We start from the raw sequence: 112,751 nt of genomic DNA on the forward strand, positions 1-112,751 counted from the left end.
GCCGGTCATGCCGATGCAGGTCTGGCTCATGGCCGCATTATCCGTGCCGCTGGCGGACTGGCTACAGCCAGCGACGCACGCGCGTGCAATACAGTGAGTAGGCGCCGTCGAACTCGCGGCGCAGGCGGGCTTCCTCGAACGGGATCAGCACCCGCTGCAGCGCCATTAGCGGCAGCGGCAGCAACAGCAGTGCCCATGGCACCACCAGGTATCCGGCCAGGCCGATGTAGCTCAGCACCAGGCTGACGTACATCGGGTTGCGGCTGAGCCGGTACGGACCGCGCACCACCAGCGTGGAGGGTTGGTGGCTGGGCAGGATGGTGGTGCGGCGCAGGGCGAACAGGGCAAAGCATGCCAGCGCCAGCAGCAGCGCGGCGGCAGCCAGCAGCGAGCCGGCCCACTGCATCACCAGCAGCGGCACGGCCTGCGGCAGGGGCAAGGACAGGGCGCGCTGCAGCAGTGCGGCCAGGGCGAAAACTGCGAGGAAATGCAGCGGCGAGGTCGTGCGCACCAGCCAGGGTGCGCGTGCGTGTCCGGCAGCCACCCGGTCGGTCATCCGTTCTTCCAGCACGCCCTGCGGTCATCCACTGAATGCAATGCTGACATCTTAGCGTGGGCGGCCCGGGCAACGTGCCCGAGCGCACCGCGCTTACACTCCACTCCCCCTGATCCGAGTCATGTCATGCGGTCCATCCCGTCGCTTCGCGCCATGTCGTCCCGTCACCCGTCACTGCGCGTTGCCGTGCTGCTGCTTGGCATGCTGCTGGGGACATCGGCTGCACTGGCGCAGGCGCCGCAGGCATCCGGCGGTTTCGAGCTGGTGGCGCTGGGCGTGAACGGAGGACTGGACGACGGCAACCTGTCGTCCTACCTGGTCCGCGCGAAGGGCGATACGCGGTACCTGGCGCTGGATGCCGGCAGCGTGCTGCCGGGCATCGGACGCGCGCTGGAGCACGGTGCCTTCGCCGATGCCGGGCCGTCCGGGGCCGAGACACCACGCGGGCAGGTGTTCCGCGACCTGATCGCCGGCTACTTCATCAGCCACGCGCATCTGGACCATGTCCAAGGCCTGCTGATCGCCGCCACCGACGACACCGGGCACAAGCCGATCTATGGCCTGCCGCCGACCCTGGACACGCTCAGTCGCGATTATTTCAACTGGACCGCCTGGCCGAACTTCGCCGACCGCGGCCCGGCGCCGGCCCTGGGCCGATATCGCCTGACCGAAGCCGTGCCGGGCCAGTGGTTCAACATCCCCGGGACCTCGCTGTCGGCCAGCGTCTATCCGCTGTGGCACGACCGGCTGACCTCGTCGATGGTGCTGGTCCGGTCCGGCGATGCCTACTTCGCCTATTTCGGCGACACCGGCCCGGATGCACTCTCCGGCGGCCAACACCGGCTGGCGGACATCTGGCAGGTGCTAGCGCCGCTGGTGCGGGCCCATGCGCTGAAAGGCATGCTGATCGAGGCCTCGTTCCCCAATGACCTGCCGGACGCCCAGCTGTTCGGCCATCTGACCCCGGCCTGGCTGCAGCGCGAGCTGGACGCGCTGGCTGCAGCGGCCGGTGGGCAGGCGCCGCTCAAGGGCCTGCCGGTGTTGATCGGCCACATCAAACCGACCCTGCAGGCTGGCCGCGATCCGCGCGCTTTGATCGCCAGACAGCTGCAAGACGGAAATCACCTGGGCGTGAGATTCCTGCTGCCAGAGCAGGGCGAAAGTCTGCAGATGCCCTAACGGCGGGGCCTGCGGGCGGGAGGCTTGGTGTGTGTCGTTATTGACACATAACGACAAGTTCTCAGTAACTTGCATTTTCGTAATGCTCGTGTGAAAACAGGATGCTGCTCTGCAGCATCCGTCGTCCGGATGGGAACGCGGCATGGCGCACGCAGCGGGAAACACACCGCTGCTTGCGCCGCTTGCGATCCCTGCCGACAGCGGTGCCAGCCTCCTGCCGTTGCCTGCCCCGGACCGTCCATGCCCGTCGCATCACCTGCATTTGCTGTTTCCCTTGTCTGTTGCCAGCAGGCCGGGCCTGGCCCGCGCGACCTGAATCACCCGGACGCCAGTCGATGATGGGCTGGCCCGGCTTCCGCCTCGCCGAGCACGGCAGCTCGGTCCGCACCGAGCTGTTGGCCGGGTTCACCACCTTCCTGACGATGGCCTACATCGTCTTCGTCAACCCGGACATCCTGGCGGCCGCCGGCATGGACAAGGGCGCGGTGTTCGTCGCCACCTGCCTGGCTGCGGCGCTGGGCTCGCTGCTGATGGGCCTGCTGGCCAACTGGCCGATCGGGCTGGCGCCAGGCATGGGGCTCAATGCGTTCTTCGCGTTTTCCGTGGTCGGGGCGATGGGTTACCCGTGGCCGCAGGCGCTGGGGCTGGTGTTCGTTTCCGGCTGCGTGTTCCTGCTGTTGACCCTGACTGGCGCGCGGCGCTGGCTGGTCGATGGCATCCCGCAATCGCTGCGTAGCGGCATTGCCGCGGGTATCGGGTTGTTCCTGGCCTTCATCGGCCTGCAGGGTGCGGGCCTGGTCGTGGACAGCCCGGCCACGCTGGTCACCTTGGGCGACCTGCACACCGCCGAACCCTTGCTGGCCCTGGCCGGGCTGGTGCTGATCGGCATCCTGGATGCCTGGAAGGTCCGCGGCGCGATCCTGATCGGCATCCTCGCCGTGACCCTGGCGGGCCTGGCACTGGGCAAGGTCCATTACGCCGGGCTGATGGCGCTGCCACCGAGCCTGTCGCCGACCTTCTTCAAGCTGGACATCGCCGGGGCGCTGACCCAGCACGGCGGCGTCATGGCCCTGCTGCACGTGCTGCTGGTGTTCCTGCTGGTGGAGATGTTCGACGCCACCGGCACCTTGGCTGGTGTGGCCCAGCGCGCCGGTCTGCTGGACAAGCCCGAGCAGCGCGTGCAGTTCGACCGCGCGCTGCTGGCGGACAGCACCGCGGTGCTGGCTGGTTCGTTGCTGGGCACCTCCAGCACCACCGCTTATGTGGAAAGCGCCGCGGGCGTGCAGGCCGGTGGCCGCACCGGCCTGACCGCGCTGACCGTGGCCGCGCTGTTCCTGCTGGCGCTGATGTTCTCGCCGCTGGCCGGCATGGTCCCGGCCTACGCGACCGCCGCCGGCGCTGATCTACGTGGCCGGGCTGATGCTGCGCGAGCTGGTCCACCTGGACTGGAGCGATGTGACCGAAGCGATGCCAGCCTGCCTGGCTGCGCTGGGCATGCCCTTCACCTATTCCATCGCCAACGGCCTGGCCCTGGGCTTTGTCAGCCATGCGCTGCTGAAGCTGGGGACCGGCCGCTGGCGCGGCGTGCATGTGGCCACCTGGGTGGTCGCCGCGCTCTTCGTCCTGCGCTACGCGCTGTAGCGCGGCGTGGTGTGGGGACACTGAAGTCAATGAAGCAAAGGGGACCAAGGCACGTGGTAGTCAGCAGGCTGTTGTGGGTGGGTGTGATCGTGGGCAGTGCGCTGTCAGGGACCGCATGGGCGGCCGATGGCGCGCCGGCGGTGCGCTCGAATCAGGCGCGGGTGGCGCAGGTCATGCACGACCTGAGTGGCAATGGCGCGAAGCTGCGCGCCTTCCTGCAGGCCATGCCCAAGGGCGGCGATCTGCACAATCACCTGGGTGGCAGCGTCTACGCGGAAGATTTCCTGCGCTGGGCCGATGCCGAGAATGCCTGCATCGCGGTGGCCGGCCACCAGCTGTCCCCGCCGCCGTGTGGCGAAGGCCAGGTGCCTGCGCGTGGCCTGGCCGCGCGCGATGCGGCGTTCTATTCGGCCACGGTCGATGCGTTGTCGATGCGCAACTTCGTGCCGGGCAATGCCGCGGCGTCGGGGCATGACCAGTTCTTCAGCACCTTCGCGAAATTTGGCGGATTGGGTGGCCATCGTGCCGAAGGCGTGGTGGTGACGCTGGAGCAGGCCGCGCGCGACCACGTGCCCTATGTCGAACTGATCGCCAACCCGCCGCAGGCCGCCGCGCTGGGCAAGCGCGCGCAGACGCTTGCGTGGAACGCGAAGGACTTCGCTGCCGACCTGGCGCCACTGCAAGGCGAGCTGCCCGAACTGGTCAGCGCCGCGCGCGAAGACTTCGCCACGCTCGATGCGCAGGTGCGCACGCTGATGCATTGCGGCCAGGCCGATGCCAGCCCGGGCTGTGGCGTGCGCTACCGCTATGTGCCGTACGTGCTGCGCGTGCTGCCGCCACCGGTGGTGTTCGGCCAGATGGTGATGGGTTACGCGCTGGTGCAGGCCGATCCTGAGCGCTTCGCCGCGGTGAACATCGTCGCGCCGGAAGACAATCCGGTCGCGCTGTCCGACTACCGCCTGCACATGGACATGTTCCGCTTCCTGTCCACGCGCTACCCGACCGTGCCGCTGACCCTGCATGCCGGTGAGCTGGCGCTGGGCCTGGTGCCGCCGGCGGACCTGCGTTTCCACATCCGCGATGCGGTCGACGCCGGTGCCAGGCGCATCGGTCATGGCGTTGACATCGGTTACGAGGACGATGCCGCCGGCCTGATGGCGCAGATGAAGGCCAGGCACGTTGCAGTGGAGATCAACCTGTCCAGCAACGACGGCATCCTGGGGGTCAAGGGTCGTGACCATCCGCTGCAGATGTATCTGGCAGCTGGCGTGCCGGTGGTGCTGTCCACCGATGACGAAGGTGTCTCGCGCAGTGACATGACCCACGAGTACCAGCGTGCCGTGCAGGAGCAGGGCGTGGATTACGCCACGCTCAAGCAGATCGCGCGCAACGGCCTGACCTACGCGTTCATCCCCGGCGACAGCCTGTGGAATGACGATGGCAGCGCGCCGGGTGCGGCCTGTGCCGCAAGCCTGCGTGCGAATGCAGCCAAGCCCGATGCGCGCTGCGACGCGCTATTGGCCAGGAGCGAGAAGGCGCGCATGCAGTGGCAGCTGGAACGCGACTTCGCTGCGTTCGAAACGCAGATCCTGAAGGGTGCGTATTGATGGCTGGTCACGCCATCAAGTGGATGAAAGCGGCGGCGCTGTGTGCCGCACTGGCCTGCGCGCTGCCGTCGCTGGCCGCCGAGAAAAAGCTGGTGATCCTGGACGACGACCTGGACGGCTTCGCGCCTGCGCAGGTGATGGCATTGCAGGCGCCGGACGTGCAGGTGCTAGGGCTGACCACGGTCAGCGGCAACGTGTGGGCGACCGAAGCCACCGCGCACGCGCGCCGCATGCTGGAAATCACCGGTCATCCGGACGTGCCCGCCGTGCCTGGCGCGGTCTACCCGCTGGTCAATACCGAAGCGGCCACCGAACGCTGGGAAGCGCTGTACGGCAAGCTGGTGTGGAAGGGCGCATGGATGAAGCACTGGGTGGAAAACAATTTCCAGGCCGATCCCCAGTACCACGGCCCTGAGGTCGTGCCGACTTTGAAGCTGGGCAACCCCGGCGTGGTGAAGGCTTCCAGCGAGCTGGCCGCCAACTTCATGATCCGCATGGTCCACGCGCATCCGGGCCAGGTGACCATCATCGCCACCGGGCCACTGACCAATCTGGCGCTGGCCCAGCGCCTGGACCCGCAGTTCGCGACACTGGCCAAGGAGCTGGTCTACATGGGCGGCAGCCTGGAGCCGAAGCAGGCCCGCGACAGCGAGGCGGCACGGCAGTTCGCGCGCGAGTTCGTCAACACCCCAAGGCGCGAGTTCAACATCCGCTTCGATCCGGAAGCGGCCAGCATCGTCATGCGCGCGCCGTGGCAGAAGATCGTGATGGTGCCGGTCGATCCGTCCACCGCCACCGAGGTCACGCCGGAACTGCTCACGCGCATGCGTGCGGCCAATACGCCGATTTCCAGGGCACTGGCCACGCGTGCCACCGGCTTCCCGCTGTGGGACGAACTGGCCGTTGCGGTGTGGCTGGACCCGACCCTGATCACCGAATCCGACGACCTGATGGTCGACACCAACACCGAACACGGCGCGGGCTACGGCGACATCCTGTCGTGGAGCGCGCCGTATGCGCCGGGCCAGGGCGAGCAGCGCGAAACCGTGGTGCGCCAGATCGATGTGCCGCGTTTCGAGGCGCTGATGTCGCAGCTGCTGACGCGTCCGCAGCCGCAGGCGGTGGGAGCGTCGGTGCCATGAGTTATTCGTCTTCCAGGCAGCGTCTTCCGCTTCCTCTTTCCCGGGAGTCGCAATGTCGTTGATGAAGTTCCGCCGTGGCCTGGCCGTCGTTGGCCTGGCGCTGGTCGCGCAGCTGGCCGGGGCCGCCGAACCGGCCGTGCCGGCGCAGGCCGCGCCGAGCGCGCGCATTGCGGTGAAGATGGTGGTAGTGGCCAATTTCGAGAACGGCGCCGATACCGGTGACAAGCCGGGCGAGTACCAGTTCTGGGTCGAGCGCGAACACCTGGACCAGACCATCGCCGTGCGTGGTGCCGAACGTCCGGTGCGTCGCAACGACCAGGGGTTGTACGGGCTGATCCTGAGCGACATGGATGCCTTCGTGCTGGATCCGCGCTTCGATTTCAGCCACACCTACTGGCTGTTTACCGGCATCTCCGGCGGCAATCCGAACGAGGTCTCGGTTGGCAGCGCCGCCTGGGCGCGTTGGGTGGTCAACGGCGACCAGCTGCGCGAGTTCGACGACCGCCAGGTGCCCAGGGACTGGCCGTATGGCCTGTTCGCCATCGGCGCGATGAAGCCCAATGCCTTGCCGACCGATCCCAATGGTTTTGGCAGCGTCGAAAGTCCCGAAGAGCTGGGCATGGCCTACACGCTCAATCCGTCGCTGGTGCAGTGGGCGTATGAGCTGACCAAGGGCGTGAAGATTCCCGACACCGCCGAGCTGGCCGCGCGCCGCAAGGCGTGGGTGGGCTTTCCCAATGCGCAGAAGCCGCCGCAGGTGATCCTGGGCGAAACCCTGGGCAGCAAACGTTACTGGCATGGCTCCATGCGCAACCAGTGGGCTGAGGATTGGGTGAAGTTGTGGACCGGCGGCAAGGGCCGCTTCGTCATGACCAATATGGAAAGCCAGAACGCCGCCCAGCGCATCAAGCGCTACGGCCAGCTGCACCTGCTCGACCCGCAGCGGGTGCTGGTGCTGCGCACCGCGAGCAATCCTTCGATGCCGCCGCCGGGCATGGACCCGCTGGCGACCATCGGCGATGAAACGCCGGGGCAGGTGGCCGCCTATGAAGCCAACTACCGGGTCGGCGTGCCGGTGATCCACGAAATCCTGCAGCACTGGGACCGCTACCAAAGCGTGCTTCCCGGTGCGGCCACGCAGGCGCACTAAGCAGGACGTTGAACGCTGGCGGGCCGATGGAATGGCTCAAACGACCATCGATGATTCTGTCGTGTCCATCCGGCCACGAGGGTGTCAGCGAGGTTCGAAGTTTCTTTCGCTCAACCTTACCCACACAGGCACTCCCCACATGAATAAAGGCATCCTGACCCTCGCCGTGACGGCCGCGCTGTATGCGTCCGCTGGCGTCGCGTTCGCGCAGGACTCGACGGGCACCGACACCACCACCCAGCGTTCCAGCGTCACCAGCACCTCCAACACCACCAACTCCAACGCGACCAAGCGCGCGGTGCAGCAGCTGGACGCGGTCCAGGTCAGCGGCCAGGTCGAGTCCATCGGCGGCGGCAACATGCAGTACCAGGCCGCCTCCAAGGCGGTGTCCACGGTCGGCCGCGAGGCGATCCTGAAGTCCACGCCGGGTGCCAACTTCACCCAGGCGCTGACCAGCATCCCGGGTGCGATCTCGGCCACCAACGACGTCACCGGCCTCAATGACGGTGCATTCACCGTGCGCGGCTTCCCGGGCGACGAAGTCGGCGTGACCGTCAACGGCGTGCCGATCAACGACTCGGGCAACTACAAGATCTACGCCACCGAGTACGGCGACACCGAGAACATGGGCGACATCACCGTCGAACAGGGCTTCCCGAGCGTCACCTCGCCGGTGATCGGCGCGGCCGGCGGCAATATCGCCTGGGTCACGGTCGACCCGACCCATGATGCCGGCCTCGATTTCAGCCAGAGCCTGGGCAGCAACGACTACAAGCGCACCTTCCTGCGTTACAACACCGGCGATACCGGTCCGGTGCGTTCGTGGATCTCCTATTCCAACAACCAGACCGACCTGTGGCGCGGCGCCGGCCAGTCCAAGGTCACCAAGATCGACGCCAAGTCGATCTGGACCATCGACGACGACAATTCGGTCACCGCCTCGCTGCAGTACAACCGCGAGATGAAGAACAACTACCGCGCCCTGACCAAGAGCCAGATCGCGCAGTACGGTTACAAGACCGGCTACAGCAGCCTCTACAGCGCCTCCAGCGCCAACACCTACTCGGGCCTGCAGACCAACCCGTTCCGCAGCTGGATCCTCAGCCTGGACGGCGAGTTCACCCTGACCGACAACCTGCACCTGTCGGTGGTGCCGTACTTCGTCTACGGCTACGGCGGCGGCGGTTCCGGCTCGGGGACCGGCACCGGCAACTACTACAACTTCTACACCTCCGACACCTGGCGTCCGGGTGTGCACGTCAAGTTCAAGCAGGACTTCAGCGAGAACGACAGCCTGGAGTACGGTTTCCTGGCCGAGCGCCCGCGCCAGAGCGCCCTCAATGCGCGCCTGGGCGTCGATGCCACCGGCGGCGCGTCGGACCTGTGGGGGCATAACAGCGCCTATTACCTGAAGAACTCGGCCGGCAACCCGTACATCGCCTACAAGTACTCGGTCACCACCCCGACCGAGCGCGTGTTCGCCAACAACACCTGGACCCCGACCGACGACCTGTCGGTGACCGTTGGCGGCGCCTACACCTGGATCAAGCGCGAAGGCACCTACTACAACCTGCCCGACTCCGGTTCGACCAGCGAGTTCTCGGCCACCGGCTCCAAGAGCTACAAGCGCTTCACCCCCAGCGGTGGCGTGAAGTACCAGCTCAACGATGCCAACCAGCTGTATTTCGGCGTCGGCAAGACCTATCGCGCGCCGATCGCGTTGGCCGCGATCGACGACGTCTACAACGCTGCCTACGCCGCCGCGACCGGTACCAGCACCAGTTCGGGCAACGCTGAGCCGGAGCAGGCCACCACCGCCGACTTCGGCTGGCGCTTCTATGGTGACAAGGTCAGCACCGTGATCGATGCCTTCGCCACCAACTTCAAGAACAAGCAGTTCAGCGGCAGCGATGCGAACACCGGGCAGTACGTGTACTTCGGCCTGGGTGCGGTGCAGATGCGCGGCATCAACGGTGAATTCAGCTACAAGTTCAACGACAACTGGAACCTGTACAGCTCTTACGCCTACACCGAAGCCGAGATCAAGGATGACGCGTCCAACGGTGCCGCCACCGCCGGCAGCACCCTGGTCAACGTGCCCAAGCACGCCGGCTATGCCGCGCTGAACTACACCCAGGGTCCCGTCTGGGCCAGCCTGACCGGCACCGTGCAGAGCGGCATCTGGGGCACGTTCACCAACGCGGCCGGTTCGTACTCGGGCGGCTTCGCCGTGCTCAGCCTCAATGGTGGCTACAACTTCAACGACTTCGGTGGATTGAAGAAGCCATACATCAAGCTCAACCTGTACAACCTCGGCAACCGCAAGGCGCTGACCTACTCGTCGACCACGAGCCTGACCACCACCGCCTCGGCCGCGACCTGGCAGCTGCTGCAGGACCGCACCGTCATGGTGACCTTCGGCGGTTCGTTCGGCCTGTAAGCGCAGCATCGTGCGTGGCGTGCATCCCGGTGTCCCGGCGATGCACGGCGCACGGGGCGTCGCTGGCTTCACCGCCGCGGCGCCTGGTTTTTCTCCGATGCCTGCAGTCTGCCGCGCACGCGCGTGTCGGCCTGCAGGCATCGCTTTATCCACGCTTCTACATTCCAAGGTGCGCATGTCCCGTTCCAAGACCATCGCCTGGCTGCTGGCCCTGTCTTCCTGCTGCCTGGTCAGCGTCGCCGCGGCCGCGGCGCCCCTCGCGCCCAAGGTGCTGGTGATCACCATGTTCACCCCCGAAGCAGCGCCGTGGCGCGCGGCCGAGGATTTCACCGTGCAGGTCGATGTGCCCGGCCTGTCACCCCAATTCCCGCAGGTGTCGTGCACCGATGCCGACCTGTGCCTGATGACCACCGACATGGGCCTGGCCAACGCGGCCAGTTCGGTCAGTGCGCTGGTGCAGTCGGGCAGGTTCGACCTGAAACAGACCTACTTCCTGATCGCCGGGATCGGCGGCGTGGACCCGGCCGATGGCACGCTGGGTTCGGCGCACTGGGCCCGTTATGCCATCGACGGTGGGCTGCTGCACGTCGTGGACCCGCGCCAGCAGCCGGCTGACTGGTCGTCCAATCTGGTGATGCTGGGGGCCAAGGCCCCGGGCGAGAAGAGCGCCTGGAAGACCGGCACCGAGGTCTTCCAACTGGACGAAACCCTGCTGCAGAAGGCTTATGCGCTCAGCGCCAAGGTCCCGCTGGAAGACAGCGACGTGGCCAGGGCCTATCGCACCCGGTACCCGCAGGCCGCAGGCCATGGCGCGCCCAGGGTGAGCATCTGCGACACCCTGACCAGCGACACCTACTGGCACGGCAGCCGCATCGCCCAGGCGATGGAGGCTTACGTGAGCCTGACTACCGATGGCAAGGGGAACTACTGCACGACCCAGATGGAGGACAATGCGACCCTGACCGCGCTCAAGCGGGGTGCCGATGCCGGGTTGCTGCAGTTCAACCGCATCGCCCTGCTGCGCACGGGCTCCAACTTCGACCGTGAAGCACCCGGGCAGGATGTCGGGAGTTCGCTGTCGGCCAAGTCGGGCGGCTTCCTGCCGTCCACCCACAACGCCTACCGCGTCGGTCATGCGTTGACCACCGACATCCTGACCCACTGGGATGCGTGGTCCAGCGGTGTACCGAAAGACTGAGTCATGCCATGCCCGTTTCATTGCTGTCCTTCACCAAGCGCGCCCTGCTGGGGTTGACCATCAGTGCGCTGCTCGCCGCCCCAGCGTTCGCCCAGATGGTGCAGGGCTCGACCCTGCCGCAGGCGCGCCTGACCCAGCGTCCGCTGATCGTGGCGCACCGCAGCCGCCAGTCCCCGGACCAGGCCGAGAACAGCCTGCAGCAGATGCAGCGCACCGCCAGCCGCACGGTGGGCGTGGAGATGGACCTGGCCACCAGCAAGGATGGCGTGCTGTACCTGCTGCACGACGACACCCTGGACCGCACCACCACCGGCACCGGCCCGCTGGCCGCACAGGACAGCCAGGCGCTCGATGCGCTGCGGCTCAAGGACGGCAAGGGCCAGCCGACCAGCGAAGCCCTGCCGCGCCTGACCCAGGTGCTGGACTGGGCCACGGCCACGCCGGAAGTGATCCTGATGCTGGACCTGAAAGGCACCCGCGTGTCCAAGGTCGTCCCGCTGCTGCGCGACAGGAACCTGCTCAACCGCGTGATCCTGCTGACGTTTGACCGCACCACCGCGGTCGAAGCGCTGCGCCATGCCGACGGTGCGCTGGTTTCGGTGCTGGTGACCAGCAATTCGGACGTGAACTATTACCGCCGTGTCGCCGGTACGCGCCAGCTGGCCATGTACGTGCCGCAGACCGCCAGGCCCAAGCTGTTCTCCCAGGCCCAGGCCAAGCAGGCCCTGATCGTCAGTGACCTGCTGCAGGGCATCGACGCGGACATCGACCCGGTCGCGTCCAAGGCGCGCACGCAGGGCTGCAAGGCGTATCACGACTACATCGACCAGCGGCACATCGACGTGCTGGTGTCGAACAACCCGGTCTGCGCCGCGGAAACCATCAAGTAATCCGGTCGCGCGAGCTTCCGGAATGCACACGGGCCGCATCAAGCGGCCCGTGTGCTGTGTGGCGAGAGGTTCGCCGCTTGCCTTACGGCAGGCCGGCCAGCCAATCGTCGTCGCTGCCTTCGTTGATGTCGGCAAACAGCGGCGTGGAGAAGTAACGCTCGCCGGTATCCGGCAGCATCGCCAGGATCACCGAGCCCGGCACGGCCTTCTCGGCCACCTCCAGCGCGGTGGCCACGGTGGCGCCAGCGGAGATGCCGACGAAGATGCCTTCCTCGGCGGCCAGGCGGCGCGAGGTCTCGATCGCACGCGCGTCGTCGATCGTGTACAGCTCGTCGAAGACGTCGCGGTTGAGCACCTCCGGCACGAAATCCGGCGTCCAGCCCTGGATCTTGTGCGGCTTCCACTCATCGCCCTTCAGCAGGGCGGCGCCGGCCGGTTCGGTGGCGATGATCTTTGTTTCAGGACGCGCGACCTTGAGCACTTCGCCCACGCCGGTGAGCGTGCCGCCCGTGCCCCAGCCGGTGACGAAGAAGTCCAGGCGCTTGCCGGCGAAGTCACGCAGGATTTCCGGCGCGGTGGTGTTGCGGTGATAGGCCGGGTTGGCCGGGTTGGCGAACTGGCTGGCCAGGAACCAGCCATGCTGCTCGGCCAGTTCCTTGGCCTTGCGGACCATGCCGGTGCCGCGTTCGGCCGCCGGGGTCAGGATCACCTTGGCGCCGTAGGCGCGCATCAGCTTGCGGCGTTCGATGGAGAAGGTCTCCACCATCGTGGCGACGAACTTGTAGCCACGCGCGGCCGCGACCATCGCCAGGGCGACGCCGGTGTTGCCGGAAGTGGCTTCGACGATGGTGTCGCCGGGCTTGAGCAGGCCCTTCTGTTCGGCGTCGAGAATGATCGCCAGGGCCAGGCGGTCCTTGACCGAGCCGCCCGGATTGAACGACTCGACCTTGACGTAGACGCTGGTGTGCGCCGGGGCGAGGCGATGAAGCTTGACCACCGGGGTGTTGCCGATGGTGTCCAGGATGCTGTCGTAGATGGCCATGTGGCGCGGGTCTCCGTAACGGACGTTGAAGTATGGAAGGCGTTTACGCGGCGCGCGACAGCGTGTGCGCGGCCGCGTTGGATTCATGTGTGGAGGCGGCGTCACCCAGTGGTGCATCGCCATACCAGTGCAGCGTGTGGGCCAGCGCGGTGACTTCGCCCAGGAGCAACAGCGCGGGCGATTGCACGTCGAACGAACGGGCCGTTTGCGGCAGGTCGGCCAGGGTGCCGGTGATCACGCGCTGGGTGCGGCGCGAGCCGTTTTCGACCAGCGCGAACGGGATATGCGGCGTGCGCCCGGCGGCGATCAGCTTGTCGCGAAAGGTTTCCAGCCCGGCCACGCCCATGTACACGGCCAGGGTCTGGCGTTCCTGCGCCAGTGCCTGCCAGTCCAGCGTGTCCAGCGAATCCTTGCAGTGCGCGGTGACCAGGCGCACGGCCTGGGCATGATCGCGATGGGTGAGCGGAATGCCGGAGTACGCGGCGCAGGCCAGTGCGGCGGTGATGCCGGGCACCACTTCGAAGGGCACGTCATGGGCCTTGAGGAATTCGAGTTCCTCGCCGCCGCGGCCGAACACGAACGAATCGCCGCCCTTCAGGCGCACCACGCGCTTGCCGGCGCGGGCGTGTTCCAGCATCTGTGCGTGGATGTCTTCCTGGCGGGTGCTGTGGCCCTTGGCCGACTTGCCGACCTCGATGCGGGTCGCATCGCGCCGCGCCATCGCCAGGACTTCGGCACTGACCAGGCGGTCGTGCAGGATCACGTCGGCTTCGTTCATCGCGCGCAACGCATTGAGCGTGAGCAGGCCGGCGTCGCCCGGGCCGGCGCCGACCAGGGTGACGATGCCCACCGTCGGTGCCCGTGGGGCCAGCGACAGGGCGCGCTGCAGTTCGGCTTCAGCGGCTTGGCCCTGGTGCTGGCGCAGCAGGCGCGGCACGGCGCCGGCCAGCAGGTTTTCGAAGAAGCGACGGCGCTCGCCCATTTCCGGGAAACGGGTGCGGATGCGGGTGCGCTGGCGGCCGAGCAGGGCGATCAGTTCGCCCCACGAGGCATCCAGCAGGGTTTCCAGCTGGCGGCGGATGTGGCGGGCCACCATCGGCGCGTGGCCGCCGCTGGAGATGGCGATCTGCAGCGCGCCGCGCTCGACGAGGGCAGGCACCTGAAAGCTCGACAGCTCGGCGTCGTCGACCACATTGGCCAGCAGGCGGCAGGATTCGGCAGCGTCGGCGACCGCGCGGTTGACGGCGGGGTCGTCGGTCGCGGCAATCACCAGCCAGACCGCGTCCAGCCACGCCGGGATGAACTCCCCAGCGGTCCACTGGATACGCCCCTCCGCGACCCATTGATCCAGGCGCGGGGTCAGCGCCGGTGCGCCGACGCGCGGCAGGGCGCCGGCATGCAGCAGCGCCTCGACCTTGCGTTCGGCGACCGCGCCACCGCCCACGACGCGCACGGCGCGGCCACGCAGATCGGCGAACAAGGGGAACAGGGCAGTGCTCACGGGAGGGTCCGTCGGTGAAGGGCCACGACGCTACGCGCGGCTTATGACCATCGGAAATGACTTGCCGCTGCGTTCAGATAACTTCAAGTTATGTGCATGGGGGGCGGGAACCCGTACATTCCTTTTCTCCATAAGGGCTGTCCCCAGGCCCTGCCAGCGAACCCTCAGATGACCCTGACCCAACTGCGCTACCTGGTTGCCATCGCCGATGCCGATTTCAACATCACCCTGGCCGCCGCACGGGTGCATGCCACCCAGCCCGGACTGTCCAAGCAGCTCAAGCAGCTGGAGGACGAGTTGGGCTTCCTGCTGTTCGTGCGCAAGGGGCGCAGCCTGGACTCGGTGACCCCGGCCGGCGTGGAAGTGATTCAGCGCGCCCGCGCGCTGCTGTCCGAGGCCAACAACATCCGCACCTACGCCGCCAACCAGCGCCGCGAAAGCCAGGGCCAGCTGGTCCTGGCCACCACCCACACCCAGTCGCGCTTCGTCCTGCCGCACGCCGTGGCGCAGATCAAGCGCGCCTATCCGCAGGTCAGCGTGCACCTGCAGCAGGCCGCCGAAAGCGACGCGCTGGACCTGCTGGGCCAGGGCGATGCCGACATGGCCGTGATCAGCACCTCCGGCGACACGCCGCCGTCGGGCCTGGCCGTGCCGCTGTACCGCTGGCGCCGACTGGTGGTGGTGCCGCGCGGCCATGCGCTGGACCGCAAGGGCGTGGTCCCGGACCTGGCGACGCTGGCATCACAACCGTTGATCAGCTACGAATCCTCGACCCGTCCGGGCTCGTCGCTGCAGCGCGCCTTTGCCGAAGCCGGCCTCGAGGCGAATATCGCCCTGACCGCGCTGGATGCGGACCTGATCAAGACCTATGTGCGGACCGGCATGGGCGTGGGCCTGCTGGCCGAGATGGCGCTGAGCGTCGGCGATGAAGACCTGCGCTCGTGGCCGGCGCCGAAGGAGATCAAGGAGTGCATCGCCTGGGCCGTGCTGCCACGCGAACGCGTGCTGCGCGACTACGCGCTTGACCTGGTCAACGTGCTGGCGCCGCAGATCGACAAACGCGACCTGCGCCAGGTGATGGACGGCAACCGCGATCCGGATTGGCCGACGCCGCCGACGTGGGAGGAGTTGACGCAGACCATTACGAGTTGAGGGCTTGCGCTCTGGCTTGTGCTTTGCTGGTTCTGCCAATTTTCTGATTGTTGGTTTGGCTCTTGAAGCAAGAGCTTCCGCCCCGCTTCGCGGCGCGTCCTCCTTTTGTCTTGGCAAAAGGAGGCAAAATCGCTAGCGCCTGACACTCACCGGGCCTGCGGCCCGGTCCCCTGCGCTCCTCGCTGCAAACGGCACGGCGCGCAAACTCGCTTCGCTCAGACACGCGCGCCTCTTCGGCCGTTTCCAGCTGCGGTGCTCGGCTCGCTTTGAAGGCGCTGGAGATCAAGGGCAACGCATAAGCAACAGCCAAAGCCAAAGCCAAAGCCAAAGCCAAAGCAGTAGATCCCGCCCGACTCGGCGACATGCAGGATTCTTCGTGCTATGAGCAAATACCGCTTTCGATCTTTGCTTTTGCTTTGGCCTTTGCTCTCAAATCCTCCGTGAGGCACGGCGAAGGGGCGAGGACAAGACCCGAAGGGCACCGCACAAGGATGTGCGGTGTTTTTGGAAGGGACATGGATGTCCCTTCCAAAAATCCCTCGGCCCGTAGCGAACTCGCGAAGCGAGCGTGCCGCCCGGAGTGTGTTTCTTTGCCTAGCTTTCTTTGCACAAGCAAAGAAAGTAGGTCGTGGCACGAAGTGCCGCGAAAGCTTTGCTTCAAAGTGATTGGAAAGGAACAAGGAACTCGGGCTAAGGCTGCTGCGCCGCATCAAGCCCATTCCAACCTCGCGCGTTACGCTGCGCCTCCCCCGCGTCCATGCAACGAACATCAGGAGGCCATCGTGCCCAAGTATGTGATCGAACGTGACATCCCCGGCGCGGGCAAGCTGACACCCGCCGAACTCAACGGTATTTCCCAGCAGTCCTGCAGCGTGCTGCACGGGATGGGGCCACAGATCCAGTGGGTGCAGAGTTACGTCACCGACGACAAGATCTATTGCGTCTACATCGCCCCCGACGAAGCCAGCGTGCGCGAGCATGCGGCCAAGGGCGGCTTTCCGGCCAATTCGGTTGCGCAGGTGCGCACGGTGATCGATCCGACCACCGCCGAAGCCTGATCCCATCGGGGCATGGGCTGCAGACAGAAAGCGCCGCATGCGAGGGGGTTTTTCTTTCCCTCCGCATCCGTCGCCGGGCGACGGTCCCGGCATCGGCGCAATGGCGTGACCGACCCGACCTTCGCCGCATGGGGTGCACCTTGGACCATGGTCTAGACTAGGTCCATGCTGCGCCACCGCCGCTTCCTGCTGACCATGCACCGGCTCGCCCTGATGGGCGCGCTGCTGATGGCCGTGGCCCCGGTGATCAGTCGCTGGGTCCAGTCGCAGGCGTCGGTCGGCGGGTCGGTGGCGCAGGTCGTGCAGGCCATGTGTCACGGCCAGGCGCTGCCGAGCGCAGGCAAGACTGTGATGCCGCACGTCGGCCATGCGATGGACATGGCAATGCCCATGACGATGGACCACGACGATGGCATGCCGATGCCGGCGGGCCATGACGAAGCCGCCTGCGATTACTGCGTGCTGGCGGCCAACCTGCTGCCGTTCGTACTCGTCCTGCTGTTGCTGCCGCTGCTGCAGTCGGTCATCGGCAGGTTGCCCGGTGTCCTGGCCTCGCCCCGTGCCAGCGCCCTCTGGCCTGCGCACGCCGCACGCGGACCGCCGCTTTACGCCTGAAGGACCTGACGCGTCGTCACTGTCGTGCCCGAGGGCATGGGGTGGCGGCTTGTGCCGTGCTGGCTTTCTGGAGTTGTTCCCACATGTTCCGACCCGTTTCCGCGGCGGTCGTGCCGTCGCGTCTGGCGACGGCCCTGGCCGTCTGTCTGTGCACGCCGGTGGCGTCCGCACAGGTCTTGGCCGATGCCACGACCACCGATCCCGCCCCTGTTTCCCGTCGCAATGACGACACCGCGCTGACCCTGGGCACGGTGCAGGTCGCCGCGGATGCCCATGGCGCGCTATCCACGCGCGGCGTCTTCAGTTCGGTCGATATCGTTGGCGCCGACCGCCTGCAGGACCAGGTGGTCGACCACAGTGCCGAGTTGCTGGCGCGTGCGCCCGGTGTGCAACTGACCCAGTTCCACATGGGCGTGGTTGGCAGCGGTTTCTCGTTCCGTGGTTTCAATGCCGAAGGCCGGGTCAGCGCGATCAAGCTGCTGATCGATGGCATTCCGTCCAACGACAACACCGGCAACATGCCGTACCTGGATGCGGTCTTCCCGGTAGAGATCGCGGCGATCGAAGTCGTACGCGGTACCAATGATCCGCGCTACGGCCTCAACGCGATTGCCGGCGACGTCAACGTAGTCACCCGTACCGGTGGCAATGATGGCCATGCGCGCATGAGTGTCGGCAGCTTCGGCACACAGGAGGTGCAGGTGACCAAGGGTTTCGAAGAGGGCCCGTGGAGCCAGAACCTCACCGCGGCCTGGCGCAGCACCGACAGCTATCGCGACCATGGCGATGGCCGCCAGCATGCCTTCGCGGGGAAATGGTTCTACACGGCCCCGGATGCGGATTGGCGTGTCGGCCTGACCGCGCGGTCCTACCGCAACGATGCGCTGGAAGCGGGCTATTTCAGTACCCCGCAGCTGGCCCGGGACGCACCACGCAGTTCGCCCGGCTATGCCCGCGATGACCGCAGTGAACGCCGCACGCAGCAGTTCGCGCTGCATGCCGATGGTCGCTTGACGCCAAGCCTGGACTGGACCGCCAGGCTCTACCAGAACCATTACGAGAACAGCCGCTGGGTGCGGTTTTCCGAAGCCGGCGTGCAGCAGGAGCGTGACAACGACGAAACCCATCGCGGCGTGCTGGCGACGCTGACCTGGCGCCCGTCCATCGACTGGCTGGTGCTGGAGGGTGGCGTGGACGCGCAGTGGCAGGACAACGCCGCCCAGCGCTACCGCACGCTGGCACGCGTGCGCACCAGCCAGATCCGCGACTGGGATTTCGACCTGGATACACGCGGCGCCTACGTGCAGGCGGTGATCAAGCCGACCGACCGGCTCAAGCTGGTGCCGGCCTACCGCATCGACCACATCGGCGGGCATCTGGATGACGGGCTGACCGGCGCGTCGTATCCGGCCTACGACTACGGCCTGGTGCGGCAGCCCAAGTTCAGTGCGGCCTACACGCTGACCGATGCGGTGACTGTGTATGGCAACTGGGGTCGCACCTTCCAGGTGGGCGTGGGCGATGGCAGCTATCGGCGCGGCGATGCCAACCTGCGGCCATCGCTCAACGATGGCTGGGAGGCCGGCCTGCGCCTGCGTCCCGCGCAGTGGCTGGATGCGCGACTCGCGTACTGGGAGCAGCGGGCGTCGGGCGAGGTTGCAACGGTGCTGGGCGTGACCGGCACGGCCGACCAGAGCGCGGTGGCCAATGTCGGTTCCACCCTGCGTCGCGGTTGGGATGCGCAGCTGAACCTGCATGCCGGCGAACGCTGGGAAGGCTGGCTGTCCTACGCGCGCCAACGCGCCACGATCGTGAATCCCGACCCGAGCGCCCCGGACACACGCGGCCGTGAGATCGAGAACGTGCCGCATGACCTGGCCTCGGCCGGCGTGGATTTCCAGGCCACGCCGTTGTTCAAGCTGTCGGCGTCGGTCAACGCGCAGGGCGATTACTTCCATCGACCGCACCAACACGCTGGGGCGCTACGGCGGCTACACGCTGCTCAACCTTGGCGCCGAATGGTCGCTGCCGCGCAACACCAGCCTGTCGCTGCAGCTGAAGAACGTGACCGACCGGCGCTACGTGTACGCCTGGTACGACACCGGGTCGTATGGTTTTTCGCCCGGTGACGGACGCGCGTTGTACGCCTCGCTGGGTTGGGATTTCTGATGGCGACCGTGAGCGTGCCGTCGCACGAAGGCATCACGGCCAAGGCGCTGTATCGCGCGGTGTGGCGCTGGCATTTCTACGCGGGCCTGCTGGTGTTGCCGTTCCTGGCATGGCTGGCGCTGACCGGCGCGGCGTTCGTGTACCACAAGCCGCTGGACCGGCTGGTGCATCACCAGCTCCTGGTCGTTCCGCCGTTGCAGGCGGGTAAGCGCGCGGCGACACCGCAACGCATCGCCGATGCAGCGCTGGCGGCGCAACCGGGCCGGGTGTTCCGCTACACCACGTCGGTGCGGGAGGATTCCTCTGCGGAAGTCGGCGTGGTCACTGCGGCGGGCGAACGACGCGTGGTGTATGTCGATCCAGGCAATGCGCAGGTGCTGGGGACGTTGCCCGATCGCGGCACCTTCGGCTGGACGATGCGTCGCCTGCACAGCCTGGACCTGCTGGGGAGCTGGGCCAATGCACTGATCGAAATCGGCGCGGGCTGGGCGATCCTGCTGGTGCTGACCGGCGTGTACCTGTGGTGGCCACGGGGGAGGAAAGGCGGCGTCATCAGCGTGCGCGGCAAGCCGGCGCAGCGATTGTTCTGGCGCGACCTGCATGCGGTCACCGGCATCGCGGCCGGTGGCGCGCTGCTGTTCCTCGCACTGACCGGGATGCCTTGGTCGTGGTTCTGGGGTGCGCAGGTCAATGCGTTGGCCAACGGGCACCACTACGGCTATCCGGCCGGGGTGCGCGTGCAGGTGCCGATGTCCGATCAGCGCCTGGCCGACGGCACGCTGCCGGCATGGTCACTGCAGCAGGCGCGCCTGCCGCAGTCCGCGCCGCCGGAGGAGGCGATGGCCGACATGCCGAACATGGCCCATGCCGGGCACGGTGGCATGGCGATGGGGGGTGATGCGGCCCAGCCTGGCGCGATCGGGCTGGATGCCGCACTGCGCGTGTTCGCGCAACGCGGGCTAGCCGCCGGTTACAGCGTGTCGCTGCCGCTGGGCGCGCGTGGCGTGTATACCGCGTCGGTCTATCCGGATGACCTGCAGCGCCAGCGCGTGATCCACCTGGACCAGTACAGCGGCAAGGTGCTGCTGGACATGCGCTATGCCGACTACGGGCCATTGGCCAAGACCCTGGAATGGAGCATCAACGTCCACATGGGCCAGGAGTTCGGCTGGCTCAACCAGGTGCTGCTGGTGCTGGCCTGCGCGGCCATCGTGCTGCTGTGCGTGAGTGCGGCGGTGATGTGGTGGAAGCGCCGCCCGAGCGGATCGCTCGGCGTGCCGCCACTGCCTGCGCAGCCACGGGCGCTGAAGGTCGTGGTCGGCCTGCTGGTGGTCGGCGGCGTGCTGTTTCCGCTGGTCGGACTGTCGCTGCTGCTGATGTTGGCGCTGGACCTGGGCTGGGTGATGCGGCGCCAGCGGCGTGGCGCCAATGATCTGCCGGCGTGAGCGGTTTCGCGCCCCGGCGTTGCATGCGTTTGTATCGTAGGACCGTCGCGGCGGGCGCTTCCGTCGCATCCCTTGAGGAGAGGCAAGGACCATGTTGAAACCTGTTTTCACAGCTGCGCTGCTGCTGTTGTCCACGTTCGTACACGGCGCCACGCCGGCCGGCGTGCAGGTCAGCAATGCCTGGATGCGCGCCACGCCACCGCAGGCGCCCACCGCGGCCGGCTACCTGACCGTGACCAACCACGGCAGCCAGCCTGATCGCCTGTTGTCGATCAGCAGCGATGCAGCCGAACGCGTGGAGCTGCATAGCAACGACATGCAGGGCGGCGTGATGCGCATGCGCCGGCTCGATGATGGGGTCGCATTGCCGGCCGGGGGCAGCATCGCGCTGGCGCCGTCGGGCACCCATCTGATGTTCATCGCACCGCGCAGGCCGCTGCTGGCTGGGCAGGTGGTGACCGCGACGCTGCGCTTCGCCCATGCCGCGCCGCAGGTGGTGCAGTTCAAGGTCATGCCGCTCGGCGCCACGCCGTCTTCCCATGACCACGACATGCCGGGCATGAAGATGTAGCTTCGCCTGCGGGGCCGGCCGGTCTTCGGGCAACGCACAGGGGTGTGGTGGGATGAAGCGGATGTCGATCATGGTGGCGCGGCTCTACGCGCCGGCGCCATTGCTGGTGGCCGGCGGTTGGGCGGCCTCGTTCGCGGTGGAGCAGGCCGATGGGCTGCTGGGCGTGCACGGCGCGCGCCATGCCGGCGCATTGCTGGCCCTGCTGGGCACGGCCCTGGGGTTCGTCTGGGCGATGCTGGCCAGCTGGCGGCTGTATCTGTGGTTGCGCGGCATCGAGCAGGGCCGCTGTGACTGTGGCGGGTTGCTGTCGCGCCCGCGCCGCAAAGGCCACGGGCCGGCGTATCGCAAGTGCCTGGCCTGTGGCGGGAAGGTGCCGCTGGTGGCCCCACCCTTGCCCGATGCACCGCTCGATGGCTGAAGCCAGGTTCCGGGATCAGCCGGGCGGCGTTGCGGTCTCGGTTTCGGCCTTGGCCTGGTTGCGCAGCAGGAAGCGCTGGATCTTGCCGCTGGGGGTCTTGGGCAGTTCGCTGACGAAGGCGATTTCGCGCGGGTAGGCGTGGGCCGACAGGCGTTTCTTCACGTATTGCGACAGCTCCGATGCCAGGGCGTCGTTGCCGGTCGCGCCGCTGCGCAACACCACGTAGGCCTTCACCAGCTCCAGGCGCTCGGGATCGGGCTTGCCGACCACGCCGGCTTCGATCACGTCCGGGTGTTCGAGCAGGCAGCTTTCCACATCGAACGGGCCGATCCGGTAACCGGCCGAGGTGATGACGTCGTCGCTGCGACCGACGAAGGCGATGCTGCCGTCGTCGTTGCGTTCGACCGTGTCGCCGGTGAGATACCAGCCATCCTTGAACGGCTGTTGTTCGGCCTGCCAGTAGCCGCGGAAGAACAGTGCCGGCGAATCGGCGATGTGCACGGCCAGCATGCCGGGCGTGCCGACCGGCTGCGGCTGGCCTTTTTCGTCCAGCACTTCGAGCCGGTAACCGGGCAGCGGATAACCGGCGCTGCCGGCCTGCACCGGATGTGCCAGTGCATGGTGGTTGCACAGGGTCATGCCGGTTTCGGTCTGGCCGTAGTGGTCGTGGATCAACGTGCCCAAGGCTTTGTCGAACCAGCGGATCACTTCCGGGTTGAGCGGTTCGCCGGCGCTGCTGACCGCGCGCAGCTGGCCTTTGACGACCGCGGCCGGCGCGTCGCCAGCGGCCATCAGCATGCGATAGGCGGTGGGCGCGCCCATCAGGTTGGTCACGCCGAGCTGGGCGATGGTGGCGTAGCAGCTGTCGACGGTGAACGGGCCTTCGTGGAAGGTGGTCGAATGGCCCAGCGCCAGCGGCCCGGTGATGCCGTAGTACAGGCCGTAGGCCCAGCCGGGATCAGCGATGTTCCAGAGCACGTCATCGTCGCGCAGGTCCACCGCCTCGCGCATGTAGGTGGCCATGACGTCCAGCCCATGCAGCGGCACCATCAGGCCCTTGGCCGCGCCGACGGTGCCGGAGGTGAACATGATCATGCAGGGGTCTTCACGGGTCAGCGGCACCGGCTCGAAGGTGGTCGGCAGGCCGTCCAGCGCATGCCAGAAATCTTCGTCGCTGGCCGCGCCCAGGGTCAGCGCCGGCGGCGCGCCCGCGACTTCATCCAGCTTGGGCCGCTGATCCAGCGAGGACACCACCAGTTTGGCGCCACTGGATGCCAGCCGGTGTTCCAGCGCCTTGGGGCCGAAGGCGGTGAACAGCGGCTGGTACACGCCGCCGGCGCGCCAGGTGCCCAGGACCACGATCAGCAATTCCAGCCGGCGTGGCAGCAGTCCAGCCACCACCTCGCCGGGCTTGAGTCCGCGCGCGGCCAGCAGGTGTGCGAACTGGGCCGACCACGCGTCCAGTTCCTCGAAGGTGTAGCGGCGCACGGTGCGCTGCGGATCGACCCAGCACAGTGCCTCGCGCTGCTGGCCCAGGTGCGCGCCACAGCAGGTGACCCAGGCGTTGACCGGACCGGTCGCGGGCGTGTGCTGCAGGGTGCGGAGATGGTCGAAGTAGTCGCGGCGTTCGGTCGTCATGCAGGAATTCCATTGCGTGCACCGCACAGTAACGCGTTCAGTACGCGGGCGGATGGCATCGTGCCGTTTCTCGTTGGACGTGCACGCCACGCGAACGACACCCAAACGAAAAAGCCGGCGTGAAGCCGGCCTCGTGTTCGTCCCACGGCCCGCCGGGCGCGGGCAGGCTACAGCTCTTCGTGGATCCCGCACTCGCGCTTGAGGCCGAAGAAGCGGGTGTCTTCCTCGCGCATGCCGGGCTCCCAGCGGCGGGTGGTGTGGAAGTCACCGATGGACACGTAGCCTTCTTCCCACAGCGGGTGGTAGGGCAGGTCGTGCAGCTTCATGTACTGCCAGATGTCGCGGTCGGTCCAGTCGGCGATTGGGCTGACCTTCCAGCGCTCGCCGCGCAGCTGCACGATCGGCGTATTGGCACGGCTGCTGGCCTGCTGGCGACGCAGGCCGGTGAACCAGGTGCCGGCATCCAGGTCATCCAGCGCACGGCGCATCGGTTCGACCTTGCGCAGGCTGTTGTACTGCTCAATGCCGACCACGCCCTGTTCCCACAGGCGACCGTGGCGCGCTTCCATCCAGGCGCGGCTGACCAGCGGGCGGAAGATCTTGATGTTGAGCTTGAGCCGCTCGATCAATTCATCGGCGAAGCGATAGGTTTCCGGGAACAGGTAGCCGGTGTCGATCAGGATCACCGGGATGTCCGGCTTCTGCTGGGTCAGCAGGTGCAGGGTCACTGCCGACTGTGCGCCGAAGCTGGACGACAGCACCGCCTGGGCGGGGCCGTGTTCGAGGGCCCAGGCCACGCGCGCCTGGGCGGTCATCGTTTCGAGCACGGGATTGGCCGTCTCCAGGTCGATGCTGGCAGGAGCGATATCGTGCGGTTCGTCGTTGGCGGGCAGCGCGGTCATGCGTGCAGTTCCACAGGAATGGAGCGATGGGTGGGATAGGGCGGCAGGTCGATTTCGCCGCTGCGGTGCAGGAAGTCGCCGAAGCCTTCGTCGCCGTTGCGCTCGCTGGCGTAACGGCCGAACAGCGGATCCAGCGCGCCGAGGATCTGTTCCTCGGTGATGTTTTCGCGGTACAGCGTGTTCAGGCGCTGGCCGCGGTGGTCGCCGCCCAGCATCAGGTTGTAGCGGCCCGGCGCCTTGCCGACCAGGGCGATTTCGGCCAGGTACGGACGCGAACAGCCATTGGGGCAGCCGGAGATGCGCAACACGATCGGCGCTTCAACCAGCGCGTGCTTTTCCAGCAGCGGCTGCAGCTTGTTGCTGAAGTCGGGCAGGTAGCGCTCGGCTTCGGCCATGGCCAGGCCGCAGGTCGGCAGTGCGACGCAGGCCATGGCCTTGCGTGCGAGGGCCGAAGGCAGCGCATTGCCGGCATCCAGCCCGTGTTGCACCACCAGCGCATCGACGGCCGCCTTGTGGTGGGTACCGATGTTGGAGATCACCAGGTTCTGGTTGGCCGTCATCCGGAACTCGCCGGTGGCATCGGCACCCTGCAGCAGTACCGCGATCTCGCGCAGGCCGGTCAGCTGCGTGGCCGCACCCACGTCGGCGATGCGGCCGGAGGAAATCGACAGGGTCAGGTGCCAGCGGCCGTCGCTGCCTTCCACCCAGCCGTAGCGGTCACCGTTGTGGTCGAAGGCAAACGGACGCGCGGGCTGGAAGGTCACGCCGGCGCGTTCCTCGATCTGCGCCTTGATGAAGTCCAAGCCCTTGTCGTCGATGGTGTACTTGAAGCGCGCGCGCTTGCGCACCGCGCGGTTGCCGAAGTCACGCTGGGTGGTGACCACCGCGGTGGCAACTGCCTGCAGCTGGTCGCGGGTGATGAAGCCGAACACGTCGGCCACGCGCGGATAGGTTTCTGCATCGCCATGGGTCGCGCCCATGCCGCCGCCGAGCGACACGTTGTAACCGGCGATCTGGCCGTCGTCACCGGTGATGCCGATGAAGCCGAGATCATTCGCGAACACGTCCACGTCATTGATCGGCGGCAGTGCGAAGCCGATCTTGAACTTGCGCGGCAGGTAATTGTCGCCGTAGACCGGCTCTACTTCCTCGCCGGCACCGGCGACTTTCTCTTCGTCCAGCCAGATTTCGTAATACGCGCGGGTGTTGGGCAGTAGGTGCTCGGAGGTTGCCGCCGCATCGGCGTACAGCGTGGCGTGCGCGTCGGACAGCAGCGGGTTGGCCGCCACCTGCACGTTGCGGTTGACGTCGCCGCAGGCCGCCAGCGTGTCGATCAGCGCGGCGTTGATCGCCTGCATCGTGGCTTTCAGCTCGCGCTTGATGATGCCGTGGAACTGGAATGCCTGGCGCGTGGTGATGCGCAGCGAATGGTTGCTGTATTGCGTGGCGATGGCATCCAGCTTGAGCCACTGCGCGGGCGTGATGACACCGCCCGGCGTACGCGTGCGGATCATGAACTGGTAGGCCGGCTCCAGCTTCTGCCGACGACGCTCGTCGCGGATGTCGCGATCGTCTTGCTGGTAGCTGCCGTGGTACTTGATCAGCGTCTGGTCGTCTTCGCGCAGCGCGCCGGTGACGTTGTCGGCCAGGCTTTCCAGCAGGCTGCCACGCAGGCGCCGGCTCTCGGCCTTGATGTCTTCGACGGAATGGTTGCTCATGATGTCTGGCTGGCGAGGTCTTAGTAGACGTCGCGGCTATAGCGTCCTTCGGTCTGCAAGGTGGTGAGGTAGTCGTGCGCGTCCTGTGCATCCAGCGCGCCGTGTTCGACGACGATGTCCTGCAGCGCGGCGTGCACGTCCTTGCCCATGGCGATCGAGCCGCACACGTAGAAGTGCGCGCCGGACTGCAGCCAGTCGTAGACCTCGCGGCCGCGCTCGCGCAGGCGGTGCTGCACGTACAGCTTCTGCTGCTGGTCGCGCGAGAACGCCAGGTCCAGGCGGTTGAGTTCGCCGCGCTTGAGCGCTTCCTGCCACTCGCTCTGGTAGAGGAAACCGCTGTTGAAGTGCTGGGTGCCGAAGAACAGCCAGTTGCGTCCGCTTGCGCCGGTTTCGGCACGTTCCTGGACGAAGGCGCGGAACGGGGCCACGCCGGTGCCCGGGCCGACCATCAGGATGTCGCGCGACGGATCGGCCGGCACCCGGAAGCGGTCGTTGGTTTCGATGTAGACCGGGGCGTGGTCGCCTTCGGCCAGGTTGGCCAGGAAGCCGCTGGCCGAACCCACATGCGCCAGGCCATGGGCCTGGTAGTTCAGCACGTCCACGGTCAGGTGCACTTCGTCACCGACGCGGGCGCGACTGGACGCGATCGAATACAGGCGCGGGGCCAGCGGACGCAGCGCGGTCAGCAGGCTTTCGGCGTCCCACTCGGCAGGCCAACGGCGCAGCACGTCGACCAGCTGGTGGCTGCCCAGCAGCGAGGCGAAGTCCGCGTTGCGGCCCGGTGCCAGCAGGTCGTTGAGTTCGCTGGCCCTGGCCTGGGCGGCGTGCGCGGCCAGGAACGGACGCGAGAGCTTGGTCAGTTCGCGATGGCCGGACAGCCAGTCGCGCAGGCTGCGCTCGGTACCGTCGATGCGGACGCTGGCATCGCCTTGCAGCGCCAGGGCTTCCAGCACCGGTTCGACCACCGCTTCCGGGTTGCGATGGGCAAAGCCCAATGCGTCACCCGGCAGGTAATTCAGGCCGCTGCCTTCCAGCGAGAACTCGATGTGGCGCACCTGCTTGTCGCTGGCGCCGTGCTGGCCGAAGGCTGGGCCCTTGAAGTCGCGGCCGCTGATCGGCTGGTTGGCCAGTACCTCGGCCTGGAACGGCGAGGCATGTGAATAGGCTGGCGCCACCACGGCCGGGCGCAGGGCGGTGACCGTCGCGCTGGCGGCGACCGGGGCGGCCTTCAGCGTCTTCCTGGCCTGTTCCAATGCCTGGGTGCGCCAGGGCTTGGCGACGGTGTCGATGTCCAGGTCGGCTTCGCCGGCGTCGAACAGGCGGGTCGCGCCCAGTTCGACCAGGCGCGCGTCCAGGCGCTTGGAGATGCCGCAGAAATCGGCATAGCTGGAATCGCCCAGGCCGAGCACGGCGAACTTCAGCTCCGGCAGCTTGGGCGCGCGGCGGCCGTTGAGGAATTCGCTGAAGCCGATGGAATCGTCCGGTGGATCGCCTTCGCCCTGGGTGCTGATGACCAGGTACAGCAGGCGCTCGCTGGCCAGTTCGCGGGTGGCGTAGCTGTCGGCCCGGGCCAGGCGGACCGACAGGCCGGCGCCTTCCAGCTCGGCGACCAGGGCTTCGGCGGCACGCTTGGCGTTGCCGGTCTGGCTGCCATACAGGACCGTGGCACGCTCGCCGACGCCCGCCACCGGGGCGGTGGCGGCCGACCCCTGCAGCAGGGCCAGGTGCGGTGCTGGATGCGCGGCCTGGGCCAGCCCGGCGGTGAACCCGGACAGCCACCACAGCGACGCGCTGTCCAGGCCATCGACCACCCGGGCCAGCAGCGCCTTGCGCTCGTCGGGCAAGGGGCCGGCGGACAACGCGGGGGGTGCAGCGGACATCGCAGTTCCAGGGCGGATTCGTGGAGTGCCGATGCTAGGCGCGTGCCAGCGGCACCTGAAAGGATGGGGGGTTATGGTCTTATACCCCTAGCTTATTTCGCCAGGGCATAAGCGCTGCCGATACTGCGTCGCCCCCGGCAGGCCTGCCGCAGCGGGATTGCTACCCTTCGGCTGGCTGCCTTCCACCCTTCGCGCACCTGCACATGACTGCTGCTGAGCCCCTGTCCCACCTCGACCGGCTGGAAGCCGAAAGCATCCATATCCTGCGGGAGGTCGCCGCGGCGTTCCGCAACCCGGTGCTGCTGTATTCGGTGGGCAAGGACAGTTCGGTGCTGCTGCACCTGCTGCTGAAGGCCTTCGCCCCGGGGCCACCGCCGATCCCGCTGCTGCACGTGGATACGCGCTGGAAGTTCCGCGAGATGATCGCCTTCCGCGACCGGCGGGCGGCCGAAACCGGGGTGGACCTGCGCGTGCACATCAATCCGGACGGCGTCGCCCAGGGCATCGGCCCGATCAGCCATGGCGCCACCATCCACACCGACATCATGAAGACCCAGGGCCTGAAGCAGGCGCTGGACCACTACAGGTTCGACGCGGCCATCGGCGGCGCGCGGCGCGACGAGGAGGCCTCCCGCGCCAAGGAGCGCGTGTTCTCCTTCCGCAATGACAAACACCGCTGGGACCCCAAGCGCCAGCGCCCGGAACTGTGGAACGCCTACAACGCGCGCATCCACACCGGCGAGAGCGTGCGCGCCTTCCCGCTGAGCAACTGGACCGAGCTGGACATCTGGCTCTACATCTATCGAGAGCAGATCCCGGTGCCGTCGCTGTACCTGGCCGCGCAGCGCCCGGTGGTCGAACGCGATGGCGCCTTGATCCTGGTCGACGACGCGCGCCTGCCGCTCAGGGACGGTGAGGTGCCGATGATGAAGTCGGTGCGCTTCCGCACGCTGGGCTGCTATCCGTTGACCGGCGCGGTCGAGTCGCAGGCCGATACGCTGGAGAAGGTCATCGCCGAGATGCTGGTGGCGACGTCGTCCGAGCGACAGGGACGGGTGATCGATCGGGATCCTTCTGCTTCGATGGAGAAAAAGAAGCTGGAAGGGTATTTCTGATGATCGGATTGGCGTCCGTGACTGGAACTTCAATTGAAGCGCCAAGCAGGATCAAGAGCTTTCACGCCCTCCGGGCGCGAGCCACTTTTGTCTTGTCAAAAGTGGCCAAAACCGCCGGCGCCGACACTCGCCGATGCTGCGCATCGGTGCCCTGTGCTCCTCGCTGGCAGCGGCACGGCGCGGAACTCGCTGCGCTCAGACATCCGCGCCTCTACGGCCGCTCCCAGCTCCGGTGCTCGGCTCGCTTTGAAGGCGCTGAAGATCAAGATCAACATCTGAGCAACAGCAACAGCAACAGCAACAGCAACAGCAACAGCTACAGCTACAGCTACAGCTACAGCTACAGCAACAACAGCTACAGCTACAGCAACAGCAACAAGCAGATGATCTTTTCGGCTTCGGCTTCGGCTTCGGCTTCGGCTTCGGCTTCGGCTTTCCTGCGCCTTAAAGCGAGCCGAGCACCGCAGGCGGAAACGGCCGAAGAGGCGCGCTTGTCTGAGCGCAGCGAGTTTGCGCGCCGTGCCGCTGCCAGCGAGGAGCACAGGGCACCGATGCGCAGCATCGGCGAGTGTCGGCGCCCGCGGTTTTGCTTCCTTTTGCCAAGACAAAAGGAAGGCGCGCTGCGTGGCAGCGTGCAAGCTCTTGCTCTGCAGAAATCCATCATCGGCGCGCCATGACCACCCACACCGACATCGCCACCTACCTCAAGGCCCACGAAGCCAAGCCGCTGCTGCGCTTCATCACCTGCGGCAGCGTGGACGACGGCAAGAGCACCTTGATCGGGCGGTTGCTGTACGACAGCAAGCGCCTGTTCGATGACCAGCTGGCCGCGCTGGAAAACGACAGCCGCCGCCATGGCACGCAAGGGCAGGGCATCGACTACGCGCTGCTGCTGGATGGCCTGGCCGCCGAGCGCGAACAGGGCATCACCATCGACGTGGCCTATCGCTACTTCGACACCGACAGGCGCAAGTACATCGTCGCCGACTGCCCCGGCCATGAGCAGTACACGCGCAACATGGCGACCGGCGCATCGACCGCCGATGTCGCGGTGGTGTTGGTGGATGCGCGCAAGGGGCTGCTCACCCAGACCCGCCGGCACAGCTATATCGTCTCGCTGCTGGGCATCAAGCACGTGGTGCTGGCGGTGAACAAGATGGATCTTGTCGGCTACGACCAGGACGTGTTCGAGGCGATCACCCGCGACTACCGCGCATTGGCCGCGCAGCTGGGGATCGAACAGGTGCAGTGCATTCCGCTGTCGGCGCTGGAAGGCGACAACCTGTCCGCAGGGTCGGCCAACACGCCCTGGTACAGCGGCCCCAGCCTGATCGAACACCTGGACACCGTGCAGCTGGACGCGCACGACGCGACCAGTGGCCTGCGCCTGCCGGTGCAGTACGTCAACCGGCCCAACCAGCATTTCCGTGGCTTCGCCGGCACGGTGGCCGCCGGCAGCGTGCAGCCGGGTGATGCCGTGGTGGTGCTGCCGTCGTCGCGGCGCACGACCGTAGCCAAGGTGTTCGATGCCAATGGCGAGGTGCCGTCCGCGCGCGCCGGCCAGGCAGTGACGCTGACCTTGAACGATGAGATCGACATCAGCCGCGGCGACGTGATCGCCGCTGCCGGCGATCCGCCGGAAGTCTCCGACCAGTTTGCCGCGCACGTGCTGTGGATGGACGATGCCGCACTGCTGCCTGGCCGTCCGTACTGGCTGCAGATCGGCGCGCGCACCGTTTCGGCCAGCATCAGCGAGATCAAGCACCGGATCGACGTGAACAGCCAGGAGGAACTGGCCGCCAAGCGCCTTGAACTCAACGAAGTCGGCTTCTGCAACCTGTCACTGGACGAGCCCATCGCCTTCGCGCCCTACGCGCAGAACCGCGCGCTCGGTGGCTTCATCCTGATCGACCGCCAGACCAATGCGACGGTCGCCGCTGGCACCCTGGACTTCGCCCTGCGCCGTGCCGGCAACGTGCACTGGCAGCACCTGGACGTGGACAAGGCCGCGCGCGCGCGCATCAAGGCGCAGGTGCCCAGGGTGCTGTGGTTCACCGGCCTGTCCGGCGCCGGCAAGTCCACCGTGGCCAACCTGGTCGACAAGCGCCTGCATGCGCTGGGCCACCACACCTTCATCCTGGACGGCGACAACGTGCGCCACGGGTTGAACCGCGACCTGGGCTTCACCGACGAGGACCGCGTGGAGAACATCCGCCGCGTCGCCGAAGTCGCCCGCCTGATGACCGACGCCGGCCTGATCGTGCTGGTGAGTTTCATCTCGCCGTTCCGCGCCGAGCGGCAGATGGCGCGCGAGCGTTTTGCGCCAGGCGAATTCATCGAAGTGTTCGTCGACGTGCCGCTGGCGGTGGCCGAGGCACGCGACGTCAAGGGCCTGTACGCCAAGGCGCGGGCGGGGCAGATCCCCAACTTCACCGGCATCGATTCGCCGTACGAGGAGCCCGAGTCGCCGGAAGTGCATCTGCAGGCCGATACCGAAGCGGCCGAGGCCATGGTCGCGCGCGTGCTGGCCCAGCTCGGCCTGGGGTGATCCGCGTGGCTTGCGTGGGCGCGGCCTGGGTGGCGCCCGCGTAAGCCGGCAAGACCCTGCCGCCGGGCGTGCGGCACACTGCCGCTTCATCCCTCAGCGCAGCGAGCGCGGCCATGCACAGCGCACCGATCGATCAACCAGGCCAGGACGCCACGCGTTGGTCGCAGCTGCGCCTGGAATGCGAGGACTTCGTCCTGCGGCGCTGGTGCATCGACGACCTGGAATCACTGCTGCGCCATGCCGATGACGAACGCGTGGTTGCGGGGCTCAGCGACCGGTTCCCATCGCCGTACACGCGCAGCGATGGCGAGCACTTCCTGTCCGGACGCGTGGTCGACCTGTCCCATCCGGTGCTGGCGATCGAATGCGATGGGCAGGCCTGCGGCGGCATTGGCGCGCGTCCTGGCATGGGCGAGCGCCGACACAGCGCCGAGCTGGGCTATTGGCTGGGCCGCCAGTACTGGGGCCGCGGGCTGATGACCCGGGTCGTGCGGCTGTATGCGGACTGGGCCATGCAGGCGTTGCGGCTCTACCGGCTGGGCGCGCATGTGCTGGACAGCAATCCGGCCTCGGCGCGCGTGCTGCTCAAGAACGGCTTCAGCGAGGAAGGCACGCTGCGCTGCGCGCTGGTCAAGCACGGTCGCGTGCACGACCTGCGCAGCTTCGCCCGCATCGCGCCGCCGGGCTGAGCGCAGGCGTGCCGGCGGCTTCGGGTAAGGTACGCATCCATTCGCAGTCCATCGCCATCCGCGCCATGACCCAGACATCCTTTCCTTCCATCCGTGCCCGCACGCCGGTGCGCGCATGACCGGTCCCTGGCAGAAGTTCCCGCCGCGCCGCGACCCCGCCGCGCGTCCGCCGCGCGAGCGCGCCCCGCGCCCGGAGGGCGAGGACGGTGCGGCGCCGCGTCCGTCGCGTCGCGGCGAAGAGGTGCGCCTGTACGGCCTCAACGCCGTGCGTGCGCTGTTCGAAGCGCGCCCTGAAGCGTTGCGCAAGCTCTACCTGACCCAGGCCCGCGTGCACGCGCTCAAGCCGATCCTGGCCTGGTGCGTAGCCAACCGCGTCGGCTACCGCGTGGTGGAAGAAGCCGACCTGCACAAGCTGGCCGCCAGCGCGCACCACGAAGGCGTGGTCGCCGACGTATTGCGTCGCGCGCCGCTGTCGCTGGCCGACTGGATCGCCGCGTTGCCGGCTGGCCCGGCGCTGGCGTTGTGGCTGGATGGCGTGGGCAACCCACACAACTTCGGCGCGATCCTGCGCTCGGCCGCCCACTTCGGCGTGGCCGGCCTGCTGCTGCCGCAGGACTCGCCGCTGGCCCTGTCCGGCGCGGCCGCGCGCGTGGCCGAAGGCGGCGCCGAAGCGGTGACCCTGGTCCAGGCCGGCGACAGTGCCAGCGCGTTCGCGCAGCTGCGCGCGGCTGGTTTCAGCCTGGCTGCCACGCTGGTGGAGGGTGGCGACAACCTCTTCGCGACAACATTGCCGCAGCGCCTGGTCTACGTGCTGGGCGCCGAGGGGGAGGGCGTGGACCGTGGCCTGGCCGCCGACTGCGACCTGACCCTGTCGATCCCCGGCAGCGGCCGCGTGGAAAGCCTCAATGTCGCTTCGGCCACCGCAGTGCTGCTGGCGCAGTGGGCGAGCCATCGCGCCGGCTAGACGCGAGGCATGACCGCCAGGAGGGCGAGAATGGAAAAAGGCCGGGAATTCCCGGCCTTTTTGTCATCCCGGAAATTTCGGGAACTTGTCGTCTGGATGGTTCTTCTTCCAGTCCGTGTAGGCAACGGTGCCTTCCCAGGCGGTGAACGCACGCGGGGGACGTCCGCGGCCGGTCCAGGTTTCGCCGGTATGCGGCAGCCAGTACTTCGCAGCCACTTCACGCTTGGGACCATCGGCCGCCGGCTTGGCCTTCGCACCGGAAATCACGAAGCCGGCGATCTCGGCTTTCTGCTTTGAATTGAAGTGCGTGGAGAAGCTCTTCAGGAGCGCGGTGATCTGCTCGAACGCTTCGGCGGACTGCTGGCTGCGAAGTTCGACCTCCTGTTCCTCCAGCTTCCGCAGCTCTTCTGCGAGCCTGGCTTTCGCTTCCGCGATATCGGCCAGGTTCTGGGTGTTCTTCGAGGTCATGGGAGTCTGTTCTTCGTCAGGAGAGGCCCGCATTCTCGGTGCTGGGACAAGCCAGGGCAATCGGTCGCCATGGTCACGGAGCGTCGGTGCGGTGCACCTGGTGCGCGTGCGCTGGTCCGGTCAATGTTCCTGCTGGGCCGCGCCGGCCGGCTTCGGCGCACTGCCGAAATCGCCCTTGGCCTCGGATGCCAGGTACAGGAAGACCGCGTAAGCGGCGACGTTCTGGGCCAGGACCTTGGGGTCGATCTTGTCCAGGGTGTCGTCGGCGTTGTGGTGCAGGTCGAAGTAGTCGGTGCCATCGTGGCCCAGCCAGGCCCAGGTCATGCCGAGCTGGGTCATCGGGCCGATGTCCGATTCCGGGTCACCCTTGCCCGGAAGATGGGCGACGTCGAGTGGCTTGAGCGCGGTGGCGATGGCTGCGATCGCGCCTTTCGCACTGTCCGGCGCATTGCTGTCGAAGCCGTAGATGGCGCCGGCGCCGAAGTCGCTTTCCGCGGCGATCACGTGCTGCTTGATCTCCGCGGCGTGCGCCTTGGCATAGGCCTGGCCGCCGTAAAGGCCTTGTTCTTCGTTGGCGAAGGCGACCACGCGGATCGTGCGCGCCGGGCGCTGCTTGGCGACCAGGTGCGCGGCCGCCATCGAGATGCCGATGCCGGCGGCGTCATCGATCGCGCCGGTGCCGAGATCCCATGAATCCAGGTGCCCACCGGTCAGCACGATCTCCTTGGGCTTGCTGCGCCCGGTGATCTCGCCGATCACGTTGTAGCTGGTGGCCTGCCCATCCCAGCCGCAGTCCAGTGACAGCTCCAGCGTGACCGGGCCCAGCGCGACCAGGCGCGCCAGCTGGTCGGCATCGGGGATCGACAGTGCAGCGGCAGGAATCGGCTTCAACCCTTCGGCATAGCGGGTGATGCCGGTGTTGACCACGCGGTGCGGCGTGGTGCCGGCCGAACGCATCAGGAAGGCGACCGCTCCCTTCCTGATCGCCTCGGACGGACCGCGTCCGCGGATGCCGCCGCCGTAGCGATAGTCGCCACCGTCCTGCTTCTTCTGCATCTGGAAATCGACGAAGGCGATCTTGCCGGCCAGCGAACCTTCCGGCGCAGCCTGCAGTGCGGCCAGGTCGGGGAAGCGCACCACCTGCGCTTCCACCGTGCCACCGGCGCTGCCGCCCAGCGCGGTCACCACCAGCGGCTGGGCATGCGTGCCCACGATCCGGGCATGCTCGCTGCGGCGCTCCCACTTGGGAAAGGTCACCGGCTCGGTCCACACCTTGTCGAAGCCAAGCGCCTTGAACTTGGCCTGCGCCCAGGCCACGGCACGGGCATCGGCTTCGCTGCCGGCCAGGCGCGGGCCGATTTCGGTGGTCAGCGATTCGGTGACCTTCCAACCGGTGTCGTCGGCCAGGGCCTGGTTGCGCAGTGCCTGCGCCGTCTTCAGCGCGGCATCGGGAATCGTCGTCGGGCTTGCGGCGTGCAGCGGAAGAGCGATGCACAACAGCAGTGCACTGGCGAGGATCGAACGACGCATGCAAGGCACTCCGCAAAAGAAAGGAGCCGCGAGCTTAACAGCCCGCGGCTCCTGCTTTCCTCCGCGCTCCGGGACGGAGCCTTCGCTCGATTTACGCCTGCTTCTTCAGCGAATCGCGGATCTCGCGCAGCAGCAGCACGTCTTCCGGCGTGGCTTCGGGGGCGGCTTCTTCGGGCTTCTTGAAGCGGTTGATGGTGCGCACCACCATGAAGATGGCGAAGGCCACGATGAGGAACTGGATGATGACGTTGATGAAGGTGCCGTAGTTGATCGTGACCGCAGGAACTGCTGCACCCGCGGCATCGGTGCTGGCTGCGCGCAGCGTCACCACCAGCGAGGAGAAATCCACGCCACCGATCAGCAGCCCGATCGGCGGCATGATCACATCGTTCACCAACGAGGTGACGATCTTGCCGAAAGCCGCACCGATCACGACACCGACGGCCAGATCGATCACGTTGCCACGCATCGCAAACGTCTTGAACTCGCTGATCATGCCCATGGTTTTTCCTTGATGAGTTGAATTGCGCGGCTAGCGTAACGCAGAGCCGCGTCGATGCGGGATCAACCGACGATGGTGCCGCGTACTTCGGCCACGCCGTCCAGGGTCGCCACGAAGACATCGCCGGGCTGCAATGCGGCGACACCCGATGGCGTACCCATGAAGACCAGGTCGCCGGCCTTCAGCGCGTAAAGCTTGGACAGTTCGTGCAGGATGTCCGGCACGTCCCAGATCATGTCCGTCAGTGGCGCATGCTGGCGCACGGTGCCGTTGACGGTCAGGGTCACGCCCAGCGACATCAGGTCGCTGACCTGGGTTGCCGGGACCAGGTCGCTGATCGGCGCGGAATGGTCAAAACCCTTGGCGGTGTCCCAGGGCAGGCCGGCTTTCTTGGCGGTAGCCTGCAGGTCGCGACGGGTCAGGTCCAGGCCGATGCCATAGCCGTAGACCAGTGCCTGCGTGGCTTCCAGAGGCAGCACGCCGGCGGGTGCGTCGGCACCGAGCGCGACGACCAGCTCCACTTCGTGGTGCAGGTCTTTGGTGCCGGATGGATAGGGCACGTCCGCATTGCCGGTGACGATGGCGTCGGCGGGCTTGGCGAAGAAGGTGGGATTGCCGCGCTCTGCTTTTGAGGCTGGCGCGGTCACGCCCATTTCACGCGCGTGATCGGCGAAGTTGCGGCCCACGCAATAGATGCGGCGTACGGGGAACGTGCCGCCACCGCGCACCGGCACACGCGCCTGGGCGGGCGCGGAAATCACATCGGACATCGAAGCATTCCTGACTGACAACGGGGAATGCGAGTTTAAGCGCGCGCGGCGGAACTCAGTGCGAGAGCGGCAGCGCGGACTTGCGGACGACTTCGTATTCGCCTTCCACCACGCGCTGCTGCTGTGCAGCGCGCTGGCGTGGGCGCAGCAGGCGATAGGCCATGCCTGCTGCCAGCATGGCAGCGCCGACAAAAACCCCGAAGAACACCAGCACGCACAACACGCCCAGACCCAGCAGGCCGACCGCAAGACGCAGCAGCGGATGGCGGGGCTTGCGCGGTGCGAACACGGCGCGGAGGCGTTGGCTGTCGAAGGAGAAGGTGCGGATCATCAGGCGCGTGACAGAATGATGGGGAACCGATGGCGCAGTATGGTCACCTCTTGGGCGATTGTGTGAAACCTTTGTTAATTCCATGGATGTGATGGACTTCGAACTCCTGGTCGATGGCGTCCCGGCCGAGGCTGAGGCGATGGTCGATGGCAGCGCCGAATCGTTGGTCGTGCTGCGCGATGGTGACGCGGTGCGCGCCTGGCTCAACGTCTGCCCGCATGCCGGCCGACGGCTGGACTGGGCACCGGGCAAGTTCCTGCTCAGCAAGGCTGGCCAGCTGGTGTGCGCCGCGCACGGCGCCACATTCGAGTTACAAGGCGGGCAGTGTCTTGCCGGGCCATGCCGCGGCGAGGCGTTGCGCGCGGTGTCGGTGCAGGTGCGTGATGGCAAGGTGGTACTGGCTGGCTAGCCGGCACCAGGGCGCGGTTATTCCCGGATGGTGTGGCCGGCGGCGCGCAACGCTTCCAGGCTGGTTGCAAGCTGGGCCTGCTTAACCATTACGTAGTCGGTATCGAAGGTCGAGACCGCGAAGATCCCCACCTTCGCTTCCGCAAGGGGGAGCAGCACCTGGGCCAGGATCCCGGTCAGGTCGAACGCGAACGGACCCTGCAGCATCAGGCTGCGCCAGCCGCGTTCGCACTGCGCCTCGATGGGAACGCCTGCCTCGTCGCAGGCGATGGACAGTTCCTCATCGGTCCAGCTGACATGGCTGAGCGCGCCGGGGACGAACCAGTGCGGCAATGCCGAGCCCGCAGGCAGGCGGCAGACCGCGAAGTGGCCTTCCAGCAGCTTGAGTGTCAGCGCCATGTGCCTGCCGCCATGCGTCGCATCAGACGCGGGCGCCCCACCAGAACATCAGGTTGACCATGCCGACCACCACCACGGTGTAGATCAGCGACATCGGCCCGCCGACGCGCCACATCTGCCGCGCGGTGTAGTTGGCCGGCCCGGTGATCATGGACACCACTGGGTTGGAAGCGGTCATCAGGTTGTTGGATGCCGACAGCGCAGTGATCAGCGCGAACGCGGTCGGGTTGCCGCCGGCGGCCAGTGCCAGGCTGATCGCCATGGGCACCATCACGATGGTTGCGCCCACGTGGCTGATCACCAGCGAGAAGGCGGTGGTCAGCAGCGCGATGGCGATCTCCAGTACCCAGATCGGCAGGCCTTCGGGCAGGCGTTCGACGGTGTGGCCGGCGACCCACGCCGCCGCGCCGCTGCTGTCCATCGCCCAGCCCAGGGGAATCAGCCCGGCCATCAGGAATACGGTCTTCCAGTTGATCGAGGCGTAGGCCTCGTCCATGCGCAGCACGCCGGTCAACAGCATGCCGGCCACGCCGGTCATCAGGGTCAGCGCCACCGGCAGCCGCGAGGTCAGCGCGATGATGATGGTCACCGCGAAGATCGCCATGGCGATCTTGAACTTGTGCGGGCGCTGCTCGCCCTTGGGATAGTCGGTGACCACCACGAAGTCACCGTTCTTGGCCGTGGCCGCCAGGTCCTGCCAGATGCTGTGCAGCACCAGCATATCGCCCGAGCGCAGCGGCACCTTGCGCACGTCGTCGCGCACGACCTTCTTGTCGCGGTTGATCGCCAGCAGGCTGATCCCGGACTTCTTGCGCAGGGCCAGGTCGGCGGCGCTCTTGCCGATGAAACCTGACGTGGGCGGGATCACCGCTTCGGAAATACCGGCGCGGCTGGGATTGAACAGGTCGCCGAAGTGGCGCAGGCGCGAGGACAGCCGCAGGAACTGGTTCTGGGCGAAGTCGGCTACTTCCTGGCGTGCACCCATCGCGCCCAGCACGCTGCCCACCCAGATGCGCATGTCGGCTGGCGGCGCCAGGCGGGTGTCGGTGCCGGTCTGCAGGGCCAGCATCAGCGGCGCGCCGTGCAGCGCTTCGGCCTCGCCCAGGGTCATGCCGACCAGCGGGCTATCGGCGCTGACGGTGAGTTCGAAGACTTCGCCCTCGATGCCGTAGGTGCTGGCGAAATAGCTCTCGGTCCGCGCCGGGGTCGCGCCGGCCGTGCCGGTGGTTTCCTCTTTCAGCTTGCGGTCGCCGTAGAAACGGAAATACGCCAGCGACGCCAGCAGCAGGGCCAGGCCGATCGGCAGCGGCGCGAACATGCGCAGCGGCTCCAGCGTGGCCATGCCCGAGGGCAGGTTGTTGTTGGCCGAGACCATCAGGTCGTTGAGCAGGATCAGTGGCGAGTTGCCGACCATGGTCAACGCACCGCCCATGACGATGGCCGAGCAGATCGGCAGCAGCAGGCGCTGCAGGTTGAGGGTGGTGCGCGAGGCCAGGCGCGCGGTGACCGGCAGGTACAGCGCCATCACCGAGGGGTTCTGCATGAAGGACGAATTGAGGCCGGCGATGGCAGTGGTCAGCAGCAGCAGGCGTTGTTCGATGCCGTGCCCGCGCCTGAGCAGCCACGAGGCCAGCCGGTTCAGGGCGCCGGTGCGCTCCAGGCCTGCGCCCAGGATCGTGGTGGCGATGATGCTCATCACCGCGTTGCCGGAAAAGCCGCCGAAGATTTCTTCCGGCGCGACTAGGCCGGTCAGGCCCAGCACCACCAGTACCACCACGGCGACGACGTCGGCGCGGATGCGCTCGAACAGGAACATCACCATCACGAAGCCGACCAGCCCCAGCACCAGGCGCATGTCGTTGGTCAGCGTCAGGGCGGTATCCATCAGGCCTTATCGCACTCGCTTGGACAGGCCGGACGCGGCCTGCGCGCCGGGGCCTGGGTGTGGCTCGTCAGCAGCGGTCATACAGCAGGTCCCAGACGCCGTGGCCCAGGTTCTGGCCACGCGTTTCGAAGTGGGTCTGCGGGCGCCATGCCGGGCGCGGCACCTGGCCGCGTGGACCGGCGCGGTTGCGCAGCCCGGGCGTGGCATCCAGGACGTCCCACATCTGTTCGGCGTAGTCCTGCCAGTCGGTCGCTGCGTGCAGGCGGCCGTCCGGCGCCAGGCGCGAGGCCACCAGCGTGGCGAACTCGGGCTGGATCAGGCGGCGCTTGTTGTGGCGCTTCTTGTGCCAGGGATCGGGGAAGTAGATGCGGACCTCGTCCAGCGAGCCTTCGGCCACTTCGTTGCGCAGTACTTCCACGGCGTCGTAGTGGTACAGGCGCACGTGGTCGGCGCCATCGGCCTCCAGCGCGTTGAGCAGGCGGCCCACGCCGGGGGCGTGGACTTCCAGGCCGATGTAGTCGCGCGTCGGGTCCTGCTGCGCGGCAAAACGCAGCGCGTCGCCGTTGCCGAAGCCGATTTCCAGCACCCGCCTGGCGGCACGGCCGAACGCGGCATCGTAGTCGCGTGGCTGGCCGGTGTAGTCCAGGCCGAAACGCGGCCACTGGGTGTCGAATGCACGCTGCTGGGCCTCGGTGAAACGGCCCTGGCGCAGCACGAAGCTGCGGATCGGGCGATGGCCTTCGCTGGCGGTGAACGGCTTGGGCGGCGCCTTGGCGCCAGGGCTGGAGAACGGGTCGGTCATCTCAGCCGAGCCATCCCGACAAGCCGGGCCCTGTGGCCTGGGTGGGGCGGATCCGGGCGATCCGGAAGGACTGGCCGGGACCGGTCAACAGGTGCGAGGCGGAAGCCTTGCCCGCAGCGGGCTGCGGATCATGGGAGTGGGGTACGGGCATGCCCGGATTATCGCCCAACTTGTCGAAGCAGTCGCGTGATCGGCAGGCACTGCGCGTTGCTGGATGCGACATGGGCCCGGTGATGGAGGGGCGTGGCGATGTAGGCCATGGCACGCCATGCAAGTCCGCAGGGCGGTCGGTTCGGCGACGACACGTCGCATGGCGTGTGCATGTTCCTGAAAATATGTCGCCACAGCCCTTGGGCGGGGTGCATCAAGGCATGTGTGCCGCAGTGCAGCGTGAGTTGGAATGTGTCGTAATGAAATCATAACGACCCAATGCGGTGCCGTACGGTCGGCGCCCTGGCACATATCCCACGCGATCCGATGGAGTTCCACATGCGCGCACCCCGTTCCCTGTCCACCCTGGCTGCTGCCGTGGTGGTTGCCCTCGCTGCCGGCGCCCCGCAGGCCCATGCCGAACAGGTCTATTCGCAGACCGTGTTCTTCGGCGACAGCCTCACCGATTCCGGCCATTTCCGTCCGACCCTGATCGAGATCGCCGGCCCGTCGGCGGCCATCGTCGGCAAGTTCACCACCAACCCGGGGCTGGTCTGGAGTGAATACCTGGCCAATTACTACGGCACCGATGCGACCAGCGACAACCAGGGCGGCACCAACTACGCCGTCGGCGGTGCGCGCGTGGACGAGGACAATGTCACCGCGCTTGGCGTGGCACCTTCGATCGCCTCGCAGGTGACCAGCTACCTGGCCAGCACCGGTGGCGTGGCCGATGCCAATGCGCTCTACACCGTGTGGGGCGGTGCGAACGACCTGTTCGCCGTGGCTGGCGGCGCACCGGCACAGGCCACCATCGCGACGGCCGTGACCACCGAGATCGGTCTGGTCGGCACCCTGCAGGCGGCGGGCGCGCAGTACATCCTGGTGGCGACGATCCCCGACCTGGGCCGCACGCCGGAGTTCCTGGCGGGCGGCGCGGCCAGTTCCGCGGCCGGCACCCAGCTGGCGACCAGCTACAACACCGCGCTGTTCAGCGGCCTGGCCGCCAGTGGCCTGCGCGTGATTCCGCTGGACACCTACACGTTGATCGACGAGATCACCGCGGACCCGACCACCTACGGCTTCACCAATGCCACCGAAACGGCGTGCACGGTCGCCTCTTCGGTCACCTGCAGCCCGCTGGATTACGTCACCCCGACCGCTGCGACCGACTACATCTTTGCCGACGGCGTGCACCCGAGTGCCGCTGCGCATGAAGTGCTGGCGCAGTACGCACTGTCGGTGCTGGAAGGCCCGCGCCAGATCTCGGTGCTGACCCACTCGGCCACGGTCACCGGCTACTCACGCGCCGAGCGCGTGGCCATGCATGCCGATGCCACCGAAGAAGGCCAGGGCCTGCGCTGGTGGGGCAACGTGCGCGGCGACATGCAGCGCCAGCAGGATGGCGACCTGTATGACGGCACCACCCCGGCCGGCCTGTTCGGCATCGACTGGCTGAGCGGTGGCTGGACCTTTGGCGGCTTCGCCGGCTACGGCAAGGGCACCCAGGATTTCGGCCATTCCTCGGGCAAGTTCGACCAGGAAGACACCACCCTGGGCGGTTTCGCCCAGTGGGCCGGCCACGGCGGCTGGGTCAACGCGCAGGTCAGCTACAACTGGCTGAAGTACGACGTGACCCGCGAGATCCAGTTGGGTGCGGCCACCCGCAAGCAGACCGGTTCGCCCGATGGCAGCAACCTGACTGTGGCCATCAACGGCGGCTTCGACTTCAGCAACGGTGGCGCCTGGAAGACCGGTCCGGTGCTGGGCCTGGTCTCGCAGACCATCAAGGTCGACGGCTATGACGAAAAGGAGTTCAACTCCACCGCGCTGTCCTATCGCGACCAGGAGTTCGACTCGCTGATCGGCAGCGTCGGCTGGCGCGCCAGTTACGAGATCTCGCCGACGGTCACGCCGTACGTGCAGGCCACCTACAACCATGAGTTCGAAGACAACGCCAGCATGGCTTGGGCCTCGCTGCAGACCATCCCGAGTGCGCTGCCCTACGCCGTGCCGGGTGTCGAATTCGACCAGGATTACGGCGTCTTCGTGGTCGGCGCACGCGCCCAGCTGGGCGGCCTGAGCGCCGATATCGGTGCCCGCACCACCATTGGCCAGAGTGCGGCCAATGACGCCGGCATCTTCATCAGCCTGGGCGGAAGCTTCTGATCGCGCAGCTGCGTTGATTCACTGGCAAGCGCACGACGCCCGGCTCGCCGGGCGTCGTCGTTTCAGGTGACCATCCGCCGCGCCACCGTTGCGCGGCGGGCGAGGCCCGGCATAGACTGCGCGACCCGACGCGGGTGTAGCTCAATGGTAGAGCTGTAGCTTCCCAAGCTACTGACGAGGGTTCGATTCCCTTCACCCGCTCCACGCAAGCCCTGTGATGATGCCGGGGCAACCCTCCTGGCGATGTCACCCTCGGCGCATGGGCCTGGCGTCGAGCTGTCTCGTGCCGCCGCAGTGGCAGCTCACAAATGCCATTCCAATCCCGCCGAACAGCCTGCCGGGGGCTCGCCTCTATCGACAGGGCAGGAGTTGGGCTTGGCTGTTGCCGGGTTTTACCTGGCAGGCGCCGGGCGGCTTGCCGAAGGCGCGCTTGAAGGCGCGCCGGAAGCTGGCGTCGTCGGCATAGCCGCACAGGAAAGCCAGTTCCTTGATGGATTTTCCGCCGGTTTCCAGCAGGTCGCGGGCCATCTGGAAGCGGACGTGGTCGATGAATTTCTTCGGCGCCTGGCCGATCACGGCGATCAGGCGGCGATGCAGCGTGCGCTCCGAGACGGCCAGTTCCTGCGCCAGCATCGAGGCGGTGATGGGGGTCTTGCTGGGGCGTCGCACGATGCTTTCGGCACGCGCCAGGAACGTGTCACCCGCGGCGAAGTGCGAGAGCGGGATGTAGGCGGCCTTGGTGTTGGGGGTTGCATCGACCACGGTGAAGTCGGCCGCGATCCTGGCTGCTTCGTTCCCGCACAGGCGCCGGATCACGTGCAGCGCAACGTCGATCCAGGACAGCGGGCCGCCGGCGCTGACCACGCGCCCGTCTTCCAGCAGGGCCGTGCCCCAGATCGCACCGGCCAGTGGGTAACGACGCTTCATGTCTTCGTGGAGCCACCAGGTGGTGGTGCAGCGACGGTTGTCCAGCAGGCCGGCCTCGCCCAGCAGGAAGGCGCCGCTGCACGACCCGCAGGCCATCGCCCCGCGTGCGTGCTGTGCGCGGATCCAGCTGGCGGCGGTGCCATGCAGCGCCATGTCCGGTGGGCGGCGGTCCTGGTCGGGGACGAACCCCGGCACGACCAGGGCGTTGCACGAGGCGACATCGGCCAGGGCGCTGTCCACCTGGTGCAGCACGCCCTGGCCATCGCGGAACGGCTGGCCATCGTGGCTGGCGGTGACCAGCTCGTAGAGCGGAGCATCGATCGCGGTGGCGGCGATGGCCTGGCGGGCCAGGCCCAGCAAGTCGACCAGGCCTGAATACCCCGAGGCCAGGCAGCCATCTGATCCGACCACGACGATCTTCATGGCTGCAGCGCCGCCGTGGCCGGATCTGCCTGCGGCTTGTCCCACCCTGACCGGTCCGCGATGGTTGCCGGCCGCGCAGGCTGGGGACGGCGGGATGTCCCGTCCTTTTTTCCCAAGTGCGAGGAATCAACAGTCATGAGTACGGTAGCCGGTGTGATTGTCTTCAAGGCCCGCGCAGGCCTCGGTGGCCAGGCGGCCAGTGAGATCGAAGCGGTGCTTCCCCACGTCCAGGCCGAGCACGGCACGCCGCTGTGGTTGCTGCTGCGGTCCAGTGTCGAGCCGGACACCTTGTTCCTGGTGGATCTGTTCAAGGGCAGCGAGGGCCGCGACGCCCACATGCAGGGGCAGGCGGCCAGGATCATCTTCGACAGGCTGCCGCCGCTGTTGGCCGCAGCGCCGGAGATCCATCCTTCGGACGTGGTGGCGGTCAAAGGCTATTGAGGCCGGCACGGGTTGCGGAAACCACATCACCCGCGTGGGCATGTTTCTGCGCGGGTGATGGACGGGCGGAAAGCGGGCAGGGTGGTCCATGTCGATGGTTCCTGGGGGGAGGACGGGACATTCCGGAGCCTGCCTCGCACCGCCGACAGCGCATCAGCCACGGGTGCCATGCAGGCATCGCAATCGGTGACGACAGGGCAGGCCGATCTGTGGTGTGCCGGCAAGACTGACGCCGGCCGCAGCCCCACCATCCTCCACGATGCGACCTACCGCAGAAAGCGGGTAGATTGACCAAGGACTTTCCTCATTCCGACGAAAATGATCCGGATCGATGACGTCCGCGTATTCCTCCAGACCGTCGATGCTGGAAGCTTCTCGGCCGCTGCCCGGCGCCTGGATATCACGCCGGCGCTGGCCAGCAGTTCGGTCATGCGGCTTGAACAAGGCCTGGGCGTGCGCCTGTTCGTGCGTTCCACCCGGCAGATGCGATTGTCGGCCGAAGGCGAGCGCTACCTCCCGCATGCACGGGCCATGCTCGAGGCCGAGCAGGCTGGCCTGCTCGCGCTGCAGGATGGACGCGGCCAGCTGGCCGGCACGTTGCGCCTAGCGATGCCCTCGGACCTGGGGCGCAACCTGCTGTTGCCGTGGCTGGACGCATTCCAGCAGCGCCATCCGGGCATCCGCCTGGACCTGTCCATCGGCGACCGCAACGTCGACTTCTTCGCCGAGCAGCTGGACGCGGGGATCCGCTATGGGCGCCTGGGCGACTCCAGCCTGGTGGCACTGCCGCTGGCACCACACAACCGGCGTGCGCTGTGTGCCGCGCCCGCCTACCTGGAGCGGCATGGATGGCCGCGGCATCCGCGCGACCTGGCCGGGCACAACTGCCTGCGCTACGTGATGGGAGAGGCGACCTACGAGCGTTGGCGCTTCCATCTACCCGAGGGCGTGGAGACTGTGCAGATCGACGGTGATCGCATCAGCGACGATGCCGACATCGTGCGGCGCTGGGCCGTGGCGGGCATGGGCATGGTCTACAAGTCGCGGCTGGACCTGCACCATGACTTGCAGGCCGGGCGATTGGTGGACGTGTTCGCGCCGGACTGGGGCGTGCCGGCGCCGCTGCAACTGGTGATCGCGCACCGGGCGATGGCCACGCCGCTGGTGCGTGCGTTGCACGCAGAGCTGCGGACGCAGCTGGAGGCGCTGGACCGCGGGCCGGTGGCAGCCTCGCGCTAACGCGGCGTCGGTTGGCCCTTGGGTGATAGTCGTCCGCGCGGAACGGATGCACGCGCGATCCAGTGGTCGATGGACAGCATGCCGGGCCCGAGCGCGATCACGCCCAGGGCCAACGCGGCCCAGTACAGATGGAAGTTGACCCAGCCGTCCGGCACCACCAGCTGGATGGTGGCGGTCATGGCCAACAGGCCCAGGGCTGCCAGGCGCGTGCCCAGGCCCAATAGCAGCAGGGTGGGTAGCAGCAGTTCGGCCGCCGCCGTTGCCCAGGCCAGCAGGCCGGGCGCCGGCAGCGGGTAGGTCCTGCCGAACAGATGCAGCATGAAGACCTCTTCGAACAGGTATTGGGTTGCCGCCGAGAGCGAAGGAAAGGGATCCCAGCGCGTCAATCCGGAACGCAGGAACGGAAGCGCCAGCGCAATGCGCATGACGGGTGGCGCCAGGGCGCGACCAAGGCATGACAGCCGCTGGATCGCGGCTTGGAAGATGGCGGTGGCGGGCATGGCAGTCCTGCTTCTCAGCGGTGAAGGGGAGAGAGTTCGAATGGATCGGCTGGATCGTCCAGTGCGATGCACGCCCCGGCCGAGACCAGTCCCGACAGGCTGCTGGCAAGATCGAACCCGCCATCGTCATCCAGCGCGCATGCCGTGGCCTGGCCCAGGTCCAGGCCGTCGATCAGGGACTGGATGAAGACGGCTGCGCCGGCCGGCAACGGATGGGCCTGCACGTGGGCGTGCGGACGCACCACCAGCACGTCTTCGCCACCGGCATCGAACGCCACCGGTGCCAGCGCAAGCGCGTCGGTATTCATCTGCCAGATCGTCACTGCCGGATACGGCGAGCGCAGGACCCGGGCCGATGGGTGCAGGCGCAGGTGTAGCTGTGCCGCGTTGCGCGGCTCCAGTCGCTGCAGGTCTTCGGGCTGCAAAGGCGTTGATTCGGCCGCGTGGTAAGCCTCGATCCAGGCCCATTCCAGCCGGGCCACGTCAGCCAGGTAGGGCACGCTGGCCGCCGGCGCGAACCCGGCCACGAAGTCGGCCAGCTCCGCACCGTAGGCCAGCATGACCGGCGTGCGCGGCGGATGCTGTAGCGCGTATTGCTGCGTCATGGCGGCAAAGAAGGCCTCGCCGACGATCCGCGCCACCGCTGGAAAGCCATCGCGCAGTGCGTGGACCAGGCCTGCGACGACGTTGTTGCGATAGACCCCGAAGCGACGTGCGCTGGTGCGTCCATCTGGGCCGACCAGTCCTGGCGGCACCGGTTGCCCGGCATCCAGCAGTGCCTGTGCGAAGGCGGTCTGCAGGTTGTCCCAGGCGGGCAACACAGCGGCGGGTGTCGCGGAGGGTAGGGGGAATGCACTCATCGCAGCTGGGTCGCGGTCAGGGTGGGCGACAGGGTTACGCGCGGCCGCGCCTGGGCCAGGCGTGCTTCGGCGTGATCGGCTTCGGCCAGCAGGACAGGCAACGCGGGGAGGTTGGCATCCCACTCGATCAGGGTCGGCACCGGCCCGCGCATGCTGAGGACATGGTCGTAGAGCGCCCAGACCGCGTCGATCACCGGCCGGTCATGGGTGTCGATCAGCAGCGGGCGATCATGCTCATCGGATTCGCGCGCGTGCCCGGCCAGGTGAATCTGCTCCACGCGCTCCAGCGGGAACGCCTGCAGGTAGGCGAGGGGATCGAACTGCAGGTTGGTCGCCGCCACGAACACGTTGTTGATATCCAGCAGCAAGGCACAGCCGCTGCGCCTTGCGACTTCGGCCAGGAAGTCCGTTTCGGACCAGCCGCTGTGGCTGAAGGCCAGGTAGGTCGCGGGATTTTCCAGCAACATCTGCCGGCCCAGCGTGGTCTGGGTCTGGTCGATGTGCGCGACCACGCGGCGCAGGGTATCGCCGGTATACGGCAGCGGCAGCAGGTCGTCGAAGAAGCCCGCCTCGTGGCTGGACCAGGCCAGGTGTTCGGAGAACGCCTGGGGCTGGTAGCGCTGCATCAGGATGCGCAGCCGCTGCAGGTGTGAGAGATCCAGTGGACGCGCGCTGCCGATGGACAGGCCGACGCCGTGCACCGACAACGGATAGTGGCTGCGTATCGATTCCAGGTAACGGTGTGGTGGCCCACCGGCACCCATGTAGTTCTCGGCATGCACCTCGAAGAAACCGACCTCGGGGCGTGCCTGGAGGATGTCGCGGAAGTGTTCGGCTTTCAGCCCGATGCCGGCATGCGCGGGCAGACTGGAGACGGTGTGCATCGACATGCGAATGCTCGCGCAGGTGTGAAAAAAATGCCCGGCGGACTTGCTCCGCCGGGCGGCCACATCAAGCCTTCGGCGACAGGCTGCCGTTGCCTTCCGGCGTGGAAATCGTGGTGCAGGTGCCCGTCGGCACCAGCTTGAACGCGTTGCCCTGGTAGTCCTTGATGCTGGTGCCCGCGCAGGTGGTGCCGGCGCCGGCATAGCAGTCGTTCTTGCCGGACAGGGCCACGCCGAAGCAGGGTTCGACCTTGCCGGACTTCACCTTGACGGTGTTGGAGGCCTGGGTCTTCTTCTGCGCAGGGGTGAAGTCCTGGGCACTGGCGGCACTGATGGAAGCTGCACCGAAGACGGTGAGCAGGGCGCTGGCGACCAGCGTGGACATGGTTCGATTGGACATGGGTTGTTCCAGAGTTGGTGGCCCGCAGGGCCGGGATTGGGGTCAGCCGGAAGTTCAGGTGTCGGGACGGGGCTGGTGATCTGCATGGCCCCTTGGCCTGGGCGTGGTGCGCTCGACGTCGAGTGCCGTTGCCTGGTCCCGCATGGGCTTGATGTTTCCGACCCGGCCACTATGCGTGGCGCCCGACACGCGGCATCTGCATCGGATCGGCCATTCGGCAGGCAGAGTCGGACAGGGGCGCGACAGGCGTGCGGCCAGTCGCGCGACCTGAGCGATCGGCGGGATGCATGCCTGAGAACAGGCGCGTGGTGCCGTTTGTTCGAAACGCACGCCGATCTGGCGCGGCGGGAAGCGCGACTGACGTTGCCGGCGTGGCTGTCCCATGACCAATCCAGCCAATGCACGGACAGAGTCCGCCAACCTGCCTGCTCCGCCTCCGGACCTGCGATTGCCGGGGCTATGGTGCGTCGAGATCGCGAACGCTGTTTCCGGATGTTGGATGTCGGGCGCCGGCGTTCCCTTACCTGGCCGCGCGCTCACCTGTTGCAGGCAGCCGGGTCCCCCATGCAGAAGGACTGTCCCATGTTTTCCCTCGTCGACAAGGTCGCGCTGATCACCGGTGCGGCAAGTGGTATCGGTGCGGCCACCGCACGGTGTTTCATCAAGCAGGGCGCACGCGTGCTGCTGACCGACATCCGCGAACAAGGTGCCGAGGTCGCCCAGGCCCTGGGGCCGAATGCGCGCTTCCATCGCCACGACGTGTCCTGCGAGGACCAGTGGCAGGCGGTGGTGCACGAGGCTGTTTCCGTGTTCGGGCGGATCGACATCCTGGTCAACAACGCTGGGGTGTTCGCCCCCGCGCCCCTGCAGGTGACCGACCAGGCACTGCTCGACCAGCACTATCGCGTCAACCAGTTGGGCGTGTTCCTGGGCATGAAGTCCGTGATCGGCTCGATGCAGTCGGCCGGGCGCGGTGCGATCGTGAATGTCTCTTCCGAGGCGGGACTGCAGGCACACCCGGGCATGTTTGCCTATGTGGCCAGCAAGTGGGCGGTGCGCGGGATGACGCGCGCAGCGGCGCTGGACCTGGCTGCGCTGCGGATCCGGGTCAACTCGATCCATCCGGGCGGTATCGATACGCCGATCCTCCAGGCCGTGGGGCCAGAGGTGATCGAGGCCTACCGGCAGATGATTCCATTGCATCGCCTGGGCACGGCCGACGAGGTTGCGGCCATGGCCCTGTACCTGGCCTCCGACGAGGCCGCCTACGTGACCGGCGCCGAGTTGGCGATCACCGGTGGCCTGGGCAGTTGACCAACCCTGGTGGCAGGCTCGCCGCCAGGCGTGCAGCAGATCCACAACGGCATGGGAGACAGCAATGCGCCATCGAAAACTCGCGATCTACTACGCCTGGAGCAGGCCCGACGAAGTGTCTGCGCCACTGGGCGTCATCGAGGACCGCTTTCCCTCGCTCTTCGAAAGTCGACGGATGTTGTTTCCCCGCTACGAGGCCTTCAGTGACCCGGACCAGTTCGACCAGGGCATCGGCGGATTCCTGGATTGCATCATGCGCAGGAACTTCGTGGAGCTGGTGCGGATGGCTGGCGCGCTCACCGGTCATCCGGTCATCGAGATCGAACGCATCGACGGCGACGGCAGGTTCACGCCACTCGATGCGCAGGCGCTGGGAGACGCCGACACCTTGCTGGTCATCAGCTTCGACTCGCTGCGCACCGCACAGCAGGCCGGGCCGGATGAAATCGAATGCGTGCGCCGGTTCCTGTCCGATCCCCGCAACCTGGCCTGCATCTCCCCGCACCATGACATCGGCAGTGATGCGGCCGATTCGCATGACGCGCGCCTTGCCGGGCAGGTCGCCGCCTTCCTGCACCACGGCGACAGGACGATCCCGCCCCGGCAGGGTTTCGGCGGCTTTGCCCGCACGCTGCTGGCCGGGCTGGAGATCCCGGTGGAGAATCGTTTTGGGTTGAGGCCATCGATCGAGGCGGACGGCACGCCATCGCCGATCGAAATCGAGGCCGGGCTGGATCGACTGGGCCTGCTGTGCGGCGTGGCGACCTTCAACCTGCATCCGCATCTGCCGCAGTTCGAACGCCTGGGTGCTGCAGTGGACAGGCTCGATGTGCTGGCACGACAACGCATCGACCCGGCCGCGCCGCCGCATCCGTTCACGGCGACCGGCCGCACGTTGCTCGATGCGTTGCTGCAATCCCGCGAGGGGGTGTTCGACGGCACCTTGCTGGTGAGCGATGCGACCCTGTGGAGTTCGACCAACGGCGGCGTGGAGCAGCTGCAGACGCTGTGGCGCAATGTGCTGACGCGCGCCTGAGCTGGCGTGCGGCTTCCGGCCGGGGATCGCCGACGCCAGGCAACCACGATGAGCGCACCGGGCAGGCGTCGCGATGACGCTGCCTGCGCATGCATGGCAGGTGCATCCCGGGTTGATCGGTGTCGGTGTTGCCGGACCAGCGTCGCTGGCAGCGGCGCTGGTGTGCATCGGCCACTCAGCGCGTTGGCTGCGCCTGCTGGATCTGGGCCTGGGTTTGTTCCTGGATCGAGGCCAGTGCATCCAGCTGGCGCGTGCTGGCCTGCAGGTCCTGGCCCACGGCCTGGGCGCGGTCCACGTACACGCGCTGGGACGCGGGATCTCCCAGCTGTCCCTGCACCGCGAATACGCCCTGGCCATCGGGACGTGCGAGCACGCTGTCCACTTGGGTCAGGCCCGAAGCCCTGGATTCGAACACGACCTGCCCGGCGGCGTTTTCCAGTTGCTGGCGGTCGCCGAACAGCGCCGGCAAGCCGCCCTGTGCGCGCTGTTGTTCCAGCGATTCCAGCTTGCCCAGCACATCGCGGTAGCGTCCGTTGTCCGCATGCCCGGCCGAGGCCATGCTCGGTGCCGCCTGTTCGGCGGTCGTGGTGGCCTGGCCCTTGGCCTGCACCGCCTGTTCCAGCGCCTCCAGGGTCTTGGGCCCGGCCTTGCCGTCCGCGGTCAGGCCGTGGTCGCGCTGGAACTGTTCCACCGCATGTCGCGTGCCTGGCCCGAAATCGGCATCCGGATTGAGCGGCTTGCCGTTGGTGCCCGTATAGCTCAGGCCTGCCAGCTTCTCCTGCATCGCCTTGACCGATTCGCCTCGTTCGCCGGAGACCAGTACGCCATCGGCGGCCGCATCCGCCCCGCCGCGGGAAGGCGCCTTTGAACCGGGGCTCTGGGCGATCCCGAGCTGGTCCATCGCATCCTGGAAATGCGCATCGCGGCCCTGGACGGCCTTGGGCGAACCGATGCCGTACTTGGTGGATTCGATGAAGGTCTGCACATCCGCGCGGCTCGGCGGGTCGCCTGCCTGGATGGTGCCGCCCTGGAGCTTGGTCTTCTCGCCGGCGAGAAAGCCGACGAACTGATTGCCCATGCTGCCGAACTGGTTGTCATAGTCGGCCATGGCCAGCTGCAACTCGGGGTTGGCGACGATGGCGTCGGCAGCGGCAGGATTCTTGGCGCGTACGCGTTCGATCGCGTCATCCACCCGTTCGATCGCGGTGTCCAGCTTGCTGTTGGTGAACTGGTCGAGCTTGTCCTGCGGGATCGCCTGGAGCTTGGTGTCCAGTGCATCCAGCTGGGTGCGGGTCAGGCCGCCATGCTTGGACAGCTGGGTGATGTCGTTGTCGGAGAATCCGTTGTCCTTCAGGAAACGCTGCGCCCCCGAGTTGTTGCCGACGTCGAACTGCACCAGTCCGAAGGAATACGAGCTGTTGCCTTTTTCCGCGTAGGAAAAATGATTCAGCAGCTTGGCATTACCACCGAGTTCGGTATTCAGGTAAAGCGTATGCAGCTGCTCGGTGGTGATGGTGGATTCCCTGGGCATGACTGACTCCTTTCATTGGAAACACGTTGGGCATGGCCCCCTGGCCACGCGGATGGTCACTGGCCGACCGGCCAGTTCAAGCGTCGGCGCAACGGTCGCGGGTGAACTGGACCAGCGTCCTGGTGTTCTCGTCGCCTTCGATCGGCTCGATGGCGAAATTCCCCACCATCTCGTCGTTGCAGAGTTTCACCGCGGTCCGCGTTGACTGCGTCTCCAGCGTGCAGTCGGCGCCGAAGCTGTGGTTGCCGTTGGCGGTTCCGGCTGGCAGGTCGATCAGTGTCCTGCAGCCGATGATCTTGCCTTCGTGGTCGTTCTCACGCAGCAGCTGGTTGAAGGCGTCGATCCGGACGTTCGGATCGCGGTAGGTCACCACGTCCACGCAGGCATCGGCGTCGGCAACGGTCTGGCAGGCGACCGGGTTGACCAGAATGTTGTCGTTGCGCGAAAGGATGCCGATCCGGTCCAGGTAAACCTGCTTGAGGCAGACCACGTCCGCGCAGAGGTCGCGCGTGTACTGGATCCAGCGCCGTTGTTCTTCCCGCAACTGCGGCTTGCTGGACGGCTCGACCGCGATGGAGGCGGCGGTATAGGCCACTGCCAGCCGGCCATCGAGACCGGAGACTTCGGGGTCGGAACAGATCAGGCGCTCGGCCGCGGCCTTGGCCTTGCCGCAATCGAAGCTGGCGCGCTGCGGTCCCTCGGTTGCAGTGGCAGGCGAGGGCGATGGCGCATCGCCCGGCATGGTGGTCGGTGCCGGGGTGTCGTGCGCTGCATTGGCCGGAGTCGCCGAGACGGCGGGAGTGGACGGGCCACACCCGGCCAGCAACGCCAGCAGGCAGAGCTGTCCAAGCCATGCGGTGGTGCCCAGCGTCAGGGGGCCATTGCCCACGTTCGCTGCCCTCTCGCGCAGGTTCCCTTTCATGCATCAGTCCCGGATTGCAGGTTTCGGCCGGGGAGTCTATCGGCTTGCCCAGCTGCAGGCCTGGTCCCTGCGCCGCAGCGTGGACACGGTCACATCTCGAAGGTGTTGGGCGAATGGATTGGCGCCGTTGCCCGGCGCGCCCGGACGGATGCTGGGTGATGACATGAAAAACGGGCGCCTCGCGGCACCCGTTTTCCATGTCACGCGGCGATGTGCTGCCGGCCGATCAGTAGCGGTAGTGGTCCGGCTTGAACGGGCCTTCCACCGGCACGCCGATGTAGTCGGCCTGTTCCTGGGTCAGGGTGGTCAGCTTCACGCCGATCTTTTCCAGGTGCAGGCGGGCCACTTCTTCGTCCAGGTGCTTGGGCAGCAGGTAGACCTTCTTCTCGTAGCTGTCCTTGTTGGCCCACAGGTCGATCTGGGCCAGGGTCTGGTTGGCGAACGAGTTGGACATCACGAAGCTCGGGTGGCCGGTGGCGCAGCCCAGGTTCACCAGGCGGCCTTCGGCCAGCAGGAAGATCGCGTTGCCGTTCGGGAAGATGTACTTGTCCACCTGCGGCTTGATGTTGACGTGCTGCACGCCCGGGAAGCCCACCAGCGCATCGACCTGGATCTCGTTGTCGAAGTGGCCGATGTTGCAGACGATGGCCTGGTCCTTCATCGCGCTCAGGTGTTCGATGCGGATGATGTCCTTGTTGCCGGTGGTGGTGACGTACAGGTCGGCACGGCCCAGGGTCGATTCGATGGTGTTGACTTCATAGCCTTCCATCGCCGCCTGCAGGGCGCAGATCGGGTCGATCTCGGTGACCACCACGCGCGCGCCGTAGGCACGCAGCGAGGCCGCGCAGCCCTTGCCCACGTCGCCGTAGCCGCAGACCACGGCCACCTTGCCGGCCAGCATCACGTCCATCGCGCGCTTGAGGCCGTCGGCCAGCGACTCGCGGCAGCCGTACAGGTTGTCGAACTTGCTCTTGGTGACCGAGTCGTTGACGTTGATCGCCGGGATCAGCAGGGTGCCGGCCTGGGCCAGCTGGTACAGGCGGTGCACGCCGGTGGTGGTCTCTTCGGAGACGCCCTTCCAGTCCTTGACCACGCGGCCCCAGTAACCCGGGCGTTCGGTGGCAACGCGTTTGAGCAGGTTCTTGATGACCTGTTCTTCGTGCGAGGCAGCCTTTTCGTTTACCCAGTCGCTGCCGTTTTCCAGCTCATAGCCCTTGTGGATCAGCAGGGTGACGTCACCGCCGTCGTCGACCACCAGTTCCGGACCGGTCAGGGTGCCGTCGGCCAGGGTGAAGGTCAGTGCGTCCAGGGTGCAGTCCCAGTATTCCTCCAGCGACTCGCCCTTCCAGGCGAACACCGGGGTGCCGGACTTGGCGATCGCCGCTGCGGCATGGTCCTGGGTCGAGAAGATGTTGCACGAGGCCCAGCGCACGTCGGCGCCGATGTCCTTCAGGGTCTCGATCAGCACCGCGGTCTGGATGGTCATGTGCAGCGAGCCGGTCACGCGCACGCCCTTCAGCGGCAGGGTGGCGGCGTGCTTGCGGCGGATCGACATCAGGCCCGGCATCTCGTGCTCGGCGATGTCCAGTTCCTTGCGGCCCCAGTCGGCCAGGGAAATATCGGCGACCTTGTAGTCGCCGTCGGTCGAGAAGGTCTTCAGTTGCGCATTCATGCAGATTGCTCCGGTCAAGGGCGGGCGGGAAAGCTCGCGGTTGCCGGGCGCCGTTGTACGAAAGAGTCGCCAAGCCTGGCCCGGGTCGTGCGCGGGGCACGGATCGGGTCGCAGCGCCCCTCAGCGAGGCGCGCAGTATATCGCCGCCACCAAAGTCGAGGCATGAATGTGGCCGCCTTGCAGTAGGCTTGGCATCCCCTCGAAAAACGGATCGTGTGGCTACCTCGATGAATTCATCTGCAACTGTGTCGACATCGTCGCCGATTTCCGAATTCGCCACTCCCGACCTGCCGCTGCGCGACGACGTCCGTCGCCTGGGCGCGTTGGTGGGCGACATGCTGGCCGAGCAGGTTTCACCGGCGTTCCTGGCCCAGGTCGAATCGATCCGCACCGCCGCCATCGCCCGCCGCCAGAAAGGCGAGACCACCGAACACCTGGCCCAGACCCTGGCCGGCATGCCGGCCGAGGATGCCGAAGCGCTGATCCGTGCATTCAGTGCCTACTTCCAGGTGGTCAACATCGCCGAGCGCGTGCACCGCATCCGCCGCCGCCGCGATTACCAGCGCCAGGGCGATGCGCCGCAGCCCGAAGGCCTGCACGCCAGCCTGCTCAAGCTGAAAGCGCAGGGCGTGGACCTGGACGAAGCCACCGCCTGGCTGGACAGGATCGACCTGGAGCCGGTGTTCACCGCGCATCCGACCGAGGCGGTGCGTCGCGCGCTGCTGGAAAAGGAACAGCTGATGGTCGCCAGCCTGGTCGCCGGGCTGGATGGCAGCCGCACGCCGGGAGAAGCAGCCACCGACGCCGCGCGCTTCCGCATGGCGCTGACTGCGGCGTGGCAGACCGCTGATTCCTCGCCGGTGCGGCCGACCGTGGCCGACGAGCGCGAGCACGTCGGCTTCTATCTGACCGAAGTGCTGTACCGGGTGGTGCCGGTGTTCTACGAATCGCTGGAGCACGCCTTCGCCGAAACCTATGGCAACGCGCCGGCGCTGCCGCGCGTGCTGCGCTTCGGCACCTGGGTGGGCGGCGACATGGACGGCAATCCGAACGTGGATGCCACCACCATCGCCGCGACCCTGCGCGCGCAGCGCCAGGCCGTGCTGGAGCGCTACCTGAAGGAACTGTGGCAGCTGGCCAGCCTGCTGAGCCAGTCGACCACGCTGGTATCGGCCAGCGCGGCGTTGACGGCGCGGCTGGCCGAATACCAGAAGGCCATGCCGGAGGCCGCCGCGCGTTCGCGCCCGCGCCATGCGGACATGCCGTATCGCCTGTTGAACGACCTGATGCGTGCGCGGCTGCGCGCGACCCTGGCAGACGCGCCGGGCGGTTACGACGCGCCTGCGGAATTCGCCCAGGACATCCAGCTGATCCTGGACAGTCTGGAAGCACACAAGGGCCTGCAAGCCGGCTGGTTCGCCGTGCGTCGCCTGCTGTGGCGCGTGCGCACCTTCGGCTTCCACCTGGCGCGGCTGGACGTGCGCCAGGAATCGAGCGTGCATGCACGTGCGGTTGCGGCGGCGCTGGGCGATGCTGACTGGGCCACGCGCGATGCGGTCGACCAGGCTGCCTGGTTGGCCGGCGCTGCCGACGGCAGTGCACTGCTGCCGGCCAGTACCGAGGAAGGCAACCCGCGCCTGGACGCGGTGTTCGCCGCCTTGAGCGAAGCGCGTCGCCTGCATGGCGCCGATGCGCTGGGCGCCTACATCATCTCGATGGCGCACAGCCGCGCCGACGTGCTGACCGTCCTGGCGCTCGCGCGTCGCGGCGGACTGGTCGATGCCGACGGCCATGTGCCGCTCGACATCGCGCCGCTGTTTGAAACCGTCGATGACCTGCGCCACGGCCCGGACGTGCTGCGCGACCTGGCCGCCGACCCGATCTACCGCAAGCACCTGACTGCGCGTGGCGACACCCAGATGGTGATGCTGGGCTATTCGGACAGCGGCAAGGATGGTGGCACCACCGCCTCGCGCTGGGGCCTGCAGCGCGGCCAGGTGGAACTGCTGGAAGCGGCGCAGGAGCTGGGCATCAAGCTGACCTTCTTCCACGGTCGCGGCGGTTCGATCAGTCGCGGTGGCGGCAAGACCACGCGCGCGGTCGATGCCTCGCCACGCGGCAGTGTTGATGGCCGCCTGCGCGTGACCGAGCAGGGCGAGGTGATCCACCGCAAGTACGGCATCCGTGCGCTGGCGGTGCGTTCGCTGGAGCAGTCGCTGGGCGCGGTGATGGTGTCGAGCATCCGCCCGCGTCCGGCCGAGCCGCGCGAAGCGCAGTGGCGCGCGATCATGGACACCGTGTCCAAGGCCAGCAATCGCGCCTACCTGGACTTCGTCGGTGCGAAGGGCTTCATGGATTACTTCCGCACGGCCACGCCGATCGACGTGATCGAGCGCATGACGCTGGGCTCGCGCCCGTCGCGCCGGCTGGGCCAGGACGCAGCGCTGGGCAACCTGCGTGCGATCCCGTGGGTGTTCGGCTGGAGCCAGGCGCGCTCCACCATTCCCGGCTGGTATGGCGTGGGCAGCGGCCTGGCCGCGGCGGTGAATGAGTTCGGCGAGGACGCGGTGCGTGAGATGGGCCGCGACTGGCCGTTCGTGCGCACCTTCCTGGACGACATCGCGATGGTGCTGGCCAAGGGCGACCTGGGCATTGCCTCGCTGTTCTCGCAGCTGTCGGGCGAACTGCACGGCCAGTTCTTCCCGAAGATCGAAGCCGAACACGCATTGACCCAGCACTGGCTGCTGCGCCTCAACGGCAGTGACCGGCTGTTGCAGCACGACCAGCGCCTGGAACTGTCGATCCGCCTGCGCAACCCCTACATCGACCCGATGAGCCTGCTGCAGGTGGACCTGCTCAAGCGCTGGCGCGCGGCCGACCGCGAGGACGATGCCTTGCTGCGCGCGCTGGTGGCCAGCGTCAACGGCGTGTCGCAGGGCGTGCAGAACACCGGTTGATCGCCTGTGTCGATGGAAGCCATGGGGCCTCCCGGTCAATCTCCATCGCCGCTGAAGCGGCTCCCACGCGAGAGTTTCCCGAAAAAACAAGAACGCCGTCCGGAAGGACGGCGTTCTTGTTGCGGCAATTGCAATGGGTCTAGGGAGGGTCTGAACAATTGCCGTCATCCCCGCGAAGGCGGGGATCCAGTGGCTTCAGGTCATTGAAAGCAAAGTCACTAGGTTCCCGCCTTCGCGGGGCTTTCAACAGCCAAATGGCTGGTAATGACGAGCAAAAGCAGGGTTGTTCAGACCTTCCCTAGTTGAGTTCGGACGGATCCGGGCCGCGGCGCTTGCCGGCGTCGAGGCTGGCGATGGCGGCCATGTCCTCGTTGTCCAGCTTGAAGTCGAACACCTCGATGTTCTCCTTGATGCGTGAAGGCGTCACTGACTTGGGGAACACCACTAGGCCCAGCTGGATATGCCAGCGCAGGATCACCTGGGCGGCGGTCTTGCCGTGGCGCGCGCCGATGTCCTTGAGGATCGGGTGCTCCAGCAGTTCGCCGCCCTGGGCGATGGGGCTCCAGGATTCGGTCAGGATGCCGCGGCTCTGGTGGTAGTCGCGCAGTGCCTTCTGCTGCAGCAGCGGATGCAGTTCGATCTGGTTGACCGCTGGCATGACGCCGGTGGCGGCGACCAGGTGTTCGATGTCCTCGACGCGGAAGTTGGACACGCCGATCGACTTGGCCTTGCCGGCATCACGCGCGGCGATCATCGCCTTCCAGCTGTCGATGAACTTGCCATTGGCCGGGCACGGCCAATGGATCAGGTACAGATCCACGTAATCGAGCTTGAGCTTGGCCAGGCTGGTGTCCAGCGCCTTGAGCGCGCTGTCATATCCCTGGTCGGCATTCCACAGCTTGGTGGTGATGAACAGTTCCTCGCGCGCGATGCCGGAATCGGCAATCGCCTGGCCGACGCCTTCTTCATTGCCGTAGATGGCTGCCGCGTCGATGTGCCGGTAGCCGAGCTTGAATGCCTCGCCAACCACGCTGGCGGTTTCGTCGGCCGGCGTCTGCCAGACGCCCAGGCCGAATTGCGGGATGGTGCGGCCGTCGAGCAGCTCGAGGAAGGGGACATGGGACATGGGGATACCTTGGATCGATGGGACAGGCTTCCATGATAAATGCGCGGGTGTTGTGGCCTTGGCAAAGTGCATTCCCGTGGTGGTCTTGTCCCGGCCAATCCCCGATCATGCGGACGATGACGTCCCCCAGCGCCTCACACCGCTCTGTCCGTGCCATGCGATGGCGTGTCTGGCTCACCGTGGGCCTGTTGTTGCCATTGGCAGGCTGGGCGGTGCTGGCCAGTCTTTACCTGGGGCACGCGCCGCAATGGCTGCGCTGGCTGTTGGCGCTTGCCTGGGCCGGGTTGGCCCTGGCGGTGGTGCTGCGCAGGCGGCGCCCGGATGGCGCGCGCTGGGCCGGTGCTGCACTGGTCGCGTGGCTGCTGTTCCTGGGCGGCTGGTCGCTGCAGCAACCGCAACAGGCGCGCGCCTGGTCCGATGACGTCGCGCAGCTGCTGCAGGCGCAGGTGCGGGGAAACCAGGTCGTGCTGCACAACGTGCGCAACTTCAACTGGCGTAGCGACACCGACTACGACGCGCGCTGGGAGACGCGGACCTACGACCTGGATCAGCTGCGCACGGCCGACCTGGCCATGTCGTACTGGATGGGGCCGGCCATCGCCCACACGCTGGTGTCCTTCGGTTTCGCCGATGGGCGCCACCTGGTGTTCTCGCTGGAGATCCGCAAGGAGCGCGGCGAGTCGTTCTCGGCGCTCGGCGGGTTCTTCCGCCAGTTCGAGGAAGTGCTGATCGCCGCCGACGAACGCGACATCCTGCGCGTGCGCACCAACGTGCGTGGCGAAACCATGCAGCTGTATCGGCTGAACCTGTCGCCGGCCGCGCAGCGCCAGCTGTTCCTGGCCTACCTGGACCAGGCTGCGGACCTGCGCGCCGCGCCGGCGTTCTACAACACCGTGACCAGCAACTGCACCACCGTGGTGTTCGACCTGGCCCGGAGGATTGATCCGGGTCTGCCGCTTGACTGGCGCCTGCTGTTGTCCGGTTACTTCGACCGTTATGCCTACGACCATGGAGGGCTGATGCCGGGCCTTGATTTCACCACCCTGCGCACGCGCGGCGACATCACCGCACATGCGCGTGCAGTGACCGATGTCGACACCTTCTCCACGGCGATCCGCCAGGACGTCCCGGGAGAAAGCCTGCCATGAAGACGAGCGCCTTGATGCCGCGCTTCGTACGTGTGCTGGCACTGGCCGTGTTGCTGCTGCTGACCTCGTGCGCGATGGTGACGGTGGAGACACGCAAGCAGCATGACTACATCGCCCAGGTCCGCGGGGATGTCCTCACCACTGGCAAGCTGAGTACCGCGGCGGGGGAGGTGTTGCAGGTCGCCGGGCTGGACGCCAAGACCTGCCAGCGCGCCTTGCCTGAGTGCACGCAGCAGTTCCAGGACATGCCAGGCATCAGTGCCGAGCGGCGCATGGCGACCCTGGCCGAACTGTGGACCGGGCGCGCACTGGCGGTGACGCCTCGCGACCGGGCCGCGACCGACGATGCGGCCCTGGGTGCCTGGCTGACGGCGGCGCGGTATGCCTACGCCTATCTGTTCTTCACCGAACGGGCGCCGGGCGAACGTGCCTTCGTCAACCGCCAGACCCAGGTGCGCGACTACTACAACTATGCGACCGAGCAGATCGGCGAGGGGCTGTTCCGGCGGTTCGGGCAGGCGGGCTCCGATGCGATCCGTCGCGCGCCCATGCTGGTTGCCGACTGGACGTTGCAGGTGGACATGGCCGATTTCCGCTTGCCCGGTGATGTCGCGGTGCCGGACCGGTTGATGTCGGCGGCGGCAGTGCGGTTCAACGGCCTGCGCAGCACCTATCGCCGTGATGGATTCGGCGCCGAGCTGGTGGCGCGCGTGCCTCCCCAGGTGGTGGGCGACCCCACCGCGCTGGTGGAAGGTGGCCTTGGCCGGCACGACAAGGACACCCCTGCGTTCAGCGAGATCCCGTATGTCCCGGCGACGCTGCTGCTGGACTTCCGGGGCGATGACCTGGCGACGGTGCTGTCCTCGCGGCAGGCGGTCCTGCATCCCTATGATCCGTACCGCACGCAGAAGGTCACCCTGCACGGCGACGAGGTGCCGCTGGCGGGCAATTTCACCACCGCCTACGGCCTGTGGCTGGCGCAGTCCGGGTTTGCCCGGCAGTCACTGCGCTCGATGCTGGGGCGCACCGAGGGCATCGACCGCCCGCACCTGTACCTGATGCAGCCCTACGATCCCAACCGCCGCATCCTGCTGATGCTGCACGGCTTGGCCAGCAGCCCGGAGGCATGGGTGAACGTGGCCAACGAGATCATGGGCGACGAGGCGCTGCGCCAGCATTACCAGATCTGGCAGGTCTACTATCCGACCAACGTGCCGATCGCCATCAACCGGGCCCAGATCCATGACCTGGTCGAGCAGACCCTGCAGCACTTCGATCCACAGGGCAGCGCACCGGCGTCGCAGGACATGGTGCTGATCGGGCACAGCATGGGGGGCGTGATCGGGCGGCTGCTGCTGACTTCTTCCGGGGAAGGCCTGTTCGACGTGTTGATGGCCGACCGCCGGATGGATGAAGCCAGGCGTCAGCGCGTCCGCGAACGCCTGCAACCGTTGCTGCATTTTTCGCCGCTGCCGCAGGTGGACCGGGCGATCTTCATCGCCGCGCCGATCCGCGGTACGCCCATGGCCGAAAGCCGGCTGGGGCGCTTCGTCGGGCGGCTGGTCCGGCTGCCGATCACGCTGCTGGAAAAGTTCGGTGACGTCCTGCAGGACATGACCGGCCAGGACGACGGGCAGCCGGATGGCAAGCACGCCGTGCCCAACGCGATCGACAACCTGCGCGATACCGATCCCTTCATCCGGGCAACCTCCGCGCTGCCGATCGCATCGGGCGTGCGCTACAACACGATCATCGCGCGCAAGGACCCGAAGGTGCCGCTGGAGCAGTCCGACGACGGGCTGGTGCCGTATGCCAGCGCCCACCTGGACGGTGCCGAGTCGGAGAAGGTCATCACCTCGTGGCACAGCGTGCAGGAAACCCCGCAGGCGATCCTGGAAATCCGCCGCATCCTGCACGCGCAGATGGAAGACGAAACCGCCGGGCGTTGAACCGGCGGGATCAGGCGTCCGGCGCCTGATCCAGATCCATGCGTGATTGCAGCCAGCCGGCAAGGTCGGCCAGCACGGCACTGCGCGCCGGTTCGGCTTCGTTGTAGAGCTCGTGGAACAGGCCTGCGTATTCCACGGTCCGGACCACCTGGACGGGAGCGGCCGCGGCAAAGGCGCGGGCACCGGCGATGTCCACCACCTGGTCGCCGCCGGCAACCTGCAGCAGGGTGGGGACGGTCCAGTTGCCGGCTGCGGCAACGACCTGCGGGCCTGATTCGAACAGGTAACGCGCCAGCCTGGCACTGATCCGGTCGTGGTTGAGCGGGTCGTCGCGATAGGCGCGGACCACTTCCGGTGCATGCGAGAGCTTGTCGGCGGAAATGCCATTGCCCATCGCCAGGTCTGGTGCAAGCCGGGAAAACACCCGGGTCAGCAGCCGGTCGAAGGTGCCGGCATGGGCCGCCAGCGCCGGCGCCGATACCACCAGTCCGCGCGGGCGCAATCCAGCGTGAGCCACCATATGCATCACCGCTAGCCCGCCAAGGCTGTGACCCAGCAGAAACGGGAGATCCCGGCCTTCCTGCGCATACGCGGCGAAGACCTGGGCCACGTCGCGCGAAAGGTCCTGCGGAGCCCCGGCGATCACACCGCGACGTCCTTCGGAGCGTCCATGGCCGCGGTGATCGAACGCGCGGACCGAAATGCCGATGGCGTTGAGTTCAGTTCACCCGCCAGCCGGGCATAACGCCCGCTGTGTTCGCCCAGTCCGTGGACCAGCAGCAGGCGCGCGCGGGGCGATGGCGCGATCCATTGCACCTGATGCAGGGACAGGCCATCGGGTGTGCGGAATGCAGGTACGGTCATGGCGCTCATGCTGCCTGCATCGGGCGTGCGCGGTTGGGCGGGCTTTCCGCCCGTGGCCGCTCAGCCGTCCAGTTCGCTCCAGCGGGCGTAGACGGTTTCCAGTTCGGCATTGAGCGCCGCCAGGGCGTCGTTGGCGGCGACGATGCTGGCGCCATCCTGCTGGAAGAACGCCGGTTCGCCCATCGCCGCGGTGCGCCTGGCGATGTCGGTTTCCAGCTGTTCGATCCTGGCCGGCAGCTGTTCCAGCTCGCGCTGTTCCTTGAAGCTGAGCTTCTTCTTCGGCGCCGCGGGCGGTGCTGCCGCGGCCGCAGCCGCGTTGGCCGCGGTGGTCTTTTCCAGCGCGGTCTGGTCGGTGACCACGCCGGCACTGTCGAAGCCGCTGCGGCCGCGCGGACGCTGGCGCAGCCAGTCGTTGTAGCCGCCGACGTAGTCGCCCAGGCGGCCGCCGCCTTCCAGCACCAGGGTGCTGGTGACCACGTTGTCGATGAAGTCGCGGTCGTGGCTGACCAGCAGCAGCGTGCCCTTGTAGTCGGCCAGCAGCTCTTCCAGCAGCTCCAGCGTTTCCACGTCCAGGTCGTTGGTCGGTTCGTCCATCACAAGCAGGTTGGACGGCTGGGCGAACAGCTTGGCCAGCAGCAGGCGGTTGCGCTCGCCGCCGGACAGGCGGGTGATCGGCGCGCGCGCGCGTTCGGGCGAGAACAGGAAGTCCTGCAGGTAGCCGATGATGTGCTTGCGGCTGCCGTTGATCTCGACGAAGTCGGTGCCCTGGGCGACGTTTTCCAGCGCGTTGCGGGTTTCGTCCAGCTGGCTGCGATGCTGGTCGAAGTAGGCGATCTGCAGGTTGGTGCCGATGTCCACTTCGCCCATCTGTGGGGCCAGCTCGCCCAGCAGGATCTTGAGCAGGGTCGACTTGCCCGAGCCGTTGGGACCGATGATGCCGACGCGGTCGCCACGCATGATGTTGACCGACACATCGTCCAGCAGCGTGCGGCCGGCGTAGATCTGGGTCAGGTGCTGGGCGGTGATGACCTTCTTGCCGGATGCGGCGGCGGCAGAAGTCTCCATGCGCACGTTGCCGGTCAGGTCGCGGCGCTTGGCGCGCTCGTTGCGCATGGCCTTGAGCGCGGTGACGCGGCCTTCGTTGCGGGTGCGGCGGGCCTTGATGCCCTGGCGGATCCAGACTTCTTCCTGCGCCAGCAGCTTGTCGAAGCGCGCGTTTTCCTGCGCCTCGGCATGCAGGCGCTCTTCGCGGCGGCGCAGGTAGTTGTCGTAGTCGCCGGGCCAGCTGGTGACCTGGCCGCGGTCGATCTCGACGATGCGCGTGGCCAGGTTGCGCAGGAAGCTGCGGTCATGGGTGATGAACACCAGGCTGCCTTCGAAGGACTTGAGGAAGCCTTCGAGCCAGTCGATGGCTTCGATGTCCAGGTGGTTGGTCGGTTCGTCCAGCAGCAGGATGTCCGGCTTGCGCACCAGCGCCTGGGCCAGCAGCACCCGGCGCTTCATGCCGCCGGAGAGCGCGCCGAACTCGGCATCGCCGTCCAGTTCCAGGCGGTCCAGGGTGGCCTGCACGCGGGTATCCAGGTCCCAGGCGTTGTTGTCCTCGATCTGGGTCTGGGCCCGGCCCATGGCGTCCATGTCGCCCTCGTGCAGGGCGTGGTGGTAATCGGCCAGCATCTTGCCGAGCGCGCCCAGGCCGGCGGCGACCACGTCGAAGATGGTGCCGGACGTGTCCTGTGGCACTTCCTGGGCCATGCGTGCGACTACCGCGCCGGAACGCAGGCGGACCTCGCCGTCGTCGGGCGCGATGTCGCCGGCGATCAGCTTCATCAAGGTGGACTTGCCGGCACCGTTGCGGCCGACGATGCAGACGCGTTCGCCGGATTCGATGGAAAGCTCGACTTGTTCGAGCAGCAGCGGGCCGCCGACGCTGTAGTCGAGGCGCTGGAGTTGCAATAGGGACATCCGGCTATTGTAGCCGGGCCACTAAGATATGCCTTCGTTTGATCTGGCAAACAGGAGTTTTCGATGGATATCACCGGCGGCCTGCGCCCCATGACCGAAGCCGAACTGGAGCGGCTCGACGGGCTGCTCTCCGGCCCCGAGTGTGGAGAGCGGGTCATGACCCTGGAAATGCTGGATGGCTTCCTGTCCGCGCTGGTGGTCGGGCCGGAGCTGGTCATGCCCAGCGAATACCTGCCGTACATCTGGGGCGAAGCGTCGGAAGGGCCCGGCCTGGGGGAGGCGGCGGATGCGATTCCGGTGATCATGCAGCTCTGGAACCATATCGCCTGGCGCGTCCAGCAGCCCATCGATGACGAAGCGGATCTGGACGCCCAGGCGTTCCTGATGCCGCCGCTGGTGTTGCCGGATACCGAAGATGAAGACACCAGCGAAGACCCGCTGGCCGGGGTGCCGGACGATTTCCCGTTTGCCGCGGCTTGGGCCAACGGCTTCCTGCTGGGCGTCTCGCTGCGCGCGGAGGCCTGGGAGGCCATGGTCGCGGGCGACGAGGACCTGCAGGACGACATGGGCATGCTGGTGAGCCTGTCGGTGGTCGATGCCGGGCATGCCGATGAAATGGACGTGCCGGCCGAGGACTTGATGGACCTGCAGGAGCGGGTCTCGGCCGCGGTCGAACTGCCGGGCATGCTGCACGACATGAACCTGCGCAGGCTGAACCCCGTCGTGCGTGAGCCGATCCGGCGCGAGGTCGTGCCCGGCCGCAACGATCCCTGCGCCTGTGGCAGCGGCAAGAAATACAAGAAGTGCTGCGGCGCCGCCGACAAGCTGCATTGAGGCTGGCGTCGTGCGTGCATTGCTGCATCACGGCTGGGTGCCAACCGGTGCGGTGATGCCATTGGTTGCCTCCTTTTCGTGAAGCCTGGGCGCATGCCGGTCCTCGACCGCTGGGCGGCGGGCGGCATCGCCGCCTGCGCGCTGGGGTTCGCCCTGTTCTATGGACTGTTGTTCCGGCGCGACAACGCGGCGCCGTCGGTGGACGTGGCCGACGTTCCGCTGGGGCAAGCGGGCGTGTTCTTCCACGCGACCACGTTTTGCCGGATGACCCCGGACCGGGTGATCGTGCGTGGCTGGGCCGTGCGCAAGGGCGTCGGCTGGCCGTTGACCCGGAACCGGGTGGTGATGCGCCTGGCCAACGGCCGCACGGTAGCGCTGGATACCGCGATGCTGGACAGCACCAGGAAGATGCTGGCCGGCACCATCCACGCGTTGACCCAGGACCAGCGCACCTATTACGCGGCCAATTTCGCCGCCTCGCTGAACCTGAAAGCCGCCGGAGTCGGTACGCGCGACGCGCGGCTGTTCCTCGATTGGCATGAGCCTTCGCTGCGCGCGCTGCTGCCGCTGGACTGCCCGCGGGCGGAGCGATGAACGAGCGGATCAGGCCTTGGCCGCTGGCCGGCCTGCTATGGGTGCTGCTGGGGATTGCCTGCATCCACGTTTTCGGGATCAGCGACAGGCCGGTGGCCGATGACGCGTATTTCGCCCGGATGCTGTCGCAGTACACGCTGCCTGAGTATCTGCTGCATCGCTACCACAGCTGGACCGGGCGACTGCCGATCGAAGGGCTGCTGGTGGTGCTGGTCCATCACACCTGGATCTGGCGTGGCTGCAATGCGCTGATGGTGTTGCTGCTGGTGTACGCGGCCGGGCGGTTGGCGCGGGTCGGGATGGCGTTGTCGCAGGTCGGGGCGATGACGCTGGCGTTCGCGCTGTTCCTGCTGATCACTCCGCAGATCCAGTTCGAGTCCAGCTGGTGGCTGACCGGCTCGCTCAACTATCTGTGGCCGGTGGCGCTGGGACTGTGGAGCCTGCTGCCGCTGGTGGAAGCAGGGACATATCGCTGGCCGCAGCGCATTGGCTTCTGCCTGGCGGCGGCCTTCGCCGCCTATTGCGACCAGCTGGCGTTGGTGCTGGTGCCGCTGTCATTGGGATTGCTGGCGTGGCGGATTGGCCAGCGGCGCTGGTCACGCTGGGACCTGGTGCAGGCGGTGGTGCTGGTCGGCAATGCGGGATTCGCGTTGACCGCGCCGGGGAATGCCGAGCGCTACCGGGAGGAAACGGGCATGCGTTTCCCCAACTTCGCCGACCTGGATGTGCTGGAGAAATTGCGGATCGGCTTCGGGCTGATCGCCCGCGCGATGACCGACCCGCGCAATGACCTGATGGCGCTGATCACGGCGCTGGCGTTGCTGTTGCTGTGGCGCAGCCCACTGGGCAAGGGGCTGAAGGTCGTGCTTGGCATCGTCCTGGTGGCGTCGCTGCTGCAGCTGGCGTTACTGATGCTGCAGGTGCCGGGTGCATCGCTGCGGCCGTGGCTGCCGATGCGGCTGGATGGCGACGTGGTGTTCTTCGCCGGCAACTATGCGGTCACGGCATGGTCGCTGTTCGCAGTGGGTTGCCTGGTGATTGGCTGCGCCTGCTGTTTCTGGCGCAGCACCGGCGAGGCGTTGCGCATGCTCGGCGTCCTGCTGCTGGGGCTGGCGTCGCTGGGGATGATGGGCTTCTCGCCGACGGCCTATCTGTCGAGCATGCGCATCGCCTTCGTGTGCACGATGACGCTGGTGATCGTCGGCGTGCGCATGTGCGCGCGGGTGCCGCAGGTCTACGGACCCTGGATGGAGCGCGCGGTGCTGGGGTTGACGCTGTCGCTGGCCAGCTGGCGGATCGTGGCGATTTGCCTGGGCGCCTGACGCAAGCGGAACGCTACCCGACGTTGAACGAATAGCGCACCACGTGGAAGAACACCGGCGCGGCGAACACCACCGAATCCAGCCGGTCCAGCGCGCCGCCGTGGCCTTCGATCATCTCGCCCCAGTCCTTGGCGCCCAGGCTGCGCTTGGTGGCCGACAGCGCCAGCCCACCCAGGAAGCCGCACAACACGATCAACAGTGACAGCGCGGCCGATTGCAGCGGGCTGAACGGCGTCACCCACCATAGCGCCGCGCCGATGGCCGCCGCCGACAAGCCGCCGCCGATCAGCCCTTCCACCGTCTTGGACGGGCTGACCTTGGGCGCCAGCAGGTGCTTGCCGAACAATTTCCCGAACACGTACTGCAGGACGTCGCTCAACTGAACCACCAGCAGCAGGTAGAGCAGCAGCATCAGGTTCTGGCCTTCGTAGCCGGGGATCTGCAGCATCATCAGCGCCGGGGCATGGCTCAGGCAGAACACGGTCAGCATCAGGCCCCATTGCACCTTGGTGTTGCGGGCCAGGAAGTCTTCGGTATCGCCGGACAGCGCAGTCACCGCCGGGAGCAGCAGGAAGCCGTAGACCGGAATGCAGATGACGAACAACCCGTACCAGCCCACGCCGATCAGCCAGTACTGCAGCGGAATGGCCACGTAGAAGCACAGGCACAGCGCCAGGTGGTCGCCGCGACGCGTCGGCGTCAGGGTCAGGAATTCGCGCAGGGCGAAGAACGACAGCAGCGCGTACAGCACCAGCGTGGCGACCTTGCCGACCACGAAACACACCAGCAGGATCGCCACCATCACCCACCACGCGTTGATGCGCGCGTTGAGGTTGTCCACCACCGCCGAGGGCTTGCGCTTGCCGAGCACCCAGCCGATGGCCGAGGCCAGCACCAGCAGTCCGATCACCCCGCCGATCATCCACCAGAACTTGCCGGGGGCCTGGGCGATGGCGGCGCGTACGAAGCCGTTGAGCGGGAACACGTCCACTGCGATCAGGTTCATGGTGCCAGGGCCTCCACGGCCAGGCGGGTGCGTTCCAGGAACGCGGCTTTCTCTTCGCCAGCCTTCAACCTCAGTGTCTGGCCGAAGCGCACCGTGCAGATCAGTGGCACCGGCAGCAGGCTGCCCTTGGGCATGCTGCGGCGGGCGTTGTCCAGGTACACGGCGACCAGTTCGACGCCCGGATAGCGCCGCGCCAGGTGGTAGAGGCCGGACTTGAAAGGCAGCAGCCCGGGCTCGAGGTTGCGGGTGCCTTCTGGGAACAGGATCAGCGAGTCGCCTGCATCCAGCGCGTCGTACAGCGGTTCCAGCGGATCTGATTCGGCATGGCCGTGCTGGCGGTCGATCAGGACCACGTTCAGTCCCGGGCCTGCGATCAGGCCCTTGATGCCGCCGCCTCCCCAGTAGTCGCGTGCGGCCACCGGGCGCGTCCTGCGCCGCAGCGCCGGTGGCAGTGCAGACCACAGCGCGACCGTGTCCAGGTGGCTGGAATGGTTGGCGAAGTAGATGCGCTGGATGGGATCTGGCCGACTGCCGAGCCAGCGCGGATAGGCGCCGAACAGCGCCTTGCTTGCGGCGACCAGCAACCGATCGACGATCATGCGGCGTCCTTGTCGTTGAGCTGGCGCGCGATGCCCGCGCTGCGGGTGATGCAGGTCAGCAGCGCGCCGACGGCGATGACCACGGCCGCCGCCAGCAGCGACCAGTGCGTGCCGTGTAGCCAGCGTTCGACCGCGGCGATCACGCAGGCGACCGTCAGCACCGCCATGCGGTGCTGCTTGGCCATTGGCCCGCGGAAATCCTGCGCCAGCCCCAGGCTGCCACCGGCCAGTCGCACGTAAGCGGTCAATGCGGCCAGCAACGCGCCCAGCCAACCCAGCCAGGACAGGCCGCAGGCGTACCCCAGCGCCACGATCAGCAGCGAGTCGGCGACGCGGTCGGGAAATTCGTTGTACAGCGCGCCGGTGGCGGTCTTGCGGCCGCCTTCCATCGCGACCATGCCGTCCAGCAGGTTGCACACCAGCCGCAGCTGGATGCACGCCGCCGCCAGCACCAGTCCGCCGACGGTCGGCACCCAGGCCAGCATCGCCGCGCCGATGGCGGCGAAGAAGATGCTGAGGACGGAAATCTGGTTGGGTGTGATCGACGAGCGTGCCAGCGTGGCGCTCAGGCGCTGCGCCCATCCCGTGTTGCGCGCGGCGATTGGCCGGCGATTGTCATCCTGACTCATGGGAGCGGATGGTAGTCGAAGTCCGCGTGCTGTCACGCCGGCCCGCGATGGAATGTCCTGATGCGGTGTCCCACAGGCACCGGCAGATCGTCATTCCCGCTTCCGCGGGAATGACGCACTCAATTTTTTTGCTCCCCACGCTGGGCCCGCGTGCTCCAGCAGCGAAGCCCTATTGCTTGGCCGGGCTGGCGCTCCGCTTCTTCGTGACCGGCCTGGCGGGCCGGGTGGCGTTGCGCACCGCATCCAGGAACTCCTGGCCCCAGCGGTCGACGTCGTAGTAATCGACGATGTCGTAGAGCTGGCGCAGGCGGTCGCCGGCCTCTTCTTCCGGCATCTGCAGCGCCTGGTAGCAGCGCGGCGGTCAGGTCGGCCTGGTCGTGTGGATTGGTCAGCACCGCGCCCTTGAGTTCGGCAGCGGCGCCGGCGAATTCGCTCAACACCAGGATGCCGTTGCCGCCTTCGATGCCCTGGGTCGCCACGAACTCCTTGCCGACCAGGTTCAGGCCATCGCGTAGCGGGGTGATCCACATGACCTGGGCAGCGGCGTAGTGGGCCACGACTTCCTCGAACGGGAACGCCTGGGCGAAGAAACGCACCGGCGTCCAGTCCATCCGCGCGAAGCGGCCATTGATGCGGCCCACCGCCTGTTCGATCGAGTTCTGCAGCTGGCGGTAGACGGTCATCTCGCGCGCGGCCGGCACGCAGATCATCAGCAGTGTGACCTTGTTGTGCAGGCCCGGTTGCGATTCGAGCAGGCGCTCGAAGGCCTCCAGCTTGGCCAGCGTGCCCTTGGTGTAGTCCAGCCGCTCGACCGACAGCACCAGCTTGCGCGCACCGATCTCGCGCCGCAGCTTGTAGATGTTGTTGCGCACGTCCGGATTGGCCAGCACGGTCTTGATCCGGCGCATGTCGGTGCCGACCGGGTGCGCACCCAGCGCGACCTCGCGACCGGGCACGCGCAGGCGCGTGGTCATCGTGTCCAGGCCCACCGCGCAGCCGTAGGTGAGGAAGCGCGGCGCACAGCTCTCGGTGCGCACGCGTTCGACCGGGGCCACGCCGCGGACCACGTCCACGAAATTCTCCACCTGACGCGGGATGTGGAAGCCGACGTAGTCGCACGACAGCAGGCTGCCGATGATCTCGCGTCGCCACGGCACCACGTTGAACACGTCGGCCGAGGGGAAATAGGTGTGGTGGAAGAAAGCGATCTTCAGGTCCGGGCGCATCTCGCGCAGGTAGGCCGGCACCATCCACAGGTTGTAGTCGTGGATCCAGACGGTGGCGCCTTCGGCCGCTTCGGCGGCGGTGGCTTCGGCGAACTTGCGATTCACCTTGAGGAACACCTTCCAATCGTCCTCGCGGAAGCGCGCACGCTCCCAGAACACGTGCAGCATCGGCCAGAACGCTTCCTTGCTGAAGCGCTTGTAGAAGATGTCCACCTCGGTCTTGGTCAGCGGCACGCGCGCGGCGGTGAGGTTGGGGTATTTCTCATCGACCGCGGTGTGGGTTTCGAACGGCCCACGCTTGGGATCGTCGATGCTCCAGGCCACCCATGAGCCGGTCTGGCCGCCCTGGAAGAAGCCCAGCAGCGAGGGAATGATGCCGTTGGGCGATTTGGGCTGGCGGCGGACGAGTTTGTCGTCCTCGATGACTTCCTCGTAGGGCAGGCGGTGATAGACCATCAGCAGCTGCGCCTTGCCGGTCGGCGCGGTGCGCGCGACGGGCAGGTACGGGTCGTTCTTCTCCAGTAGCTTGAAGTGCGCGATGGCTTCCAGGATGCCGCCACAGCCGGGCGCCTGCGCGTGCAGCACATCGCTGAGCGAACCGGTGGCCTCGATCAACGCGGCTTCCGAATCGCCCACGCATACGCCGCGGAAACCCGCCATGTACATCGACAGGTCGTTGAGCGTGTCGCCGGCGACCAGCACGTTTTCGCGCTTGAGCTTGAGCTGCTTGGCCAGCGCCTTGAGGGTGCGGCCCTTGTCGGTGTCCGGCGGCAGGATGTCCAGGTAGCGGTCGGCCGAATACAGCACCGAACAGCCGAGTTCGCGCACGGTGTCTTCGATCTGGGTGCGCAGTGGTGCCAGTGTTTCGGGATCGCAGTAATAGGAGCAGCGGCGCTCCTGCGGGACGTCCTGGCGTTGCAGGTCGGGGAAGGCGCGCATGACCTGGGCCACGGTCTGGTCGCCAGGCCAGCGGGCGTCGATCCGCGACTGCAGCGGCTGCAGTGGCAACAGGGTCTGGCCATCGACCACGGTCGCGCCTACGTCGCAGACCACGTAATCGGGGCGGGGAATGGAGGGGTCGGTCAACAGCGGCATCACCGATTCCAGGCCGCGGCCGGTGATGAAGATCAGGCAGATCTCGGGGTGCTGGTCCACCAGTCGGTACAGGCGATGGCGCTGCTCGGCGCTGCCAGCCAGGAAGGTGCCGTCCAGGTCGGTGGCCAGGATCAGGCGCGGGTCGGGCCGGGCCTGGGTGGAGCGGGGTGAGGTGTTTCGGGTCGGAGCGGTCAGGTCAGTCAAAAGGTGTCCTCTCAGGGTTGATTGGGGGTTTCGGTCTCAGGCATCAGCTCCAGCGCGGAGGGGGTAGTGCGCAGCATGGGGCGGAAGGGAGATTCGAACGTGCGGTCGCGGCGGAAGCGCAGGCGCATGAACAGGTAGCCGGCCAGCATCAGCAGCATTACCGCGAAGTACACCGGCAGCGCCGACGGGCCGAAGCGCTGCATCGCGCCGCCGGCCAGCGCCGGGCCGATGGCCGAGCCGACGCCGTTGACCAGCAGCAGGCTGGAGCAGCCGGACAGCAGGTGTTCGCGTGGCAGGTAATCGAGCATATGCGCCACCGCGAACGGATACAGCGAGAACGACAGGCCGCCGAACAGGAAGAACAGGCCGAACAGCATCCGGTGGTCGGCCTGCACCATCGGCAGCAGCATCGCCAGCGCCACGCAGGCGGCGGCCAGCGCGGTGATGGCCAGGGCCAGGCGGCGGTCGCGACCGTTGCTGATCCTGCCGATCGGCACCTGCAGCAGCGCACCGCCAGCAATGGCTGCCAGCATGAACAAGGCCACGCCCCGGGTGTCCAGGCCAATGCGGCCGGCATACACCGGCGACAGGCCCCAGAACCCGCCCATGGCCAGGCCCGACAGTCCCGCGCCGACCGTGGCCGCAGGCGCCAGCGCATACAGGCGGCGCAGGCTGAAGCGGGTCAGTGGCGGTACGTCCGGCTGGACCAGGCGCGTGGCCGAGACCGGCATCATCGAGGCGCAGACCAGGATCGCGGTCAGTGAAAACAGCGTGGCCATCTCCATCCCGCCCCAACCCAGCAGCACCTGGCCCAGGGCCAGTGCCGACAGATTGACCATCATGTAGACCGAGAACACCTTGCTGCGCGTGCCCGGGTCGGGCTCGGCGTTGAGCCAGCTTTCAATCGTGGTGTACAGGCCGACCAGCGCCGCGCCGGTCAGCAGCCGCAGCAGCCCCCAGGCCCAGGGATTGATCCAGACCGGATGCAGCAGGACCGCGATGGCCGCCAAGGCGGCGAAGAAGGCGAACGCCCGGATATGGCCGATCCGGCCGATCAGCGGCGGGCCCAGGAAGGTGCCGAAGAAATACCCGGCGAAATAGCCGGACATCACCAGTCCCAGCGTCCGGTCATCGAATCCGGCCTGCGCGCCGCGCACCGCCAGCAGGGTGCCCAGCAGCCCGCTGCCCGTCAGTAACAGGGCAACGCCTAGCAGGAGCGTCGTGAGCCGCAGCATCAGTGCGACCTTCTTGGGGAAGGGTTGCCGGTCACGGGGAAATCATAACATATTGATTCATTTGGAGAAAATTTGCGCTTCCCGGCACTGCGCAAAGCCAGGCGGGGCCCGGGTCCGCGCCCTGGGTGGCGCGCCCCGGACATCTGCGAAGATGCCGCCCCGTCCATGCAGGCCTTGCCGTGCTGCGATGCAGCAACGACCATCCTGCGCCTGACCCCATGAAAAGCCCGTCGTGAGCCAAGAACTCATCTATCTGCTGCTGATCTTCGGCCTGCTGGTCATTCCGCGCTTCCTGCAGCAGTTCAAGCTGCCGGCACCGCTGACCTGCCTGGTGTTCGGCATCGTCGCCGCGCTGGTGCTGGGCAAGCGGGTCGATGACGGGGTGGTCGCGCTGCTGGCGTCGCTGGGGATTTCCTCGCTGTTCCTGTTCGCCGGGCTGGAAGTGGACCTGAAGGCCCTGCGTCGTGGCCTGTGGCCGCTGCTCACGCACTTGGTGGTGCGGGTCGCGTTCCTGGTCGGCGTGGGCTGGCTGGTCTGGCGCTACGCGCACCTGTCCTGGCAGGCTTCGGCGCTGCTGGCGCTGGCCCTGCTGACGCCTTCGACCGGCTTCATCATCGACACCCTGGGCCGGCTCGGTCTGGACGAGAAGGAGCAGTTCTGGGTCACCAACAAGGCCATCGCCGGCGAACTGCTGGCGCTGGTGGTGCTGTTCGTGGTGCTGCAGTCGGCCAGTCCGCCGCTGCAGATCGCCGGTTCGTCACTGGCGCTGATCGCCATGCTGGTCGGCCTGCCGCTGCTGTTCGTCGCGCTGGGTCGCTGGGTACTGCCGCATTCGCCGGGCGCGGAGTTCTCGCTGCTGGTGATGGTGGGTGTGATCGCCGCCTACGTGACCCACCTGATCGGGGTGCACGACCTGGTCGGCGCCTTCATCACCGGCCTGGTCGCGCGCCTGCTGCGCCAGCGCATGCCGACCCTGGCCTCGCACGACAATCTGCACGCGGTGCGGTTGTTCGCCAGCTTCTTCGTGCCGTTCTACTTCTTCTATTCCGGGACCAAGGTGCCGGCTGGCGCGCTGAGCTTCAGCGCACTGGGTATCGGCCTGGCGATGACCGCGGTGGCGCTGCCCTTGCGCGTGGGCGTGATCTGCCTGCAGCGCAAGGTGATGTTCGGTGAGTCGTTCAGGACCGGCCTGCGCGTGGGCACGGCGTTGGCGCCGACCCTGATCTTCACCCTGGTGCTGGCCGGGCTGCTGCGCGAGCGCTTTGCCGTCCCCGATGCGCTGTTCGGCGGCCTGCTGCTGTACGCGATCCTGACCACGATGCTGCCTTCGCTGGTGTTCCGCACCCCGTTCGACGTCGATCCGGTGGAAAACGAACCGGGCCACTACGCGCCCGCAGCCGGCGGTGCGGCGGCCACGCTGATGGCGCCAGGCACGTCCGAGCTGCACGTCCACCGGGTCAGCGCGGCGTTCGTCGCGGCCAGCGACGCCCCGATCACGACGGCACCGGCCGCGGCGTCGCCGCCGCAAACCGACGGCCCGCTGCCCGAAGATCGCGACCACACCGACCGCACGGCTTGATTCGCAGGCCGCCAGCCCCCACCGTTGCGTCCTGCAACGACTGAATGACCCCCACGCCATGCCGATCTACGGTTTTGAATGCACCACCTGCGGCCACAGCTTCGACAAGCTGCAGAAACTGTCCGACGCTGATCCGGAAAACTGCCCCAGCTGCGGCGCGCCCACGGTCAAGCGCCAGGTCACCGCGCCCTCGTTCCGGCTGGCCGGCGGCGGCTGGTACGAGACAGACTTCAAGAAGGGCGGTGACAAGAAACGCAATCTGGCCGAAGGCGGCGCCAGCGCGGGTGGCGGGTCAACGTCGGCCAGCAAACCCGCGCCCAGCGCCGGTGGCGGCAGCGACTGAGCGGCCAGGTGTGAAGCAACAAAAAACGCCGGGCGTGATGCCCGGCGTTTTTGCATGCGCGGTTGCGGTTGGGGTCAGCGCGTGCCGAACTGGGCCCGGCAGCCTTCGTCAACCCAGATCTGGCCGTTGCGGTAGGCCCAGGTGCGGCCTTCGATGCAGGGGCTCTTGGACAGCTGGCGCAGGATCACCGGGCGTCCGTAGCGGCTTTCGAAGCCGCAGGTGTGGCGGCGGTTGTCGCTGCTGCTGCAGGTCACGCTGTAGTTGGGGTTGCCGCCGGGACCACCCGGGTTCCAGCCGCCACCGCCGCGGCCTTCGGCGAACTCGCCGCGGCAGCCGTCGCTGACCCAGATGTTGCTGCCACGCTGGCCCCAGCTGCGGCCTTCGACGCAGCGGCTGTCGGACAGCTGGCGGGTCAGCACGGCGCGTCCACGGAAACCGGCGGCACACTCGCGGGTACGGTTGTCGGTGCTCTCGCAGCGGATGGTGCGGCCTGCCTGCCCGCCGCCCCAGCCACCGCCGCCGGTCCAACTGGGCACGAACCGCCCGCGGCAGCCGCGATTGACCCAGATCACGCCATTGCGCGTGCCCCAGGTGCGGCCTTCGATGCAGGGTGCGTCGGACAGGTTGCGCTCCAGCCGGGCCCGGCCATTGAAGCCACGGCATTCCCGGTACTTGCTGTCCCGGCTCTCGCAGGTGACCGAATCCTGGGCATGGGCAGGCCCGGCGGCATACAGCCCCAGGGCGAACAGGACGGCCGCAAACAGTCGCAACATGGCACGGCTCCGACGTGAGTTGAGTTGGGCCGGACTATACAGGCGCCCTTGGCGTGTCCCCGTGTGCGCCGGGCCGGCATTTGCCGCGCCGCGGCGGCGGCCGCAAAATAGCCGGCTTTCCCGGCCACCCGACGTGGCCCGCCTGGAGCTGTCTGCAATGCGTACCCACTTCTGCGGCCTGGTCAACGAGACCCTGATCGGCCAAACCGTCACTCTGGCCGGCTGGACCGACGTGGCCCGCAACCAGGGCGGCGTGTGCTTCATCGACTTGCGCGACCACGAAGGCATCGTGCAGGTCACGGTCGAGCTGGATAATGCCGAGGTGTTCGCCGTGGCCGCCTCGCTGGGCTACGAGGACGTGCTGCAGGTCGAGGGCGTGGTCCGCGCGCGCCACGCGGTCAACGACAAGATCAAGACCGGCAAGCTCGAAGTGATCGCCAGCAGGATCACCGTGCTCAACAAGGCCGCGCCGCTGCCGTTCCACGCCCATGAGAATCCGGGCGAAGAAACGCGCCTGAAGTACCGCTACCTGGACCTGCGCCGTCCGGAAATGCAGCGTATGCAGCGCACCCGGATCAAGCTGGTGCAGGCGCTGCGCCGTCACCTGGACGCGGACGGTTTCCAGGACATCGAAACCCCGATCCTGACCAAGGCCACGCCCGAAGGCGCGCGCGACTTCCTGGTGCCCGCGCGCATGCATCCGGGCGAGTTCTACGCCCTGCCGCAGTCGCCGCAGCTGTTCAAGCAGATCCTGATGGTGGCCGGCTTCGACCGCTACTACCAGATCGCGCGCTGCTTCCGCGACGAAGCGCTGCGCGCCGACCGCCAGCTGGAATTCACCCAGCTGGACATGGAGTTCGCCTTCGTCAAGGAGCGCGACGTGCAGGACTACGTGGAAACCATGATCCGCGCCATCTTCAAGGAAGTGGTGGACGTGGAACTGGCCGCTGAATTTCCGCGCATGACCTGGGCCGAGGCGATGCGTCGCTACGGGTCGGACAAGCCGGACCTGCGCATCGCGCTGGAGCTGGTCGACGTGGCCGAACTGGTCAAGGACAGCGAGTTCGCCGTGTTCACCGGTCCGGCCAACGACGCCGACGGCCGCGTGGCCGCGCTGCGCATCCCCGGCGGCGCAGCGCTGTCGCGCAAGCAGATCGACGAATACGCCGCGCACGCCGCCAAGTACGGCAGCAAGGGCCTGGCCTACATCAAGCTCAGCGAGACCGGCGAAGTCAGCTCGCCGATCGCCAAGTTCTTCACCGAAGACAAGTTCGCAGCCCTGATCCAGGCCACGGGCGCTGGCAACGGCGACATCGTGTTCTTCGGCGCCGGCGGCTACAACAAGGTGTCCGACTTCATGGGCGCGGTGCGTCTGAAGGCGGGCAAGGATTTCGGCCTGGTCGCTGATGGCTGGGCGCCGCTGTGGGTCACCGACTTCCCGATGTTCGAGTGGGACGAGGAAGAGCAGCGCTACGTCGCCCTGCATCACCCCTTCACCGCGCCGGCCGTGGACGACATCACCGACCTGCGCGAACACGCCAGGACCGCGGTGTCGCGCGGCTACGACATGGTCCTCAACGGCAACGAGATCGGCGGTGGCTCGATCCGTATCCACCGTCCGGAGATGCAGAGCGCGGTGTTCGAGCTGCTGGGCATCGGTGCGGAAGAGGCGCAGGCCAAGTTCGGCTTTCTGCTGGATGCGCTGAACTACGGCGCGCCGCCGCACGGCGGCATCGCCTTCGGCATCGACCGCATCGCCGCGCTGATGGCTGGAACCGAATCGATCCGCGACGTGATCCCGTTCCCCAAGACCACCGGTGCGCAGGACCTGATGACCGACGCGCCGTCGCCGATCCCCGATGTGCAGCTGGCCGAAGTGCACGTGCAGGTCCGCCCGCAGCCGGCCAAGGGCTGAGCCACGCGCGCCGGCCGGGGCCTCCGGCTGGCGCACTCCGGGTCCGGCTGCGCGCCGGGCCTGTCGCAAGGAATCGCCATGGCCATTTCGATCCGCCAAGCCACGCCTGACGACGCCCAGGTCATCTCCGAACTGGCTGCGCTGACCTTTACCGAAACCTTCGGCCATCTGTATCCGGCGCAGGACCTGGAGGGCTTCCTCGAGGAAAGCTATGCGGTGGATCGCGCGCGGATCGTGCTGGCGCATCCGGAGTACGCGATCTTCCTGGCCGAAGACGATGGCGTGGCCGTCGGGCATTCGGCTGCCGGCCCCTGCGGCCTGCCGCACGACGATGTGCAACCCGAGGACGGCGAGCTCAAGCGCCTGTATCTGTTGAACAGCCACCAGAACGGCGGGATCGGCTCGCGCCTGTTCCACGCCACCCTGGAATGGTTGCAGCGCGACGGCCCGCGCGCGCTGTGGATCGGCGTGTGGTCGGAGAACTTCGGTGCGCAGCGGTTCTATGCGCGGCACGGGTTCGAACGGGTGGGGCAGTACAAGTTTCCGGTTGGCAAGACCATCGACGACGAGTTCATCCTGCGACGCCCCGCACAGGCTTGAGTGCCGCACCTGGTTGAGCCGCCGCGGCGCATGGGTCATGCTGCGGCCACTTTCATGGAGGAAATGCCAATGTCCGTTCTGCGTCCCGTGTTGTGCCTGGTCCTGGTTGCCGCGCTGAGCGGCTGCGGCGCAAAGATGGTGCGTTGCACTTCCGCATCGGGCAGCTGGGCCATTGGCCGCGTCGCCGAGCAGGGCATCCTGGACCGCATCCAGGCCGAAAGCGGTGCCAAACAGATCCGCACCCTGACCGACGGCGAGACTTCCTCGGACATCGGCATGGACCGGGTCACCGTCCACGTCAATGCGCAGAACCTGATCACCGCGGTGACCTGCGACTGAATCCGCGCCATGCCCGCATGACCTCCGATGCGGCGACCCGGCCCCGGGTGCTGGTCCTGCATGGCATCTGGAATGCCGAGCTGTGGGTGCGGCCGCTGGCCAAGCGGCTGTCGCAGGCCGGCTTCGATGCCCAGGTGTTCGGCTACCACAGCATCGCCAGTGCGCCGCAGGTCGCCTTCAACCGTCTTGCCGAACGCCTGCGCGAGGGTCCGCCCACGCATCTGGTCGGGCACAGCCTGGGTGGGTTGATCGCACTGGAAACCCTGCGCCGGAATCCCGATCTGCCGGTACCGAGGTTGGTCTGCCTGGGCTCGCCACTGCAGGGCAGCGCCACCGCCCATGCGCTGCTGCAACGGGGCTGGGCCGGCACCCTGGGGCGCAGTGGTCCGTTGCTCGACCGGGGTTGCCAGCCCTGGCGTGGGCCAGCCCAGGTTGGCATGGTCGCCGGTGACGTGCCGCGCGGGATTGGTCGCTTGCTGGGTGGGATCGGGGCTGATTCCGACGGCACCGTGGCGCTGGCCGAAACCCGGCTGTCGGGCCTGTCCGACCACTGCTGCGTACGGACCAGTCATACCGGGCTGGCGTTTTCGCCGCTGGCGGCGCGCCAGGTGGTGGCCTTCCTGCAGCAGGGCCGGTTCCTGCCTTGACTGGCCGGCCCGGCGCGCGCCGCGCATTGGGGTAAAATCGCCGCTTCGTGTTCGTGTCCCCAACGGAAGTGTGTCATGGGTCGAGGCCCTTCGATCGAAGCCCGCAAGAACGCCAGCGATGCCAAGCGCGGCAAGATCTTCACCAAGATCATCCGCGAGATCAGCGTCGCGGCCCGTGCCGGTGGCGGTGATCCGCATAACAATCCGGCGCTGCGCACGGCCATGGACAAGGGCCTGTCGTCCAACATGACCAAGGACGTCATCGAGCGCGCCATCAAGAAGGCGACCGGTGAGCTGGAAGGCGTGGAGTACGAAACCATCCGCTACGAGGGCTACGCCCCGGGTGGTGTCGCGGTGATCGTTGACTGCCTGACCGACAACCGCGTGCGCACCGTGGCCGATGTGCGCCATGCCTTCGCCAAGTGCGGCGGCAACATGGGCACCGAAGGCTCGGTGGCTTTCATGTTCAAGCGCTTGGGCGTGCTGTCGTTCTCGCCGGGCGCCGACGAAGACGCGGTGACTGAAGCGGCCATCGAGGCCGGCGCCGACGACGTGGTGGTCTACCCGGATGATGGCTCGATCGACGTGCTGACCGCGCCCGACGCGTTCGAGGCGGTCAAGGTGGCGATGGAAGCCGCTGGCCTGAAGCCCGACCAGGCCGAAGTGTCCATGCGCGCCGAGACCGACTCGGCCGTGGACGGCGATGTCGGCAAGCAGGTGGTCAAGATGCTCGACATGCTTGAAGACCTGGACGACGTGCAGAACGTCTGCCACAACGCACAGCTTGGTCAGGACGCCTACGCCTGATGCCACGCCCGGGACAGGCGGTACGCGGTCCTGGTGGCATGGTTCCTGCGTGACTTCCCCCGGCCTGGCCCGCTTCGCAGGACACCTTCGAACATGACCCGCATCCTTGGCATCGACCCGGGCTCGCAGCGCACCGGCGTCGGCATCATCGATGTCGATGCTGCCGGGCGTACCGTGCACGTGTTCAACGCGCCGCTGGTGCTGCTGGGCGAGGGCGGCTTCCCGCAGCGGCTCAAGCGACTGCTGGTCGGCCTGGGCGAACTGCTGGAAGAATGGAAACCCGACGAAGTGGCGATCGAACAGGTGTTCATGGCCCGCAATCCCGATTCGGCACTCAAACTCGGCCAGGCGCGCGGCGCGGCCATGGCCGCGGTGGTCCTGCGCGACCTGCCGGTCCACGAATACGCGGCCAAGGAGGTCAAGCTGGCCGTCGTTGGCCGCGGTGGCGCAGACAAGGAACAGATCCAGCACATGGTCGGCATCATGTTGAACCTCAAGGGCAAGCTGCAGGCCGACGCGGCCGATGCGCTGGCCGTGGCCATCACCCACGCGCACGTGCGTGCCACCGCCGCCCGCATGGGCGTGGACGCGCGCAGCGCCTGGAGCCGCAAGTGATCGGGCGCCTGCGCGGACTGCTGGTGACCAAGTCACCGCCATGGGCGATGCGCCACGCTAGCGAGGCACTGCCTCGCGTGGCGCTGAGCGCCCGGCCAGGGATGGCCGGGCAGGGCGCTCCAGGTGCGATGCCGTCGCGCCATGGTTGGCTGCACGCGGGAGTCTGCGCATGATCGGGCGGCTCCGTGGTCTGCTGGTCACCAAATCGCCGCCGTGGCTGATGATCGAAGTGGGTGGCGGCGTCGGCTACGAACTGGAGGCGCCAATGAGCACCTTCTACGACCTGCCCGAGGTCGGTCGCGAAGTCACGCTCTTTACCCATTACGCGCAGAAGGAAGACAGCGTCTCGCTGTACGGCTTCCTGCGCGAGAGCGAGCGGCGCCTGTTCCGCGACGTGCAGAAGGTCACCGGCATCGGCGCCAAGATCGCCCTGGCGATCCTGTCAGGCGTGAGCGTCGATGAATTCGCGCGATTGGTGCAGGCCGGCGATGTCACCGCGCTGACCCGCATCCCCGGCATCGGCAAGAAGACCGCCGAGCGCATGGTGGTGGAACTGCGCGATCGCGCCGCCGGCCTGGTCGGCAGCGACCCGATCACGCTGTCCGCCGCGCCGGTCGATCCGCAGTCCGAAGCCGTCATCGCCCTGCAGCAGCTCGGCTACAAACCGGCCGAAGCCCAGCGCATGGCCCGCGAGGCCACGGCCGCGGGCGATGATGCCGCCGGGATCATCCGCAAGGCCCTGCGCTCGGCCCTGCGCTGAGTGTGCAGGCTTTCGTCACTTTTCCAGCAGTAGGCTAGCTTTTGCCATGTCCTCCGCCTCCTCTTCCCCGGCCGACAGTGCCCCCTCGCATCATGGTCACGGCAACCAGGGTCTGCCCAAGCTGATCCTGGGGGCGATCGGTGTCGTGTTCGGCGATATCGGCACCAGCCCGCTGTACACGCTGAAGGAGGCGTTCTCGCCGCACTTCGGCCTGGTCGGCAACCACGACACCATCCTGGGGATCCTGTCGCTGGTGTTCTGGGCGCTGGTGATCACGGTGACGGTCAAGTACGTGACCATCATCATGCGCGCCGACAATGACGGCGAGGGCGGGATCATGGCGCTGATGACCCTGGCCCAGCGCACGCTGCCCAAGGATTCGCGGTCGGCCTACGTGATCGGCATCCTGGGGATCTTCGGTGCCTCGCTGTTCTTCGGCGATGGCGTGATCACCCCGGCCATCTCGGTGCTGGGTGCGGTGGAAGGCCTGGAAGTGGCCGCTCCGGCTCTGGACCACTGGATCGTGCCGATCACCGTGGTGATCCTGGTCCTGGTGTTCATGGCCCAGCGCTTCGGCACCGAAAAGGTGGGCAAGGTGTTTGGCCCGATCACGATGGTGTGGTTCCTGGCGCTGGCGGCGATCGGCATCTACAACATCGTCGACGCGCCGGAAGTGCTGAAGGCCTTCAACCCGGTGTGGGGCGTCAAGTTCTTCATCACCCACGGCTGGCATTCGGTGCTGATCCTGGGCGCGGTGGTGCTGGCGGTGACCGGTGGCGAAGCGCTGTATGCCGACATGGGCCATTTCGGCGCCCGCCCGATCCGCTACGGCTGGTACATCATGGTGCTGCCGTGCCTGATGCTGAACTACCTGGGGCAGGGCGCGCTGGTGCTGGAAGATCCGGCCGCGGTCAACAATCCCTTCTATGAGGCGGTGCCGGACTGGGCGCTGTACCCGATGATCGTGCTGGCCACGATGGCCGCCATCATTGCCTCGCAGGCGGTGATCAGTGGCGCGTTCTCGGTTTCGCGCCAGGCCATGCAGCTGGGTTACATCCCGCGCATGCACGTCAAGCACACCTCGCACGACACCATCGGCCAGATCTACGTGCCGGGCGTCAACTGGATCATGATGATTGCCGTGCTGGCGGTGGTGCTAGCATTCGGCAGTTCGACCGCGCTGGCCACGGCCTATGGCATCTCGGTCTCGGCGACCATGCTCATCGATACCTTGCTGCTGGCGCTGGTAGCGCGCGCGCTGTGGCCGAAGTGGCGCACCTGGGTGCTGCCGCTGTGCGTGGTGTTCTTCATCGTTGACGTGGGTTTCGTGATCGCCAACGGCGCCAAGTTCTTCGACGGCGCGTGGTTCCCGCTGGCCCTGGGCCTGCTGGTGTTCACCCTGCTGCGCACCTGGCGCCGCGGCCGCGAGCTGCTGGGTGCGGAGATCCGCAAGGACGGCATCGCGCTGGACAGCTTCCTGCCGGGCCTGATGCTGGCTCCGCCGGTGCGTGTGCCGGGCACGGCGGTGTTCCTGACCGCGCAGACCGGCATGGTCCCGCACGCGCTGCTGCACAACCTCAAGCACAACAAGGTGCTGCACGAGCGCAACGTGTTCCTGACCGTGTACACGCTGCCGCTGCCCTATGCCCCGGCCGACAAGCGGCTGAAGGTCGAGGAGATCGGCGACGAGTTCTACCGGGTGATCGTCAAGTTCGGCTTCATGGAAACGCCCGACGTGCCGCTGGCGCTGATGCGCAGCTGCGATCGCGGCGGGCCGTACTTCGACCCCATGGACACCACGTTCTTCGCCAGCCGCGAAACCATCGTGGCCAGCGCCCGCCGCGGCATGCCGATCTGGCGCGACAAGCTGTTCGCGGCCATGCACCGCAACGCCGCGCCGGCGACCACGTTCTTCCGGATCCCGGGCAACCGGCTGGTCGAACTGGGCGCGCAGGTGGAGATCTGATGCGCGTGGCCTGCGCCGCCACTGCGGCGCGTGAGACCATAGCCACATGAGTGACCGCATCATCGCCGCCGACGCCACCCGCGAGGACGACGCCCTGGAGGCGTCGATCCGGCCCAAGCGGCTGGCCGACTACCTGGGCCAGCAGCCGGTCCGTGAGCAGCTGGATATCTACATCCAGGCGGCCAAGGGCCGTGGCGAGGCGCTGGACCATGTGCTGATCTTCGGCCCGCCCGGCCTGGGCAAGACCACGCTGAGCCACGTGATCGCCAACGAGCTGGGCGTGAGCCTGCGGGTGACCTCCGGCCCGGTGATCGAAAAGGCTGGCGACCTGGCCGCGCTGCTGACCAACCTGCAGCCGCACGACGTGCTGTTCATCGACGAGATCCATCGCCTCTCGCCGGTGGTCGAGGAAGTGCTGTACCCAGCGATGGAAGATTTCCAGATCGACATCATGATCGGCGACGGCCCGGCCGCCCGCTCGATCAAGCTGGACCTGCCGCCGTTCACCCTGATCGGCGCCACCACGCGCGCGGGCCTGCTGACCGCGCCGCTGCGCGACCGCTTCGGCATCGTCCAGCGCCTGCAGTTCTACAGCGCCGAGGAGCTGACCCGGATCGTGCGCCGCTCGGCGCAGATCATGGGCATCACCTGCGAGCCGGAAGGCGCGGCGGAAATCGCCCGGCGTTCGCGCGGCACCCCGCGCATCGCCAACCGGCTGCTGCGCCGGGTGCGCGATTACGCCCAGGTGCGCGCCAACGGCCATATCGACCTGGCCGTGGCCAATGCCGCGATGGAAATGCTGAAAGTGGATCCCGAGGGCTTCGACGAGATCGACCGCCGCCTGCTGCACACCATCATCGAGAATTTCGATGGCGGCCCGGTCGGCGTGGAGTCGCTGGCTGCGGCGCTGAGCGAAGAGCGCGGCACGCTGGAAGACGTGATCGAGCCGTACCTGATCCAGCAGGGCTTCCTGGTGCGCACCGCGCGCGGGCGCATGGCCACGTCCAAGGCCTATCGACACCTGGGACTGCCCGGCAAGGCGCCTGATCCGGGGGTGGTCGGGCTGTCGGAACCGCTGTTCTAGCCTCGCCCGAGCGATTGCCGCGTTCCAGTCCCAGAATTTACGGAGCTTGTCCCTTGTCAGAGTCTTCCAAGCCTGCCCAGCCGGTTACCGACGCATTCAGTTGGCCGACACGCGTCTATTGGGAAGATACCGACGCTGGCGGGGTGGTCTATCACGCGCAATACGTGGCTTTCCTGGAACGTGCGCGCAGTGAGTGGATGCGCGCACGCGGCCAGATGCAGGAGCAGCTGCGCTCGGACCACGACCTGGTCTTCGTGGTGCGCGCCATGCAGCTGGATTTTCTCAAGCCTGCACGCCTGGATGACCTGTTGAAGGTCACCGTGTCGGTCAAGCAGGTGCGACGGGCGAGCATCGTGTTCGCCCAGACCATCTGGCGCGAGGACCAGCAGCTGCTGACGGCCGAAGTCAAAGTGGCGGCGGTGTCCGCTTCTGCGTTCCGCCCGGTAGGGCTGGACGCGGCGCTGTACGAAACATTCAAGTTGTTGGAAGTCCCGACAACCCTTTAAGCGTAAAACCGAGGAAACAACGGATGATTGGATTGCTCCTGGCGCTGCAGGACACCGTGACCGAGGCGCTGCCGGCGGAGACCGCCAACGCGGCCGCCCAGGCCACCGCACAGGTGACCCATACCAGCATCAACTACTTCGAGCTGCTGCTCAAAGCCAGCCTGCCGGTCAAGGTGATCGTGCTGCTGCTGCTGGTCGGCTCGCTGGTCAGCTGGGTGATCATTTTCCGCAAGGCCGGCGTGTTCAAGCGCGCCAATCGCGATGCGGACGAGTTCGAAGGCCGGTTCTGGTCCGGTGCCGACCTCAACAAGCTGTATTCGGTGGCCACCGACCGCGGCCGCGTGGTGACCGGGCTGGAGGCCATCTTCGAAGCCGGTTTCCGCGAATTCGCCCGCCTGCGCGACAAGCGCCGGGCCGATCCGCGCATCCAGCTCGAAGGCGCCCAGCGCGCCATGCGCACCGCCTACGTGCGCGAGATCGATGCGCTGGAACGCAACCTGGAGCTGCTGGCCAACATCGGTTCGACCGCCCCGTACGTGGGCCTGGTCGGCACCGTGTTCGGCATCATGGTGACCATGCACGACATGCTCAACAGCGGTGAGCAGGCCGGCATCGCGGCCGTGGCCCCGGGTATTTCCGAAGCCTTGTTCGCCACCGCCATCGGCCTGTTCGTGGCGATCCCGGCGGTGTGGGCCTACAACCGCTTCACCACCCGCGTCGAGCGCATCTCGGTGCGCTACGAAACCTTCGCCGACGAGTTCAGCTCGATCCTGCAGCGCCAGACCGGCGAAGACTGAGGGCTCGCCCATGCAATCGGCCATTTCGCGCAGTCGCAAGCGCCGCAAGCTGAAGTCGGAGATCAACGTCGTGCCGTACATCGACGTGATGCTCGTGCTGCTGATCATCTTCATGGTGACCGCGCCCATGCTGACCCTGGCGGTCAACGTGGACATCCCCAAGTCGACCGCCCGTTCGGTCGACAGCAAGGCCGATCCGGTGATCGTCACCGTCGATGGCGACGGGCGCTTCTTCCTGAAGCTCAAGGACGCCGAAATCCAGGAGTTGTCGCCGGAGGAACTGCAGGCGCGCCTGGCCGCCTTCGTCAGCGAGAACAAGGACATCCCGGTATTCCTGGCTGCGCCCGGCGATGCCAATTACCAGAAGGTGATCGACGCCACCAGTCTGATTTCCAAGGCGGGCGTGACCAAGGTCGGCCTGATGAGCAAACCGGGCGGCGCAGGCGGCAATGCACGCTGAGGCGTCCCACTTCGAGCGCCACGATCCGCGCGACCGTCCGGGCCCCGCCGTGGGCCTGGCCGTGGGCGTGCACGTCCTGTTGCTGCTGCTGATCATCGCCTCGTCCTATTTTCACTGGAACGACGACCAGGCCGAAGCCGCCGCGGGTTCGCCGGCGATCGAGGCTTCGCTGCAGATGTCGGCCTCGGACATGCAGGCTGCGCAACAGGCGATCCGCGAAGCGTCCAAGGTCGAGCCCAAGCCAACGCCGCCCACGCCGATGCCCCAGCCGGTGGCCGAGCAGGACACCGTGCCGCCGCCGCAGCCGGTCCCCGAGCCCAAGCCGCAGGATTCGCCGGTGCCACAGCAGCAGGTGGCCCAGGAGCGCGTGCCGGTGCCCGATCAGGTCAACCAGGAAGAGGCCAGCCGCCTGGCCATCGCCCAGGAAAAGGCCGAGAAGGAGCAGGAAGCCAAGCGTCGCCAGGAGCAGATCGACCTGACCGAGCAGAAGCGTCAGGAAGAAGCCGAGCGCAAGCAGCGCCTGGCTGCGCAGCAGCTGGAAGACGACAAGCAGAAGAAGCTTGCCGCCATCCGTGCCCAGCGCGAGCAGGCCACCAACCAAGCCAAGCTGGCCGAGCAGAAACTGCGCCAGCTGGCGGATGTGCGTGCCAAGCAGGCCTCGCAGCAGCAGGCGTCTTCCCCGGCACAAGCCGCCGCGGCCGCCCCGCAGGCGGGCCAGAACGGCACCGACACGGGCTTGCTGGCCAAGTACCAGGCGGCGATCCAGAGCGCGGTGATGAATCAGTGGACCCGTCCGGATTCGGTTCCGGTGGGGACGCGCTGCAAGGTCGAGGTCACCCAGATCGTCGGTGGCGAGGTCATTTCGGCGCAGGTCCAGTCCGGTTGTCCGATGGATGCCCAGGGCCAGCGTTCGATCGAAGCAGCCGTCCTGAAAGCGCAGCCGTTGCCGTACCGTGGCTTCGAGTCGGTGTTCAATCGCCGCCTGATCTTCACCTTCGAGGCGCAGGACCGTTAATTCACGCGGTCTTGGCGTTCATAATTGCGAAAGTGTTCACGCGCCGGCTGGTATCCCTAGCCGGCCATTTTTCCAAAGCCCAGCCTTCATGAAGAAACTGACGCAGTATTTCGCCATGTTCGTCTTCCTCTTCCTGCCTGCGGCGGCTTTCGCCCAGAGCCAGGGGCTGGAAATAAACATCGTCGGCGGCAATCCGTCCGCGCTGCCGATCACGGTCGTGCCGATGCCCTACCAGGGTTCTGGCGCTGCGCCGACCACCGATGTGTCGCAGGTGGTCCGCGCCGACCTGGAGCGTTCCGGTACGTTCCGCACCCTGCCCGAAGCCAGCATCGTCGAGAAGCCGACCCGTGGTTCGGAGATCCAGTACCCGACCTGGCGTGCGCTGAAGCAGGACTACATCGTGGTCGGTCGCGTGCTGGATGGCGGCAATGGCGCCTTCCGGGTCGAATACGAACTGTTCGACGTCGCCAAGCAGGAGCGCCTGCTCGGCCTGGCCATGACTGGCCGCGCCAACGCCATGCGCGATGTCGCCCACCAGATGGCCGATGCGATCTACGAAAAGATCACCGGTATCCGCGGTGCCTTCTGGACCCGCATCGCCTACGTGACCCAGACCGGCCTGGGTGCCAACGCGCGCTATGCGCTGATGGTCGCCGACTCGGATGGTTTCAACCCGCAGACGATCGTGCGTTCGGCCGAGCCGCTGTTGTCGCCGTCGTGGAACCCGGATGGCCGCAAGCTGGCCTATGTCAGCTTCGAGCGGGGCAACTCGTCGATCTACATCCAGGACATCACCACTGGCGCACGTGAGCTGGTCGCCAGCTTCCGTGGCATCAATGGCGCCCCGGCCTTCTCGCCGGACGGCCGCAAGCTGGCGCTGACGCTCTCGCGCAGCGGCAACCCCGAGATCTACGTGATGGACCTGGGCAGCAAGGCGCTGACCCAGATCACCAACCAGTACGGCATCGATACCGAGCCGACCTGGAGTGCCGACGGTGGTTCGATCTACTTCACCTCCGACCGTGGTGGCCGCCCGCAGGTCTACAAGGCGCCGTCCAGCGGCGGTGGCGCGACCCGTGTGACCTTCGAAGGCAACTACAACGCCACGCCCACCGTGTCCTATGATGGCAAGAAGATCGCCGTGGCCCAGGGCAGCGGCAACACCTATCGCATTGCCATGATGGATTCCAGCACCGGTTCGCCGCGCTGGCAGACGCTTTCGCCCGGTTCACTCGATGAGTCGCCGAGCTTTGCCCCCAACGCCTCGATGATTTTGTATGCCGCACGCGAGGGTGGTCGGGGCGTGCTGTACGCCGTTTCCGCAGATGGCCGCGTCCGCCAGCGACTGGTGCTGGCGCAGGGCGATGTGCGTGAGCCGGCGTGGTCCCCGTACCGGACCGCTGCGACGCAAAAATAATGCGGACGGGCCATTCCGTCGGCTTAATGTTGCGTTAAACTAGCGCACGTTTGTATCCACCATCCCGGATTCGTGTACCAAGGAACCCAAATGAACACCACTTTTCGCGTCGTTGCTCTGTCCCTGATGTCCGTGGCCGTTCTGGCCGGTTGTAAGAAAAACACGAAGGAAGCCGCTCCGCAGCCGGCCGTCGAGCCGCCGCCGGCGATGACCCAGCCGACCGAGACCGCTGGTCTGTACGGCCCGAGCGATCTGGATACCGATGCTTGCCTGCGCCAGCGCGTGGTCTACTTCGACCTGGACCAGGATTCGCTGAAGCCGGAATTCCAGGCCATCATGGCCTGCCACGCCAAGTACCTGCGTGACCGTCCGTCCTCGCGCATCAACCTCGAAGGCAACACCGACGAGCGCGGCAGCCGCGAGTACAACCTGGGTCTGGGCGAGCGCCGCGGCAACGCTGTCTCCTCCGCCCTGCAGGCCGCCGGTGGTTCGGGCGCGCAGCTGTCGGTGGTGAGCTACGGCGAAGAGCGTCCGACCTGCACCGAGTCGAACGAAGACTGCTGGGCCAAGAACCGTCGCGTCGAAATCGTGTACACCGCGAAGTAATCGACGTCTGACCGGGCCACCGTTCGCGGTGGCCTACCAGGGCCGGTGAGCGGGCGGGGCAACAGGACATAACCTGTCTGCCCGGCCAGTCACCGGCCCTTTTCATTGGCCGGCCATGATTCAATGCCGTTTCCCGTGGGAAACCCGCACTTTTTGTCACGTGAGCACCATGCGTCCAATCAAATTCCGCATTCTCCTGCCGGTCCTGCTGCTGTCGCTGGGATTGGCACCGACCGCCTTTGCCCAGCGCGCAAGCCTGGCAGACCGCGTCGCCGCGCTTGAAGCACAGTCGACCAACACCCAGGGCAATACCGACCTGCTCAACCAGGTCAACCAGCTACGTAGCGATCTGACCGACCTGCGCGGCACGGTCGAGCAGTTGCAGAACGAAAACGCACAGCTCAAGCAGCGTGCCCGCGACCAGTATCTGGATCTCGATGGCCGGCTTGGCCGCCTGGAAGGTTCCGGTGGTGGCGCCGCACCTGCGGCATCCGCCGGTGCCGTGCCGCCGGTGGCATTGCCGCAGCAGGGCGGGAGCGCTTCGGCACAGCAGCCCAATCCTGCGGTGGGTGCGAATGCGGAAGCCGCGCCGTCCGTGCACGGCGATGCCGGCGCCATGGCCCAGGCTGGTGACGAGCGCACGGCTTACGGCGTGGCGTTCGATGCGCTGAAAAAGGGCGAGTACGCCGACTCGGCCAATCTGTTCACCAGCTTCCTGCAGCTGTATCCCAGTGGCGTGTATGCGCCCAACGCGCTGTACTGGCTGGGTGAGAGCTACTACGTCACCCAGAACTACCAGATGGCCGCCGACCAGTTCCGTGCGCTGCTGTCGCGCTATCCGACGCACGACAAGGCATCCGGTGCATTGTTGAAACTCGGCCTGGCGCAATACGGCCTGGGCAAGGTCAACGATGCAGAGGCCACCCTGCAGTCGGTGATCCAGCAGTATCCCAATAGTGATGTCGCCCGCACCGCAGAAGATCGCCTGCATTCGATCCAGGTTGGCCAGATCCGCTGATGCGCGCCGGCCCCTTCCGGGCCGTTCCATGTTGTTGTTTTGAAGCTCATTGAACGCCACTGCGAGGTCTGCGGTGGCGCATCCATTTTAGAAAGACGTGTCAGAGAGACCGAAATGAACGCCGCCGCCGTTGCCCTTCCCAGCCACATTGAACAATCGCCACAGGACCGGCTGAAGATCACTGAGATCTTCCTGTCGCTGCAAGGCGAGGCCGATGCGGCCGGCTGGCCGACGGTGTTCGTGCGCCTGACCGGCTGCCCACTGCGCTGCAGCTACTGCGACACCGCCTACGCCTTCCATGGCGGCACCTGGTGGGAGATCGACGACATCCTGGCCGAGGTCGCGCGCCAGGGCGTGCGCCATGTCTGCGTCACCGGCGGCGAGCCGCTGTCGCAGAAGCGTTGCATCAGCCTGCTCAAGCGCCTGTGCGATGCCGGCTACGACGTGTCGCTGGAAACCTCCGGCGCCATCGACGTCTCGCAGGTCGATTCGCGCGTGTCGCGCATCGTGGACATCAAGACGCCAGGTTCGGCTGAAGAACACCGCAACCGCTGGGACAACCTGCCGCTGCTGACCGCGCGCGACCAGATCAAGTTCGTCCTGTGCGGCCGCAGCGACTACGAATGGGCGCGCGAGATCGTGCGCGAGCACGCACTGTCCGCGCGCTGCAGCGTGCTGTTCTCACCGTCCAAGGATCAGCTCACGCCACGTGACCTGGCCGACTGGATCGTCGAAGACCGCCTGCCGGTGCGCTTCCAGATGCAGCTGCACAAACTGCTGTGGAACGACGAACCCGGCCGCTGAGTGACCGACGGCGCGTCGTGGCGCTAGGCTATGCATTCCCCGGCCTGTCTCGCCGGCAAGAAGAAACCCCATGAAAAATGCAGTTGTTCTCGTTTCCGGCGGGATGGATTCCGCCGTGGTCCTGGCCATGGCCCGCGCACAGGGCTTCAATGTCTACGCCTTGAGCGTGCAATACGGGCAGCGCCACACCTCCGAACTCGATGCCGCCGCGCGCGTGGCCAAGGAGCTGGGTGCCGCTGCGCACAAGGTCGTCAATGTCGACCTGCGCAGCATTGGCGGCTCGGCGCTGACCGATGACATCGATGTGCCCGAGGCCGGCGGCGCCGGTATTCCGGTCACCTACGTGCCGGCCCGCAACACCATCATGCTGTCGGTCGCGCTGGGCTGGGCCGAGGTGCTGGGCGCTGCCGACATCTTCTGCGGCGTCAACGCCGTGGATTATTCGGGTTATCCCGACTGCCGCCCGGACTTCATCGAGGCCTTCCAGGCCTTGGCGAACCTGGCCACCAAGGCCGGCGTGGAAGGGGCGGGCATCAAGGTGCACGCGCCGCTTCAGTTCCTGAGCAAGGCCGACATCGTGCGTGAGGGCGTGGCGCTGGGCGTGGACTTCGGTTCGACCGTGTCCTGTTACAACGCCGACGCGGCCGGCAAGGCTTGCGGCCATTGCGATGCCTGCCGGTTGCGTGCCGATGGCTTCGTCGACGCTGGCGTGGCCGACCCGACCCATTACGCCTGATCGGCGCCGATTCGCGCATCGGTGACCTGATGCGGTAAAATCTCCGGCCCGGCGCAATGCCGGGTCGCAGTACGGGCCGTTAGCTCAGTCGGTAGAGCAGAAGACTTTTAATCTTTTGGTCGATGGTTCGAATCCATCACGGCCCACCAGATAGACATCCCGTGACGTACTCCGGTTTACTGCAAACCCCGCATTTGTCGGGGTTTTTTGTTGCCCAGCATCCTGTGACATCCCCGCGTGTCACTCTAAGTCACCCAATTTTGGCGGTAAGTTTGACGGTACATGGATGGCGGAAGCGGTCCGTACCGCAAAAGCGGATTTCAGGAACATGCCGAAGCGAATCGCTCCACTGTCAGCGTCCCAGGTCCAGAACGCAAAGCCGAAAGAGGGCAAGTACAAGCTGCGGGATGGTGGCGGTTTGTTCCTCTGGGTCATGCCCGACGGGGCAAAGCTCTGGCGCTGGGACTATCGGCGTCCAGTGACGAGTAAACAGAACACAATCGGCTTTGGATCGTACCCGGCGGTGAAGCTGGCAGATGCCCGTGAGCGCGTCCGTGTGGCTCGCGAACTCCTTGCCAGGGGGGTAGACCCCAGTGAGCAAAGGAAGGCCGAACAGGCCGCAGCCAAGGAGCATGCAGCCAACACATTTGCTGCTGTCGCCGACGAGCTGCTGCGACAGCGCGCGACAAAGGTGGTCAACGGAACGACTGACCGTGAGCGTCGCTTGCTTGAGAAGGACTTGGCTCCCTACATCGGAGCGCGCCCTATCGCCAATGTCACCTCGCCGGAGTTGCTTGCCGCCCTGCGAAGGATTGAAGCGCGCGGCGCGGTGGAGACTGCCCACCGGGCCCGCCTGCTCACTAGTCAGGTCTTCAAGTACGCCGCTGCCACGGGGCGTGTGCCTACGAACTACAACCCTGCGTCCGATCTCATCGGCGCGCTCGCCCAGCCGGTCAGTCGGAACTTCGCAACCATCTACGACCCTCAAAAGGGGCAGGATGATTTGAGCAAAGTGGCGGACCTGCTGCGGGCGCTCCACGGTTACCAGGGCACCCCAGTGGTTATGGCGGCCTTGAAGTTGGCCCCGCTGGTGTTCGCCCGGCCGGGGGAGCTGCGGCAGGCCAAGTGGTCGGACATGGACCTTGAAGTAGGGGAGTGGCGTTACGTCGCAAGCAAGACGAATCCGTCGCACATCGTGCCGCTGGCCTCCCAGGCGATAGGGATATTGCGAGAACTCCACCCCCATACGGGAAGGGGGGTCTATGTGTTCCCCAACGCTCGGAAGAAGGGGCGGCCGATGAGCGAGGCAGCGATTAATGCCGCCCTTGGGTACATGGGGTTTACGCGGGAGGAGATGGGCAAGGATGGGCGCACACGAATCGTGCCCACAATGACCGGCCATGGGTTCCGGGCGATGGCACGCACAGTCTTGGATGAAGTGCTGGGGTACCGGCCGGACTTCATCGAGCACCAGCTAGCCCATGCAGTGAAGGATGCAAACGGACGTGCCTACAACCGGACGGCGCACTTGGCTGAGCGGCGGAAGATGATGCAGGGGTGGGCGGACTATCTGGATGGACTTCGCACAGGCGCAAACGTGGTGGCGTTCAAGTCCAAGGTGGGTTGAACCTAAAAATTGTACGAGCCGCTGAGAAAAGCGAGTAGTCACGCTCGGGCGCTCATTAAACGTAGGACGCCGCAGTGCATGCCAATACTCAGAGTCGCCATGGTTACCGCTGCGCCCTCGTAGCTGGCACTGACTCGTTTGCATTAGTCCTTCAAGCCCTAATTGCTGGGACGGGTAGCAGAAGCGAAGAATGACGCGGTTGTGACGATGCCTGCCGCAGACATAAGTGTTTGGCAATCTAGTGGCCTCACCTCGCCCGACGTGGGTTAGAAGCCGGTCACCCTGCCGGCCTGGTGCGGCCTCTCTTTCAGGGGCATAGGCGTGCTTGAGTGGTTTGGATCGATCCGGATTTCGTTTCTCAGTTGCGGTTGCCGCCAGTGAATGCCGGGCGACCAGCCTGGACATATTGGAAAAACCTCGCCTATGTCGCTGCAAAGGACGCGGTATTCCTGTCCTTCAACATTGATCCACTCCGTCTGGAGCTGCCCGATCCCGGCACCGAGCTTTGGGAACGGTGGGAATTTGTTCGGAGCCATATATCCGCTGGCACTTTGCGGGCGGAGGATGCCAGTAGGTCGGGAGACAAGCGGCTGATCAAGGCCGTCGTGCTGTGTGAGTTCCGAACGTGGGGTGAATCCTTGCCAGTCCCATTCCTGTTTCCGGACGAGTTTCCAGGGGTGAAGGTAGGAGACGTGCGTAGCCACGAATATGAGTTGCCATCGCGCCTAGAGGCGTCTGCACCGATTCGAGCGGAAGAATCCGCTGCACTCGCCCAGCCACAGCAACGCGCACGCATGCCTGGTCGGTTGATTGACCTTGCCCTGAAGGGCATAGGGTGCGCTGCGAGCAAATCTACAGTGGTTGAGGTGACCGACCATTTGCGCAGCTGGGACGCGGCCAAGGCCCGAGAACATGGGCTGCGTATTGAAGGTGGCGGACTTCTTTACTTCCATCAGGACGGTAATTTCAGGCCGCTCACCTCGAAACAGGTAGCCGATGCGCTCACCAATAGACGGAAAGCTGAGAGGCGCACAGACGAGAGATGAGCGTGTTAGTGCGGGTTAGTTCGTTTTAGAACGTGTTAGCGCGGAACGCGTGACTGAGCTGGTTTCATCACAAGAATGCACTAGCAATCCCGGGACTCCCCTGGGAATTGCCAGAGGTCTTGAAGTGAACCCCCACGTTCTCGTTGTACCCGTCCCCCCCAATCCGCTTGCTCACACCGACATCCTTACCCCCAAGCAGGTTGCCGCCGAATACCAGCTGTCCGAGCGCACGCTCGCTAACTGGCGTTCGCTGCAGAAAGGCCCCCGCTTCCTGAAGTTCGGCGAGCGCTCTGTGCGTTACCGCCGCGCTGACCTGGAGGCGTTCATCGCTGGGGGTGCGGAATGAGCACCTCCGTTACTGAGCTGGCTAACATCGGCCTGAAGGCCATTGTGGCGCAGCAGGCGATCGTGGCGCGCAAGGCAGCCGCCGTTGAGTACCGCGGCCGCCTCGCGGACTGGAAGGCCGCCCACGGCATCCTGGAGCACCTCCCGACTGACCATCTGCTGCTGCACCGCATGTGTGAGGAAGTGGGCAGCTCGGCAACCGGCATGGCTTATGGCAAGGCCAAGACGGCCGAGAAGAACGCCAAAGCCCGTCTGCTGCGTGCGGTTCGCAAGGTGCGCCTGGCGACGGCCGCGCAGGCCGACGCGCCGGAGGTAAGCGGCTGATGCCACGCTCTCAGAAAGAGGGGAGCCCCGGCCTGATGGCCGGGGCTTTCGTGCACGTGGCCGCCTCCAATCGTCTGCCCCGCGATGCCAGCGAGGTGGCATCGCGCCTGCGTCGCCGCCTGTCCGCTTTCTCGCTGGCGATGGACACGGCGTGCCGGGACGTGGAGGCAGTGCAGCGCATGGCTTTCACGCTCGCCGCAGGCTTCACCCTGACCGACGAGGAGCGCCGCGAACTGGGTGCCATCGCTCTGCGGCTGTTCGATGCCCAGGTGGTGCTCAATGACTGACATCGGCACGCCCGCCTTCGAACACCAGGAGACTGACTCCCACGCCGGGAACATCGAGAACACCGGGAACATGCTTGCGCCGCAGGAGTTTCAGGCGTCCCCGGTCAGTTCCCACCACGAAGAAACCGGGAACAGCCTCACGCCCCACTTCGAGAACCTGCCGCAGTTGTCCGGCCAGCGCGCAGGCATCTACTGGCTCAAGGGCAAGCACAAGGAATGGATTTGCTCGCCCCTGATCGTGGCTGCACGCACCCGTGATGCCAGCGGCGGCGAATGGGGGCGGCTGCTAGTGTTCGCCGACCGCGACGGCCGCGAGCACCGCTGGGCCATGCCCATGTCGATGCTGGCCGGTAATGGCGAAGTGCTACGCGCCGAACTGCTGCGACAGGGGCTGGAGATTGCCACCCGCCCCGCGCAGCGCGGCAAGTTGCTGGACTTCATCCAAGGCGCAGACGTGGAGGTGGCCGCGCGCTGCGTGACCCGCACCGGCTGGCACGGCGATGCCTTCGTCCTACCGGATCGCGCCTATAACGAGCGTGGCGAGCCCATCATCTACCAGGCCACCAGCCTGGAGGCCACCGCCTTGTCGCGTGCTGGCACCCTCGAAGGGTGGCGTGAGCGCGTATCTGCCGCTTGCGCTGGCAATAGCCGTCTGGTGCTGGCAGTCGCTACCGCATTTGCTGGCCCGTGTCTGGGGCTGCTGGAAATGGAAGGTGGCGGGTTGCACCTGCGCGGAAGCTCCAGCGTGGGCAAGTCCACCGCTCTACAGGTGGCGGCAAGCGTGTACGGGCCGCCCGAGTTCGTACGGACTTGGCGCCAGACCGACAATGCGCTGGAGGGTGTGGCGTCGTTGCACTCGGACATGTTGCTCATCCTGGACGAAATCGGCGAGCTGGACCCGAAGCACGCGGGCAGCGTGGCCTACATGCTCGCCAACGGCCAGGGTAAGGGCCGGGCGAACCGGAACGGGGCAGCCCGCGTGGCGGCACGCTGGCGGTTGCAGTTCCTCTCCTCCGGCGAAATTTCCATGACCGATCTCATCGAGCAGGCGGGTGGCAAGGTGCGCGCCGGCCAGGAGGTCCGGGTACTGGACGTACCGGCAGACGCGGGCGCTGGCTACGGTCTGTTCGACCATGTAGACGGCCACCCAGGCCATTTCGCCGAAGCATTGAAGGCGTCGGCCACCAAACACCACGGCCACGCCCTGCACGCGCTCCTGGAGGGGTTGGCGGATAACGTGCCGGGCCATCGCGCATGGCTTAGCGACCGGGTTCAGGTTCTCGCCGATTCGATGACCATGGACAATGCAAGCGGACAGGTCCGGCGTGCGGCCAAGCGCTTTGCAGTGATCGGGGCAGCCGGTGAGCTGGCGACCCGATTCGGCATTACGGGATGGTCCAACGGCGAGGCGGAGCGCGCGTCGAGCAGGTGCTTTGCGGCTTGGCTGGCAGCACGCGAGACCACTGGCAACTCCGAGCCGGCGGCCATGCTCACTGCAGTCCGCGGGTTTCTGGACGTTCATGGCGAATCACGTTTCGCGCGTTGCGGCAACGACGCGGCCGCATCCAACGTGAAGACGGCCAACCGCGCAGGTTATGTGCGCTATCCGAGTAACGAGCCCGAATACTTGATCTTCCCCCCTACGTTCAAACAGGAGGTCGCGCGCGGCTTCGATTACAAGGCTATCGCTCGCTTACTGGAAGAACATGGCGCGCTGATCACGGACCCCGGCCGCCTGACACATAAGTTCCGTCCCGCTGGCGGTAATCCGGGCAACTTCTTCCACATCACGCCCAAGCTGTGGGAATTGGAGCTGTGACCATTACGACAGAGACTCTGTTCCCACGCTAACCCGGCTGGGAACAGGCCGGGAACGGTGAAAGCCTTTCAGGAGAGGATGTTCCAGTGGTTCTCAGTGTTCTCAGTGGACACGGCCACTCTGGTGCAGCGGGCCCTTCGGCGGCATTCAACCGACACCAGCCGGGCGTCAGCTCGGCTTTGACCGCTTCAGTTGGCTGCGGTACGGTCCCAATTGCTCGATTCGAACGTACCGCACCACCACTGTTACGTGGAGAGCGGGCGGATGGATCGACAAGCCCCGCTTCGGCGGGGTTTTCTTTTTCCAGGGCGCCCCACTTCCGGTACGTCGCAGGTGAGCCCCAGATAGTCAATCTCCGGCAGCACTACGTGCGCGATGTGCTTGCCTGCCCTGAGCGAGTCCAAAGCTTCGACCCGGTGACCGACGAGATCGATATGGTGTTGGACGCGAGCCAGGGCTGCTTTCCAGTCCTTGGCTGTCTCGCGCCGGTTGCCGTTGGCTGCACTGCAGTCGGCGCGACTGGAAAACACCTCACTCCCGTTGCCCGCACCGGACTGTCGCAGTACCTTAGGTGTCGAGCCCCGATTCTGTGAACCACTTCCGCGCCTCCATAGGCGGTCAAGTCGTACAGAGTCGGGGTTTCCTTTTTCGGAGCACGCGACGCTTTTCTCAGTTACCAATGGAAGACACGTAAAGGGAAGTGCAGCGGCAACGGCAACCATGTCAGCAGCACTCTTTGCCAGCCAAGCCCAGCCTAGTGCGGTAGCTGCCACGTCATCCCATGAGACATTTTAGACGTCGCCTCTCGGCTACAAGCGGACACCGAGAGTGATCAGTGCTTAGCGAAGTGCCGTTGCAACCTCATAGCCAGACTGACCAGCACGATCAGCACCGGCACCTCAATCAGCGGTCCGATCACAGCTGCAAAAGCGACGGGTGATGCGATTCCGAATGAAGCCACTGCAACCGCAATCGCCAGCTCGAAGTTGTTGCCTGTGGCGGTGAAGGCGATGGCCGTCGTGCGCGGGTAATCCTTCGCGATGAGCTTGCCCAGGGCAAAGCTGATGGCGAACTGGATGAGGAAGTAGAGCGTCAGCGGCACTGCGACCCTCACGACATCCAAGGGCAGGCGGACCACGTCGCCGCCCTTCATCGCGAACATGACCACGATGGTCAGCAGCAGCGCCACCAAGGTGATCGGGCTGATTGCAGGCAGGAAGCGATCCCGATACCAGTCCGCCCCTTTGCTGCTGATCAAACAGCGCCGTGTGATGTAGCCAGCCGCGAAGGGAATGCCCAGGTAGATCAGCACGGCCTCGGCAACCGGCCAGAACCCTACGTCCAGCACGACGCCCTGCAGACCCATTGCGCTCGGGAGCACTGACAGGAACAACCAAGCGTAGACGCTGAAGAACGCGATTTGGAAGATCGAGTTGAATGCGACTAGCCCAGCAACGTATTCGTTGTCGCCGCCAGCAAGCTGGTTCCAGACCAACACCATCGCAATGCAGCGCGCCAGGCCGATCAGGATCAGGCCGGTCATATAGCCGGGCTGATCCCGCAGGAAGATGACCGCTAAAGCGAACATCAGCACAGGACCGACAACCCAATTCTGCAGTAGCGACAAGGCCAAGACCCGCCGGTCCTGGAAGACGACGCCCAGCTGCCCGTAATCGACCTTCGCCAAGGGCGGGAACATCATCAGGATCAGGCCGGCCGCGATTGGTAGATTCGTGGTCCCGATGGTCAATGCATCGATCTTGCCCTGCACGCCCGGCACAAGCGCACCCAAGGCTACTCCGACACCCATCGCAATGAATATCCATGCGGTGAGGTAGCGATCAAGGAACGAGAGCCGCCCAGGGCGCGTTGTAGCCTCGGTAGACATCAGCAGCACTTCGCCTGCACGTCGCAGGTCTCCTGCTCGCCCGCGCAGCAGTTCTCAGTCAGGTAGCCGACCAGGCCGGTCATGACATCGAAGTTCGCGCGGTAGCAGATCGTTCGACCCCGTTGCTCGCCCGCAACCAAATCGGCAGCGGCTAGCTCCTTCAGATGGAAGGACAGCGTGGGTGCGGGCAACGACAGGGCCTGGGCAATCTCCCCTGCCAATTTCCCGCCGCGACCAGCTTCGACCAGCACGCGATAGATGGACAGGCGTGTGCCGTTGCCTAGCGCCGCCAGGGCGCGAACTGCTGTGGTATGTTCCATATTTCCAGAATAGTTGAAACGTCAGTCAGGGACAACCAATGCTCGACCTCCCCAACATTGATTCCGGCCTGCTGGACGTGCCCAGCCTTGACCGGCTTACCGTCGGACACCCGCACGCCCACAAGCCGCGCATCCTGATCCTGTATGGCTCGCTCCGCCCGCAGTCCTTCAGCAAGAAGCTGGCGCAGGAGGCGCAGCTCCTACTGGAGCACTTCGGCGCCGAGACCAGGCTGTTCGACCCACATGAGCTGCCGATGCTGGATGCCGTGCCACCCGATCACCCCAAGGTCCGCGAACTGCGTGAGGCTTCCATTTGGTCTGAAGGCCAGGTCTGGGTTAGCCCTGAACGACACGGGACGCTGACGGCCGTGCTGAAGAACCAGATCGACTGGCTGCCCCTGGAAGACGCCGGCATGCGTCCTACCCAGGGACGGACGCTCGCCGTAATGCAGGTCAGCGGCGGCTCTCAGTCCTTCAATGTGGTCAACGCGCTGCGTGTGCTGGGCCGTTGGATGCGGATGGTGACCATCCCCAATCAGTCATCCGTGCCCAAGGCGTGGCAGGAATTCGATGCCAACGGCCGTATGAAGCCGTCCGCCTACTACGACCGCGTGGTGGACGTGATGGAGGAACTGGTGAAATTCACCTTGCTCGTCCGGGACCGCAGCGATTACCTGGTGGACCGCTACAGCGAGCGCAAAGACAGCGCGGCTGCAGCCGCCCTAGCACTGGCCTCGGGCGCTGTGGCAGCAACTAGCGAGGAGACCGCGTCATGAAGGCAACCATCTATCACAACCCTGCCTGCGGCACGTCGCGCAACACGCTCGCCCTGATCCGACACGCCGGCATTGAGCCAGAGGTGATCGAGTATCTGCAGCAGCCGCCGACCAAGGACAGGCTCACTGACTTGATTCACCGCGCTGGCTTGTCTGTGCGCGAAGCGATACGCCAAAAGGGCACGCCGTTCTTGGAACTCGGCCTCGATAATGAAGCCCTGACGGACGATGCGCTGCTGGATGCCATGCTCGCCACGCCTGTCCTTATCAACAGGCCGTTAGTCGAGACTGACCTGGGGGTTCGTCTCGCACGACCTTCTGAGGCGGTCTTGGACATCCTGCCGCCACTACCCAGCCCCTTCCAAAAAGAGGACGGCGAGACAGTGCTCGACATCAGGACTCCGAGCGCCAACAGCTAGAGGAGCTTCATGGAAATCATCGTGCCGATTGCACTGGACGAGCGGGTCTTGGGCCTGCTCGTATCCAGTGGACTGCCCGTCGAAGACCTGCGCGATGGTGTGCCACGGCTCTACGCTGGTGTCGAGGATGACGGCCACCTTATCGGCGTCGTGGCGATTGAGGTTCACGACGGTGTCGGCTTGCTGCGCTCGCTCGCTGTTCGTCCAGACGCGCGCGGCGCGGGCCTGTCCTTGGCGCTGATCGGTGCCGGCGAGCGGTTGGTGGCACAAGCAGGCATCGCGCGACTGTTCCTACTGACCACGACGGCTGCGCCGCTGTTTGAACGCTGTGGTTACGTGGAGACCGCCAGGTCGGAAGCACCTGATGCGATCCGTTCGACCCAGCAGTTTTCTGGAATGTGCCCGTCTTCGGCGAGCTTCATGTCCAAGAGAATTTAGCCCAGCGATTGGGGAACTATGGGTTGGACCTTGGTCGCGCAATCTATTCGAACCTCAACAGAACGAGACCCCGCCGGATGTCCGCTTGGGGTCGCGGGTTCAAACGGTCGAAAGCTGCCACTCAGGCGCGCAGCGTGGCTACTGGTCATTTATAGCCGCCAATCAACACCGAGACTAAGACGCATCGCTGACGGGTGAGCGAGCCTTTGCAACCAGCTTTGCCAGCGCTGTTGAAGGGCAGCCAGAGTCGGCCAGATAAGGAGCTGGCGGCGTGACTAGCTTCCACTCACCACGCACTGGGAGTACCACCACATTTTGGGCTAGGCGGTACGGGGGCGCGGTCTCGTTCATGCGATTTCAAGTCTGGAACATAGCCACGTGCTGGCGTGTCGAGATGGGAGGTTCATTGCCCTAGTCTGCATGCCAAGGCCAACCGCTCAGGGGGACAAGATTGGAGCGTCGCAACGGCTTCAGCGTGTCACCGAACAGGGCACTCGCGAGTTAGGCTATTGCTGCCCCCCCGCTCCCACACCGCCGTCGGGCAGCACGGCGCGGTCGTGCGTATCCCCGCCAGCCGCATAACGAGCAGCGGTCGAACCGGGGGGGCTTCCGATTTCACCACCGAGGCTTTGCCCGGCCGGACGATTGATGAAGCCTCTGCCGAACTTACCCGCCTCCCTGCTATCGACACAGGAGCATGGCAAGTCCAAGCAGCCCAGGTGGACTCGCCCGCACGCCATCCAGGAATGGGGGTTCAACCCCCCCATCCCTTCGCCAAACCTTGGCAAGAACTGGGTCGCGCGCGTACGCGCGCGAGGGCTGGCGTAAGTGCGAGGGCTCTATTCGCTGATTGAAGGCATCCGGAAGCAAAACGCCATCGGCAACATTTAGCGGTATTTTTGGCGGTACATGGGTTTGAAAAAACACAGTTGTCCTTGTCGTGCAAAGGTGTGAGGCTGCTATTCGATAGAATCACGGCCACCATGTGCATCAGCGATCTAGAGCGCCTCCTTGGCGCTCTTTTCTTGTCTCCGAAAAAATCCCGCGACTGGTGCCGGTTCCAGGATCTGTGGCTCGCGGCGAGCTGTCGATGATGCAGGGGGAGTCTCGTCGCTGGCGATGTCGCGTTGCGTGCCGCTGACCTTCTAGGGCTGATCGAATGCCGATCAGGTCTCCGGCGAGCCGGGGAATTTCGCGATGTACGCGTTCATTTTCGAGCCAGCTACTGAGGTGGCATTCACGTAGCCTTTTGTTTTCGTCAGTTTCGGCCGAGTGCCATGCAAGAGAATCCCGTCGATCCGCCCACGCGCGCGGCGCTTCCGGTTGCCCCGTCGATGAGTGCGACGCTGGCCGAGGCAGGCATGCCGCGGCAGTTCAATCCGCTCGATCGCCGCGTGCTCTGGATCAGCGCGCTCGCCATGGTGCTTGGCGGGGCCGTGGCAGGCATCGCCCGCCTGCTGACCGGGCTGATCGGGCTGGTGACCAACCTGGCGTTCCATGGTCGCTGGAGCTTCGAATTCTCCAGTCCGGCCGGCAATCAACTTGGCTTGTGGGTGATCGCGGTCCCGGTGATTGGCGGCCTGATCGTCGGCGTGATGGCGCGCTGGGGTTCGCGTGCGATCCGGGGCCACGGGATTCCCGAGGCGATGGAACAGGTGCTGCTCAACGAGAGCCGTATTCCAGCCCGCATGACCTGGCTCAAGCCGGTGTCTTCGGCCGTGGCCATCGGCACGGGCGGTCCGTTCGGTGCGGAAGGGCCCATCATCGCCACCGGCGGTGCGGTGGGTTCGCTGATCGGCCAGCTGCTCCATGTGACCGCGGACGAGCGCAAGACGCTGCTTGCGGCTGGTGCCGCGGCCGGCATGGCTGCGGTGTTTTCCGCGCCCGTTTCGGCGGTGTTGCTGACGATCGAATTGCTGCTCTTCGAACGCCGGGCGCGCTCGCTGATCCCGGTGGCGCTGGCCGCGGTGATCGGCACCGGCGTCCGTTACGCGCTGGAAGGCAATGCGCCGATGTTTCCCATGCCGGACGTGGCATCGCCCGGGTTGTTGCCGATCGCCGCCTATATCGTGCTTGGGTTGATCACCGGGATCGTGGCGGTCGGCGTCACCAAACTGGCCTATGCCATCGAAGACGGCTTCGAGAAGCTGCCGATCCACTGGATGTGGTGGCCTGCACTGGGCGGCATCGTGGTCGGCGCGGTGGGGTATGTCATGCCGGCGACGCTTGGTGTGGGTTACGACAATATCGCCGCCGTCCTCGGTGGACGGATGGCGCTGGGCGGCATGATCGCGCTATGCCTGCTGAAGCTGCTTTCGTGGTCGGTAGCGCTGGGCAGCGGCACATCTGGCGGGACCCTGGCGCCGTTGTTCACCATCGGCGGTGCGCTGGGTGGCGTGGCAGGCGTGTTGCTGGCGAACTGGGCACCCTGGCTGGGCGTTGATCCGCGCCTGGCGGCACTGGTTTGCATGGCGGCCATCTTCGCCGGTTCGTCGCGTGCCTTCCTGACTTCGGTGGTGTTCGCTTTCGAGACCACGCAGCAGCCGCACGGCCTGCTTCCCCTGCTGGGTGGCTGCGCGGCGGCCTACCTCATCTCAGGTCTGATGATGCGCAACACCATCATGACCGAGAAGATCGTCCGTCGCGGTGTCCGGGTGCCGTCGGAGTATCTGGCTGACCACCTCGACAAGATCGCGGTAGGGGATGCATGCAGCAGGGACGTGGTGAGCCTCGATGCCTCCCAGCGCCTGGACGATGTGCGCAGCTGGCTGCTCGAAGCCGAAGCCCGGGCCAGGCACCAGGGATTCCCCGTGCTGGACGACCGTGGCCAGGTGATTGGCGTTGTCACAAGGCGCAATCTGCTTGGTCCACCCCTGCAGGGCGATCCGCTGGTCGGCTCATTGATCAAGCGCAGCCTGCTGGCCGTGCGGGAAGACCATTCACTGCGTGAGGCCGCGGACCATATGGTCGAATCCGACGTCGGCCGACTTGTTGTCCTCAGCAGGGAGAAGCCCCATCGCATGGTGGGCATCCTGACCCGCGGTGACCTGCTCGCCGCGCATGCGCAGCGGTTGCGCGAGGCCCGGCATCTCAATCGCCACCTTGGCCGGAAAGCGACGACGCGCTGAGTCTGCCGGCGAGGGTCCGGAGTATTTCCTGCATCATGAAGGGCGTGCGCTGGCTGCCCTGGGGCGCTTTTCCGTTCCTGGTGGCCGGGAATCCGGGCTATCCGCCAGCCGATCCGGTCTTTACCCTTGCAGGCCCGTAGATTCTCGCCCGGCGTTGCATTCCGCCCATGACCGAACCGACTCATTCCGTGCCCGGCCTGACGACCCGTGGAATCAATACGCCGCTGTCGCTGCGCGACTACCGCCTGATCGCGTTCGACATGGACTCCACGCTGATCACCATCGAGTGTATCGATGAGATCGCTGACGCGGCAGGACTGAAGGAGCAGGTTGCAGCGATCACCGAAGCGACCATGCGCGGCGAGATCACCGACTTCCGCGAAAGCCTCACCCGTCGGGTGGCGTTGCTGAAAGGCGTGCCGGTCGAGGCGCTGCAGGCGGTGTACGACGAGCGCCTGCAGCTGACGCCCGGTGCGGAAACGCTGGTGGCCGCGTGCAAGGCCGCCGGCCTGAAAGTGCTGCTGGTGTCCGGTGGGTTCACCTTCTTCGCTGAACGCCTGCGTCCGCGGCTGGGGCTGGATTTCGTGCGCGCCAACTTGCTGGAAGACGCCGATGGCGCGCTCACCGGGCGCGTGCTGCCGCAGGCCTGGGGCGATATCTGCGACGGCGCGGTCAAGCGTGCCACGTTGCTGGAGGTCGCCTCGTTGATGGGGATCGACCCGGCGCAGACGATCGCCGTGGGCGATGGTTCCAACGACATCCCGATGATGCAGGCCGCCGGCCTGTCGGTGGCATTCCACGCCAAGCCGAAGGTGCGCGAAGTGGCCGATGTGTCCATCGGCGAAGGCGGGCTGGATCGACTGCTGGAGCTGTTCGCCTGACGTTTTGGCGTTCGCACAACACGCCGTTGTTTCAGTAAAAAAGCCGCCGCGGGTGCAGATCCGCGGCGGCTTTTCTACGATCAGGACTCAGGCCAGACGACCGGCGATCGTCTTGCGCACGGCCTGCAGGTCATCGACGAAGGCCTTGATGCCATCGGCGAGTTTCTCCCTGGCCATCGGGTCGGCGTCGATGTCGGCCTTGAATTTGGCCGCATCCACCGGCGTGTGGCTGCCGCCTTCGGCCTTGGCCGGGACCAGCTTGGCGGGCAGGTCGCCGTGGTCGGCGTCCAGCTTGTCCAGCAGGTCGGGCGAGATGGTCAGGCGGTCGCAGCCGGCGAGGGCTTCGATCTGCTCGGTGGAGCGGAACGAGGCACCCATCACCACGGTCTTGATGCCGCGACGCTTGAAGGTGTCGTAAACGCCACGCACGAACTTCACGCCCTGGTCGTCGTCGATGGTCGCCGGTGCCTGGCCATTGGCCTTGTACCAGTCCAGGATGCGGCCAACGAACGGCGAGATCAGGAACGCGCCCGCCTCGGCGCAGGCGATGGCCTGGGTCGGGTTGAAGATCAGCGTGCAGTTGGTGTCGATGCCGTCGGCCTGCAGCTGGCGCGCGGCTTCCACGCCTTCCCAGGTCGAGGCGACCTTGATCAGGATGCGGTCCTTGGACACGCCGGCTTCGGCGTACATGGCGATGAACTTCTTCGCCTTGGCCACGGTGGCGGCGGTGTCGTAGGCCAGGTCGGCGTCGACCTCGGTCGACACCCGGCCCTGGATCAGGCCCGACAGTTTGGTGCCCACGCCGATGGTCAGGCGGTCGACGACTTCGTGGACCAGTGCGTCGGTCACCGCGCCCTGGCTTTTGGCCCAGGCGATCTGTTCGTCGATCAGTTCGGCGTAGACCGGCAGGTCCAGCGCTTTCTTCACCAGAGTGGGGTTGGTGGTGCAGTCGACCGGCTTCAGGCGCTTGATCGCGTCGAAGTCGCCAGTGTCGGCCACGACCACGGACAGGTTGCGCAGTTGTTCGAGTTTGCTTGGGGACGTCATGGTCTTCTCGATCCGTTTATCTGTTCTTGATTCGGGAAAAATGTTCTCACGCACGACGTTGCGTGGTCGTGGATGCTTTCTTGCGCGCAGGTGGCAGCGCGCGGGTGGTGGCCGGATCCAGCAGGTCGGCCGGCAATTCGCGGAACACCTGTGCCAGTTGGGTCAGGAACGTGTTCATGGCCGAACTCTTGCGCCAGACCATTGCGATGCGGCGACTGGGGTGCGAGTCGCTGAAGCCGAGCAGGTGGATGTTGTCCGAGCGCGCCACCGGTGGCTTGACCGCCAGCGTGGGCAGCAGGGTCATGCCGACTTCGGCGGCGACCATCTGCCGCAGCGTCTCCAGGCTGGTGGCGCGGAATTCGGATTTTTCGTTGGCGCCGGACAGGCGGCAGACTTCCAGCGCCTGTTCGCGCAGGCAGTGGCCGTCTTCCAGCAGCAGCAGCTTCTGCTCGTTCAATTCGGCCAGGGTCAGGCTGGCACGTGATGCCAGTGGGTGGTGCTCGGGCACGGCCAGGACGAAGGGTTCCTCGAACAGGAACTCGACGTGCAGCTGGTCTTCGTCGATGGGCAGGGCGAGCAGGCCGGCGTCGAGCCTGCCTTCGCGCAGGCGCTGCAGCAGCACGTCGCTTTTCTCTTCGACCAGCAGCAGTTCCAGCTGCGGGAAGCGCGCGCGGATGGCGGGCACCACGTGCGGCAGCAGGTACGGGCCCAGCGTGGGGAAGATGCCCAGCTTGACCGTGCCCGCTTCCGGGTCCTGGCTGCGGCGGGCGGCTTCCTTCATCTGGTCCACTTCGGCCACGATCCGGCGCGCTCGCTCGGCGGCATCGCGGCCTGCAGGCGTCAGCATCACCTTGCGCGGGGCACGCTCGACCAACGACACGCCCAGTTCGTCCTCCAGCTTCTTGATCTGGGTGGACAGGGTGGGCTGGCTGACGAAGCTGGCCGCAGCTGCCCGGCCGAAGTGCATGTGGTCGGCAAGGGCGACCAGGTATTTGAGGTCACGCAGGTTCACGCGAGCGGTTCCGCCTTGGGCTGTCCGGCCATCGGTGCCGTCGATGCATTCAACGCCTTTTGCATCGTCTGATCAATCGCTGGCAGGTGAACGAGGGAATAAAAACGCCCGCCGGGGTCACCGGCGGGCGTGCGTCGACATCGTGGGGGAGGTCGGTGAGGCGAGGACTCAGGCCGCCTCGGTCTCGACTACCGGTGCCTCAACCGGGGCACTGTGGCGGATCAGGTGGTCGAAGGCGCTAAGCGCGGCCTTGGAGCCTTCGCCCATGGCGATCACGATCTGCTTGTACGGCACCGTGGTCGCATCGCCGGCGGCGAACACACCCGGAACGCTGGTCTGGCCGCGCTCGTCGACAATGATCTCGCCGCGCGGTGACAGTCCCACCGTGCCCTTGAGCCATTCGGTGTTCGGCAGCAGGCCGATCTGCACGAAGATGCCTTCCAGCTCGATGGTGTGCTGTGCGTCGTTGGTGCGGTCCGTGTAGGACAGGCCATTCACCTTGCTGCCATCGCCATGCACTTCGGTGGACAGCGCCGACATCACGATGGTCACGTTGGGCAGGCTGCGCAGCTTGCGCTGCAGGACTTCATCGGCACGCAGCTTGTGGTCGAACTCGATCAGGGTGACGTGCTTGACGATGCCGGCCAGGTCGATGGCCGCTTCCACGCCGGAGTTGCCGCCGCCGATCACCGCCACGCGCTTGCCCTTGAACAGCGGGCCATCGCAGTGCGGGCAGTAGGCCACGCCCTTGTTCCTGTACTCGTTCTCGCCGGGCACGTTCATCTGCCGCCAGCGCGCACCGGTGGACAGGATCACGGTCTTGCCCTGGAGCGTGGCGCCATTGGCCAGCTCGATCGAGATCAGGCCATCGTCACCGGCCGGCACCAGTTTCTCGGCGCGCTGCAGGTTCATGATGTCCACCTCGTACTGGCGCACATGGGCTTCCAGCGCCGCGGCCATCTTCGGGCCTTCGGTCTCCTGCACGGAGATGAAGTTCTCGATCGCCATCGTATCCAGCACCTGGCCACCGAAGCGCTCCGCCGCCACACCCGTGCGGATGCCCTTGCGTGCGGCGTACACCGCCGCCGCTGCGCCGGCCGGGCCGCCGCCCACGATCAGCACCTCGAACGGTGCCTTGGCCGAGATCTTCGATGCGTCGCGCTTGGCCGCACCAGCGTCCAGACGCCCGACGATCTCTTCCACGTTCATGCGGCCCTGGCCGAAGGTCTCGCCGTTGAGGTACACGGTCGGTACCGACATCACCTGGCGCTTTTCGACCTCCTCGGGGAACACCGCGCCGTCGATGGCCACGTGCTGGATGCGGGGATTCAGCACCGCCATCAGGTTCAACGCCTGCACCACGTCCGGGCAGTTCTGGCAGCTCTGCGAGAAATAGGTTTCGAACTTATAGTCGCCGTCCAGGCCCTGGATCTGTTCGATCGTGTCCAGCGCGGCCTTGGACGGATAACCGCCCACCTGCAGCAGCGCCAGCACCAGCGAGGTGAACTCGTGGCCCATCGGCAGGCCGGCAAAGCGCAGGTGGATGTCCTGGCCCGGCGAGTTCAGTGCAAACGATGGGGTGTGCGCGTCGCCATTGCGGTGTTCGACCAGCGAGACCTGGTCGGACAGCAGCACGATGTCGCCCAGCAACTCCAGCATTTCCCTGGACGTGGCCGAATCGTCGACCGAGGCGATGATTTCCACCGGGCGGGTGATGCGCTCCAGGTAGGCCTTGAGCTGGGTCTTGAGGGTGTCGTCCAACATGTGGCGTCTCCAGATAGCGGGAACAGATATGCCTGCCCGGTTGGGCAGAAGGGATGCGAGAGGCAAACCGCAAGCCGCGCCGGGCGTGCGGAAGAAGCGGATTCCGGTTTGCCGCCGGTGCCTTCCCCTCGCAACGAGGGGAAGGCGATCAGGCAAGGACTTAGATCTTGCCAACCAGGTCCAGCGACGGAGCCAGGGTCTTGGCGCCTTCCTTCCACTTGGCCGGGCACACTTCGCCCGGGTGGGCAGCCACGTACAGGGCTGCCTTGACCTTGCGCAGGGTTTCGGTCGCGTCGCGGCCGATGCCTTCAGCGGTGATTTCCACCGACTGGATCACGCCGTTCGGATCGATGATGAAGGTGCCGCGGTCGGCCAGGCCCGCCGGGCGCAGGACGTCGAAGTTCTTCGAGATCTGGTGGGTCGGGTCGCCGATCATCGCGTACTTGATCTTGCCGATCGCGTCGGAGGTGTCGTGCCAGGCCTTGTGCGAGAAATGGGTATCGGTCGAGACCGAGTACACCTCGACGCCGAACTTCTGGAACTCGGCATAGTTCTCAGCCAGGTCTTCCAGCTCGGTCGGGCAGACGAAGGTGAAGTCGGCCGGGTAGAACACCACCACGGACCACTTGCCCTTCAGGTCAGCGTCGCTGACCTTGATGAACTCGCCGTTCTTGTAGGCGTCGGCCGTGAACGGCAGGATTTCGGTGTTGATGACGGACATCAGTTTTCCTCGTTGGTGGGGATGGGGTGGAAGCGGTTGAGGGCTATCCTACGGATGTCATATCGATTGCTCAAATCGATTAATGGCATCGCGGCAATAGCCATTGACTATCATTGATGGCGCGGGCCTATCCTAGGCCCGCAGGTGTTGCAGGAAGATCATCGTCTGCGCCGGGAATGTGCCACGCCATCATGGGGCGCGGACAGACTGGTTTTGGCCAGCGGCTACCATGCGTCGATGAATACGCTGACTTCCCCGCGTCTGGATGCGCTGCTGCGCGACGGTGCCGCGCGCCTTTCCCTGTCCTCGCCAGAGGCACGCTTCGAAGCCGAACAACTGCTGCTGCATGCGCTGGGGCGCGAGCGTGCCTGGTTGTTCACGCACGGCTCCGACCCTGTCGAGGCGCCGGTGCAGACCGCGTTTGCGGCGCTGCTGGAGCGGCGCCTCACTGGCGAGCCGTTGGCCTACATCACCGGCACGCGCGGGTTCTGGACGCTGGACCTGCAGGTCACGCCGGCCACGCTGATCCCGCGCGCCGAGACCGAGCGCCTGGTCGAACTGGCGCTGGAACGCCTGCCGCCCGACCGTGCGCTGCAGGTCGCCGACCTGGGCACCGGCAGCGGCGCCATTGCGTTGGCCGTCGCCAGCGAGCGACCGCAGGCAAAGGTGCTGGCCACCGATGCGAGTGGTGATGCGCTGGCCGTGGCCCAAGCCAATGCCAAGGCCCATGCGTTGGCGAACGTGGACTTTGCCCACGGTGATTGGTTCGCGCCGCTGGCGGGCCGCCGCTTCGACCTGATCGCCAGCAATCCGCCGTATATCGAAGCCGGCGATGCGCACCTGGAACAAGGCGACCTGCGCTTCGAGCCAGCCACCGCGCTGGCTTCCGGTGCCGATGGCCTGGACGACATCCGGCGCATCGCCGCACAGGCGCGTGCGCACCTGCTGCCCGATGGCTGGTTGCTGCTGGAGCATGGTTTCGACCAGGGCGAGCCGGTACGCGCGCTGCTCGTGCAGGCCGGCTTGGACGAGGTGCAGACCGCGCAGGATCTGGAAGGCCGCGACCGCGTCACTCTCGGCCGCAACCCGTCAGGGACGCCGTAGGCGCTGCGTTAGACTGCGCGACCGTCCCCCGCAGTCAGTGTTGTCTTCATGCGCAAGCTCTATCCCGCCATCGAACCCTTCGATACCGGTCGCCTGCAGGTCGATGAGCGCCATGCGCTGTATTACGAACAGTGCGGCAACCCGAACGGCAAGCCGGTGGTGCTGCTGCACGGCGGTCCGGGTGGCGGCTGCAGTCCGAAGATGCGCTGCTTCCATGACCCGGCCAAGTACCGAATCATCCTGTTTGACCAGCGCGGCTCGGGCCGTTCGCGCCCACATGCGGACCTGGTCGACAACACCACCTGGGACCTGGTAGCCGACATTGAAAAACTGCGCACGCACCTGGGCATCGACGCCTGGCAGGTGTTCGGCGGCAGCTGGGGTTCGACCCTGGCGTTGGCCTATGCCGAAACCCATCCCGAGCGGGTCACCGAACTGGTCCTGCGCGGCATCTTCATGCTGCGTCGCTGGGAGCTGGAATGGTTCTACCAGGAAGGCGCCAGCCGCCTGTTCCCCGATGCCTGGGAGCACTACGTCAACGCGATCCCGGAAGTGGAGCGCGCCGACCTGATCTCGGCCTTCCACCGCCGACTGACCAGCGATGACGCCAAGACGCGCCTGGATGCGGCGCGGGCGTGGTCGGTCTGGGAAGGCGCGACCAGCTTCCTGCGCGTGGATGATGACTTCGTCAACGGCCACGAGGATGCCGAGTTCGCGCTGGCCTTCGCCCGCATCGAGAACCACTACTTCGTCAACGGCGGCTTCTTCGAGGTGGAAGACCAGTTGCTGCGCGACGCACACAGGATCGCCGACATCCCGGGCGTGATCGTGCACGGCCGCTACGACGTGGTCTGCCCGATCGCCAACGCCTGGGACCTGCACAAGGCCTGGCCGAAGGCGACGCTGGAGATCAGCCCGACCTCGGGCCACTCGGCGTTCGAGGAAGAAAACATCGACGCGCTGGTCCGCGCGACCGATGCCTTTGCCTGAGGCCTGAACGCGACGGCCCCGGCCGTCGCGGTTCCACTCCCATACCGCCGGCTGTACGGCACCGCGCTGTGTCGTGCGGCGTGGCGTGCCCGGCAAATCCGCCGCGCAAGCGCCGCCTAGCATCGCCCGATCTTCGTTGTGAGGTCATGCCGTGCTGGGTCGTCGTCCGTGGGTGTCTGTGCTGCTGTTGCCGTTGGTGTTCCTGGTTGCGTGCCCTTTGGCCGCCCAGCAGGTGGCGTCCGATACGCCACAGGCCTGGCAGGCCGATGCCAAGGCCAACAAGCACGCGCAGAAGGCCGCTGAGAAAGCCGCCAAGGCCGGCATGCCGAAGATGAAGAGCGCTGGTAAACCATCCGGTGGCGAAGGCGGCCCACCCGGAGGTGGCGGCTCGGGCGGTGGCATGGACGGTGGTAGTCCGCCTGGTGGTGGTGAAGGTGGTCCTCCCGGCGGCGGCCATGACGGTCCTCCCGGCGGTGGACAGGGCGGG

General features: G+C 66.4%; 104 protein-coding genes, 2 tRNA genes, 2 pseudogenes and 1 riboswitch (2 of these 109 only partly in view). Of the genes and pseudogenes, 68 read left to right on the plus strand and 40 right to left on the minus strand.

The window, feature by feature from the left end:
* Together coaE and O8I58_RS15835 are read right to left on the minus strand one after the other, a co-directional pair.
* Positions 1-30: the 5' portion of a dephospho-CoA kinase gene (coaE, locus tag O8I58_RS15830; protein WP_298318151.1), read on the minus strand. 582 nt of this gene lie to the left of the window's left edge; only the first 30 of its 612 coding nucleotides appear in the window; it begins with the start codon at positions 28-30; its stop codon lies off the left edge, out of view.
* Positions 31-61: 31 nt separating this feature from the next.
* The gene (locus tag O8I58_RS15835) at positions 62-556 is read right to left on the minus strand and encodes a methyltransferase family protein (RefSeq protein WP_298318153.1); all 495 of its coding nucleotides are present in this window, start codon (positions 554-556) and stop codon (positions 62-64) included.
* A 153-nt stretch (positions 557-709) separates the two neighbouring features.
* Between O8I58_RS15835 and O8I58_RS15840 the strand changes: the two genes are divergently transcribed.
* From O8I58_RS15840 to O8I58_RS15875, 8 genes and pseudogenes are all read left to right on the plus strand, one after another.
* A complete protein-coding gene (locus tag O8I58_RS15840) occupies positions 710-1,735 on the plus strand; it encodes an MBL fold metallo-hydrolase (protein WP_298318155.1) in 1,026 nt (341 codons plus the stop codon).
* A gap of 338 nt (positions 1,736-2,073) precedes the next feature.
* Positions 2,074-3,376, plus strand: a pseudogene (locus tag O8I58_RS15845) (NCS2 family permease).
* Positions 3,377-3,477: 101 nt separating this feature from the next.
* Positions 3,478-4,983 (plus strand): adenosine deaminase family protein, encoded by a 1,506-nt coding sequence (locus O8I58_RS15850; RefSeq protein ID WP_298323065.1) that lies wholly within the window; start codon positions 3,478-3,480, stop codon positions 4,981-4,983.
* A 23-nt stretch (positions 4,984-5,006) separates the two neighbouring features.
* The gene (locus O8I58_RS15855) at positions 5,007-6,125 is read left to right on the plus strand and encodes a nucleoside hydrolase (RefSeq protein ID WP_298323068.1); all 1,119 of its coding nucleotides are present in this window, start codon (positions 5,007-5,009) and stop codon (positions 6,123-6,125) included.
* A 52-nt stretch (positions 6,126-6,177) separates the two neighbouring features.
* Positions 6,178-7,275, plus strand: coding sequence for a purine-nucleoside phosphorylase (locus tag O8I58_RS15860; protein WP_298318158.1), 1,098 nt, complete (start codon positions 6,178-6,180; stop codon positions 7,273-7,275).
* Positions 7,276-7,414: 139 nt separating this feature from the next.
* Positions 7,415-9,715, plus strand: a complete 2,301-nt coding sequence (locus O8I58_RS15865; RefSeq protein WP_298318161.1) for a TonB-dependent receptor — start codon at positions 7,415-7,417, stop codon at positions 9,713-9,715.
* A 175-nt stretch (positions 9,716-9,890) separates the two neighbouring features.
* Positions 9,891-10,913, plus strand: a complete 1,023-nt coding sequence (locus O8I58_RS15870; protein WP_298318163.1) for a purine-nucleoside phosphorylase — start codon at positions 9,891-9,893, stop codon at positions 10,911-10,913.
* An 8-nt stretch (positions 10,914-10,921) separates the two neighbouring features.
* Positions 10,922-11,803 carry a glycerophosphodiester phosphodiesterase family protein gene (locus O8I58_RS15875; RefSeq protein ID WP_298318165.1) on the plus strand — a complete coding sequence of 294 codons (882 nt, stop codon included), beginning with the start codon at positions 10,922-10,924 and terminating at the stop codon, positions 11,801-11,803.
* An 82-nt stretch (positions 11,804-11,885) separates the two neighbouring features.
* Here the strand turns inward: O8I58_RS15875 and cysK are convergent, their stop codons facing one another.
* Both cysK and cysG read right to left on the minus strand, forming a co-directional pair.
* Positions 11,886-12,845 carry a cysteine synthase A gene (cysK, locus tag O8I58_RS15880; RefSeq protein ID WP_298318167.1) on the minus strand — a complete coding sequence of 320 codons (960 nt, stop codon included), beginning with the start codon at positions 12,843-12,845 and terminating at the stop codon, positions 11,886-11,888.
* A 43-nt stretch (positions 12,846-12,888) separates the two neighbouring features.
* Entirely contained in the window at positions 12,889-14,346 is a 1,458-nt protein-coding gene (gene cysG, locus O8I58_RS15885) for a siroheme synthase CysG (protein WP_298318170.1), read from the minus strand.
* 168 nt (positions 14,347-14,514) lie between these two features.
* Here cysG and O8I58_RS15890 point away from each other — a divergent pair, with 168 nt between their 5' ends.
* From O8I58_RS15890 to O8I58_RS15920, 7 genes and pseudogenes are all read left to right on the plus strand, one after another.
* On the plus strand, positions 14,515-15,498 hold the full coding sequence (locus O8I58_RS15890; protein ID WP_298318173.1) for a LysR family transcriptional regulator: 984 nt from the start codon (positions 14,515-14,517) through the stop codon (positions 15,496-15,498).
* A 782-nt stretch (positions 15,499-16,280) separates the two neighbouring features.
* On the plus strand, positions 16,281-16,556 hold the full coding sequence (locus O8I58_RS15895; protein WP_093134521.1) for a DUF4242 domain-containing protein: 276 nt from the start codon (positions 16,281-16,283) through the stop codon (positions 16,554-16,556).
* 165 nt (positions 16,557-16,721) lie between these two features.
* Positions 16,722-17,171 (plus strand): DUF2946 family protein, encoded by a 450-nt coding sequence (locus O8I58_RS15900; RefSeq protein WP_298318182.1) that lies wholly within the window; start codon positions 16,722-16,724, stop codon positions 17,169-17,171.
* A gap of 176 nt (positions 17,172-17,347) precedes the next feature.
* Positions 17,348-19,340, plus strand: a pseudogene (locus O8I58_RS15905) (TonB-dependent receptor).
* Positions 19,340-20,785 (plus strand): PepSY-associated TM helix domain-containing protein, encoded by a 1,446-nt coding sequence (locus O8I58_RS15910; protein ID WP_298318184.1) that lies wholly within the window; start codon positions 19,340-19,342, stop codon positions 20,783-20,785. Before O8I58_RS15905 ends, O8I58_RS15910 begins: the two are co-directional and overlap by 1 nt.
* Positions 20,786-20,876: 91 nt before the next feature.
* Positions 20,877-21,356 carry a copper chaperone PCu(A)C gene (locus O8I58_RS15915; RefSeq protein WP_298318186.1) on the plus strand — a complete coding sequence of 160 codons (480 nt, stop codon included), beginning with the start codon at positions 20,877-20,879 and terminating at the stop codon, positions 21,354-21,356.
* A 61-nt stretch (positions 21,357-21,417) separates the two neighbouring features.
* Entirely contained in the window at positions 21,418-21,774 is a 357-nt protein-coding gene (locus O8I58_RS15920; protein WP_298318189.1) for a hypothetical protein, read from the plus strand.
* Positions 21,775-21,789: 15 nt separating this feature from the next.
* Here the strand turns inward: O8I58_RS15920 and O8I58_RS15925 are convergent, their stop codons facing one another.
* The 4 genes from O8I58_RS15925 to O8I58_RS15940 form a co-directional block, all read right to left on the minus strand.
* Positions 21,790-23,412 carry an AMP-binding protein gene (locus O8I58_RS15925; protein ID WP_298318192.1) on the minus strand — a complete coding sequence of 541 codons (1,623 nt, stop codon included), beginning with the start codon at positions 23,410-23,412 and terminating at the stop codon, positions 21,790-21,792.
* Positions 23,413-23,579: 167 nt separating this feature from the next.
* On the minus strand, positions 23,580-24,314 hold the full coding sequence (locus O8I58_RS15930) for a phosphoadenylyl-sulfate reductase (RefSeq protein ID WP_298318195.1): 735 nt from the start codon (positions 24,312-24,314) through the stop codon (positions 23,580-23,582).
* Positions 24,311-26,032, minus strand: a complete 1,722-nt coding sequence (cysI, locus tag O8I58_RS15935; protein ID WP_298318198.1) for an assimilatory sulfite reductase (NADPH) hemoprotein subunit — start codon at positions 26,030-26,032, stop codon at positions 24,311-24,313. Before cysI ends, O8I58_RS15930 begins: the two co-directional genes overlap by 4 nt.
* A gap of 20 nt (positions 26,033-26,052) precedes the next feature.
* On the minus strand, positions 26,053-27,912 hold the full coding sequence (locus tag O8I58_RS15940; protein ID WP_298318202.1) for an assimilatory sulfite reductase (NADPH) flavoprotein subunit: 1,860 nt from the start codon (positions 27,910-27,912) through the stop codon (positions 26,053-26,055).
* A gap of 203 nt (positions 27,913-28,115) precedes the next feature.
* On the opposite strand from O8I58_RS15940, the gene cysD reads away from it, so the two are divergent.
* From cysD to O8I58_RS15965, 5 genes are all read left to right on the plus strand, one after another.
* The gene (gene cysD / locus O8I58_RS15945) at positions 28,116-29,027 is read left to right on the plus strand and encodes a sulfate adenylyltransferase subunit CysD (protein ID WP_298318205.1); all 912 of its coding nucleotides are present in this window, start codon (positions 28,116-28,118) and stop codon (positions 29,025-29,027) included.
* Positions 29,027-29,704, plus strand: a complete 678-nt coding sequence (locus O8I58_RS15950) for a hypothetical protein (protein ID WP_298318207.1) — start codon at positions 29,027-29,029, stop codon at positions 29,702-29,704. Before cysD ends, O8I58_RS15950 begins: the two co-directional genes overlap by 1 nt.
* Positions 29,701-31,575: a sulfate adenylyltransferase subunit CysN gene (cysN, locus tag O8I58_RS15955; protein ID WP_298318210.1), complete on the plus strand. Its 1,875-nt coding sequence runs from the start codon at positions 29,701-29,703 to the stop codon at positions 31,573-31,575. The genes O8I58_RS15950 and cysN overlap by 4 nt, the downstream gene beginning before the upstream one ends.
* A 113-nt stretch (positions 31,576-31,688) precedes the next feature.
* Positions 31,689-32,264, plus strand: a complete 576-nt coding sequence (locus O8I58_RS15960) for a GNAT family N-acetyltransferase (RefSeq protein ID WP_298318213.1) — start codon at positions 31,689-31,691, stop codon at positions 32,262-32,264.
* Positions 32,265-32,379: 115 nt separating this feature from the next.
* Positions 32,380-33,228, plus strand: a complete 849-nt coding sequence (locus O8I58_RS15965) for a TrmH family RNA methyltransferase (protein WP_298318216.1) — start codon at positions 32,380-32,382, stop codon at positions 33,226-33,228.
* A gap of 63 nt (positions 33,229-33,291) precedes the next feature.
* Here the strand turns inward: O8I58_RS15965 and O8I58_RS15970 are convergent, their stop codons facing one another.
* The 5 genes from O8I58_RS15970 to O8I58_RS15990 form a co-directional block, all read right to left on the minus strand.
* Positions 33,292-33,696: an H-NS histone family protein gene (locus O8I58_RS15970; protein ID WP_298318221.1), complete on the minus strand. Its 405-nt coding sequence runs from the start codon at positions 33,694-33,696 to the stop codon at positions 33,292-33,294.
* 120 nt (positions 33,697-33,816) lie between these two features.
* Positions 33,817-35,226 (minus strand): M28 family peptidase, encoded by a 1,410-nt coding sequence (locus tag O8I58_RS15975; protein ID WP_298318224.1) that lies wholly within the window; start codon positions 35,224-35,226, stop codon positions 33,817-33,819.
* Between the two features lie 91 nt (positions 35,227-35,317).
* A complete protein-coding gene (mscL, locus tag O8I58_RS15980) occupies positions 35,318-35,728 on the minus strand; it encodes a large-conductance mechanosensitive channel protein MscL (protein WP_298318227.1) in 411 nt (136 codons plus the stop codon).
* A gap of 62 nt (positions 35,729-35,790) precedes the next feature.
* The gene (locus O8I58_RS15985) at positions 35,791-36,498 is read right to left on the minus strand and encodes a fumarylacetoacetate hydrolase family protein (RefSeq protein WP_298318230.1); all 708 of its coding nucleotides are present in this window, start codon (positions 36,496-36,498) and stop codon (positions 35,791-35,793) included.
* 55 nt (positions 36,499-36,553) lie between these two features.
* Positions 36,554-36,829, minus strand: coding sequence for a hypothetical protein (locus O8I58_RS15990; protein ID WP_298318232.1), 276 nt, complete (start codon positions 36,827-36,829; stop codon positions 36,554-36,556).
* A gap of 82 nt (positions 36,830-36,911) precedes the next feature.
* Between O8I58_RS15990 and O8I58_RS15995 the strand changes: the two genes are divergently transcribed.
* A complete protein-coding gene (locus tag O8I58_RS15995; RefSeq protein ID WP_298318234.1) occupies positions 36,912-37,238 on the plus strand; it encodes a Rieske (2Fe-2S) protein in 327 nt (108 codons plus the stop codon).
* Between the two features lie 17 nt (positions 37,239-37,255).
* On the opposite strand, the gene O8I58_RS16000 is transcribed toward O8I58_RS15995, so the two are convergent.
* The 3 genes from O8I58_RS16000 to trmB form a co-directional block, all read right to left on the minus strand.
* Complete coding sequence (locus O8I58_RS16000; RefSeq protein ID WP_298318236.1) at positions 37,256-37,636, minus strand: ACT domain-containing protein; 381 nt, start codon at positions 37,634-37,636, stop codon at positions 37,256-37,258.
* Positions 37,637-37,658: 22 nt separating this feature from the next.
* Positions 37,659-39,521, minus strand: a complete 1,863-nt coding sequence (locus tag O8I58_RS16005) for an SLC13 family permease (RefSeq protein WP_298318239.1) — start codon at positions 39,519-39,521, stop codon at positions 37,659-37,661.
* A 67-nt stretch (positions 39,522-39,588) separates the two neighbouring features.
* Complete coding sequence (gene trmB / locus O8I58_RS16010; RefSeq protein ID WP_298318241.1) at positions 39,589-40,323, minus strand: tRNA (guanosine(46)-N7)-methyltransferase TrmB; 735 nt, start codon at positions 40,321-40,323, stop codon at positions 39,589-39,591.
* A 528-nt stretch (positions 40,324-40,851) separates the two neighbouring features.
* On the opposite strand from trmB, the gene O8I58_RS16015 reads away from it, so the two are divergent.
* Together O8I58_RS16015 and O8I58_RS16020 are read left to right on the plus strand one after the other, a co-directional pair.
* The gene (locus O8I58_RS16015; RefSeq protein WP_298323070.1) at positions 40,852-42,642 is read left to right on the plus strand and encodes an autotransporter domain-containing protein; all 1,791 of its coding nucleotides are present in this window, start codon (positions 40,852-40,854) and stop codon (positions 42,640-42,642) included.
* A gap of 130 nt (positions 42,643-42,772) precedes the next feature.
* Positions 42,773-42,846: transfer RNA gene (locus O8I58_RS16020), tRNA-Gly, on the plus strand.
* A gap of 147 nt (positions 42,847-42,993) precedes the next feature.
* On the opposite strand, the gene O8I58_RS16025 is transcribed toward O8I58_RS16020, so the two are convergent.
* The gene (locus O8I58_RS16025) at positions 42,994-43,992 is read right to left on the minus strand and encodes a GlxA family transcriptional regulator (RefSeq protein ID WP_298318243.1); all 999 of its coding nucleotides are present in this window, start codon (positions 43,990-43,992) and stop codon (positions 42,994-42,996) included.
* Positions 43,993-44,127: 135 nt separating this feature from the next.
* Between O8I58_RS16025 and O8I58_RS16030 the strand changes: the two genes are divergently transcribed.
* Together O8I58_RS16030 and O8I58_RS16035 are read left to right on the plus strand one after the other, a co-directional pair.
* On the plus strand, positions 44,128-44,433 hold the full coding sequence (locus tag O8I58_RS16030) for a putative quinol monooxygenase (protein ID WP_298318245.1): 306 nt from the start codon (positions 44,128-44,130) through the stop codon (positions 44,431-44,433).
* Positions 44,434-44,751: 318 nt separating this feature from the next.
* On the plus strand, positions 44,752-45,672 hold the full coding sequence (locus O8I58_RS16035) for a LysR family transcriptional regulator (protein ID WP_298318247.1): 921 nt from the start codon (positions 44,752-44,754) through the stop codon (positions 45,670-45,672).
* On the opposite strand, the gene O8I58_RS16040 is transcribed toward O8I58_RS16035, so the two are convergent.
* The 4 genes from O8I58_RS16040 to O8I58_RS16055 all read right to left on the minus strand — a co-directional run bounded on the left by O8I58_RS16040 (position 45,669) and on the right by O8I58_RS16055 (position 48,316).
* Positions 45,669-46,172 (minus strand): DoxX family protein, encoded by a 504-nt coding sequence (locus tag O8I58_RS16040; RefSeq protein ID WP_298318249.1) that lies wholly within the window; start codon positions 46,170-46,172, stop codon positions 45,669-45,671. The two genes, O8I58_RS16035 and O8I58_RS16040, sit on opposite strands and share 4 nt — an antisense overlap.
* Before the next feature lie 14 nt (positions 46,173-46,186).
* Positions 46,187-47,032 carry an HvfC/BufC N-terminal domain-containing protein gene (locus O8I58_RS16045; RefSeq protein WP_298318252.1) on the minus strand — a complete coding sequence of 282 codons (846 nt, stop codon included), beginning with the start codon at positions 47,030-47,032 and terminating at the stop codon, positions 46,187-46,189.
* The gene (locus O8I58_RS16050; RefSeq protein WP_298318255.1) at positions 47,029-47,922 is read right to left on the minus strand and encodes an MNIO family bufferin maturase; all 894 of its coding nucleotides are present in this window, start codon (positions 47,920-47,922) and stop codon (positions 47,029-47,031) included. Before O8I58_RS16050 ends, O8I58_RS16045 begins: the two co-directional genes overlap by 4 nt.
* Before the next feature lie 61 nt (positions 47,923-47,983).
* Positions 47,984-48,316: a BufA1 family periplasmic bufferin-type metallophore gene (locus O8I58_RS16055; protein WP_298318257.1), complete on the minus strand. Its 333-nt coding sequence runs from the start codon at positions 48,314-48,316 to the stop codon at positions 47,984-47,986.
* 582 nt (positions 48,317-48,898) lie between these two features.
* Between O8I58_RS16055 and O8I58_RS16060 the strand changes: the two genes are divergently transcribed.
* Complete coding sequence (locus O8I58_RS16060; RefSeq protein WP_298318260.1) at positions 48,899-49,630, plus strand: SDR family NAD(P)-dependent oxidoreductase; 732 nt, start codon at positions 48,899-48,901, stop codon at positions 49,628-49,630.
* Positions 49,631-49,694: 64 nt separating this feature from the next.
* Positions 49,695-50,666 (plus strand): hypothetical protein, encoded by a 972-nt coding sequence (locus O8I58_RS16065; RefSeq protein ID WP_298318262.1) that lies wholly within the window; start codon positions 49,695-49,697, stop codon positions 50,664-50,666.
* A 175-nt stretch (positions 50,667-50,841) separates the two neighbouring features.
* On the opposite strand, the gene O8I58_RS16070 is transcribed toward O8I58_RS16065, so the two are convergent.
* From O8I58_RS16070 to ahcY, 3 genes are all read right to left on the minus strand, one after another.
* Positions 50,842-52,197, minus strand: coding sequence for a peptidoglycan-binding domain-containing protein (locus O8I58_RS16070; protein ID WP_298318264.1), 1,356 nt, complete (start codon positions 52,195-52,197; stop codon positions 50,842-50,844).
* Between the two features lie 76 nt (positions 52,198-52,273).
* A complete protein-coding gene (locus tag O8I58_RS16075) occupies positions 52,274-53,119 on the minus strand; it encodes a lysozyme inhibitor LprI family protein (RefSeq protein ID WP_298318267.1) in 846 nt (281 codons plus the stop codon).
* Positions 53,120-53,345: 226 nt separating this feature from the next.
* Positions 53,346-54,791: an adenosylhomocysteinase gene (gene ahcY / locus O8I58_RS16080; RefSeq protein ID WP_298318270.1), complete on the minus strand. Its 1,446-nt coding sequence runs from the start codon at positions 54,789-54,791 to the stop codon at positions 53,346-53,348.
* A gap of 38 nt (positions 54,792-54,829) precedes the next feature.
* Positions 54,830-54,919, minus strand: a riboswitch (S-adenosyl-L-homocysteine riboswitch).
* Between the two features lie 99 nt (positions 54,920-55,018).
* Here ahcY and ppc point away from each other — a divergent pair.
* Positions 55,019-57,748 (plus strand): phosphoenolpyruvate carboxylase, encoded by a 2,730-nt coding sequence (gene ppc, locus O8I58_RS16085; protein ID WP_298318273.1) that lies wholly within the window; start codon positions 55,019-55,021, stop codon positions 57,746-57,748.
* A 298-nt stretch (positions 57,749-58,046) separates the two neighbouring features.
* On the opposite strand, the gene O8I58_RS16090 is transcribed toward ppc, so the two are convergent.
* The gene (locus O8I58_RS16090; RefSeq protein ID WP_298318276.1) at positions 58,047-58,874 is read right to left on the minus strand and encodes an aldo/keto reductase; all 828 of its coding nucleotides are present in this window, start codon (positions 58,872-58,874) and stop codon (positions 58,047-58,049) included.
* Positions 58,875-59,029: 155 nt separating this feature from the next.
* Between O8I58_RS16090 and O8I58_RS16095 the strand changes: the two genes are divergently transcribed.
* Both O8I58_RS16095 and O8I58_RS16100 read left to right on the plus strand, forming a co-directional pair.
* Entirely contained in the window at positions 59,030-60,022 is a 993-nt protein-coding gene (locus tag O8I58_RS16095; RefSeq protein WP_345781315.1) for an Lnb N-terminal periplasmic domain-containing protein, read from the plus strand.
* Positions 60,019-61,971: an esterase/lipase family protein gene (locus O8I58_RS16100; RefSeq protein ID WP_298318278.1), complete on the plus strand. Its 1,953-nt coding sequence runs from the start codon at positions 60,019-60,021 to the stop codon at positions 61,969-61,971. The genes O8I58_RS16095 and O8I58_RS16100 overlap by 4 nt, the downstream gene beginning before the upstream one ends.
* 10 nt (positions 61,972-61,981) lie before the next feature.
* On the opposite strand, the gene O8I58_RS16105 is transcribed toward O8I58_RS16100, so the two are convergent.
* From O8I58_RS16105 to O8I58_RS16115, 3 genes are read right to left on the minus strand one after another with little or no spacing between them, the layout of a single operon-like run.
* Positions 61,982-62,680 (minus strand): alpha/beta fold hydrolase, encoded by a 699-nt coding sequence (locus tag O8I58_RS16105; protein ID WP_345781345.1) that lies wholly within the window; start codon positions 62,678-62,680, stop codon positions 61,982-61,984.
* Positions 62,614-62,844, minus strand: a complete 231-nt coding sequence (locus O8I58_RS16110; protein WP_298318280.1) for a serine aminopeptidase domain-containing protein — start codon at positions 62,842-62,844, stop codon at positions 62,614-62,616. The genes O8I58_RS16105 and O8I58_RS16110 overlap by 67 nt, the downstream gene beginning before the upstream one ends.
* A 51-nt stretch (positions 62,845-62,895) precedes the next feature.
* Positions 62,896-64,797 carry an ATP-binding cassette domain-containing protein gene (locus tag O8I58_RS16115; RefSeq protein ID WP_298318283.1) on the minus strand — a complete coding sequence of 634 codons (1,902 nt, stop codon included), beginning with the start codon at positions 64,795-64,797 and terminating at the stop codon, positions 62,896-62,898.
* 63 nt (positions 64,798-64,860) lie between these two features.
* Here O8I58_RS16115 and O8I58_RS16120 point away from each other — a divergent pair, with 63 nt between their 5' ends.
* The 3 genes from O8I58_RS16120 (at position 64,861) to O8I58_RS16130 (ending at position 67,547) form a co-directional block, all read left to right on the plus strand.
* Complete coding sequence (locus O8I58_RS16120; protein WP_298318286.1) at positions 64,861-65,631, plus strand: UPF0149 family protein; 771 nt, start codon at positions 64,861-64,863, stop codon at positions 65,629-65,631.
* 93 nt (positions 65,632-65,724) lie between these two features.
* Positions 65,725-66,225, plus strand: a complete 501-nt coding sequence (locus O8I58_RS16125; RefSeq protein ID WP_298318288.1) for a hypothetical protein — start codon at positions 65,725-65,727, stop codon at positions 66,223-66,225.
* On the plus strand, positions 66,222-67,547 hold the full coding sequence (locus O8I58_RS16130) for a DUF6056 family protein (RefSeq protein ID WP_298318290.1): 1,326 nt from the start codon (positions 66,222-66,224) through the stop codon (positions 67,545-67,547). The genes O8I58_RS16125 and O8I58_RS16130 overlap by 4 nt, the downstream gene beginning before the upstream one ends.
* Positions 67,548-67,560: 13 nt before the next feature.
* Here the strand turns inward: O8I58_RS16130 and O8I58_RS16135 are convergent, their stop codons facing one another.
* From O8I58_RS16135 to O8I58_RS16155, 5 genes are all read right to left on the minus strand, one after another.
* On the minus strand, positions 67,561-68,469 hold the full coding sequence (locus O8I58_RS16135) for a phosphatidate cytidylyltransferase (RefSeq protein WP_298323076.1): 909 nt from the start codon (positions 68,467-68,469) through the stop codon (positions 67,561-67,563).
* A gap of 80 nt (positions 68,470-68,549) precedes the next feature.
* Entirely contained in the window at positions 68,550-69,152 is a 603-nt protein-coding gene (locus O8I58_RS16140; RefSeq protein ID WP_298318293.1) for a lysophospholipid acyltransferase family protein, read from the minus strand.
* The gene (locus tag O8I58_RS16145) at positions 69,149-69,781 is read right to left on the minus strand and encodes a CDP-alcohol phosphatidyltransferase family protein (RefSeq protein ID WP_298318296.1); all 633 of its coding nucleotides are present in this window, start codon (positions 69,779-69,781) and stop codon (positions 69,149-69,151) included. Before O8I58_RS16145 ends, O8I58_RS16140 begins: the two co-directional genes overlap by 4 nt.
* 119 nt (positions 69,782-69,900) lie before the next feature.
* Entirely contained in the window at positions 69,901-72,306 is a 2,406-nt protein-coding gene (ggpS, locus tag O8I58_RS16150) for a glucosylglycerol-phosphate synthase (RefSeq protein WP_298318299.1), read from the minus strand.
* Between the two features lie 11 nt (positions 72,307-72,317).
* Positions 72,318-73,541 carry an MFS transporter gene (locus tag O8I58_RS16155; protein ID WP_298318302.1) on the minus strand — a complete coding sequence of 408 codons (1,224 nt, stop codon included), beginning with the start codon at positions 73,539-73,541 and terminating at the stop codon, positions 72,318-72,320.
* Between the two features lie 232 nt (positions 73,542-73,773).
* Here O8I58_RS16155 and O8I58_RS16160 point away from each other — a divergent pair, with 232 nt between their 5' ends.
* Both O8I58_RS16160 and O8I58_RS16165 read left to right on the plus strand, forming a co-directional pair.
* Positions 73,774-75,120 (plus strand): cation:proton antiporter, encoded by a 1,347-nt coding sequence (locus O8I58_RS16160; RefSeq protein ID WP_298318305.1) that lies wholly within the window; start codon positions 73,774-73,776, stop codon positions 75,118-75,120.
* A 58-nt stretch (positions 75,121-75,178) separates the two neighbouring features.
* Positions 75,179-75,463, plus strand: coding sequence for an FmdB family zinc ribbon protein (locus tag O8I58_RS16165; RefSeq protein ID WP_298318308.1), 285 nt, complete (start codon positions 75,179-75,181; stop codon positions 75,461-75,463).
* Positions 75,464-75,537: 74 nt separating this feature from the next.
* Here the strand turns inward: O8I58_RS16165 and O8I58_RS16170 are convergent, their stop codons facing one another.
* Positions 75,538-76,236, minus strand: a complete 699-nt coding sequence (locus O8I58_RS16170) for a DUF3011 domain-containing protein (RefSeq protein ID WP_298318311.1) — start codon at positions 76,234-76,236, stop codon at positions 75,538-75,540.
* A gap of 157 nt (positions 76,237-76,393) precedes the next feature.
* Between O8I58_RS16170 and aspS the strand changes: the two genes are divergently transcribed.
* From aspS to O8I58_RS16295, 25 genes are all read left to right on the plus strand, one after another.
* Entirely contained in the window at positions 76,394-78,151 is a 1,758-nt protein-coding gene (aspS, locus tag O8I58_RS16175) for an aspartate--tRNA ligase (protein WP_298318314.1), read from the plus strand.
* 78 nt (positions 78,152-78,229) lie between these two features.
* Positions 78,230-78,751 (plus strand): GNAT family N-acetyltransferase, encoded by a 522-nt coding sequence (locus O8I58_RS16180; protein WP_298318317.1) that lies wholly within the window; start codon positions 78,230-78,232, stop codon positions 78,749-78,751.
* A 69-nt stretch (positions 78,752-78,820) separates the two neighbouring features.
* Entirely contained in the window at positions 78,821-79,090 is a 270-nt protein-coding gene (locus O8I58_RS16185) for a hypothetical protein (protein ID WP_298318320.1), read from the plus strand.
* A gap of 17 nt (positions 79,091-79,107) precedes the next feature.
* Positions 79,108-79,737: an esterase/lipase family protein gene (locus O8I58_RS16190; RefSeq protein ID WP_298318323.1), complete on the plus strand. Its 630-nt coding sequence runs from the start codon at positions 79,108-79,110 to the stop codon at positions 79,735-79,737.
* 75 nt (positions 79,738-79,812) lie between these two features.
* Positions 79,813-80,544: a YebC/PmpR family DNA-binding transcriptional regulator gene (locus O8I58_RS16195; RefSeq protein WP_298318325.1), complete on the plus strand. Its 732-nt coding sequence runs from the start codon at positions 79,813-79,815 to the stop codon at positions 80,542-80,544.
* Between the two features lie 93 nt (positions 80,545-80,637).
* On the plus strand, positions 80,638-81,159 hold the full coding sequence (gene ruvC / locus O8I58_RS16200) for a crossover junction endodeoxyribonuclease RuvC (protein ID WP_298318328.1): 522 nt from the start codon (positions 80,638-80,640) through the stop codon (positions 81,157-81,159).
* A 169-nt stretch (positions 81,160-81,328) separates the two neighbouring features.
* Positions 81,329-81,919: a Holliday junction branch migration protein RuvA gene (gene ruvA / locus O8I58_RS16205; protein WP_298318332.1), complete on the plus strand. Its 591-nt coding sequence runs from the start codon at positions 81,329-81,331 to the stop codon at positions 81,917-81,919.
* Positions 81,920-81,965: 46 nt separating this feature from the next.
* Positions 81,966-83,885 carry a potassium transporter Kup gene (locus O8I58_RS16210; protein ID WP_298318335.1) on the plus strand — a complete coding sequence of 640 codons (1,920 nt, stop codon included), beginning with the start codon at positions 81,966-81,968 and terminating at the stop codon, positions 83,883-83,885.
* A gap of 46 nt (positions 83,886-83,931) precedes the next feature.
* Positions 83,932-84,969, plus strand: a complete 1,038-nt coding sequence (ruvB, locus tag O8I58_RS16215) for a Holliday junction branch migration DNA helicase RuvB (protein WP_298318338.1) — start codon at positions 83,932-83,934, stop codon at positions 84,967-84,969.
* Between the two features lie 53 nt (positions 84,970-85,022).
* Complete coding sequence (gene ybgC / locus O8I58_RS16220) at positions 85,023-85,475, plus strand: tol-pal system-associated acyl-CoA thioesterase (protein WP_298318342.1); 453 nt, start codon at positions 85,023-85,025, stop codon at positions 85,473-85,475.
* A 23-nt stretch (positions 85,476-85,498) separates the two neighbouring features.
* Positions 85,499-86,272, plus strand: a complete 774-nt coding sequence (gene tolQ, locus O8I58_RS16225) for a protein TolQ (protein WP_298318345.1) — start codon at positions 85,499-85,501, stop codon at positions 86,270-86,272.
* A gap of 10 nt (positions 86,273-86,282) precedes the next feature.
* The gene (gene tolR, locus O8I58_RS16230; RefSeq protein WP_298318349.1) at positions 86,283-86,732 is read left to right on the plus strand and encodes a protein TolR; all 450 of its coding nucleotides are present in this window, start codon (positions 86,283-86,285) and stop codon (positions 86,730-86,732) included.
* Positions 86,722-87,747, plus strand: a complete 1,026-nt coding sequence (tolA, locus tag O8I58_RS16235; RefSeq protein ID WP_298318351.1) for a cell envelope integrity protein TolA — start codon at positions 86,722-86,724, stop codon at positions 87,745-87,747. The genes tolR and tolA overlap by 11 nt, the downstream gene beginning before the upstream one ends.
* Before the next feature lie 88 nt (positions 87,748-87,835).
* Positions 87,836-89,164, plus strand: a complete 1,329-nt coding sequence (tolB, locus tag O8I58_RS16240; protein WP_298318354.1) for a Tol-Pal system beta propeller repeat protein TolB — start codon at positions 87,836-87,838, stop codon at positions 89,162-89,164.
* 90 nt (positions 89,165-89,254) lie between these two features.
* A complete protein-coding gene (gene pal / locus O8I58_RS16245; RefSeq protein ID WP_298318357.1) occupies positions 89,255-89,770 on the plus strand; it encodes a peptidoglycan-associated lipoprotein Pal in 516 nt (171 codons plus the stop codon).
* A gap of 178 nt (positions 89,771-89,948) precedes the next feature.
* Positions 89,949-90,788, plus strand: a complete 840-nt coding sequence (gene ybgF, locus O8I58_RS16250) for a tol-pal system protein YbgF (RefSeq protein WP_298323079.1) — start codon at positions 89,949-89,951, stop codon at positions 90,786-90,788.
* Between the two features lie 114 nt (positions 90,789-90,902).
* The gene (queE, locus tag O8I58_RS16255) at positions 90,903-91,592 is read left to right on the plus strand and encodes a 7-carboxy-7-deazaguanine synthase QueE (RefSeq protein WP_298318361.1); all 690 of its coding nucleotides are present in this window, start codon (positions 90,903-90,905) and stop codon (positions 91,590-91,592) included.
* A gap of 70 nt (positions 91,593-91,662) precedes the next feature.
* On the plus strand, positions 91,663-92,328 hold the full coding sequence (gene queC / locus O8I58_RS16260) for a 7-cyano-7-deazaguanine synthase QueC (RefSeq protein WP_298318364.1): 666 nt from the start codon (positions 91,663-91,665) through the stop codon (positions 92,326-92,328).
* 73 nt (positions 92,329-92,401) lie between these two features.
* Positions 92,402-92,477, plus strand: a tRNA-Lys gene (locus O8I58_RS16265).
* 137 nt (positions 92,478-92,614) lie between these two features.
* A complete protein-coding gene (locus O8I58_RS16270) occupies positions 92,615-93,955 on the plus strand; it encodes a tyrosine-type recombinase/integrase (RefSeq protein WP_298318366.1) in 1,341 nt (446 codons plus the stop codon).
* A gap of 329 nt (positions 93,956-94,284) precedes the next feature.
* The gene (locus tag O8I58_RS16275; RefSeq protein WP_298318368.1) at positions 94,285-95,001 is read left to right on the plus strand and encodes a hypothetical protein; all 717 of its coding nucleotides are present in this window, start codon (positions 94,285-94,287) and stop codon (positions 94,999-95,001) included.
* A gap of 124 nt (positions 95,002-95,125) precedes the next feature.
* Positions 95,126-95,347 (plus strand): helix-turn-helix transcriptional regulator, encoded by a 222-nt coding sequence (locus O8I58_RS16280; RefSeq protein ID WP_298318370.1) that lies wholly within the window; start codon positions 95,126-95,128, stop codon positions 95,345-95,347.
* Positions 95,344-95,670, plus strand: coding sequence for a hypothetical protein (locus O8I58_RS16285; protein ID WP_298318373.1), 327 nt, complete (start codon positions 95,344-95,346; stop codon positions 95,668-95,670). The genes O8I58_RS16280 and O8I58_RS16285 overlap by 4 nt, the downstream gene beginning before the upstream one ends.
* A 35-nt stretch (positions 95,671-95,705) precedes the next feature.
* On the plus strand, positions 95,706-95,957 hold the full coding sequence (locus tag O8I58_RS16290; protein WP_298318376.1) for a hypothetical protein: 252 nt from the start codon (positions 95,706-95,708) through the stop codon (positions 95,955-95,957).
* Complete coding sequence (locus O8I58_RS16295; protein ID WP_298318378.1) at positions 95,950-97,776, plus strand: DUF927 domain-containing protein; 1,827 nt, start codon at positions 95,950-95,952, stop codon at positions 97,774-97,776. The genes O8I58_RS16290 and O8I58_RS16295 overlap by 8 nt, the downstream gene beginning before the upstream one ends.
* 832 nt (positions 97,777-98,608) lie before the next feature.
* Here the strand turns inward: O8I58_RS16295 and arsB are convergent.
* Both arsB and O8I58_RS16305 read right to left on the minus strand, forming a co-directional pair.
* On the minus strand, positions 98,609-99,664 hold the full coding sequence (gene arsB, locus O8I58_RS16300; RefSeq protein WP_298323083.1) for an ACR3 family arsenite efflux transporter: 1,056 nt from the start codon (positions 99,662-99,664) through the stop codon (positions 98,609-98,611).
* Complete coding sequence (locus O8I58_RS16305; protein WP_298318384.1) at positions 99,664-99,984, minus strand: ArsR/SmtB family transcription factor; 321 nt, start codon at positions 99,982-99,984, stop codon at positions 99,664-99,666. The genes arsB and O8I58_RS16305 overlap by 1 nt, the downstream gene beginning before the upstream one ends.
* Before the next feature lie 38 nt (positions 99,985-100,022).
* Between O8I58_RS16305 and arsH the strand changes: the two genes are divergently transcribed.
* From arsH to serB, 5 genes are all read left to right on the plus strand, one after another.
* Positions 100,023-100,760 (plus strand): arsenical resistance protein ArsH, encoded by a 738-nt coding sequence (gene arsH, locus O8I58_RS16310; protein WP_298318386.1) that lies wholly within the window; start codon positions 100,023-100,025, stop codon positions 100,758-100,760.
* Positions 100,757-101,179, plus strand: a complete 423-nt coding sequence (gene arsC, locus O8I58_RS16315; RefSeq protein ID WP_298318388.1) for an arsenate reductase (glutaredoxin) — start codon at positions 100,757-100,759, stop codon at positions 101,177-101,179. The genes arsH and arsC overlap by 4 nt, the downstream gene beginning before the upstream one ends.
* A 9-nt stretch (positions 101,180-101,188) precedes the next feature.
* The gene (arsN2, locus tag O8I58_RS16320) at positions 101,189-101,617 is read left to right on the plus strand and encodes an arsenic resistance N-acetyltransferase ArsN2 (RefSeq protein ID WP_298318391.1); all 429 of its coding nucleotides are present in this window, start codon (positions 101,189-101,191) and stop codon (positions 101,615-101,617) included.
* Between the two features lie 1,277 nt (positions 101,618-102,894).
* On the plus strand, positions 102,895-104,745 hold the full coding sequence (locus O8I58_RS16325; protein ID WP_298318394.1) for a chloride channel protein: 1,851 nt from the start codon (positions 102,895-102,897) through the stop codon (positions 104,743-104,745).
* 167 nt (positions 104,746-104,912) lie between these two features.
* Positions 104,913-105,626 carry a phosphoserine phosphatase SerB gene (gene serB, locus O8I58_RS16330; RefSeq protein WP_298318397.1) on the plus strand — a complete coding sequence of 238 codons (714 nt, stop codon included), beginning with the start codon at positions 104,913-104,915 and terminating at the stop codon, positions 105,624-105,626.
* Between the two features lie 87 nt (positions 105,627-105,713).
* Here the strand turns inward: serB and O8I58_RS16335 are convergent, their stop codons facing one another.
* From O8I58_RS16335 to ahpC, 4 genes are all read right to left on the minus strand, one after another.
* On the minus strand, positions 105,714-106,673 hold the full coding sequence (locus O8I58_RS16335) for a transaldolase (RefSeq protein WP_298318401.1): 960 nt from the start codon (positions 106,671-106,673) through the stop codon (positions 105,714-105,716).
* A 46-nt stretch (positions 106,674-106,719) separates the two neighbouring features.
* Complete coding sequence (locus O8I58_RS16340; RefSeq protein ID WP_298318404.1) at positions 106,720-107,685, minus strand: LysR substrate-binding domain-containing protein; 966 nt, start codon at positions 107,683-107,685, stop codon at positions 106,720-106,722.
* Between the two features lie 168 nt (positions 107,686-107,853).
* A complete protein-coding gene (gene ahpF, locus O8I58_RS16345) occupies positions 107,854-109,449 on the minus strand; it encodes an alkyl hydroperoxide reductase subunit F (protein WP_298318407.1) in 1,596 nt (531 codons plus the stop codon).
* Between the two features lie 160 nt (positions 109,450-109,609).
* Entirely contained in the window at positions 109,610-110,170 is a 561-nt protein-coding gene (gene ahpC, locus O8I58_RS16350; RefSeq protein WP_298318409.1) for an alkyl hydroperoxide reductase subunit C, read from the minus strand.
* A 237-nt stretch (positions 110,171-110,407) separates the two neighbouring features.
* On the opposite strand from ahpC, the gene prmC reads away from it, so the two are divergent.
* The 3 genes from prmC to O8I58_RS16365 form a co-directional block, all read left to right on the plus strand.
* Positions 110,408-111,274, plus strand: coding sequence for a peptide chain release factor N(5)-glutamine methyltransferase (gene prmC / locus O8I58_RS16355; RefSeq protein ID WP_298318413.1), 867 nt, complete (start codon positions 110,408-110,410; stop codon positions 111,272-111,274).
* 48 nt (positions 111,275-111,322) lie between these two features.
* Complete coding sequence (gene pip, locus O8I58_RS16360) at positions 111,323-112,264, plus strand: prolyl aminopeptidase (protein WP_298318416.1); 942 nt, start codon at positions 111,323-111,325, stop codon at positions 112,262-112,264.
* Between the two features lie 151 nt (positions 112,265-112,415).
* On the plus strand, positions 112,416-112,751 hold the beginning of the coding sequence (locus O8I58_RS16365) for a hypothetical protein (RefSeq protein ID WP_298318419.1). 363 nt of this gene lie beyond the right edge of the window; 336 of the gene's 699 nt are visible here — the first part of the coding sequence; its start codon is at positions 112,416-112,418; its stop codon lies beyond the right edge, outside the window.

The organism is Pseudoxanthomonas sp., assembly GCF_027498035.1.
Lineage (GTDB): Bacteria > Pseudomonadota > Gammaproteobacteria > Xanthomonadales > Xanthomonadaceae > Pseudoxanthomonas_A.

Excerpts from the sequence above, each read along its gene's own strand:
- O8I58_RS15835 (WP_298318153.1), bottom strand. The coding sequence starts at position 556 with ATGACCGACCGGGTGGCTGCCGGACACGCACGCGCACCCTGGCTGGTG.
- O8I58_RS15840 (WP_298318155.1), top strand. The coding sequence starts at position 710 with ATGTCGTCCCGTCACCCGTCACTGCGCGTTGCCGTGCTGCTGCTTGGC.
- O8I58_RS15855 (WP_298323068.1), top strand. The coding sequence starts at position 5,007 with ATGAAAGCGGCGGCGCTGTGTGCCGCACTGGCCTGCGCGCTGCCGTCG.
- O8I58_RS15860 (WP_298318158.1), top strand. The coding sequence starts at position 6,178 with ATGTCGTTGATGAAGTTCCGCCGTGGCCTGGCCGTCGTTGGCCTGGCG.
- O8I58_RS15865 (WP_298318161.1), top strand. The coding sequence starts at position 7,415 with ATGAATAAAGGCATCCTGACCCTCGCCGTGACGGCCGCGCTGTATGCG.
- O8I58_RS15870 (WP_298318163.1), top strand. The coding sequence starts at position 9,891 with ATGTCCCGTTCCAAGACCATCGCCTGGCTGCTGGCCCTGTCTTCCTGC.
- O8I58_RS15875 (WP_298318165.1), top strand. The coding sequence starts at position 10,922 with ATGCCCGTTTCATTGCTGTCCTTCACCAAGCGCGCCCTGCTGGGGTTG.
- cysK (WP_298318167.1), bottom strand. The coding sequence starts at position 12,845 with ATGGCCATCTACGACAGCATCCTGGACACCATCGGCAACACCCCGGTG.
- O8I58_RS15890 (WP_298318173.1), top strand. The coding sequence starts at position 14,515 with ATGACCCTGACCCAACTGCGCTACCTGGTTGCCATCGCCGATGCCGAT.
- O8I58_RS15900 (WP_298318182.1), top strand. The coding sequence starts at position 16,722 with ATGCTGCGCCACCGCCGCTTCCTGCTGACCATGCACCGGCTCGCCCTG.
- O8I58_RS15910 (WP_298318184.1), top strand. The coding sequence starts at position 19,340 with ATGGCGACCGTGAGCGTGCCGTCGCACGAAGGCATCACGGCCAAGGCG.
- O8I58_RS15915 (WP_298318186.1), top strand. The coding sequence starts at position 20,877 with ATGTTGAAACCTGTTTTCACAGCTGCGCTGCTGCTGTTGTCCACGTTC.
- O8I58_RS15920 (WP_298318189.1), top strand. The coding sequence starts at position 21,418 with ATGTCGATCATGGTGGCGCGGCTCTACGCGCCGGCGCCATTGCTGGTG.
- O8I58_RS15925 (WP_298318192.1), bottom strand. The coding sequence starts at position 23,412 with ATGACGACCGAACGCCGCGACTACTTCGACCATCTCCGCACCCTGCAG.
- O8I58_RS15930 (WP_298318195.1), bottom strand. The coding sequence starts at position 24,314 with ATGACCGCGCTGCCCGCCAACGACGAACCGCACGATATCGCTCCTGCC.
- cysI (WP_298318198.1), bottom strand. The coding sequence starts at position 26,032 with ATGAGCAACCATTCCGTCGAAGACATCAAGGCCGAGAGCCGGCGCCTG.
- O8I58_RS15940 (WP_298318202.1), bottom strand. The coding sequence starts at position 27,912 with ATGTCCGCTGCACCCCCCGCGTTGTCCGCCGGCCCCTTGCCCGACGAG.
- cysD (WP_298318205.1), top strand. The coding sequence starts at position 28,116 with ATGACTGCTGCTGAGCCCCTGTCCCACCTCGACCGGCTGGAAGCCGAA.
- O8I58_RS15950 (WP_298318207.1), top strand. The coding sequence starts at position 29,027 with ATGATCGGATTGGCGTCCGTGACTGGAACTTCAATTGAAGCGCCAAGC.
- cysN (WP_298318210.1), top strand. The coding sequence starts at position 29,701 with ATGACCACCCACACCGACATCGCCACCTACCTCAAGGCCCACGAAGCC.
- O8I58_RS15960 (WP_298318213.1), top strand. The coding sequence starts at position 31,689 with ATGCACAGCGCACCGATCGATCAACCAGGCCAGGACGCCACGCGTTGG.
- O8I58_RS15965 (WP_298318216.1), top strand. The coding sequence starts at position 32,380 with ATGACCGGTCCCTGGCAGAAGTTCCCGCCGCGCCGCGACCCCGCCGCG.
- O8I58_RS15970 (WP_298318221.1), bottom strand. The coding sequence starts at position 33,696 with ATGACCTCGAAGAACACCCAGAACCTGGCCGATATCGCGGAAGCGAAA.
- O8I58_RS15975 (WP_298318224.1), bottom strand. The coding sequence starts at position 35,226 with ATGCGTCGTTCGATCCTCGCCAGTGCACTGCTGTTGTGCATCGCTCTT.
- mscL (WP_298318227.1), bottom strand. The coding sequence starts at position 35,728 with ATGGGCATGATCAGCGAGTTCAAGACGTTTGCGATGCGTGGCAACGTG.
- O8I58_RS15985 (WP_298318230.1), bottom strand. The coding sequence starts at position 36,498 with ATGTCCGATGTGATTTCCGCGCCCGCCCAGGCGCGTGTGCCGGTGCGC.
- O8I58_RS15990 (WP_298318232.1), bottom strand. The coding sequence starts at position 36,829 with ATGATCCGCACCTTCTCCTTCGACAGCCAACGCCTCCGCGCCGTGTTC.
- O8I58_RS15995 (WP_298318234.1), top strand. The coding sequence starts at position 36,912 with ATGGATGTGATGGACTTCGAACTCCTGGTCGATGGCGTCCCGGCCGAG.
- O8I58_RS16000 (WP_298318236.1), bottom strand. The coding sequence starts at position 37,636 with ATGGCGCTGACACTCAAGCTGCTGGAAGGCCACTTCGCGGTCTGCCGC.
- O8I58_RS16005 (WP_298318239.1), bottom strand. The coding sequence starts at position 39,521 with ATGGATACCGCCCTGACGCTGACCAACGACATGCGCCTGGTGCTGGGG.
- trmB (WP_298318241.1), bottom strand. The coding sequence starts at position 40,323 with ATGACCGACCCGTTCTCCAGCCCTGGCGCCAAGGCGCCGCCCAAGCCG.
- O8I58_RS16025 (WP_298318243.1), bottom strand. The coding sequence starts at position 43,992 with ATGAAGATCGTCGTGGTCGGATCAGATGGCTGCCTGGCCTCGGGGTAT.
- O8I58_RS16030 (WP_298318245.1), top strand. The coding sequence starts at position 44,128 with ATGAGTACGGTAGCCGGTGTGATTGTCTTCAAGGCCCGCGCAGGCCTC.
- O8I58_RS16035 (WP_298318247.1), top strand. The coding sequence starts at position 44,752 with ATGATCCGGATCGATGACGTCCGCGTATTCCTCCAGACCGTCGATGCT.
- O8I58_RS16040 (WP_298318249.1), bottom strand. The coding sequence starts at position 46,172 with ATGCCCGCCACCGCCATCTTCCAAGCCGCGATCCAGCGGCTGTCATGC.
- O8I58_RS16045 (WP_298318252.1), bottom strand. The coding sequence starts at position 47,032 with ATGAGTGCATTCCCCCTACCCTCCGCGACACCCGCCGCTGTGTTGCCC.
- O8I58_RS16050 (WP_298318255.1), bottom strand. The coding sequence starts at position 47,922 with ATGTCGATGCACACCGTCTCCAGTCTGCCCGCGCATGCCGGCATCGGG.
- O8I58_RS16055 (WP_298318257.1), bottom strand. The coding sequence starts at position 48,316 with ATGTCCAATCGAACCATGTCCACGCTGGTCGCCAGCGCCCTGCTCACC.
- O8I58_RS16060 (WP_298318260.1), top strand. The coding sequence starts at position 48,899 with ATGTTTTCCCTCGTCGACAAGGTCGCGCTGATCACCGGTGCGGCAAGT.
- O8I58_RS16065 (WP_298318262.1), top strand. The coding sequence starts at position 49,695 with ATGCGCCATCGAAAACTCGCGATCTACTACGCCTGGAGCAGGCCCGAC.
- O8I58_RS16070 (WP_298318264.1), bottom strand. The coding sequence starts at position 52,197 with ATGCCCAGGGAATCCACCATCACCACCGAGCAGCTGCATACGCTTTAC.
- O8I58_RS16075 (WP_298318267.1), bottom strand. The coding sequence starts at position 53,119 with ATGAAAGGGAACCTGCGCGAGAGGGCAGCGAACGTGGGCAATGGCCCC.
- ahcY (WP_298318270.1), bottom strand. The coding sequence starts at position 54,791 with ATGAATGCGCAACTGAAGACCTTCTCGACCGACGGCGACTACAAGGTC.
- ppc (WP_298318273.1), top strand. The coding sequence starts at position 55,019 with ATGAATTCATCTGCAACTGTGTCGACATCGTCGCCGATTTCCGAATTC.
- O8I58_RS16090 (WP_298318276.1), bottom strand. The coding sequence starts at position 58,874 with ATGTCCCATGTCCCCTTCCTCGAGCTGCTCGACGGCCGCACCATCCCG.
- O8I58_RS16095 (WP_345781315.1), top strand. The coding sequence starts at position 59,030 with ATGCGATGGCGTGTCTGGCTCACCGTGGGCCTGTTGTTGCCATTGGCA.
- O8I58_RS16100 (WP_298318278.1), top strand. The coding sequence starts at position 60,019 with ATGAAGACGAGCGCCTTGATGCCGCGCTTCGTACGTGTGCTGGCACTG.
- O8I58_RS16110 (WP_298318280.1), bottom strand. The coding sequence starts at position 62,844 with ATGAGCGCCATGACCGTACCTGCATTCCGCACACCCGATGGCCTGTCC.
- O8I58_RS16115 (WP_298318283.1), bottom strand. The coding sequence starts at position 64,797 with ATGTCCCTATTGCAACTCCAGCGCCTCGACTACAGCGTCGGCGGCCCG.
- O8I58_RS16120 (WP_298318286.1), top strand. The coding sequence starts at position 64,861 with ATGGATATCACCGGCGGCCTGCGCCCCATGACCGAAGCCGAACTGGAG.
- O8I58_RS16125 (WP_298318288.1), top strand. The coding sequence starts at position 65,725 with ATGCCGGTCCTCGACCGCTGGGCGGCGGGCGGCATCGCCGCCTGCGCG.
- O8I58_RS16130 (WP_298318290.1), top strand. The coding sequence starts at position 66,222 with ATGAACGAGCGGATCAGGCCTTGGCCGCTGGCCGGCCTGCTATGGGTG.
- O8I58_RS16135 (WP_298323076.1), bottom strand. The coding sequence starts at position 68,469 with ATGATCGGCGGGGTGATCGGACTGCTGGTGCTGGCCTCGGCCATCGGC.
- O8I58_RS16140 (WP_298318293.1), bottom strand. The coding sequence starts at position 69,152 with ATGATCGTCGATCGGTTGCTGGTCGCCGCAAGCAAGGCGCTGTTCGGC.
- O8I58_RS16145 (WP_298318296.1), bottom strand. The coding sequence starts at position 69,781 with ATGAGTCAGGATGACAATCGCCGGCCAATCGCCGCGCGCAACACGGGA.
- O8I58_RS16155 (WP_298318302.1), bottom strand. The coding sequence starts at position 73,541 with ATGCTGCGGCTCACGACGCTCCTGCTAGGCGTTGCCCTGTTACTGACG.
- O8I58_RS16165 (WP_298318308.1), top strand. The coding sequence starts at position 75,179 with ATGCCGATCTACGGTTTTGAATGCACCACCTGCGGCCACAGCTTCGAC.
- O8I58_RS16170 (WP_298318311.1), bottom strand. The coding sequence starts at position 76,236 with ATGTTGCGACTGTTTGCGGCCGTCCTGTTCGCCCTGGGGCTGTATGCC.
- aspS (WP_298318314.1), top strand. The coding sequence starts at position 76,394 with ATGCGTACCCACTTCTGCGGCCTGGTCAACGAGACCCTGATCGGCCAA.
- O8I58_RS16180 (WP_298318317.1), top strand. The coding sequence starts at position 78,230 with ATGGCCATTTCGATCCGCCAAGCCACGCCTGACGACGCCCAGGTCATC.
- O8I58_RS16185 (WP_298318320.1), top strand. The coding sequence starts at position 78,821 with ATGTCCGTTCTGCGTCCCGTGTTGTGCCTGGTCCTGGTTGCCGCGCTG.
- O8I58_RS16190 (WP_298318323.1), top strand. The coding sequence starts at position 79,108 with ATGACCTCCGATGCGGCGACCCGGCCCCGGGTGCTGGTCCTGCATGGC.
- O8I58_RS16195 (WP_298318325.1), top strand. The coding sequence starts at position 79,813 with ATGGGTCGAGGCCCTTCGATCGAAGCCCGCAAGAACGCCAGCGATGCC.
- ruvC (WP_298318328.1), top strand. The coding sequence starts at position 80,638 with ATGACCCGCATCCTTGGCATCGACCCGGGCTCGCAGCGCACCGGCGTC.
- ruvA (WP_298318332.1), top strand. The coding sequence starts at position 81,329 with ATGATCGGGCGGCTCCGTGGTCTGCTGGTCACCAAATCGCCGCCGTGG.
- O8I58_RS16210 (WP_298318335.1), top strand. The coding sequence starts at position 81,966 with ATGTCCTCCGCCTCCTCTTCCCCGGCCGACAGTGCCCCCTCGCATCAT.
- ruvB (WP_298318338.1), top strand. The coding sequence starts at position 83,932 with ATGAGTGACCGCATCATCGCCGCCGACGCCACCCGCGAGGACGACGCC.
- tolQ (WP_298318345.1), top strand. The coding sequence starts at position 85,499 with ATGATTGGATTGCTCCTGGCGCTGCAGGACACCGTGACCGAGGCGCTG.
- tolR (WP_298318349.1), top strand. The coding sequence starts at position 86,283 with ATGCAATCGGCCATTTCGCGCAGTCGCAAGCGCCGCAAGCTGAAGTCG.
- tolA (WP_298318351.1), top strand. The coding sequence starts at position 86,722 with ATGCACGCTGAGGCGTCCCACTTCGAGCGCCACGATCCGCGCGACCGT.
- tolB (WP_298318354.1), top strand. The coding sequence starts at position 87,836 with ATGAAGAAACTGACGCAGTATTTCGCCATGTTCGTCTTCCTCTTCCTG.
- pal (WP_298318357.1), top strand. The coding sequence starts at position 89,255 with ATGAACACCACTTTTCGCGTCGTTGCTCTGTCCCTGATGTCCGTGGCC.
- queE (WP_298318361.1), top strand. The coding sequence starts at position 90,903 with ATGAACGCCGCCGCCGTTGCCCTTCCCAGCCACATTGAACAATCGCCA.
- queC (WP_298318364.1), top strand. The coding sequence starts at position 91,663 with ATGAAAAATGCAGTTGTTCTCGTTTCCGGCGGGATGGATTCCGCCGTG.
- O8I58_RS16270 (WP_298318366.1), top strand. The coding sequence starts at position 92,615 with ATGGCGGAAGCGGTCCGTACCGCAAAAGCGGATTTCAGGAACATGCCG.
- O8I58_RS16285 (WP_298318373.1), top strand. The coding sequence starts at position 95,344 with ATGAGCACCTCCGTTACTGAGCTGGCTAACATCGGCCTGAAGGCCATT.
- O8I58_RS16290 (WP_298318376.1), top strand. The coding sequence starts at position 95,706 with ATGGCCGGGGCTTTCGTGCACGTGGCCGCCTCCAATCGTCTGCCCCGC.
- O8I58_RS16295 (WP_298318378.1), top strand. The coding sequence starts at position 95,950 with ATGACTGACATCGGCACGCCCGCCTTCGAACACCAGGAGACTGACTCC.
- arsB (WP_298323083.1), bottom strand. The coding sequence starts at position 99,664 with ATGTCTACCGAGGCTACAACGCGCCCTGGGCGGCTCTCGTTCCTTGAT.
- O8I58_RS16305 (WP_298318384.1), bottom strand. The coding sequence starts at position 99,984 with ATGGAACATACCACAGCAGTTCGCGCCCTGGCGGCGCTAGGCAACGGC.
- arsH (WP_298318386.1), top strand. The coding sequence starts at position 100,023 with ATGCTCGACCTCCCCAACATTGATTCCGGCCTGCTGGACGTGCCCAGC.
- arsC (WP_298318388.1), top strand. The coding sequence starts at position 100,757 with ATGAAGGCAACCATCTATCACAACCCTGCCTGCGGCACGTCGCGCAAC.
- arsN2 (WP_298318391.1), top strand. The coding sequence starts at position 101,189 with ATGGAAATCATCGTGCCGATTGCACTGGACGAGCGGGTCTTGGGCCTG.
- O8I58_RS16325 (WP_298318394.1), top strand. The coding sequence starts at position 102,895 with ATGCAAGAGAATCCCGTCGATCCGCCCACGCGCGCGGCGCTTCCGGTT.
- serB (WP_298318397.1), top strand. The coding sequence starts at position 104,913 with ATGACCGAACCGACTCATTCCGTGCCCGGCCTGACGACCCGTGGAATC.
- O8I58_RS16335 (WP_298318401.1), bottom strand. The coding sequence starts at position 106,673 with ATGACGTCCCCAAGCAAACTCGAACAACTGCGCAACCTGTCCGTGGTC.
- ahpF (WP_298318407.1), bottom strand. The coding sequence starts at position 109,449 with ATGTTGGACGACACCCTCAAGACCCAGCTCAAGGCCTACCTGGAGCGC.
- ahpC (WP_298318409.1), bottom strand. The coding sequence starts at position 110,170 with ATGTCCGTCATCAACACCGAAATCCTGCCGTTCACGGCCGACGCCTAC.
- prmC (WP_298318413.1), top strand. The coding sequence starts at position 110,408 with ATGAATACGCTGACTTCCCCGCGTCTGGATGCGCTGCTGCGCGACGGT.
- pip (WP_298318416.1), top strand. The coding sequence starts at position 111,323 with ATGCGCAAGCTCTATCCCGCCATCGAACCCTTCGATACCGGTCGCCTG.